The sequence below is a fragment of the Clostridium sp. DFI.1.208 genome (assembly GCF_024463855.1).
Lineage (GTDB): Bacteria > Bacillota_I > Bacilli_A > Erysipelotrichales > Erysipelotrichaceae > Clostridium_AQ.
Genome location: NZ_JANGCA010000003.1, coordinates 57,672 through 167,899, shown reverse-complemented (window position 1 = coordinate 167,899; position 110,228 = coordinate 57,672). Strand labels below are relative to the sequence as shown.

Annotated in this window: 95 protein-coding genes (1 of these 95 only partly in view); 76 read left to right on the top strand and 19 right to left on the bottom strand. The window is 40.8% G+C overall.

Features of this window, described 5'->3' with window-relative positions:
* Positions 1-101: 101 nt before the first annotated feature.
* The 15 genes from NE665_RS03000 to loaP form a co-directional block, all read right to left on the bottom strand.
* Complete coding sequence (locus NE665_RS03000) at positions 102-416, bottom strand: hypothetical protein (protein WP_233104518.1); 315 nt, start codon at positions 414-416, stop codon at positions 102-104.
* Positions 417-430: 14 nt separating this feature from the next.
* Positions 431-1,684, bottom strand: a complete 1,254-nt coding sequence (locus NE665_RS02995) for a glycosyltransferase (RefSeq protein ID WP_133302771.1) — start codon at positions 1,682-1,684, stop codon at positions 431-433.
* A 1-nt stretch (position 1,685) separates the two neighbouring features.
* The gene (rfbC, locus tag NE665_RS02990; protein ID WP_120146735.1) at positions 1,686-2,252 is read right to left on the bottom strand and encodes a dTDP-4-dehydrorhamnose 3,5-epimerase; all 567 of its coding nucleotides are present in this window, start codon (positions 2,250-2,252) and stop codon (positions 1,686-1,688) included.
* Positions 2,249-3,166, bottom strand: a complete 918-nt coding sequence (locus NE665_RS02985; protein ID WP_009274160.1) for an NAD(P)-dependent oxidoreductase — start codon at positions 3,164-3,166, stop codon at positions 2,249-2,251. Before NE665_RS02985 ends, rfbC begins: the two co-directional genes overlap by 4 nt.
* Positions 3,154-4,263 (bottom strand): CDP-glucose 4,6-dehydratase, encoded by a 1,110-nt coding sequence (gene rfbG, locus NE665_RS02980; protein ID WP_233104517.1) that lies wholly within the window; start codon positions 4,261-4,263, stop codon positions 3,154-3,156. Before rfbG ends, NE665_RS02985 begins: the two co-directional genes overlap by 13 nt.
* Positions 4,227-5,000 carry a glucose-1-phosphate cytidylyltransferase gene (gene rfbF / locus NE665_RS02975; protein ID WP_120146737.1) on the bottom strand — a complete coding sequence of 258 codons (774 nt, stop codon included), beginning with the start codon at positions 4,998-5,000 and terminating at the stop codon, positions 4,227-4,229. The genes rfbG and rfbF overlap by 37 nt, the downstream gene beginning before the upstream one ends.
* 1 nt (position 5,001) lies before the next feature.
* Entirely contained in the window at positions 5,002-7,236 is a 2,235-nt protein-coding gene (locus NE665_RS02970; RefSeq protein WP_178759933.1) for a glycosyltransferase, read from the bottom strand.
* Positions 7,230-8,387, bottom strand: coding sequence for a glycosyltransferase (locus tag NE665_RS02965; RefSeq protein ID WP_009274158.1), 1,158 nt, complete (start codon positions 8,385-8,387; stop codon positions 7,230-7,232). Before NE665_RS02965 ends, NE665_RS02970 begins: the two co-directional genes overlap by 7 nt.
* 6 nt (positions 8,388-8,393) lie before the next feature.
* A complete protein-coding gene (gene wecB, locus NE665_RS02960; RefSeq protein ID WP_120146739.1) occupies positions 8,394-9,494 on the bottom strand; it encodes a UDP-N-acetylglucosamine 2-epimerase (non-hydrolyzing) in 1,101 nt (366 codons plus the stop codon).
* Between the two features lie 4 nt (positions 9,495-9,498).
* Entirely contained in the window at positions 9,499-10,623 is a 1,125-nt protein-coding gene (locus NE665_RS02955; RefSeq protein WP_120146740.1) for a glycosyltransferase, read from the bottom strand.
* Positions 10,610-11,755 (bottom strand): glycosyltransferase, encoded by a 1,146-nt coding sequence (locus NE665_RS02950; RefSeq protein ID WP_009274157.1) that lies wholly within the window; start codon positions 11,753-11,755, stop codon positions 10,610-10,612. The genes NE665_RS02955 and NE665_RS02950 overlap by 14 nt, the downstream gene beginning before the upstream one ends.
* Positions 11,756-11,768: 13 nt before the next feature.
* Positions 11,769-12,395, bottom strand: a complete 627-nt coding sequence (locus NE665_RS02945) for an acetyltransferase (RefSeq protein ID WP_120146741.1) — start codon at positions 12,393-12,395, stop codon at positions 11,769-11,771.
* Positions 12,396-12,417: 22 nt separating this feature from the next.
* Entirely contained in the window at positions 12,418-13,017 is a 600-nt protein-coding gene (locus tag NE665_RS02940) for a sugar transferase (RefSeq protein ID WP_040013465.1), read from the bottom strand.
* Positions 13,017-14,201 (bottom strand): aminotransferase class V-fold PLP-dependent enzyme, encoded by a 1,185-nt coding sequence (locus NE665_RS02935; RefSeq protein WP_256302453.1) that lies wholly within the window; start codon positions 14,199-14,201, stop codon positions 13,017-13,019. Before NE665_RS02935 ends, NE665_RS02940 begins: the two co-directional genes overlap by 1 nt.
* 75 nt (positions 14,202-14,276) lie before the next feature.
* Positions 14,277-14,789, bottom strand: coding sequence for an antiterminator LoaP (loaP, locus tag NE665_RS02930; RefSeq protein ID WP_120146743.1), 513 nt, complete (start codon positions 14,787-14,789; stop codon positions 14,277-14,279).
* A gap of 260 nt (positions 14,790-15,049) precedes the next feature.
* Between loaP and NE665_RS02925 the strand changes: the two genes are divergently transcribed.
* The 5 genes from NE665_RS02925 (at position 15,050) to NE665_RS02905 (ending at position 22,435) form a co-directional block, all read left to right on the top strand.
* The gene (locus tag NE665_RS02925; RefSeq protein ID WP_178759843.1) at positions 15,050-16,561 is read left to right on the top strand and encodes an LCP family protein; all 1,512 of its coding nucleotides are present in this window, start codon (positions 15,050-15,052) and stop codon (positions 16,559-16,561) included.
* A 754-nt stretch (positions 16,562-17,315) separates the two neighbouring features.
* Positions 17,316-19,382 (top strand): Ig-like domain-containing protein, encoded by a 2,067-nt coding sequence (locus tag NE665_RS02920; RefSeq protein ID WP_178759844.1) that lies wholly within the window; start codon positions 17,316-17,318, stop codon positions 19,380-19,382.
* Between the two features lie 130 nt (positions 19,383-19,512).
* Positions 19,513-20,262 carry a LytTR family DNA-binding domain-containing protein gene (locus NE665_RS02915; RefSeq protein WP_178759845.1) on the top strand — a complete coding sequence of 250 codons (750 nt, stop codon included), beginning with the start codon at positions 19,513-19,515 and terminating at the stop codon, positions 20,260-20,262.
* Entirely contained in the window at positions 20,253-21,596 is a 1,344-nt protein-coding gene (locus tag NE665_RS02910) for a GHKL domain-containing protein (protein ID WP_178759846.1), read from the top strand. The genes NE665_RS02915 and NE665_RS02910 overlap by 10 nt, the downstream gene beginning before the upstream one ends.
* 125 nt (positions 21,597-21,721) lie before the next feature.
* Complete coding sequence (locus NE665_RS02905; RefSeq protein WP_178759847.1) at positions 21,722-22,435, top strand: LytTR family DNA-binding domain-containing protein; 714 nt, start codon at positions 21,722-21,724, stop codon at positions 22,433-22,435.
* Between the two features lies 1 nt (position 22,436).
* Here NE665_RS02905 and NE665_RS02900 read toward each other — a convergent pair whose 3' ends face one another.
* The gene (locus tag NE665_RS02900) at positions 22,437-24,602 is read right to left on the bottom strand and encodes a DUF4135 domain-containing protein (RefSeq protein ID WP_233104516.1); all 2,166 of its coding nucleotides are present in this window, start codon (positions 24,600-24,602) and stop codon (positions 22,437-22,439) included.
* 226 nt (positions 24,603-24,828) lie between these two features.
* Between NE665_RS02900 and NE665_RS02895 the strand changes: the two genes are divergently transcribed.
* The 35 genes from NE665_RS02895 (at position 24,829) to NE665_RS02725 (ending at position 63,397) form a co-directional block, all read left to right on the top strand.
* On the top strand, positions 24,829-26,439 hold the full coding sequence (locus tag NE665_RS02895; protein ID WP_178759849.1) for a hypothetical protein: 1,611 nt from the start codon (positions 24,829-24,831) through the stop codon (positions 26,437-26,439).
* Positions 26,432-27,217 (top strand): hypothetical protein, encoded by a 786-nt coding sequence (locus NE665_RS02890; RefSeq protein WP_178759850.1) that lies wholly within the window; start codon positions 26,432-26,434, stop codon positions 27,215-27,217. The genes NE665_RS02895 and NE665_RS02890 overlap by 8 nt, the downstream gene beginning before the upstream one ends.
* A 65-nt stretch (positions 27,218-27,282) precedes the next feature.
* The gene (locus NE665_RS02885) at positions 27,283-28,542 is read left to right on the top strand and encodes an MORN motif containing protein (protein ID WP_233104515.1); all 1,260 of its coding nucleotides are present in this window, start codon (positions 27,283-27,285) and stop codon (positions 28,540-28,542) included.
* A complete protein-coding gene (locus NE665_RS02880; protein ID WP_178759852.1) occupies positions 28,539-29,087 on the top strand; it encodes a Pvc16 family protein in 549 nt (182 codons plus the stop codon). The genes NE665_RS02885 and NE665_RS02880 overlap by 4 nt, the downstream gene beginning before the upstream one ends.
* A 2-nt stretch (positions 29,088-29,089) precedes the next feature.
* Positions 29,090-29,473 (top strand): DUF4280 domain-containing protein, encoded by a 384-nt coding sequence (locus NE665_RS02875; protein WP_178759853.1) that lies wholly within the window; start codon positions 29,090-29,092, stop codon positions 29,471-29,473.
* An 11-nt stretch (positions 29,474-29,484) separates the two neighbouring features.
* Positions 29,485-30,366 carry a DUF4157 domain-containing protein gene (locus tag NE665_RS02870; RefSeq protein WP_256302452.1) on the top strand — a complete coding sequence of 294 codons (882 nt, stop codon included), beginning with the start codon at positions 29,485-29,487 and terminating at the stop codon, positions 30,364-30,366.
* Between the two features lie 74 nt (positions 30,367-30,440).
* Positions 30,441-32,159, top strand: a complete 1,719-nt coding sequence (locus tag NE665_RS02865) for a phage tail sheath family protein (protein ID WP_178759855.1) — start codon at positions 30,441-30,443, stop codon at positions 32,157-32,159.
* A 16-nt stretch (positions 32,160-32,175) separates the two neighbouring features.
* Complete coding sequence (locus NE665_RS02860; protein ID WP_009274192.1) at positions 32,176-32,607, top strand: phage tail protein; 432 nt, start codon at positions 32,176-32,178, stop codon at positions 32,605-32,607.
* A gap of 10 nt (positions 32,608-32,617) precedes the next feature.
* Positions 32,618-32,980 carry a phage tail assembly protein gene (locus NE665_RS02855; RefSeq protein ID WP_178759856.1) on the top strand — a complete coding sequence of 121 codons (363 nt, stop codon included), beginning with the start codon at positions 32,618-32,620 and terminating at the stop codon, positions 32,978-32,980.
* Between the two features lie 184 nt (positions 32,981-33,164).
* Positions 33,165-33,632, top strand: a complete 468-nt coding sequence (locus NE665_RS02850) for a phage tail protein (RefSeq protein ID WP_233104514.1) — start codon at positions 33,165-33,167, stop codon at positions 33,630-33,632.
* On the top strand, positions 33,619-34,398 hold the full coding sequence (locus NE665_RS02845; protein WP_178759857.1) for a hypothetical protein: 780 nt from the start codon (positions 33,619-33,621) through the stop codon (positions 34,396-34,398). Before NE665_RS02850 ends, NE665_RS02845 begins: the two co-directional genes overlap by 14 nt.
* A 4-nt stretch (positions 34,399-34,402) precedes the next feature.
* Positions 34,403-35,005, top strand: coding sequence for a hypothetical protein (locus NE665_RS02840; RefSeq protein WP_178759858.1), 603 nt, complete (start codon positions 34,403-34,405; stop codon positions 35,003-35,005).
* Positions 35,002-36,066 (top strand): hypothetical protein, encoded by a 1,065-nt coding sequence (locus NE665_RS02835; RefSeq protein ID WP_178759859.1) that lies wholly within the window; start codon positions 35,002-35,004, stop codon positions 36,064-36,066. The genes NE665_RS02840 and NE665_RS02835 overlap by 4 nt, the downstream gene beginning before the upstream one ends.
* 5 nt (positions 36,067-36,071) lie before the next feature.
* A complete protein-coding gene (locus tag NE665_RS02830) occupies positions 36,072-36,833 on the top strand; it encodes a phage baseplate assembly protein V (protein ID WP_178759860.1) in 762 nt (253 codons plus the stop codon).
* Positions 36,826-37,209, top strand: a complete 384-nt coding sequence (locus NE665_RS02825; protein WP_009274201.1) for a GPW/gp25 family protein — start codon at positions 36,826-36,828, stop codon at positions 37,207-37,209. The genes NE665_RS02830 and NE665_RS02825 overlap by 8 nt, the downstream gene beginning before the upstream one ends.
* Positions 37,210-37,531: 322 nt before the next feature.
* Positions 37,532-40,240 carry a hypothetical protein gene (locus tag NE665_RS02820; RefSeq protein WP_233104513.1) on the top strand — a complete coding sequence of 903 codons (2,709 nt, stop codon included), beginning with the start codon at positions 37,532-37,534 and terminating at the stop codon, positions 40,238-40,240.
* A 73-nt stretch (positions 40,241-40,313) separates the two neighbouring features.
* On the top strand, positions 40,314-42,233 hold the full coding sequence (locus NE665_RS02815) for a hypothetical protein (protein ID WP_178760195.1): 1,920 nt from the start codon (positions 40,314-40,316) through the stop codon (positions 42,231-42,233).
* Positions 42,234-42,255: 22 nt separating this feature from the next.
* Positions 42,256-43,251, top strand: coding sequence for a phage tail protein (locus NE665_RS02810; RefSeq protein ID WP_178760194.1), 996 nt, complete (start codon positions 42,256-42,258; stop codon positions 43,249-43,251).
* A gap of 10 nt (positions 43,252-43,261) precedes the next feature.
* A complete protein-coding gene (locus NE665_RS02805) occupies positions 43,262-45,109 on the top strand; it encodes an ATP-binding protein (protein WP_256302451.1) in 1,848 nt (615 codons plus the stop codon).
* A gap of 439 nt (positions 45,110-45,548) precedes the next feature.
* Positions 45,549-48,305 (top strand): sigma 54-interacting transcriptional regulator, encoded by a 2,757-nt coding sequence (locus NE665_RS02800; RefSeq protein ID WP_178760193.1) that lies wholly within the window; start codon positions 45,549-45,551, stop codon positions 48,303-48,305.
* Entirely contained in the window at positions 48,295-49,116 is an 822-nt protein-coding gene (locus NE665_RS02795) for a sugar phosphate isomerase/epimerase family protein (protein ID WP_178760192.1), read from the top strand. Before NE665_RS02800 ends, NE665_RS02795 begins: the two co-directional genes overlap by 11 nt.
* Positions 49,117-49,129: 13 nt before the next feature.
* Positions 49,130-49,549, top strand: a complete 420-nt coding sequence (locus tag NE665_RS02790; protein WP_120146100.1) for a PTS fructose transporter subunit IIA — start codon at positions 49,130-49,132, stop codon at positions 49,547-49,549.
* Between the two features lie 16 nt (positions 49,550-49,565).
* Complete coding sequence (locus NE665_RS02785) at positions 49,566-50,045, top strand: PTS sugar transporter subunit IIB (protein ID WP_178760191.1); 480 nt, start codon at positions 49,566-49,568, stop codon at positions 50,043-50,045.
* A 92-nt stretch (positions 50,046-50,137) separates the two neighbouring features.
* Complete coding sequence (locus tag NE665_RS02780; protein ID WP_178760190.1) at positions 50,138-50,911, top strand: PTS sugar transporter subunit IIC; 774 nt, start codon at positions 50,138-50,140, stop codon at positions 50,909-50,911.
* Positions 50,898-51,731: a PTS system mannose/fructose/sorbose family transporter subunit IID gene (locus NE665_RS02775; RefSeq protein WP_083785729.1), complete on the top strand. Its 834-nt coding sequence runs from the start codon at positions 50,898-50,900 to the stop codon at positions 51,729-51,731. The genes NE665_RS02780 and NE665_RS02775 overlap by 14 nt, the downstream gene beginning before the upstream one ends.
* Positions 51,732-51,766: 35 nt before the next feature.
* A complete protein-coding gene (locus tag NE665_RS02770; protein ID WP_178760189.1) occupies positions 51,767-52,765 on the top strand; it encodes an SIS domain-containing protein in 999 nt (332 codons plus the stop codon).
* Between the two features lie 297 nt (positions 52,766-53,062).
* Positions 53,063-54,073 carry a UDP-glucose 4-epimerase GalE gene (galE, locus tag NE665_RS02765; RefSeq protein ID WP_178760188.1) on the top strand — a complete coding sequence of 337 codons (1,011 nt, stop codon included), beginning with the start codon at positions 53,063-53,065 and terminating at the stop codon, positions 54,071-54,073.
* Positions 54,074-54,156: 83 nt separating this feature from the next.
* Positions 54,157-55,305, top strand: a complete 1,149-nt coding sequence (locus NE665_RS02760; RefSeq protein WP_178760187.1) for a helicase-related protein — start codon at positions 54,157-54,159, stop codon at positions 55,303-55,305.
* A 1-nt stretch (position 55,306) separates the two neighbouring features.
* Entirely contained in the window at positions 55,307-55,975 is a 669-nt protein-coding gene (locus NE665_RS02755) for a phosphoribosyltransferase family protein (protein WP_178760186.1), read from the top strand.
* Positions 55,976-56,002: 27 nt separating this feature from the next.
* Positions 56,003-56,200 carry a cold-shock protein gene (locus tag NE665_RS02750; RefSeq protein WP_009274214.1) on the top strand — a complete coding sequence of 66 codons (198 nt, stop codon included), beginning with the start codon at positions 56,003-56,005 and terminating at the stop codon, positions 56,198-56,200.
* A gap of 352 nt (positions 56,201-56,552) precedes the next feature.
* Positions 56,553-56,750 carry a cold shock domain-containing protein gene (locus NE665_RS02745; protein WP_009274215.1) on the top strand — a complete coding sequence of 66 codons (198 nt, stop codon included), beginning with the start codon at positions 56,553-56,555 and terminating at the stop codon, positions 56,748-56,750.
* Positions 56,751-56,916: 166 nt separating this feature from the next.
* Positions 56,917-57,645: a collagen-like protein gene (locus tag NE665_RS02740; protein ID WP_178760185.1), complete on the top strand. Its 729-nt coding sequence runs from the start codon at positions 56,917-56,919 to the stop codon at positions 57,643-57,645.
* Between the two features lie 317 nt (positions 57,646-57,962).
* Positions 57,963-60,311: a preprotein translocase subunit SecA gene (gene secA / locus NE665_RS02735; RefSeq protein ID WP_233104511.1), complete on the top strand. Its 2,349-nt coding sequence runs from the start codon at positions 57,963-57,965 to the stop codon at positions 60,309-60,311.
* Position 60,312: 1 nt separating this feature from the next.
* A protein-coding gene (gene prfB / locus NE665_RS02730; protein ID WP_178760183.1) for a peptide chain release factor 2 occupies positions 60,313-61,411 on the top strand; the annotation gives its coding sequence in 2 pieces (ribosomal slippage) (positions 60,313-60,384 and positions 60,386-61,411; 1,098 coding nt in all).
* Positions 61,412-61,666: 255 nt separating this feature from the next.
* Positions 61,667-63,397: a GH25 family lysozyme gene (locus NE665_RS02725; protein ID WP_118654540.1), complete on the top strand. Its 1,731-nt coding sequence runs from the start codon at positions 61,667-61,669 to the stop codon at positions 63,395-63,397.
* 160 nt (positions 63,398-63,557) lie between these two features.
* Here NE665_RS02725 and NE665_RS02720 read toward each other — a convergent pair whose 3' ends face one another.
* Together NE665_RS02720 and NE665_RS02715 are read right to left on the bottom strand one after the other, a co-directional pair.
* Complete coding sequence (locus tag NE665_RS02720) at positions 63,558-64,724, bottom strand: iron-containing alcohol dehydrogenase (protein WP_118654541.1); 1,167 nt, start codon at positions 64,722-64,724, stop codon at positions 63,558-63,560.
* Between the two features lie 18 nt (positions 64,725-64,742).
* Positions 64,743-65,510, bottom strand: coding sequence for a DeoR/GlpR family DNA-binding transcription regulator (locus tag NE665_RS02715; protein ID WP_117442131.1), 768 nt, complete (start codon positions 65,508-65,510; stop codon positions 64,743-64,745).
* A 335-nt stretch (positions 65,511-65,845) separates the two neighbouring features.
* Between NE665_RS02715 and NE665_RS02710 the strand changes: the two genes are divergently transcribed.
* The 12 genes from NE665_RS02710 to ftsX (NE665_RS02655) all read left to right on the top strand — a co-directional run bounded on the left by NE665_RS02710 (position 65,846) and on the right by ftsX (NE665_RS02655) (position 79,223).
* Complete coding sequence (locus NE665_RS02710) at positions 65,846-67,177, top strand: Na+/H+ antiporter NhaC family protein (RefSeq protein WP_117442132.1); 1,332 nt, start codon at positions 65,846-65,848, stop codon at positions 67,175-67,177.
* 24 nt (positions 67,178-67,201) lie between these two features.
* Positions 67,202-68,407, top strand: coding sequence for an S-methyl-5-thioribose kinase (gene mtnK, locus NE665_RS02705; protein ID WP_117442133.1), 1,206 nt, complete (start codon positions 67,202-67,204; stop codon positions 68,405-68,407).
* Between the two features lie 203 nt (positions 68,408-68,610).
* On the top strand, positions 68,611-69,663 hold the full coding sequence (locus NE665_RS02700; protein ID WP_117442134.1) for a s-methyl-5-thioribose-1-phosphate isomerase: 1,053 nt from the start codon (positions 68,611-68,613) through the stop codon (positions 69,661-69,663).
* 15 nt (positions 69,664-69,678) lie between these two features.
* Positions 69,679-70,668 carry a 2-hydroxyacid dehydrogenase gene (locus tag NE665_RS02695; protein WP_117442135.1) on the top strand — a complete coding sequence of 330 codons (990 nt, stop codon included), beginning with the start codon at positions 69,679-69,681 and terminating at the stop codon, positions 70,666-70,668.
* Complete coding sequence (locus NE665_RS02690) at positions 70,665-72,101, top strand: FGGY family carbohydrate kinase (protein ID WP_117442136.1); 1,437 nt, start codon at positions 70,665-70,667, stop codon at positions 72,099-72,101. Before NE665_RS02695 ends, NE665_RS02690 begins: the two co-directional genes overlap by 4 nt.
* 15 nt (positions 72,102-72,116) lie before the next feature.
* Entirely contained in the window at positions 72,117-72,791 is a 675-nt protein-coding gene (locus NE665_RS02685) for a class II aldolase/adducin family protein (RefSeq protein ID WP_117442137.1), read from the top strand.
* A gap of 437 nt (positions 72,792-73,228) precedes the next feature.
* Positions 73,229-74,095, top strand: a complete 867-nt coding sequence (locus NE665_RS02680; RefSeq protein WP_117442138.1) for a YitT family protein — start codon at positions 73,229-73,231, stop codon at positions 74,093-74,095.
* 509 nt (positions 74,096-74,604) lie between these two features.
* On the top strand, positions 74,605-75,294 hold the full coding sequence (gene ftsE, locus NE665_RS02675) for a cell division ATP-binding protein FtsE (protein ID WP_009270655.1): 690 nt from the start codon (positions 74,605-74,607) through the stop codon (positions 75,292-75,294).
* Positions 75,287-76,183, top strand: coding sequence for a permease-like cell division protein FtsX (gene ftsX, locus NE665_RS02670; RefSeq protein WP_117442139.1), 897 nt, complete (start codon positions 75,287-75,289; stop codon positions 76,181-76,183). Before ftsE (NE665_RS02675) ends, ftsX (NE665_RS02670) begins: the two co-directional genes overlap by 8 nt.
* The gene (locus NE665_RS02665) at positions 76,180-77,577 is read left to right on the top strand and encodes a M23 family metallopeptidase (protein WP_117442140.1); all 1,398 of its coding nucleotides are present in this window, start codon (positions 76,180-76,182) and stop codon (positions 77,575-77,577) included. Before ftsX (NE665_RS02670) ends, NE665_RS02665 begins: the two co-directional genes overlap by 4 nt.
* A gap of 61 nt (positions 77,578-77,638) precedes the next feature.
* Positions 77,639-78,328, top strand: coding sequence for a cell division ATP-binding protein FtsE (ftsE, locus tag NE665_RS02660; RefSeq protein WP_009270654.1), 690 nt, complete (start codon positions 77,639-77,641; stop codon positions 78,326-78,328).
* Complete coding sequence (gene ftsX, locus NE665_RS02655) at positions 78,321-79,223, top strand: permease-like cell division protein FtsX (RefSeq protein WP_117442141.1); 903 nt, start codon at positions 78,321-78,323, stop codon at positions 79,221-79,223. Before ftsE (NE665_RS02660) ends, ftsX (NE665_RS02655) begins: the two co-directional genes overlap by 8 nt.
* Positions 79,224-79,320: 97 nt before the next feature.
* On the opposite strand, the gene NE665_RS02650 is transcribed toward ftsX (NE665_RS02655), so the two are convergent.
* Entirely contained in the window at positions 79,321-79,446 is a 126-nt protein-coding gene (locus NE665_RS02650) for a hypothetical protein (RefSeq protein ID WP_256302449.1), read from the bottom strand.
* Between the two features lie 86 nt (positions 79,447-79,532).
* Here NE665_RS02650 and NE665_RS02645 point away from each other — a divergent pair, with 86 nt between their 5' ends.
* The 24 genes from NE665_RS02645 to NE665_RS02530 all read left to right on the top strand — a co-directional run.
* Positions 79,533-81,014, top strand: coding sequence for a S41 family peptidase (locus NE665_RS02645; RefSeq protein ID WP_117442142.1), 1,482 nt, complete (start codon positions 79,533-79,535; stop codon positions 81,012-81,014).
* A complete protein-coding gene (gene uvrB / locus NE665_RS02640; RefSeq protein ID WP_178760182.1) occupies positions 81,004-82,980 on the top strand; it encodes an excinuclease ABC subunit UvrB in 1,977 nt (658 codons plus the stop codon). Before NE665_RS02645 ends, uvrB begins: the two co-directional genes overlap by 11 nt.
* A gap of 15 nt (positions 82,981-82,995) precedes the next feature.
* Complete coding sequence (locus tag NE665_RS02635; RefSeq protein ID WP_117442144.1) at positions 82,996-84,180, top strand: AI-2E family transporter; 1,185 nt, start codon at positions 82,996-82,998, stop codon at positions 84,178-84,180.
* A 310-nt stretch (positions 84,181-84,490) separates the two neighbouring features.
* On the top strand, positions 84,491-85,237 hold the full coding sequence (yaaA, locus tag NE665_RS02630) for a peroxide stress protein YaaA (protein ID WP_117442145.1): 747 nt from the start codon (positions 84,491-84,493) through the stop codon (positions 85,235-85,237).
* 148 nt (positions 85,238-85,385) lie between these two features.
* Positions 85,386-86,063 carry a DUF969 domain-containing protein gene (locus NE665_RS02625; protein ID WP_117442146.1) on the top strand — a complete coding sequence of 226 codons (678 nt, stop codon included), beginning with the start codon at positions 85,386-85,388 and terminating at the stop codon, positions 86,061-86,063.
* Positions 86,056-86,991, top strand: a complete 936-nt coding sequence (locus NE665_RS02620; protein WP_117442147.1) for a DUF979 domain-containing protein — start codon at positions 86,056-86,058, stop codon at positions 86,989-86,991. Before NE665_RS02625 ends, NE665_RS02620 begins: the two co-directional genes overlap by 8 nt.
* Before the next feature lie 15 nt (positions 86,992-87,006).
* A complete protein-coding gene (gene pcp / locus NE665_RS02615; RefSeq protein ID WP_117442148.1) occupies positions 87,007-87,648 on the top strand; it encodes a pyroglutamyl-peptidase I in 642 nt (213 codons plus the stop codon).
* A 1-nt stretch (position 87,649) separates the two neighbouring features.
* A complete protein-coding gene (locus NE665_RS02610; RefSeq protein ID WP_117442149.1) occupies positions 87,650-88,060 on the top strand; it encodes a gamma-glutamylcyclotransferase family protein in 411 nt (136 codons plus the stop codon).
* A 379-nt stretch (positions 88,061-88,439) separates the two neighbouring features.
* Positions 88,440-88,889: a DUF523 domain-containing protein gene (locus tag NE665_RS02605; RefSeq protein ID WP_117442247.1), complete on the top strand. Its 450-nt coding sequence runs from the start codon at positions 88,440-88,442 to the stop codon at positions 88,887-88,889.
* 127 nt (positions 88,890-89,016) lie between these two features.
* Positions 89,017-89,283 (top strand): phosphocarrier protein HPr, encoded by a 267-nt coding sequence (locus NE665_RS02600; RefSeq protein ID WP_002606045.1) that lies wholly within the window; start codon positions 89,017-89,019, stop codon positions 89,281-89,283.
* 424 nt (positions 89,284-89,707) lie between these two features.
* Positions 89,708-90,466, top strand: a complete 759-nt coding sequence (nagB, locus tag NE665_RS02595) for a glucosamine-6-phosphate deaminase (protein ID WP_117442150.1) — start codon at positions 89,708-89,710, stop codon at positions 90,464-90,466.
* Between the two features lie 608 nt (positions 90,467-91,074).
* The gene (locus NE665_RS02590; RefSeq protein WP_117442151.1) at positions 91,075-92,769 is read left to right on the top strand and encodes a phospho-sugar mutase; all 1,695 of its coding nucleotides are present in this window, start codon (positions 91,075-91,077) and stop codon (positions 92,767-92,769) included.
* A 401-nt stretch (positions 92,770-93,170) separates the two neighbouring features.
* Positions 93,171-95,030: a 1,4-alpha-glucan branching protein GlgB gene (gene glgB, locus NE665_RS02585; RefSeq protein WP_117442152.1), complete on the top strand. Its 1,860-nt coding sequence runs from the start codon at positions 93,171-93,173 to the stop codon at positions 95,028-95,030.
* A gap of 102 nt (positions 95,031-95,132) precedes the next feature.
* Positions 95,133-96,134 carry an NAD(P)H-dependent glycerol-3-phosphate dehydrogenase gene (locus NE665_RS02580; RefSeq protein WP_178760181.1) on the top strand — a complete coding sequence of 334 codons (1,002 nt, stop codon included), beginning with the start codon at positions 95,133-95,135 and terminating at the stop codon, positions 96,132-96,134.
* 88 nt (positions 96,135-96,222) lie between these two features.
* Positions 96,223-97,038 carry a PIG-L family deacetylase gene (locus NE665_RS02575; protein ID WP_238134637.1) on the top strand — a complete coding sequence of 272 codons (816 nt, stop codon included), beginning with the start codon at positions 96,223-96,225 and terminating at the stop codon, positions 97,036-97,038.
* Between the two features lie 172 nt (positions 97,039-97,210).
* Complete coding sequence (locus NE665_RS02570) at positions 97,211-97,543, top strand: hypothetical protein (protein WP_233104509.1); 333 nt, start codon at positions 97,211-97,213, stop codon at positions 97,541-97,543.
* Positions 97,494-99,185 (top strand): fibronectin type III domain-containing protein, encoded by a 1,692-nt coding sequence (locus tag NE665_RS02565; RefSeq protein WP_256302448.1) that lies wholly within the window; start codon positions 97,494-97,496, stop codon positions 99,183-99,185. The genes NE665_RS02570 and NE665_RS02565 overlap by 50 nt, the downstream gene beginning before the upstream one ends.
* 293 nt (positions 99,186-99,478) lie before the next feature.
* Positions 99,479-100,297, top strand: coding sequence for an ABC transporter permease (locus NE665_RS02560; RefSeq protein ID WP_009270644.1), 819 nt, complete (start codon positions 99,479-99,481; stop codon positions 100,295-100,297).
* 12 nt (positions 100,298-100,309) lie between these two features.
* Positions 100,310-101,146 carry an ATP-binding cassette domain-containing protein gene (locus tag NE665_RS02555; protein WP_117442155.1) on the top strand — a complete coding sequence of 279 codons (837 nt, stop codon included), beginning with the start codon at positions 100,310-100,312 and terminating at the stop codon, positions 101,144-101,146.
* 50 nt (positions 101,147-101,196) lie between these two features.
* Positions 101,197-101,589, top strand: a complete 393-nt coding sequence (gene tagD / locus NE665_RS02550; protein ID WP_002606035.1) for a glycerol-3-phosphate cytidylyltransferase — start codon at positions 101,197-101,199, stop codon at positions 101,587-101,589.
* A 14-nt stretch (positions 101,590-101,603) separates the two neighbouring features.
* A complete protein-coding gene (locus NE665_RS02545; RefSeq protein ID WP_117442156.1) occupies positions 101,604-105,056 on the top strand; it encodes a bifunctional glycosyltransferase family 2 protein/CDP-glycerol:glycerophosphate glycerophosphotransferase in 3,453 nt (1,150 codons plus the stop codon).
* Between the two features lie 176 nt (positions 105,057-105,232).
* Complete coding sequence (locus tag NE665_RS02540; protein WP_233104507.1) at positions 105,233-107,821, top strand: CDP-glycerol glycerophosphotransferase family protein; 2,589 nt, start codon at positions 105,233-105,235, stop codon at positions 107,819-107,821.
* Positions 107,822-107,825: 4 nt separating this feature from the next.
* Entirely contained in the window at positions 107,826-108,926 is a 1,101-nt protein-coding gene (locus tag NE665_RS02535) for a CDP-glycerol glycerophosphotransferase family protein (RefSeq protein WP_117442157.1), read from the top strand.
* Between the two features lie 191 nt (positions 108,927-109,117).
* Positions 109,118-110,228, top strand: partial view of a YfhO family protein gene (locus tag NE665_RS02530; protein ID WP_117442158.1) — the start only. Its footprint extends 1,436 nt past the window's final position; the window shows 1,111 of its 2,547 coding nt (coding positions 1-1,111); it begins with the start codon at positions 109,118-109,120; its stop codon lies beyond the right edge, outside the window.

Below are 110,228 nucleotides of genomic sequence, written 5' to 3'. Positions count from 1 at the left end.
TGGTTTGGTCGCTTAAGAAAAATACCATATGGTTTTCTTATATTCAAATATTCTTATTTTATACGATGAATAAAAGCGATATTCATTCTTTTGATAAAGATCTACCCACATTTAGTACAGAAGAGCCATAAACTTCCTGATTTTTTATAAAATTTATTAGTTGCTGATAAAATACCATTTACTTCATCAATACTATTCTCTGCCAAGGGTTTGTAGAGTTGAACTATGGAAGCATTACCGATACCCGCTTCTACAAGAGCTAAATATCCTATAAATTGCGTTATAGATGAAACCATCCCATTGATGTCTGATCCGTATGTTGATATTAACAATTTAGGTAATATAATACCAGCTATTGCGGTTACTACTTGAAGAATAATTGCAGAAATAGAATTATTTATGGTGATGTATTTCATTTTAAGACCTACTTTCAATTATTTTCTTCATAGCTCTGCTTAACCCATGAATAGTTTTCTTTACGAAAAACGATACGTTTTAGTTCTGATAGATGTCTCCTCAACATGATTGTTTTCATTTGTTTATCCGTTATTGTGATACCAGTTTTATTTGAGATATTTAATATTCTCGTCATTATTGAATCTAATTTATAATTTGCTACTAACTTTAAATAACAGTTCTCAATCAAACACTTATATTCAGCCGATGACATATTCAAAACATCCTCTAAATACTGTTTGATTTCATAATATCCATCTTCATGTATTACATATGGCATTTCATAAAAAAAACCAGATGTCAAGCATTCATAGCTAAAATCTCTTACCGGTATTGCAGGTATACCGTTCTTTATTGCCTCCAAAACTGTAGTGCCAATTCCCACGTATAAATCAGATTTAAGAATGTATTTATCCAGTTCTATATAATCGATTGGACCTAGTAATTCAATCATCTTCTGTGCTTTCATGGGGAGTGCAGAAATGTAATCATTTATTTCTTTTTTTCCCTCACCCCAACCAATTATTGTTAATCTTATATTTGGATAATGAATAAACAGATTTGAAAAGGTATCGATTAATCCAAATATATAGGCTTTAAAAGGAAAGTCAAATCGTAAAATACTTAGAATTCTAAATATCGACCGATTTTTTTCTTTAACAGGGCAAACTTCTGGTATATCAATACCAATTGGAAATAATGCTAAGCTATCATCCCTATTGCTTATTTCATTTTTATTTAAAAAAGAGTTATAACACTCTTTATCCATAATATTTATATAATTATTTTCCCACATTTTTTTTATTACCTGTTTCCTAATCTGTGATGTTCCAGGATTTAAAGCCTCTGGATGAAGCATATAACAAAAATGGGTAAACTTATATTCTTTATTAACTGTCTCTATTTTTTTTGCTATAAGAAAGTCTTCGAATCTTGCATAGATAAAAAATATTTCTTTACTTTTATCTAAATTTAACTTTATCCTCGATGGCTTACCTTCATCAGACCTTTTAAAGCAAGGTATATTAAAATAAACTTTTACTCCTAATTCGATTAATTGATTTAAAAAAGATTTGTCATATGAAGAATTTTCAAAAAGGAAAAGAGAAGAATCATATTCATGTTTTCTCAGCCATTTAAACATTCTATAGAAGTATGTATCAGTACCTCCTAAAATAAAGTGTGGATTGATTATCACTATTTGAGTATTATCTTTTGTCCTACGCATTCTATAGTCCTTTACAAAAATCATTAAAACTTTGTAGTGTTTTGTCTTTTTCAGATATAATCAAATTTTTTTTACCACCTATTTCTTCTAGTGGCCAATTTATATTAATTGTTTCATCATTCCACATGATACCTGTATCATATTCACCATAAAATCTCTCAGCACATTTATATGATACAACGGAATCTTCAAGAACTAGATATCCATGCCCAAAGTTCTTTGGAATTAATAATTCAAAGTTGTTTTCTTCACTCAAGTAAAATCCTCTCCACTGTTTGAAAGTAGGCGATTTAGGTCGCAAATCAACTATCACATCATAAATTCTACCTTTGATACATCTCACTAACTTGGGTTGCTCCATCACTTTTTGAAAATGGATTGCTCGTATTACTCCTTTTTTAGATATAGTATAAAATACTTCAGCTATATCATATGCTATATTATTTTTTTCAAATGCTTCTTTTGAATAGTCCTTAATAAAAGCTCCTCTATCATCAGTTGAAATAAAGGGTTTAATTAGGTATGCGTCAGGAAGATCCAAATGTGTAAATTTGAATTTTTGTATCATTTTCTTATATCTCCTTTAATATATTCTAGTGTCAGCTTAATGCCTTCATCAAAGGTATATTTGTTAATATATCCAGTATCGTCCTTTACCTTTGATAATTCAAATTGTGAGTAATCAATACTTTTGCCATTAAATTCAATCTCCCCAAAGCCTAATGATGCTGTGTTATCAACAATATTTTTCAAAGCTATTAAATAGCTTTTTAAAGTATCTGGTTTTCCACTTCCTATATAATATGAATTAAACGCCTTTCCTTTGCTAGCAATTGCTATTATAGAGTTTATTGCATCTTCTATATAGATGAAATCATATGTTTGATTGCCTGCAGTAAAAGAACAATGCTCATTATTTAATAGCTTTCTTATAGTAGAATTAATCAATCTTGCAGATTTTTCACCAACCCCATATATATTAGTAATAATCACTGGTATGAATTCAATTTCAATTTGATATGCAAGCGTTTCAGCCATTAAATGCGCTGCTAACTTGCCTGTGCCGTATATGTATCCGGGTCCCGGTTTAATATCATTTTGACTAAGATACTCGTATGTTTCGATTTCATTAATACTGGATGCGTAGATAAATTTTTTACAATTTAACTTTTTTGCAAACTTAACGCAATCACATGTCATTTTCACATTTTTCAGTTGTGCTTCATAATCTGATCTTTGAGGTCCAGATGTAGCTGCCCATGCTAAATGAAAAAATGCAACATATTTCGCTTTTTGAAGTTTCTCTACGATCTCATCAACATTAAATAAGTCACATTTAATAGTCTTAACATTTTTGTGACCAAATATATCATCCGAAAAACTTCGATCTAGCGCAATGATAAAATAGTTCTTCTCAATTAATTTCGTTATCAAATTTCTACCAATGAATCCATTTGCACCAGTAACTATTACACTTTCCATTTGTATTCCATCTCCTCTAAATATTCAAGTATTTGATTTTTTGTTAAATCCTCTATATCTTCATTTTGATAAAAACATTTACTCCACAACACTGTTTCTCTTACTGCTTTTTCTACATTCCATATAGGCTTCCAGTTTAAGACACTTTTGGCTTTTGAACAATCAAGTTTTAGAAAATTTGCTTCATGAGGTCCGCTTATATCTATACAATTCCAGTTGCTACCGTCTCCCCACTCTTTACAAAACAAAGTGACAATATCGCCAGTGGTTAGACAATCACTTTCATTTGGGCCAATATTATACTGGCTTGCATAAGCATAATCAGCATGTTGAAGCTTAGCTAAATATAGATAAAAAATCACAGGTTCAAGTACATGCTGATAAGGTCTAGTTGAATTAGGATTTCTAACAGAAATAATTTTCTTTTCATTTGTATATTTTACACAATCAGGTATAATTCTATTTTCATTAAAATCTCCTCCACCGATAACATTTCCAGCTCTACATGTGGAAACAGGGAGTTTCATGTCTTTAAAAAAAGAAGATATATAGGAGTGCGTAACTAACTCGCTACATGATTTACTATTAGAATAAGGGTCGTATCCGTTAAGTCTATCATTTTCTCGATATCCATAATACCATTCTTCATTTTGATAAACTTTATCAGTTGTAACATTTATGAAGGATTTAACGCTTTTTGCCTTTCTCACACATTCACATATATTAACTGTTCCCATTACATTTACATCATATGTATAAACAGGATCTGAATATGAATTCAAAACAAGAGGCTGAGCCGCTAAATGAAAAACTAATTCTGGTTTTACTTCTTCAAATATACTATTTAATCCATTTATATCTCGTATATCACAAATCCTTGAATCAACTTTGTCCTGTAAGTTTAAGATTGTATATAAGTTAGGTTTCGTATTAGGTTCCAATGATACCCCTATAACTTTTGCTCCTAATAAATATAAAATATATGACATCCAACTACCTTTAAACCCGGTATGCCCTGTAATAAGGATTTTTTTCCCTTTATAGAAGTCCTTCATTTTATCTACCAGACTTTCCAAGGAGCACTGTTGTTTTCCCATAGCTCATTTAATTTTTCATGATCCCTTTTTGTATCCATACATTGCCAAAAACCTCCATGCTTGAAAGATTTTAATTGTCCCATAGAAGCTATTGTTTCTAGTGGCTCCTTTTCAAACATAATAGTATCATCTTTGATATACTCGAAGATTTCAGGATTCATAGCCATAAATCCTATATTGATCATGGAACCGTCTTGACTGGATTTTTCTCTAAAACATTTTATTGTATTATTCTCATCGATATCCAAAACACCAAATCGTTGGCCAAGACTAAATGAGGTCATAGTACCAATTTTTCCATGCGCTTTATGAAATTCAAGCATCTCTTTGATATCAACATCAGCAACCCCATCGCCATATGTTACCATGAACGTTTCCTTACCTATATATTTTTCTATTTTTTTAATTCTACCACCAGTCATTGTATTTAACCCCGTGTCGACAATTGTTACTGTCCAAGGCTCTGATACGTTATTATGGATTATCATCTCATTTCCTTTTGAAAAATCAAATGTGATATCGGATCTATGCAAAGCATAATTATAGAAGTATTCTTTTATAACATGTTGCTTGTATCCTGCACAGATTATAAATTCATTGAAACCATAATGACTGTACAACTTCATTATGTGCCATAAAATAGGCTGATCGCCAATTTCAATCATTGGTTTTGGCTTAAGATGTGACTCTTCACTAATGCGAGTTCCGAATCCTCCGGCTAATATTACTACCTTCATTTTATTTCCTCCTCTTTAAAATATTTATGAATTGATAAATGGGATTATCAATATTCTGGTTATTGTATATAAAATATAAATGCTTAAAAGTATGCTTGATTAAAAGTGATTTATCATCATTAGAGCAATAAATCTTATGATATAATCGCATGTATAAAATATATAAGCTAATGAATTCAAAAATATTGTTAATACCACTATTTTCTTTTAATCGCAATTTCATATATAAATGATAAAGCTTACACTTATCATTAGACAATATAGATAGAATTTCACTTTTAATCTTCTCTACATCGTTTATCAGTACATTTATATTATTATTTGAATCATTATCACCAATTCTATACATCAAAAGACTTTGTGGTAAATTAGCTAATTCTCCATAAGCTGAAAGGTCAAGCCATAGTTTATAGTCAGCCGAAATTTTATACTCCGTGTTATAAGAAAGTTTATATAGATTTATTATTTCACTCCTCATAGTTACTGATGGATGTGCAAACGGAGAGTCCATTAACATGTAGGCACGAATGCCTTTATCCGTTAAAGGCATCTTATGATAAGCTAAAACTCTATTTCGAGAATCAATCGTTTGGAAATCAGAGCCAACAGCTACGACTTCTGGATGCTCTTCTAAATAAGTTACTTGTAGTAGCAATCGGTCTTTTGATGCTAAATCATCAGCATCAATTCGAGCGATGTATTTCCCTGTACAATATGTCAGACCTTTATTTAGTGAAAATACTTGACCTTTGTTTTCCTCATTAACGAAAATTTTTATTCTAGGATCTTTTAATTCTTGCATTATCTTCACAGTATTATCTATTGAATTATTATCTATGATAATAAATTCAAAATTTTGATAGGACTGTTTTAGAATACTCATAATTGTATCAATAACAGTTTCTCTGTTATAGACAGTAAGCAGTACACTAACTAAAGGATTTTCATTTTCAGTCTTAACTGGATTATTTGAGTTCTCCTCAATCAAAATTGATGAAATCAAAATCATTATCAAGAAAATTGAACTACCTGAAAGTGATTCACCCTTAAAATTAGATATAAAACCAAATAATAATATCATAACAAATATAGAGCGCTTGTATTTTCTGTTCAAACTATTTACTTTTAAGATTTTTAATGTATATATGATAAGCGTAGAGTAGAATAGTAACGCATATACTAGTCCTCCTCTAAAAATATCATTTACGTAGCCGATATCAGACATAGCTCCAACTGTTGCGATTCCTATATCTCCATAAATCCTTGAGCCAATTCCAAGCCACAAATGGATCCCTTTTGGAAAATAAAAGACTTTAGATAATGCAAGAAATGTTCCAGTCAATTTACCAGATAATAAATTCCTTAAATCTATAAGGCCTAAATTAAACCAGTTAGTCCAACTATCATCTAACACATTCATAATTAATAATAGAACTATAACAATCACGGATGCAAAGAAAATCAATTTTTTAAATGAAAATTTATTTTTCTCGTAGTATATTATAATAATTATTATTAAAGTTGCAAGGAATATAAAAAAACCAGTACGCCCATTTAACAGCGAAGCAAGCATATTTAATAATGAAATGAAACCATATTTTTTTTCCTTATACTCTATGAATTGAATAAAAGAAAGAGAAGCAATAATTGATAACAATATTGCAAATGAAAATGTATAATCACTTGCAATTCCAAATATTCTCGTTGTTGTTATTCCTAATAGATTTAGTTCATAGTAATTTGGTATACCTGAGATATAAAGCTGGTTAGCTATCTCCTTTAAAGGTTGAAAAACCATCATTAATATACATATAATCGCCTGTACTGTCCCTAGATTTAAAACAAATGATAATCTATCTTTTTTATTTTCATAACAGCAAAATATACCCATTATTAAATACATAAGTAAATATAATTTAAGAGGTAGAATGATTCCAGTAATATTTTGTGATAAAGAATAATTATTTACATATGTCACTACAACGGTGTAATAAGATAAAAGAATAAATACAATGTTAATATAAAGCCATTTTCTATACGAACAAAAGTTAAATAATTTCTTACCGTATACAACTGTCAATAAAACAGCTAGGAATAGTAATATATTTGAATTTTTAAAAAAAGAAAAGAAATTAGAAAAATCTGGCATGTATAACAAATAAAAAGCTAGTAAAAACAAAAAAAAGTAGTTTTTATTGTTCTTCACTATTCCATTAAACATATTTGATTTTAGCATAATATTTTTTGTATTTCCTTTCTTATTTCTGTGTTCGAAATTTTTAATTTAGTATTACTTTTTAATATTTTTAATTTCGATTTATCGGTAATTAGTTGTTCAATCATATCTACATAATTTGAAGTTTTATTCTGAACAACTATCCCATTATTGCTATCTATAATTTCATCGATTGACTCAAAATGACCACATAGAACTGGTGTTCCTATAAATAATGATTCTGATATCGCTAAACCAAATCCTTCACTTTTGGACGTAGATACATATAAATCTGCAGCATATATATAAGGATACGGATTCTCAATATGACCAAGTAGCTTTATATTCACTAGATTCATCTTATGAATTGCATACCGTAAATCATTATAAAGTGGCCCATCTCCAAGGATCCACCATTCAAAATCGTAACCCATTTTTTTTAGCTTTTTGCTTATTTCTAAAATCATATATGGATTTTTATTATTATCTAGTCTTGCTACCGTCACGATTGTGAATCTTTCTAACTTTTCCACAGCAACTTCGTTAATTTTATTTTCAATATCTTTTTGATTCAAAAAATTATATATAACAATTGTTCTATTCTCAAGATCTTTATTGAATTTCAAAAATGACTCTTTTGTCTTTTCTGAAACAGTAGCAATAATATCAAATTTGTGGTATTCACAATTATTAACAGGTGTATTTAAATTCATATGTTCATAATTTGCATGAATCCAACCAATTTTTTTAGGCGCTTTTACTTTTTCAATAGCAAACTTATTTGATCCAAAATACAGTGAATGGTCGCTAACATTGTTAGTAAAAGAAATTACTATATCGAAATTAAATGCCCTTCTTTCTGTCTTAAATATAAATTTATAAACAATATCAGATCCTGCTAATTTACACATAATTGCAAGTATTTTTCTTATAACTAACTTTCCTTTATTTTCATTACTTAGTTCATTGCTTGTACTTGCAATGATTTGAAATAATTTATTTGGTTTTATCACTTTAACATATTTGGGAATATGTTTCATATCCTCTTCAGTAATGTGAAAAGCAAATAAATAAACTTCTTTATCATTTATTGGCAAATTATTTAGTAAATTTAGTAATGAAATACGTATGCCCCCTTTCCTTAGGGCATCAATAACAAATAATATTTTCATAGACACCTACAAATATTTTTCCAATATATCAACGATTTTTTGTGATGCAGTACCATCACCATAAGGATTAAAAGCTTCTGACATAAGTTTGTAACTACTTTTATTATCCAGTAATTCTTTGAAATTCTTATATATATCCTCTTCATTAGTTCCCACAAGTCTAAGTGTTCCAGCTGTTACACCCTCAGGTCTTTCTGTAGTATCCCTCATTACTAATACAGGTTTTCCAAGAGAAGGGGCTTCCTCTTGTATACCACCACTATCTGTTAGTACTAAATAAGATCTAGACAGAAAATTGTGAAAATCCAAAACATCTAATGGATTAATGATATGAATATTTTTGCATCCCCGCAATTCTTCTTCTGCTGCCTTTCTCACCACTGGATTCATATGTATTGGATATATAGCTTTAACATCTTTATATTCATTCATGATTCTTCTTATTGCTCTAAACATTTGATGCATGGGTGTCCCTATATTTTCTCTTCTGTGTGCTGTTATTAATATCAATCTTGAGCCTGTCGCCCATTCCAGTTCTTTATGTGAATAATTGTCATTCACTGTAGTTTTCAGAGCATCTATTGCTGTATTACCTGTAACAAAAATTGTTTCTTCTTTCTTTCCTTCTTTAATTAAGTTAATTTTACTTTTCTCAGTTGGAGCAAAGTTAAATTTGCTTATTAATCCAACAGCTTGTCTATTAAATTCTTCTGGATATGGTGAATAAATATTATATGTACGCAATCCAGCTTCAACGTGCCCTACAGGTATTTTCAAATAATAACAAGCTAATGACGTCACAAACGTAGTAGATGTATCTCCATGGACTAAAACAATATCAGGATTAACTTGAATTAGAACATCTTTTATTTTATCCAAAATTCCAATCGTGATATCAAATAAAGTCTGCTCTTGTTTCATGATAGATAGATCATAATCTGGCTTAACTTTAAAAGTTTTTAGAACTTGATCTAACATTTCTCTGTGCTGACCAGTTACACAAACTAGCGTTTCAAACTTTTTTTTATCTTTTTTTAACGCATTTACTAAAGGACACATTTTAATCGCTTCGGGTCTTGTACCAAAAACAAGCATAACTTTCTTCATATAATTAACCTCCACATATATCACAATAAAGTTCTAAAAGTTTCACTTCCATAACATCCCAAGAATATTCCTTATCATAAATTTTTATCATTTTGTTGCTTATTTCCTGCCATTGTGATTTTTTACTGATAAGGATATTTATACCCTCGTTCAAAGATTCTGCAGTATAATCTATACAGACACCTATTTCATTATCAGATACTATTTCTGACATCCCAGTATTTTTCACCATTATTAAAGGTTTCCCTAACATTAGCGCCTCATAGAATTTGTTAGGTGCTGCATATATATGATTTCCTATTTTTGGATCATATATGGCAGTGATAATATCACATTTTTTTTCTAATTTTAAGGTTTCATTATATGATAACTTTCCATAAAAAAAGATATTATCATATGTCTTTGAGGCCTCTAAAAAGAATTTCTCATATTTTCCGAATCCACCGATATGCAGTTCACAATCACTTCTTTTTGAAATAACCTCGAGCATTTCTTTTAAAAGTCTAAAATCCTGTAATATACCAACATAAACTAATTTTGTTTTTGTTTCAGGATTTTTAAAATTTGAAATTATTTTTTTCGGTGTGTTATGTATAATTGCTAGTTTTCTTGGATGAGTTCCAGCGATTTGATTTTTCCTTTTTTCTGTGCATATAATCGTAGCATCAGCACTATTAATAATGTGATTTTCCATCCGTTTTATTGTTTTTTTTAAAATATTGGTTGCATCTGTGCTTAAATAATCGAAAATATCGAAAATGATTCTCTTTTTTGTAAACATTGTACTTAAATTTGAGACAAACGCTGTATCGAAATCACAAGCGTGTATTACATCATATACTTCTTTGTTTTTTATTAGCCATTTTAAAATGTATAGTTGAAATTTGATAAAAGGAAGAAGATTTTTAAACCCTTCACCAAAAGAAGCTTTAATTCCTATCCTGTAAATAGGTACTTCACCAGAAGCTAACTCTAATGATTCTTTTTTTTCTCTGTAGTCCTTAGACCTATCCCACGCTATTGCAAAAACATTATAGTCATTAGATAAAAGGGTATCCATTTCTTTTTCGACACGTGAATCAGGATTTATGGGATTTGATCTGATGAACACGATATTATTCTTTCTCATTTGATTCCTCTTTATAAATATAAATCATTTTACTTCCAATTGATTTCTTATCAAATTTACTCATATTTGTTTTTTTGAATTTAACTTTATTATCATTAACTAGCATAATATATTTATTATATTGCTCATTTGTATTTACCAGAAAGCCATTAACACCATTCTCAATTAAGTCAGCATTTCCTCTAATATTAGAAGCAATGCAAGGAAGTCCACAAGCAATTGCCTCCATTAGTGATACGGATAATCCCTCCCTTTTTGATGGAAAAATGAAAACATCAACAGATTTCATGATTTTAATAATGTCATTCTTATAACCTAGTAGATGTACCCTATCCATAACACTTAAATCTTTTGCCTGTCTTTCATATTCTTCTTTCAATGCGCCAACTCCACAAATTAAATAATGTACTTCCTTTGGCAATATAGGAAGAGTTTCAATTACTATTTTGTGATTTTTGTTTATATTTAGTTCACCTACTGAAAGAAGTAAAAATGAATTTACTGGAATGTCTATTTCTTTACATAGCGCTTCTTTATTTCCTTTTATATTTTCAATTTCATCCAGATTTATGCCTACTCCTGGAACATACTTAACAATTCCATTTTTCTTTAATTTAAATCTTTTTGCTGCTTCATAATCTTCTTTGTTAATTGTAATTAATACATCAGTATATCTAGCTCCAATTTTTTCTATGTTTCTAAAGATTAAATTCTTAAGTGGATTATTACCTTTATAAAAATGAAACCCATGTGCTGTGTAAATCATTTTACAGGATTTATATATATTACTATTTTTGTAAGCTATTCGAGTAATCAAGCTAGAAATAGGTGTGTGCGTATGAACTAGTGTGTAATTTCTACTATTTAATAAATCCTTTATTTGCTTATAAGAAATTATTAATTTTTTCATATCTTTAGGGCTTCTTGAAAAACTAATATTAAATGTTCTTATATTTAATTCCTTTAATTCATTTTCAAACCTATTGATTCTTTCTTCTTTCCAAACTGTATAATCATCAAAATTGCAGGCAACATCTACCTTATATCCTAGTTCTTGTAGTATTTTGATATTATTCATATTAAACTGTCCAATCATTGATGGAACAGTCGCAGTCATTAATACTCTTTTCATACTTTCTCCTATCTTACTTCATTTGTTTTGCTGGAATTCCTATATAAGTGCCATTTTCAATTATGTCTTTTACAACTACAGAACCAGCACCTATCACTGTTTCTTTAACTATTTTTTTTCCTTGTATGATTTTAGTACCAGTTCCAACTTCGACACAATCATTTATTATTACATTCCCTGAGATATTCACCCCAGGATAAACTGTTATATAGTCATTAAACTGCACATCGTGCCCTACCGTACAATTCAAATTGATATGATTAAAATTTCCTATTTCTATATTTGTAGTTAGAATATTACCTTTACAAATAATATTTCCAAAACCTAACATAACGGTTTTATCTATAATGACATCTTTATCAACTATATTGGGAAATGATATATTCGTATTAGATTGAAGTCTTTCAACTATTTTTTTTCTGATTTGAGGATTTCCAATAGCTACTACTGCATTGGTTTTCTCATTTACATTAAGCAAAAAATCTATTGTTCCTAAAACGGGATAATCATTCACACTTTTATTTTCCAAATCCTTATTATCATCCACAAAACCTATAACATTCCAGTTATCTGAATTTTCAATAAGCCATGCAACTTCCCTACCAAATCCAGAAGCACCTATAATTACAATATTGTTCATATCATCACCTATTAGCACTCGTTCATCCTTTGAATTCCTCCATTGTCGCAGAGGTATCACTACTAATTCCTTCTTTTTTAAAAACCGCTTTCATTGTCATAAATAAAATCTTTGTATCCAATAAAAAAGAATACTCTTTCGTGTATTCCACATCTTTTTTAAATTTGTCTTCCCAAGACAGTGTATTGCGACCACTTACTTGTGCAAGTCCTGTTAATCCTGGTTTTACATCATGTCTATGTTTTTGAAACCTATTATAAAGTGGTAAGTAATGGACCAATAGAGGCCTAGGGCCTATAATACTCATATCTCCTTTTAAGATATTAAAAAGCTCTGGAAGTTCATCAAGCGATGTTGCTCTTAGTTTTTTACCAAATGAAGTAAGTCTAACCTCATCAGGGAGTAAGTTTCCTTCCTCATCCGTTTCGCTCGTCATACTCCGAAACTTATACATCTTGAATATCTTTTCATCCTTGCCGGGTCTTTCTTGCTTAAAAATAACAGGACTTCCCAATTTTACTCTTACTAACATAGCTACAATCAAGTAAATTGGACTTAACAAAATTATTGCGACAAAAGATAATAAAAAATCAAGGAATCTTTTAAAAAATAATCTATACATCATTTAAAACACCCCTTAATGATTTCTATTATTTGATCCTGTTCTCCCATTGTCATCTTATTATCACTTGGTAGGCACAATCCTCTTTCAAAGATATCCACTCCAGCATCGGTGCTTTTACCTGAAATATAGGCATTCGTTCTAGCTCTTCCGCTTCCTTCTTTCGTTATGAATGGATTCATTCTAAACAAAGGCTGCATGTGCATCGGTTTCCAAATCGGTCTGCCTTCTACGTTGTATTTCGCTAACTCTTCTAATATTTCTGCTGGACAAGTTTTGCCTGTTTCGCTGATAAACAGTGCCTCTTTTTCACTTCTTACCTGTTTGCACATTGCTTTTTTATCAATAATCAAGCAGGATAACCAGAAGTTTGGTTCACTATTCTTTTCATCATAAGGGTTCATTTTTATTGGGAGAGCTTTTAACCCTTCTTTATATCTTTCATAAATAGCTTTTTTCTGCGCAATATGCTCCTCCAAGTGCGGTATCTGTCCTCTTACTACACCTGCAATCACATTTGACATTCGGTAGTTATATCCTAGTTCTTCATGCTGATACCAAGGTGCATTTTCTCTTGATTGTGTAGACCATTTTCTTACTTTTTCAGCTGCTTCTTTCTCATCAGTCAAAAGCATACCTCCTGATGATCCAGTTATGATTTTATTGCCATTAAATGATATTGCATTGTAATCCCCAAAAGTTCCTGTCTGTACGCCTTTATAGCTTGCACCTAAAGACTCAGCTGCATCCTCTATGATGATGGCATTATGTCTTTTGCAAATTGCTTTTATTTCATCAACTTTTCCAGGAGTACCATATAGATGGACTAGAACAACTACTCTTATCTCAGGATATAACTCAAACGCTTTCTCTAAAGCAATTGGATCCATATTCCACGTATCATATTCAGTATCTACAAATACTGGAATTCCGCCTTCATAAACTACTGGATTTACAGTAGCGCCAAATGTCATATCTGTACAAATCACTTTATCTCCAGGTTTTACTCCAGCTAGTTTAACTGCCAGATGTAAAGAGGATGTTCCAGATGCTAAAGCAACAGCGTACTTGCATCCTACTTTTTCGCAAATCATTTTTTCTATTTCATTAATGTTTTTCCCCACTGTAGACATCCAATTTGTTTTGTAAGCTTCTGTAATATATTTCAATTCTTCTCCATGCATAGTTGGACTTGACAGCCATATTTTATCCTTGAATCTTTCCAAATCTATCCCTCCAAAATAAAAGCAAGTCCTTTATCAGCACTTGCTTATGATCTCTAATCCGACTTTTGTTGTGGTTTCTTTGTTGAACATACTGAGTTGAAGATAGGCGATCCGCTTATGTCGATCTATTTTTATGATAAGTCCTTCTTTCCCCTGTAATGGTCCTTCCGTTATAAATATTTGATCTCCCTGAATGAATCCAGTCGACATCTCTACAATATGGTTTTCTTTCCCAAATGACTTCATGAAAGTGATTTCTTCTTCGTCCAGCGGAAATATTTCAGCTTTCTTCTTGCCGATGACCTTCACGAAATCAGGAATTTTTTTTAATTCAACATTCAACTGATCAATCTGATCCGTTATCATAAAGATATACCCCTTAAACAGGATATCTCTGACATCATGCCATTTTCCCATATATTTCTTTTTATGGATATACTCCGGTATGAAACATTCACTTAGAATATCTTTCGATATCATAGTTCGGCATTTCTCTGCAATCTTTTTTTCATGACCGCTTCTAACCTGAACAACATACCATTTCATACAGCACTTCCTCCAAAAGGGTAGGCTTCGCCTATCAAACACTATATAAGGTTTGACTTTATAACTTATGACCATACATTCGTGATGAACGTGTCATAGCAACGATCCATCCCTCAGCATTCTTTCCAACCTTGGATAACTGTCTATTATCCTTTATTGATTGAAATTGCTTAATATTAAGGAAATGTAATACAAATTATATAGTCAAATACTTGAAAAACCTTTATAATAGAACTGTTAATTAAATGAGGAGGCTGTTTATGGCTAAGAAAATACATAAGACGAAGAAAACGCCTTTATTTAAAAATGTAGGATTTTATTTTGTTCTTCTTTATGCATTATTGACATTAGGGATGATTGTACAGGTGTTCACTGTTAATGTTATTCCTATGAAGTATGCAATGATTATTTGTTTAATCTTATTATTGTTACTTTTGGGAATGTATTATTTACAGCTTGGAAGGAAAGTAAATAAGGTAAACAAAGTATTAGGTAAAATATTAATTGTCATTCTTGCAGTATTTCTGGGAATTGGTAATTGGTATTTATTCAAAACCGGATCTGCGTTCTCCAGAATGACAGGTGATGATTCACAGACATCAGTTGTCTCAGTAGTTGTGATGAAGGAAAGCAAGGCAGAAAGTATTGAAGATTTGAAAAACAGTAAGTTTGGTCTCACTAAGACCGGTAATCAGGATATTATGTCAAAGGGGTTGACGGATATCAAAAAAGATGCCGGTCAGGATATTACAACTGTAGACTATAAATCCTATAAGACGATTGCTGATGATTTATATGACGGCAAGATTGATGCAATCATAATGGATGAAGCTACTAGAAGCTTGTTTGAAGATAATCATTCAAAATTTGATTCGGAAACAAGAATTGTAAAAAGTTATAAATATAAAACATCCACGAAGGATATTAGTAAAAATGTAGATGTTACATCGGAGCCGTTTAATATTTATATTACAGGGATTGATACCTATGGTACCATCTCTACTGTATCGAGATCTGATGTCAATATGATAGCAACTGTTAATCCGAAAACGCATCAGATTTTGTTAACAAGCATTCCACGTGATTATTATGTTCCTCAACCTTGCCAGGGAGGACAAACGGATAAGCTGACACACACAGGTATTTTTGGTGTTGACTGTACCGTTGAAACTGTCGAAAACTATTTTGGTATAGATATTAACTATTATGTTCGTGTTAACTTTTCAAGTGTTGAGAATATTGTTAATGCTTTAGGTGGTATTACAGTTAATAATCCTGTGGCTTTTACAGCAAGTGATGGTACATATTCTTATGAAGCAGGGGATGTGTATATGGATGGGGCTAAGGCATTGCGTTTTGCCCGTGAACGTTATAATTTAGGTGGTGGAGATCGTGATCGAGGTAAGAACCAGATGAGAGTTATCACCGGAATTATTAACAAAGCAATTTCACCATCTATTATCACAAATTATACAAGTATCCTGGATGCAGTCAGCGGTAGCTTCCAGACAAATATGAGTAACAGTGAAATGACATCATTGATTAAAATGCAGATCAATGATATGAGTGGTTGGGATATTGAACAGATTGCTGTTAATGGTACAGGTAATGCCAGTGCATGGTCACCAGCAAATGGCTTTAACTCTTGGGTAATGGAACCAAATGTAAATACAGTTAAACGTGCTGTTGAAGTTATGAAGAAGGTTGAAAACGGAGAAGATGTAAAAGCGCTTGCTCAGCAGGTCATGGAAGAAAATACAGCAGACGAATAGTATTATAATTAAAAAGTCAATATATAAATATACTATAAAGTATTTTACAATATCTAGAGCTCTAACTAAAACCCAAAGATTTGGGATATTCGATATAAGATAATAGCTGCATCCTTTTAATCATAATGGATGCAGCTTTTCTCATACTATTTTAATGAAAATATATGAATATTCATTGCATGGTATTTTAAAACGAATTTTGTTATTCCTGATATTTGGAATATGAAAATGGAAAGATAGCAGCCAAAGTCTTAATAAAGCAATGATGAATCCTTCTTCTGCTTATGATAAACAAGTAATAAAGAATGAGAAACAAAATTTCTGAATACAGATAATTTCTGTGAAATTAAAGGATTTCAAAAGGAACGTTTATGATATGCTAACTACAACGCTAGCATGCATTCAATAGGGAAATAAACTATTCGAAAGCTCATGAAACTACAAAGTCATCAAATGAATATAAAATATGCAGATATATAAATTTTTACTTATCCGTTACAGAATATTCACTATCTCACTCATTGAGCGGTGAGTATAGAAAGATACTGGAAGGAAGCTGTGATTTATCTCTTACATAAAGCTAATTTATAAGCGGTACAGTGCTTCATTTGAGAAAGAACTACCCATTTTCCACATATGTCTTCCTTTGTGAATTTTATGTGATAGAAATGTGATGAAATGCTATAGATAAGCTTGTTTTTCCTTTTTTCAGGTATATAATGATAATGTAAACATAGTTAAAGGGGAGAAATGTATGCGAAACATGAAATTACTATTCACAGCTTTACTTACACTAAGTATTTCAATCATGAGCATAGTTCCTGCTTATGCGGAAGCAGGTGCTATTGATGAACAGGAACAAACAGAACAGCAGCCTTCACTGATATCCAGTGCACAGATGTACACAGGAATTCCACAGAAGCTGGAGGTTAAGGGATTTTCTGGATCAGTACAATGGGTATCTGAGAATACAGATATCGCCATGGTCGATGCGGATGGCACAGTCCATCCTCTAAAGAGTGGGGCTACAGATATCAGGGCTGTCCTCAGTGATGAGCTGACTTTAACCTGTCATGTGGATATTCAGGATACTATCCTGTCATTAAACACAACGGATCTTGGCAGTGTTTATACCGGAGAGACCAGAACCCTGCAGGCAATCCTGAAGCCTGAGGCCGATATACAATGGTCGTCGAGTAATCCTGCAGTAGCAACTGTTAATCATGGTACAGTAACAGCAAATGCAGCCGGAACCGCAATTATATATGCGTCTGCAAATGGAAAAACAGTACAGTGCTCCATTACAGTCAAGGACAAAACGATATCCGTAGACAGAGGAGAAGCAACGTTATATGAGGGAAGCAGTCTTCAATTACATGCATCCGGAGAGCCCGCTGGTACAATCACATGGCGTAGTGATGATCCTACAATCGTAAGTGTTGATGCATCCGGTAACGTTATGGCAAAAGCTCCGGGAACTGTCAGCATACGGGCTGAATTAAATGGAAAAACAGCAGTCGTTCAGATAACGGTGAAGGCTATTCAAGTATCTCTGGATAAGACATCCATAACGCTATACTTAGGATATAAGGATAAATTAAATGTAAGCTACGAACCTTCGGGAACACCATCATGGTCAAGTGAGGATTCCAAGATTGTAAACGTCGATCAGAACGGTACTCTTACACCGGTATCTGTTGGACAGACCATAGCTCATGTAAAGGTAAACGGAAAAACTGCAGAAGCAAAAGTCGTCGTAAAACAGCCATTTGTGAAATTTCCTTCCAAAACAAAAACATTGTATAAAGGAGAAACCTATAAGCCTGCCATCACCTATGGCCCAAAGCAGGGGACAGCAAAATGGTCAAGCAGTAAAAAATCAGTGGCAAAGGTAAATAGCAAGGGACAGATTACTGCAGTAAAAAAAGGTACTGCTTACATCACTGTAAAAATCAATGGTAAGTCAGCAAAACAGAAGATAACAGTAAAGAATGCAATTACGTTGAAAAAGCCTCAAATAACTACAGTGAAAAAGGCTTCCAGAGCAAGCCTAAAAATATCATGGAAAAAGGTGTCCGGTGCAAATAAATATTATTTGTACCGCAGTAGTACAAAAAAAGGAAAAAAGACTAAGGTTGCAACTGTAAAGGGAACAACCTACACGCATAAATATATAGCAGGCAGACGGTATTACTACCATGTCAAGGCAGCGAGCACAAACAAATACAAATATAAAACCAGCGGCTATTCCGCAGCCAAATATGGAAAATCAGCAGATACGATGACCGTATCAACTCCATACATCAATCAGGTGCAGGGAGGCGCTGTTCAGGGCTGTGAGGGAGCATCCCTGCTTATGGCACTAAAAGCAAAAGGCTATACGAATATGGGTTACAGAGATTTCCTAAACGGGATGCCAACCTCAAAAAATAACCCAAGAGAAGGATTTATTTATTCCATGTTCTCCAATAATCCTACGAATCAGGTACATTGGATTGACACCCCTGCGCTGGCAGCATATGGGAAAAAATTTGGTAAGGTTGAGGATATCAGTGGTGCTTCAATCAGCAAATTGAAATATGAAATCAACCGCAACAGACCGGTCGTCGTATATGTGACGGCAATGTTTAATACACCACAATGGAAAAAGTATTCCTATGGTTCAATTCCAAAAAATTTACATGTAGTAACCCTGGTAGGCTATAACGGCAGAACAGGAAAATATAAAATCAATGATCCATACTTCGGAGTTTTGTGGATTAACAAGGGACAGTTTGAAAGTGTCTATAATTCTATGAAAAAAGCAGTTGTTGTTCGATAGTGGTTTATAAAGCCTGTATTTGTATGTAGCTCTACACAGATGCAGGCTTTTCCTATATCATGTTTTCTATAGCGCTCCTATACCGTTCTATATTTTTCATGCTATAATATTACACAAAAGGGGGAATGTTATGATCTTACATGTTGCTGTATGCGAAGATGATCGTCTGGATGCTGCGCAACTCCACAGAGCTATCCATAAAGCTGAACAGAAGCTTTCATTTGAATGCCGGTTGACCTTTTACACAACGGGGGAAGCCTTTTTACACTCTCTGCGTCTCAAAACACCCTGTGACCTTGTTATCATGGATATTTATTTGAAAGCTGAAAATGGAATCGACATTATCCAGCAGGCTCGCATTCTACAGGAAAATCTGGAAATCGCCTTTTTTACGACCAGTAAGGAATATGCGCCGGAAGCATTTCAACTCAATGCATTACACTATATCGTAAAGCCTTTAAATGAGCTTCAGATTCAAGAGGTATTCAGCCGTTATTTTGAACGGGCAAGGCTTCCTATCCATACGCTCCGGCTGGAAACAGAGCGCAATACCTGTGAATTTCCCATCCATCGTATAAAGAAAATAGAAAGTAGGAATAAGGGAATTGAAATCTATCTTTCCACGATAGAGGAGCCTGTATTCATCAACATGCCATTCCTACGTGTGGAGAATATTATAAAAGAAGAACAGCTGATTACAGTAAGCAGGGGGCTGATCCTGAATCTGTCCTTCATCCGGCAGATACAGCGAAATGGTACCTGTCTGTTAAAAGACGGTACGACAATTCTTATAAGCCGCAGGCGTAGAAATACGGTGCTGCAGAAATACCATGATTATCTGTTTCAACAATCGGAAATGGGAAAAGCAGTATGTCGGTAATACAGCAGCTTACCCAGTTTATCGGTTTTTTATCTCAAACGCTTCCCTTTGCCATCCTTGCCTGCTTCCCCTTTTCATCCGGCATGCTTCGTTTGGGTAAGAAAAAGGTGATTCTCTACTGCTCTATATTTTTAACTGCAGCGTCTGCACTCTTTTCCCTGATGATGAATTGTCTGTATACAAAAGATGGCAGCGGTTATGCATTTATGAGAAATCTTGCCGACCTGTATTTTCTGGCTGTGCTCTTGATAACGGCTGTCTTTATCTGTTATCAAACACAGGAGGTCTTTATAAAGAAATTACTTGTTTACATAACCGTCATCCAATACGGTGCTGTTATTTACACGGTTGTAACACCCTTCGTCAATATGCCTGCCTCCTTCCTCTATGATCATTCCTATACCGTATATAATAAGAACGCGTACATGAATTTGCTGCTGCTTGCCTTCAGCTATCCCTTTGTTGCTTACTTTTTTAAGCACACGATACAGCGGATTCTCCCCGCGATGGATCAGGCATCTGTACGACGAGGCTGTTTATATCTCGTCACTGTGATATTTCTTTACTGCTTCTGCATTTTCACTGTAATGAATCGGACAAATGGTTTATTCAAAGATGTGGATCTGATGCTGTTTCTCATTGCTGTTCTTGCGACTGATATACTTGTTTATTATATGTATTTCTCAGAATTGAAGGAATCTCTTGCGAATCGTGAGCTTTATCATCAGCTAGATTCATTTCAGACACAATATGAAAAGATCTCAAACAGTATCGAGGATGCCAGAAGAATCCGCCATGATTTACAGCACCATCTGAATGTCATCAGATCTTTACTGCAGGAAAACAGACAAAAAGAACTGAATCAGTATCTTATACAATACACACAGACGATTGAGGAAATCAGCCAGAACACCTATACAGCCAGTCCGCTGCTTGACAGTATCTTAAATTACTATGTGCAGCGCTGCACCAGCGAAGCTATCGAAGTTGAGGTAGATGCAGTTGTAATTAAGGAACCGGAAGTAGATGCTACAGACCTCACTGTTTTACTTGGAAATGCATTGGAAAATGCTATACAGGAAAGTAAGCTTACTAACCATCCCAAAATCATAATATATATTCGCTATGTTGATGAAAGGCTGCTTGTACGTATCGAAAATAAGTGCCACTCCATGACGGTATCCGGAAGAATTCTGCCAAAAAAGCGTTCAGAAAAGCATGGCTATGGCATGATCAATATGAAAACAGTATGCGAAAAGTATAAGGGGATCGCCGATTTTTATAAGACGGATTATAAATTTATCACCCGATGTATCCTATATCCTAATAAATAAACGAACTGCCTTACTGGCAGTTTTTTCTACCGAGTGGTTATGTAATATTTTGTGAATTATCATATAATTATCACATGAAGATTTATGGATGAATTTGGGGGAAATACGTACAGGGGTGATGCTTCATGATGGATACAGGTAAATTAACAATTCTTTTTATTGATGTAAAGCAGGAGATGGAGCAGCTGATTCTGAACTGTCTTGCATCCGGCAGTGGCTACATGGTGACCAGCAGCAGTATGGAATTTCTACAGAAGAAGCCTTCCATACCACAGGTAAAAGAATTTGATTATATTGTCCTCCATGCTTTTGATATTCAGGATGTGAATCATAAGGTCATGACATTGTTTTCCTGTTTCAGAAAAGCGAAAACGATATTGCTTTGTGAAAACAGTGAGGATTTCTTTTCTCTGCAAAGCTACTCCTGGTTCTTCGCAATACGATGCTCAAAGCTTACACAGGACTGTAAATCTCTGCAAGAGAAACTGAAGTACTTGTATGGGAAGGATGAATGCTATTATTTCCAGCATTCTGATACGATGCGGAAGCTGCGTATACAGGAAATTTATTATATTGAATGCAATAAAAACTATTTGTACATTAACGGCCGGCAGGATTGCTGGAAGGATCGGGCAACAATCAAATATGCCCATGATGCATTATCCAGCTATGGCTGTTTATTGATTAACCGCGGTATTATTATAAATCCAACATACATTCAAAGCATTCACGGAAATGAAATCATCATGCAGAATCAAAGGATTCTCTATATCAGCAGAGCTAGAAAACAGGAAGTATATCAGAAATGTAAAATGCGAATTGCCAATGTTTTGCATTAGATTATAGACAGTCAATCATCTGTGCCACCTTTTCCAGAACAAAGGATACGATGGTACCGTTTCTACGATAATGTAGCGCACATATTTCCTGAGAATCCATATATATTTTGGATGTGGACCATTGAAATTCCAATGCCGGAATGGTGTGGTTTTCAAAGGCATTGTATAACACATTATACATTACATCAGGCTGAAAGACAGGCTTTGGTTGTCCTGTCATATATGCATAGCTGTCATCCATTAGATTTGTTGATATCCTTTCGATGGTATTCATTAGAAGAGCTTCTTTATCAGCTTTGTTTGAAAAGGCATAACCATGCATTGATTCAGCGAAGTCACCTGTCGCGATAGGAACGATCCGGGAGCTAAGTATATTGACAAGGTGTTTGGACAGTATTTGAAGAAAGTCAGCCTTCTCTGCTTTGATTTTTATCATTGTGTAGTTCTTTCCTTTATAGAACATCTCCATAAGCTGAGGAGATTCGGTTGTAGATAATACAACCTTGTCGTCAGGCATTTTGATTGAAAAAACTGAATTTGTGTAGCTTAACAAGGATGAGGAGTAAATCATTATGAAAGGGCTTGATTTGTCATGCTCTATTAACGTATCAGTAAAAGATAGAAATGAACATTCTGCATCAATAATGTGAAGTCCAACTGCAGAAAATATGATGTTGTCCGCATGGAGATCAACAATTCCGGTAACGCTCGCAATCGCCTGTAAAGCACCAAGCTGAAAATAATTTCTTTTAGCGGTCTCTAAATCCAGTGCTTCTGTTTTTGGGTCGCCTAAAGGAGAAATAACTTCCTCCATATGTGATACTGGATCAATGCGCATTCCTTGAAATTGCATCTCTGGATCTGTGATTAAAAGCTCTCCTACTTCTTTTAAAAATCCATTTTTGCCGGCGAGCTCATTATCTATCTCTAGTGGACGATTCTTATAGATAAAAATACCACCCAAAGCATCAATGAGAAATACGACCTGGCGTCCTTGCAAATGCGGATCGCTGCCCGTGGGTTTTATTAAATACTTTCCATGGAACTTGTCGTAAACACTCTGAACATAATCAGTGGTTAATTGAAGCCTGCGTAAAAACATTTTCATATCTATTTCTGTAGCTGTAGCGTCAGCAGTATAAACCTGTCCATCTATGACTGTTAGGATGTATTCTGAAACATTCAGATTACATCCAAGCAGAACATCATTTATACTGGCTGGTATACAACATTGTACAAGCTTCGCTACACAATCATTAAATAAAGTATAAGCTTTTTTACCTAATATATTATAGATGGAATCTCCGAGGTTTGCCATCGTAATTTTTTCAGAGACCATAATATTTGACGCACACATCGGTATCTGCTCTTGAAAAAGAGTAGAAAATGCAGCAATATTATGTTGCTCCTTAACTAGTAAGTGAAAGGTATCTATGACAAGGTCAGGAATTTTTGAAAATGCGTTGATTAGATAATCAGAAGCGGAAATACCAAGTATAGAAGTAATATCTAAAAGATGTGGAGCTAATTCAGGGTAACGATCTATAAATTGTATAAAACTTATATAAATTGGTATGTTAGCTTCAAATGGAAATTCCTGAAAGAGATTGTGCAGGTATGAAATAGAAGCATCATCGGTTTGATAAACGAATTCAATAATGGCATGAAGTGTTTCTGTAGTTAAATCATCAGAGTCTGCATCCTTAAAGAAGGCTATTATTTCAGGATACAGGGAATTCATATATGTAATACCAGCCTTCAGTATTTGGGTTATAATTTCCTGATCGGTAATGGGAGCCATCTGTATAATGTTTTGCTGCTTATGCGTCGGTGGCTTACGCTTTATAACGGCATTGTCTGCCCCCTTTTCCAAAACAGGACTGGTATTGAAATAATGATTTCCTCGCTTTTCTGTGGCATCTACGAGTCCTTGCTTCTGTTGGACTATATGGGTAAGCTCATGACGCAACAAATATTCTTTTCCGGAAGCAATATCTATCTGATTATTATGCGCAATCGCGGAAGCCATATATTGTTTAGGCAGAGAAGAGTTATAGTGAATATGGACATTGCTGAGATCAACATTGCTTTTCTGCTCAAATTCTGTTTGTAATACAGAACTCATATCTTTATTCCGATTGCTTTTTTTTAACTGTTTAAATGACATCATTATCAGCTCCTTGTATTTATTATACACAAAGAACCTGCAAATTTTATATGTGTGGGATGAATGGTATTCAAATTGGGACAAACGGTTTCCATGCTATACCATATATGCATCTACCATTCGTCCCTGTATATTACCATTCGTCCCAAATGTAGGAATATTTAATTCAATTCTGCTAAAATAAAGGAAAAGAAATACTTTATTACAGTATGGGCGGTGATACAGTATGCAAAAACAGAGAAACAGGTATTATCATGGAAAAATGCTGCGCAGCGAGGACTTTATATGTGAACAGCGCTATTTGCTGGGTCAGATAAAGGAACGTACACACCTCATGCTTGGCGAGGGGATTTTATACGGGCTTCATGTAACCCAACAAGCAAAGGAAGCCTTACAGATCAGTGCGGGAAGTGCTGTTGATGCGAAAGGTAATTATATACATCTGGACCATGATCTGACTATCATGCTGGAAGAGCTATCCGGTTTTTCCCAGCTTAATGCAAATGCCGGATGGATCACACTGCAGTATAAGGAAACAGCAGTTGAGAAAGAATTTTGTGAATTTCCAAGTGCAGACCAGCACGAGGAATATGGAAAATGGGAGGATGGATATGAGCTTTGTATTCAAAGGCTTCGACTGCCGGATTATCTGGATGAGGAGCTGTTTCAGGAACAGGTGGTTTTTGAGGACAGCGATCGCAAGCTGTATCTGATTCTTCCACGCATATTGCCGCATGCAGGGGATGTTCAGCTTCAGCTAATTATGGAACAGAGACAGGAAGCAGGTATTGAAGTATCAATGACCCTTCGTTCTCCACTGTACCATATACAGAGTATTGAGCTTTCCGCAAAACAAAAACAAACAAAGTACACGATGGAAATACCATTAAAAAGAAATGAACAAGCAGGAGGTCATTATGCGATGTTTCATATTGACCAACTGAAGCTGGAGAACCGTCTGGTCTCCCCTTCATGTGCATCCTTTGAAATAGAAATAGCTGAGCATATAGAGCAGGCTGTGATGACCCGATTCCTGAAAAAGCCGTTCGTATTTCAGAAAGAGCTGGTGCTTGGCTATGTGGACTTTTGTTTTCAAAAGGATCATCTGGAAATTCAAAGGGTGGAAGAAACAGGGCGCCTGGAATGTCAAAGGCCGCAGCTGGATATGGTGATAAATGAATTTCAGCGAAAGCTTCATTGGCGTCCGCCTGAACAGCATGACAAGTATTTTGCGGAATCTCCACAGACTAAGGAAGCCTGCGGTATTCTGAATTTTCAATGTGACAGCCTGCATCCGGTTTTTTACAGTGATGAAATCAGCCATGGTCTTGGCCCCGGAGAAGTACAGCTTCAGCTTTCTCTGGAGGTGCAAAAGAATGCGGATGCACAGGAATACCGGAAACAACTAATCAGCGGGGACAGCTCACTGTTTCAAAAAGAGGAAATCCGCTGGGCAGTGCGCAGCTATCCCTGGACAGGTAGCTTTCAGGCTGCTGTAGCCGTGCCCGAGGATTATTATGAACAGAAGCTGATTCTGCACTGGTATGCGAAAGCCTGGGATATGAAGCAGCATGAGGAAACAGAGAACCACCTGCTTCGCCTGGAGCCTTCCACCCTCACCTGCAGACCTCAGGAAACCTGTCGCTTTACAGCGGTATTTGACAAAGAGGATGACAGCAAAGAGGTGCGTTACTCGCTGGATGAGCGAAGCAGTGGTGAATTACAGGAAGATGGAACCTTTATAGCAGGTCATACGTGCGGTCTTTATCAGATTCGCGCATACTATCGCGAACAGCAGGTCAGTGCCTATGTAAAGGTGATGGATAAACATGAGTGAACAGCAGCTTGAACACTGGAAGCATATGGGTGTCCTGTATAAAAATCCGTCCTGTACCTGTCATTTATACGAATATGAAAATCTCACATACCGCGTCTTTTGCATTGCACAGGAACAACTACAAAGACCGCTGATCGCATTGTGTATGGAGTATGATCTTTCTTATAGCTTCTATCAGGGCAGCTTTTGTCTGATACAGCCGTATAAGGATGCAGCATCGTTATCTGCCTGGCTACAGGAATCCCATACCATAGAGGAGCGTATCGTCCTATGCCGCAATCTTGTATTTGCGTGCATGCGGGAACAATTACCCCAACGCCTTTTGGATCTCACGCTGGATATTTACAGCATCGGTGTTACTTCAACCCTGGATATTGAATTGTTCCTGAACCCAAACTTTTCACATTTACAGCATCCGCTGCATACAACAGCGGTCTGTACAACCTCAAAGCTGCTTGTAAGTATCCTGTCACAGGGAAAGGAAACCCGTCATCTGCACCGCTATCAGCAGCCGGAGAAGTATTTGAAGTTTGTGGAAAAGGCAGAGCATAGAGATTATCATGACTATGCACAGCTGATGAATGATCTTTATGATATGGAAGACGCTTTTATTCGGAAAACATATAACTGGACCCTATTCATTCGCATCGGCAGCATCATTTTAGCCGGTATAGGCATCCTGGTACTGTGTGGCATCGGTATTTATAAATATATGGAATGGAGCGAGCGAACCTATGACGGCTTGCAGCGCATCGGGGAAGAACGTATGAATCCATGAAAAGAAAGCACTCCAGTGAAGATTATGTACGCTTCTTTCATATATATATTGACCGCAGGGTATTTATGCTTCTGTTACTGCTTGTTCTCTGTATTCCGATTTTTTTCTTTCGCAGAGATTTGCAGCAGCTCTTAAATCGCATCACCAATCAGAATATGGAGGCTGCCACCTTTTCCTATAATGATTTAAATCTGGCAAAATACCAGGGTAATGTGAAAATCCTGAATCAGGAAGGAAAGCTTACCTATGAGGGCATGTTTTCCAATGGGGCATGCAATGGCAAGGGAACCTTATATGATGAACACGGACACAAAATCTATACCGGTGAATTTGTGGATAATGTTATGGAGGATAAAAGCGGTACCCTGTATTTTGACAAAGGAGATATGCGCAAATATGTCGGAGAGGTGCATAACAACCGTGCGGATGGAGATGGAACGGCTTATCGCAAAGTCGATGGGAAATATTCTTTACTCTATGAAGGCTCCTTCGTAGATGGTGAATTCGAAGGGAAGGGGATTTATTACGATGAGCAGGGAAACATTGACTATGAAGGGGAATTTCTTGACAACATGCGGCATGGACAGGGGATTCTGTATGAGGAAGGTGCCTATACCCGCAAGGTGTATCAGGGAGAATTTGCCTTTGGAAAGCCTCAGGGTAGCGGTACGCTGTTTGATACCTTCGGCAAGGCTTACTATACAGGTGCCATGCATGAAGGGCATATCAACTTTACATCCTTTCTGCCATCCACACTAGAAGATGTACAAAAAAGCTTTCTATTGCCGTATCACATATATGTTTATGAAAATACAACGGCAATCGTATACAAAACAGATTTGTTATCCCTGGCTTTCTTTACCAAATATCCATTAAAGCTGGATAAAGGCGAGAAAGAATGGAAGCTGAAGGATAAGCAGGAGCCTAAGGATATCGTAATTTCCTCCATCATGATGGTGGATAACAATATTGATGATCCTAATACCGGAACAGAACCGGATAAAATTGAAGCCTCCTGGCAGAAGAAATACCGCCCGCATACACAAGAGCTTTTGATGGATGCCTACGATGTAATAGCACTACGGCTTACGGAAAATAACCAATTTAAAGAATATCGCAAATGTACAAGCCTTGTAGATCACGGAAATAATATAGAAGAATTGCAATACCATTTCCAGCTTGATCTTACAAGGCGTGTCCTCTATCCGGTAACGGAGCTGTCTATCGGCTATGGCTATCCGATATATGAGGATAAGCTGCTGTATACCATCATGCTTAAGGAGGATGAGGCGGTAAAGGAAGAAAGTGAGAAATTTGTGAAATGATCCATGAGGTATCTAAGACACTATGCGCACAGCTGATTGACCAGCTGTATCCGGATTATCTGCTGGACCGCGACGGCGTGCAGCTCTGCATTCCCAGACATGAGCATCAGGATGTACAGATTGGTATCTATCTGTATGATATCAGCGAATACTCTATAACCGCACAGCGCTATGCAAGTGTGGATGGAGATTCCCGTGTATTCCCCCCAAAACTGATGGAACTGAGCTACCTGATTTATGTGAATGAGGATGCACGCTTTGGCGGTTACAATAAGGAGCAGGAGGAAATCCTGTATGAGAAAATGATACAGATTTTCCATGATTTGTCTGTCTTGCAGGTAAAGGACCGTCAGCTTCCTCTGCAGTTTGTCAATATGGAGCTGGATTCGAAAATTCATATATGGGAAAGTCTTCATCAGCCTTTGCAGCCTGCATTATATCTACGTGTTGCACCGGTGGAGATAGCTTCTATGAAAAATGAAAAGGTCAATATTGTACGGCATGTGGATGTCAAGACAAAAAGTAAACACAAAGGAGGAGTTTAAATATGGGAGCGATTGTAACAACAGGAGCTATGATGAAATGCTCGTTTGGGGTGGCACCGTGTCCCTTTCAGGCATTGAGTAATACAAGTGTATTGGCAGGATTGCCTGTAGGTACCATGCAGGATATCAGTCCCGGCAGTATTCCAACCTTCGGTATGTGTCAGAGCTTGGCGAATCCTGTGGTAGCCAGTGCAACAGCTGCTGCATTGGGAGTGCTGACACCGATGCCCTGTATGCCTGTAATAGCTGGACCATGGATGATTACAGGACCCACTGTTCAGGTGAAAGGAAGCCCGGTATTAACAATGGATGCTAAGGCAATGTGTGCATATGGAGGTACGATTCAGTTTATATCCACATCGGCACAAAAGGTTACAGTGAAATAGGTATGCTGTATTTGAAAAAAGAAATGCCCGAAAAACAAGCGGGTATTCCATCCGATTTGAAATCTGAAGCACAAAGAAAATCAGGCTGTGATCTATCCAATGTGAAGGTATATTATAACAGCATGAGACCGGCACACTATCAGGCAGCTGGAATAGCGCAAAAGGATACGATTTATCTGGCTCCCTTTCATGAAAATAAGTTAAGGCATGAGGTTGCACATATCGTTCAGCAAAAACAGAATATAATTTCTGATAATAATGCAAGTGGCAGCGTTGTTTTAAATCAGAGGTTGGAACAGGAGGCAGAGAATTTCATAATTCATAATAACTCCGGCACTGTCCAACAGGGCATGACGCAACAAAATGTAATCCAGCGATATGTCGTGATTCATGGAACCCTGTATAATGATTACACAATGTTGAATGAAATTCAGCGGGCATTGAGTGGCTATACACATCAAAATGGTTTACCACCGGTCACAGAGAGAATGCGCAAATACTTCGAGGATAGAGTGTATTCAGAGGTTGATTATGGAACCTTCCCCTCTATGCGTGCATTCTTCTCCAATATGTTTGTGCCTGTCTATGCACCTCTTCCATTGGTAGCTGCAAACTGCTATCTGGGTGACACGAATGGCGTTACCATCACGATGAGTGGATATCGTGCTACGGACAACACCAATGCAGATACCGCTGGTGCAGCAACAGGGTATACGAAAGCGATTGCAAATGCAGCTGCGCCTGGGGTCAGCTATGAGTGGCATCATGGTCATTATAACATGGCAGCTAACCAGTGTCAGATGATCTTAGTGGAAAGCGGATATCATAGCGGTACAAGCCATATCGGAGCGTGTTTTTACTGGTCGCAGCATAACGGCTGTGACTATAGATAAAGGGTTTATCGTAAAGCAGTATGAATAAAAATATACGTAAAGTAATGCCTTAAGGGTGAAAAGGAGGAGTAGCAATGGCAGAATATTTATCACCGGGAGTATACGTAGAGGAGTTTGACAGCGGGCCAAAAGCCATGGAGGGTGTTGGAACATCGACAGCAGGGTTCATCGGACTTGCGAAGCGCGGCCCTGTTACCGGAAAGCCGGTGCTGATTACCGGACTTTCACAATTTCGCAGCGTGTTTGGAGGATATCTGGATGCCTCTGTGAAATACCGCCATTTAGCATATGGAATTGATCAGTTTTTTACAAACGGCGGCAGTTGCTGCTATGTCATGCGTGTCGCAAGCAGTCAGGATACAGCTGCTGTTCTAAAGCTGGCTCATGAAGGTGTCACTCTGCATCTGGAAGCAGGCAGTGTCGGCGCATGGGGAAATGAAATCCGCGTCTCCATGGAAAAACAGCGCCTGATTAAAACAAATATCCTGGAAGAAGCTAAGGATGAGGAACAGCGGATATTCCGAGTTAAGAGTATCAGCGGATATGAGGCTGGTGATTTGGTGGAGCTCGTTTCCAATGAAGGAAAAGAATACAACCGTATTGTCAGTGTACGAGAGGGAGAGCTGGAGCTGGAACACAGCTTTACGATTCCATACGCAGATAACAATATGCTTCCTTCCATATTTCTACATCGAATCGGTTTTCTTATACAAGCAGAATGTGACGGTATCGTGGAAACCTATAATGTTTCACTGAACAGCGCAGCTACGGATTTTGTGAACCGCGTTATGGGAAAGGGAATCATATTGCACGCGGTATTCTCCATAGAAGAGGAATCCGTTGACAGGCTTTCCTCCTGGCTGACGCAGTTTGCATTAAACGACGCTGCTTATACCGGCTTTTTGAAGGATGGAAAAACCGTAATAGAAGAAGGTGCCGAGTTGTTTCTGGGGGAGGATAAAGGCCCGGGTAAGCGCAGCGGTTTGGAAGCTTTCAAAGAGGTGGATGATGTCAGTATTATGGCGATACCGGGTGTGACAATTCCGGAAGTGCAAAGTGCACTTGTCGCACACTGTGAAGGACTAACAAATCGTTTTGCCATTCTGGATATGCCTTCTGATACGCGCAGTGTGGATGAGATGCTGACCCATCGTTCCTATTTTGATTCCACCTATGCGGCCATCTATCATCCATGGCTGCAGATGTTTGATCCGCTTATGAAAACGAACAGCTATTTTCCACCGAGTGCCTCCATGGCAGGTATTTATGCCCGTGTGGACAATATGCGCGGAGTGCATAAGGCTCCTGCAAATGAGGTTATCCGCAGCTGTACCGGGTTAAGTGTGAATTACAATGAGGTGGAGCAGGGAAAGGTAAATCCGAAGGGAATCAATCTGATTCGTTCACTGCCTGGACAGGGAATCCGTGTCTGGGGTGCCAGAACGATGTCCTCTGATCCGTCTTGGAAATATATCAATGTGCGCAGGCTTTTCATCTATGTAGAGGAAAGTATTCGTGCCAATACAAACTGGGCGGTATTCGAGCCGAATGATGCCAATCTCTGGATGCGTGTGGAAGGAACGATTCATATGTTCCTAAATACGCTGTGGAGAAGTGGTGCACTGGCTGGCTCCAGTGAGGATCAGGCATTCTTTATCAACATTGGCCCATCGACTATGACACAGGATGATATTCTGAATGGCAGATTGATTTGTGTAATTGGTATTGCACCGGTACGTCCGGCAGAGTTCGTTATCTTCCGTATTACACAGAAGATGCAGGAACTGTCATAAATAAGGAGGAAGCACTATGGCTGTTGTATATCCATTTAAAAAATATAATTACAAGGTTACTGTGGGAAGTCTTGGAGACATGGGATTCTCCGAGATATCCGGTGGAGATATTTCCTATGAACCGATTGAGTATCGGGAAGGAAATTACGAATCCAGCTCTGTGATCAAACAGCAGGGCATTGTAAAATATGGCAACGTAACATTAAAATACGGATTGACTGCCAACAAGGCACTATATGACTGGCTGAACAGTACGCAAACCGCAACTGTGAAACAGGAGGATGTGGTAATTGAATTGCTGGGAGATGATCATAAAACGGTTCTTACCTCATGGACACTGCAGAAAGCAATTCCTATCAAGCTGGCACTTTCCGATTTCAGCGCCACCGGTAACGAGCTGGCTGTGGAATCCGTGGATATCGCTTGCGAAGCGATTATCAGAGGGTAGGTGAAAAAATATGCAGACAGAATACACATTTACGCTGCCCAAGGGATATCGTGATGCAGAAGGTGTGATACATAAAAACGGTACCATGCGACTTGCAACCGCAAGGGATGAGCTGGATGCGGTACGGGATTTTAGAACCCGCTCAGCCCCGGAGTACATGACGGTTGTTCTGCTTAGCAGAGTCATTACAAAGCTGGAGGGCTGTGATTGTGTCACTCCGGAAATGATTGCCGATATGTACACAGTAGATGCTAATTTTCTTCAAAATATGTATGAAACGATAAACAATAATGAGGATATGATCATTCACGTAACCTGTCCGCACTGCGGCAAGGAGTTTGATGAACCGATAAATTTTTCACAAAGGGATTGAGTCTGTACAGTCGCGATACGTTATATGAACAGATTTCATTCCTAGCTTATTACTTTCACTGGAGCTATGATGAGCTTCTGAATCTGCCGCATAAGGAACGCAACCGCTTCTGTGAAGAAGCCGGCAAAATCAACCGCAGAGCAAATGGAGAGTCGGAAAGTATATTCGACATATAATCGGAGGTGTGTATGAACAGAAAAGGAAAGGGATACCAAGCATATCCGGTATTTATAGCTTTATGACAATGGAATTACTGCATGCCTACCGTTTTGGTGTGACCATACAAAATACAACTATGGGATTTCAGGAGCTGAGCGGCATCGCCCGGGAAATTGAAGTAGAGACATACCAGGAAGGAGGACGGAATGATTCTGTTCTCCTTTTCCCTAAACGTACAACCTCACAGGGGATGGTAACCCTGAAAAAGGGCGTTTACAGTAAACAGCAGCATCCGTTTTATCTGGTAGGCGAGCAGATTGACTCCATGGCGATTGAGGTATATGGAAATGATGGAAGGACGGTCATGAAAACCTATACATTAAAAAATCTTGTGGTAGCGAAATGGGAGGTGTCTGCTATGCAGGCACAGAGCAATGAAATCCTGATTGATACCTTTACACTGGCATATGGAGAGCTTTATGTTCTTTCATAACTGGAGGCAGAAGCGTAAACTGAAAAAATTCCGACCCATTGCAATACTATCGACGGATGCGTTCTACCGACATGGCTTTCACCCGGTTCTTTTAAGACCGAAGACAGTTCTCAAAGAAATAAAAACCAGTGTTATACGAAAAGAGGAGCATACGCACCATATTCATCACAATATGACAATGCATGTGCATCAGGCGCAAACCTTTTTACAGCTGCAGCAGCAAAGCAATAGCAATAGCCTTGTCATACAATCAAAAAGAATCATAAATAGAAGCTATCCGGGGAGCATCCTGCAGCTTCGTCTTGCCCGGTTTTCTGTAAAACAAATGGCAGAGCAGCGTTTGCTGGAAGAAAAAAATTATTATCAATACCATCCAGCCAAAGCCAGAGAGCTTGTCACAGGCTATTTACAACATACAGAAACAAAAAGCTATTTAAACGCGTACATGCAGAAGCATTTGTCCATCTATCCCCAAGGTGTACAGCTGCACAAATCATCTTTGTTCACATCTGTTTCCTTGCAGACCTGGAGACAGGTACTCCATCCTGTGGTACAAAAGCAAAGCAGAAAGCTGCTGTATCGGGAAAGGCAGCGACTGCAAAATCAGGTTATCCCAAAGGAGAATGAAGCAGAGAAAAAAGCAGAGACCAAGCAGCAGATAATGCCAGGGAGTCAAAGCATTGACATGAATGCTTTAATAAGAGCTGTTGTACGGGAAGTAGAGCGTAAATTAAAGCAGGAACGACTGCGTGAGGGAAGGAGATAGGTATATGCTGACAAAGGCAAAGCTATCTAATGTGGATGATAGTGGAAAACCGGGATCGGATGTGTTTTATGTACAGTTCAATCCGAATGAAATTTTAATCAGTGAAGCGGTTGCTTCCTTATACAGCATGGAAAATGGATCCAAGGATCCTAAGGTGAATCCTGTGGATACGAAGAAGGAAAAACAGGTACTGCATCTATCCACAACGCTTTTCTATAATACCTATACCTCTATATCCCAAAGCAGCTATGAGGATATCCGCTCCTATATACGGAAGCTGTATCCGTATACTAACGTCGGTGTGGAAACCAAGGAGCAATTAAAGAAAATCTGCTTTACCTGGAGTTCCATCTGCGTTATCGGTATATTGGAAAAAATAGATGTCCGCTATACGATGTTTTCTCCTTCCGGCATTCCCGTACGCGGCGAGGTTTCTATATCCATAGCCGGAGAGTATTATGGGGAACAGCTGCAAACAGTGAATCCCAGTGAACAATCGGAGCTGTGTGTGCATACCTCCTTTCTGGATGCTCTGCGCGATTATAAAGACAGTGAAAACTGGAAAAATCTTGCACAGCAAAATGATGTGAAGAAGGCAAGATTATGAAGCTGAGTGAAGCAAAAACTGCAAATGCAGGCTTTGAAAAGCTTACAGTAACCGTACGCATTGATAAACAGCAGCTGTATCCGGGCTGTCTAACATTAAAAGAATTGCATGTCGATACATCCTGTGAGCTAAAAACCAATACCGCAGAGCTTCTCTTTTGTGATATTACAGATACCGGTGCCGTGAAAGCTGTATTGCAAAGCGGCGCATGTATCACGATCGAGGCGGGCTATCAGAAAACGGAGGAGCTGCTCTTTCAGGGCTATGTTCATACGATTACGCTGCGGGAAAGCGGAAGCGGAAGTCTGCAGGAGCTGGAGCTGTATGCACAGGATGTCAAGGGCCTGATGATGCTGCATAAGCGGTGTGCTGTTGAAAGCGGAAAAACGAAGAATGCCTTGCTTCAGGATATCCTGAACACAACTCTGTATGCAGAATATACTGCCTCTGTGAGTATTACGCCACTGGCTGGGGCCGTGGATACCCTGTGGTCAGCCTATGGCTTTACAGATTACGATATCCTGCAAAGACTATGCTCACAGACCTTGAATACCTGCTATGTTCGTGGAGATACTCTGTGCTTTGAACCGCGTTTCACCGTACACAGCGAAACGATGGAACTGGATGCTGCGCAGGAAGTATACCGGGTGGAATGCAGATATACCATACAGGATCTTATCGGGAATGTACAAACAGCAGCCTGTGACGGATTTACAGAAAAAAAGGCAGTACAGGAAAGTATCGCGGCTTCAACCCTTCCCTATACCCAAAAGCTTTCCAATATTGTGAAGCATACCTCCACAAGCATAATGGATGATGGATTTCATGATATGGAAGAATTAAAGTATATGATAAGCGGAATCAAAAAAGAGGTGGAAAACAGTTATGCGAAATGTAACGGACAGTGTGTAGTCCTGCCCTGGCTGTTGTGTGGCTCCCAGCTGATTCTGCCAGAAACCGGCGACAGAGATAAAATACAGGGCTATGTCATACGCGTTATCCACCATATAGATCATGTCAGTGCCTATACCGAATGGGAGGCAGTCATACAGAAAGGATGATGAAAATGGATCTTATGCATATGGACGAACAGGGCAGCTTTCGCAATATGGTAATTGCGACGGTTGCCGGATATGGAAGTGAGGAAAAGAAAGCAACGCTGCAGGTGAAGCTTCCGTATATGGAGGATGGTAAGGATCTGTTGGAGGGGGTGGAGCTTCTTCTTCCCTATGGTGGTGTAGGCTTCGGTTTTTTATGCCGACCGGAAATCGGGGATCAGGTCATGGTGCTATTTACCGGTGAAACAGCACGCAGAGCTGTTGCCATCGGTTGTATAGCTGCGAATGACAGCTCTTTATGGAATGCCTGCAGTGAGAAAAATGAACAGAAGCAATGGCATATGAAAAATGGTATGCAGCTGTCCATATGGGATGAGCAGGATGCCTCAAAAATGGAGGTGACCTGCAAGGATACCTCACTGAAGCTGGATGAAAAGGAACAGCTGCTTTCTGTACAGCTAAAGGATAGCACACTGCATATAGACGGAAAAAACGGAAGCATTGCACTGGATGCGGAAAAGGAGTTGACCCTGCATTGTGGAAACAGCAGCATTACCATGAAAAAGGATGGAAGTATTACACTGGAAGGAAAGAATCTGCAGATAAAGGGACAGACACTGACAAGCGAAACGAAGATGGACACCAAATTCAGTGGACAGAAGCTGAAACTGGAGGCGAAGCTGGATGTAGCTGTTAAGGGGAATTCCGGTGTGAAAATTTCTGCCAGTGGTATTACAGAGGTACAGGGAGGACTTGTGAAGCTTGGATAAACATCGCAAAGCAGTGCTTTCCTTTCCCTTTCAGATTGATCCATGGACGCATCATGCAGCGCTGTGTGATGAGGCACAGCGTATACGAACCAGTGTTTTCCTGATATTGTCAACTCATGTAAAGGAGAGATGGATGCTTTCCTCCTTTGGCAGTCGCTTAAAGGATTATGTGTTTGAAAATCAAGGAGTTGAAACAGAGGATATGATACAGCGTGAGATTATCGCATCCCTGCATACATGGGAGCCGCGTATTGATGATATTCAGGTAAGCTTTCAGCGGGAGGATGCAGTGCTGCTGCTTACGATTACCTACGTGTGCAGGCAAAACGGCCAGAGCGATTCTTTACAATACCCGTTACCGCTGGAGAATGAATAGGCATTTCACTTGCTGGATGCGAATGAAAGTATGTTGATCACAAGGATCGTAATATGAATTTCATTGTGGACGTAATGGCACAGCAGACAGCTTGTAAGAAACAATAGTATGTGTAGAGATAAGAAATGCAATAGGTAATTACAATACAAGAGTAATAGAACAGAGGACAGTAAGCATGAAATACCGTGTGTACAAGGTGATAAGAAATATAATGGGTATCACACCACGAGAGTAATTGAAAGAGGAATCATATAAGGAAATATAATGCGTGTAAGACAGTATACACAAAACAGGGAAGGAAATAAGGAAAGGTGGCAGGGGTATGATTGATGTTAAGATGCTTCAGAAACAACGGCAGCGTGCATATCTGAACGAATGGCAGGCGGATGAACATGATCCTGCGGCAATTCTTCAGGATATCGGGATTGAAATGCTGATGAGAACACAAGCCTCCTTGCAGCAGCTGATGCAGGTTCACAGGACCCGGTATTTCAACCGGCTGCCATATCAGCGCATATATGGACAGACATGTATGACCTGCCTTCAATTCCAGCCTTCCCCCTCTTTTTCTCATACGCTGATGAAAAAGGATACTCCTCTGTATATGCAGGGAAGCTCCTTGCTTCCAATCAAAGTGAAGGAAGATATCCAGCTTCAGCATACGTATGCAAAGGAGGTGTTTTTCGCATATCCGAACACACGTAAAATTCTGCAGTTTCCTATGTGTAAAGATATTCCGCTATTTACAGAACATGGCAATAATATCCAACGGTACGCGCTGCAGTTTACGGTTGGAAATATCTTTAAACGCAGGAAGCATGCGATTTGCGAGGTTTATTTTGAAGTCGGTGAGGCGCAGCTTGAAGAATTTCTCACATGGCTGGTATCCGGCAGTGTTACCTGGCAGATACGATTTGCAAATGAGCTGCGCAAGGATTGGACGCTGACGCTGCATAAAACCCATCTTAGCTTTCATTTTCAGGAGAGCTTTCCCATGGATGAAGGAGAGCTTCTGTTTTCCATGGAGGTAGGCGATACACAGCGTATTCCGGCACTATGGGTGAATGGTATCTATCTGCGTATACCTGGTGCTTCTGCTTATCCGGACAGTATCAGTGTACAGGATATGGAGGAAAATCCCGGAAGTTTTCCACTGGCAGATGCTCCGATATCTATATTTCAGACGTGCTATATGCGCTGCGATGAGGTTTTTACACGCCTTGGTGCAGAGCTGACCTGGAGGTTTTCCACCGGGGAACAGCTGTATACGGCGGGGAAAGAGCTGATTGAGGATCAGGAATATCATTTATTTATGCGCAGGCTTCCCAGACAGCAGGTTGTCTATGATGTCTATGTCGATGGTGTACGCCTGGAGTATTTCAATGGAGAATGGGTAAAGCTGAATGATGTTCATTTTTCAAAGGATTTTTTTCATCAGCCGAAGGATTCCTGTACCATGCATTTTCGCTGTCCGAAAGACATGCTTTCATATACCTATGACGGAGTGGAAAGCTACTGGTTTCGGTTAATGATTACGAAAGCAGAAAACTGTTATCAGCTGCCATCCTACCATCATATCCCGCTGATTCAGCATTCCCGTTGGGAATATGATTACGGAAACAGCCGTATATATCCAAAAAGTGTAAGAACCTATGCGAATGGAGAAAGTCATACCATAGAAAACGGACATTCTTTTTTGCTGTTTCCTGGCTTTCCTGCACAGCGGACATCTATGTATTTTCTGTTCAATCAAAAGCCGGCGGCAGGAGCGTGCCGTATGTTTGTGGAGCTGCAGCATTCCTTTGATTGTATGCAGAATGTACGATATTTCATAGACGAGGGAGCTGCGCTGAGACCATTGGCGGTGGAGGATGAAACGGACGGTTTTTCTCACAGTGGATTGCTCAGTATGTTTTTCCCCTCCGATATGAAGGAAACACAGCGCTTTGGAAAAGCTGGCTTTTGGCTTTGCGTACAAACGGATGGCAGTATGCTCAATAACCGTCTGTTAAGCATACAGCCGAATTGTGTGTATGCATATGGTGATGATGAAATACAGATTGAAAAAGAATTCTATATACAGGAGCTGCCGGTGGATATAACCTGTGAAGAGGATGTTTGCGAGGTGTATATTCAGGATAGGAATTACTGGCAGAAATGTACATTTGCGGCTGATTCCGAAAATCTTCAAAAGCATCAGATTTATTATGATGAGGATCAGCGAATCGTTACGATAAGCCGAACAATCCTGCAAGAGAGAACGGAATCAGCGCGTATTCGTGTAAAGCTCATTTGCAGAAGGCGGGAACAGCCACAGGAGCTGCCGCAGGGGACAGTTGTATTTCCTGCACAAAGCACGCAGAGGATAACTGCCGTTCACACATTGACAAATTCCAGCTGGCAGCGGATTAGAGAAACGGATGAGCATCTGATACAAAGACTTTCTCATTCACAAACAGAGCCTGCACACATACTGACTCTGCAGGATATGGAACGGTATGTGCTGGATCAGCTTCCGGATGTACAGGATGTGCGTTGCTATGCGCAGGATGGGGAAATACACACGTTTGTTTTGTGGACAGATGCAGGCTTTACGATGCAGAGCCGTGAAAGGAAACAGCAGGTACAGGAGCTTTTACAAAAGAAGCTGCCGGATACCTTTCATAAGGACATAATCGTACGATCTCCGGAAACCGTTATGCTCGATATCCTGTTGGAAATAGAGCATGAGGATCTGGATTTGGATGGGCTTGTAAAGGAACAGATCAAAACGTATCTGCATCCTGTTCATGGACGGGACGGAAAAGGCTGGAGAATTGGTGAATACTGCAAAGCGGAGGAGCTGAAGCACTATATACAGAATGTGTTTTCCGATTGTACGGTTTCAAATTGTGAGATAAGAGGTCGTATATGGAAACAGGATACAGTGATGTGCCATGTGGAGAACCTCATGGAAAACAAAGCGGGTATTATGCAGGTGGGAGCCGTGAGGATTTTAAGAGGAAGCAAGGCCGAAGTTCATGCGGACTAAGATAAAAAGCCGTTTTGAACAGCAGGTACAGGAATTGCTTCCTACCTGAATATAAGGGAGAAAAGGAGCGCTCATGAACGTACTAAAGCTGGATACGTACACATACAAAGAGCTGTTTGCAGATGCTGTAAAGGAATGGAAGCAGCGCAGTGGAGAAGAGGAAATATTCCCTTCCGATGTTTCCTATACACTTTTGGAAATGCAGACGATGCTGGTGGATATGCTGAATTACTACAGTGATCAGGTGCAGGAGGCACATATCAAAAAGTATGAAAGACTTCAGGGCCATAGGGAAGCAGAACTGTGTCCTGTACCCCTTGCTTTCCGCATGCAGCCGAAACAGCCGATGATGCTTTGGGAGGGAACGCAGTTTCCTGTTTCTATGGGTGAAACCGTGCTAATGCTAGAGACTATGCATTCCTATCAGCTTTTTCCAAACGAAATATGCTCCATATACGTAGAACAGAATACGAAGGCAGAAAATATCACAGAGCTGCTGCGTGCTTTGGAGGGCACCTATACCCTTTCCTTACAGGCGTCTGTCTGCAGCCTGTATATCCGGATAAAAGACCCGCTTCCAAAAAATATTTCCTGTTCCTTATATATATGTGTGGAAAATTCCTGTGTGGAGAATGTGGAAATGGAATGGCCAGATATGGCGGAGCTGTATGTGGAATACTTCAGTATTCACGGCTGGCAAAAGGTATGTGAGTTACACGATGCCACCCATGCATTGCAGTGTGATGGGGAACTGCGTTTTCAGACAGGGAAGGATATGGTGGAATCGACCTGTTTTGAAGAATGTGGATTCTGGCTGCGTCTTCGTATAAAAGAGAAATGTCTGGATCATCCCATCGGTTTACAGGCAATATGGATGAATACGGTGCTGCTCAAAGCACAAAATACACTTGCAAAATCGTGGGAGCTGCCAAGCCTTGCTATGACGCATATCCATATCAGTGGGGATATCGCAAAGGAACAGGTTATGCTGCAAATTCAGGGAATGGACAAACGTTGGAGGCTGCATCCACACCGCCGCGTACAGTCGCAGCATGACTGTTGTTTTTACTGGGAGGCATTCCCAAAGGATATCATAGCGGCACGTTTGATTGCACAACGGGAAGAGCTGCGGCATAAGGCTTCCACCTTTACATTGAATGGAATCTGTTCACAAAGCATAGCGCTTGCCCCCTTATCAGCATACCGGCTTGCCTTTCTGATGGAACCAAGTGTATGGCAGGATGGTGACATCATAGACAGGTATGAAAAGGGGAGTGGTGGTATGGGATGCTATCGGACAGAGAATGGTATCTGTATGGGGAACGGCAGGGATTTTCAGCTTCCTTTAGCTGCAGAGAATGCATTGCTGTTTACCGATTTTGTTCAGAAACAGGAAAATTTTACATTGCACAGAGAAACGATACAGGTATATCTCCCTCATCTGACGGGAAGCAATGCACGCAGTACACCGCTTTATGAGATACCGTATGAACAGCCGGGAATCTTTTTCCATAAGGAAGAGCTTGTTCAGTTTCTGTTGCAGTATCCCCTGTTGTCAATTTCGGAGGTACGGGTACAGACAAAACCCGGGCAATGGATGATTCATATACTGGATACCTGCAATCACGCATGTCATATCCCGGCTTATCGCTGTTATGTACAGCGGCTTGTGCAACAGCATGTACCCTTCACAGATCGTGTATGTGTTGAGGATATCCATATACAAGAGCTGTGCATTGCATTAAGGATACAGGTGCTGGCATCATCACAGACAAAAAATCAGCTGGAAGCGGTCTGTAAAGATTATATACAGAACTGCAGAGTGCAAAGACAGGATCTGTATGCTGCTGATCTTTTACAGGAATTAAGAAAGAGCAGTGCCGCAGAGATTATCCACTGCTGCTTTCAAAGAGATCATGATTATGAAAGGCTGCCCTATCAGGCTGCTGTTTCATATCGTTTAAAGGCTGTTGTCATAGCACAGGGCATATAGGCAACCACTGGAGGTGAAGGTATTGAAGGAGGCATTATGTTATCAGTCAAATAGAGAAATGCGTCTGCATGGGAATGCCATTCATATGAAGCCGGCACCCGATGGTGCACTGGCAATGGATGTGCAAAGCAGTGAAGCTGTGTATGTCAGTGATGTGTTTGACTGTGGAGAGGTATCAGGAACATGGGACGAGCTGCATTTACATTTTGAACAGCTGTGGGAGCTGCAGGCTTCTGTCTGGATGTTTGATGCTGAAGCTGCCAAAACACAGCTGCTCACGTTATCTGTTGAGGATCAGTTTCATGTGATACGGCAAAAGGGATTCACGCAAAACAGTAGTGATATGTTATTGTATGGCAGAGGGGAAGCTGCTTGCGGACGTTATCTGGTCTTCTGCTTTCAGGTACGAAAGCCAAAGGGAAATCATCTGTATTTTACAGGCTATGAACTGAGCTTTCCGGCGGTTTTGTTCAGTGAGTATTTGCCCTATGTATATCAAAACAATCCAACGCTGGACGCTTATCTGTCTGTATTCAAGGATGTTTATCTATCGTTAGAGGACGAAATTGACAGGTTCTATGAACAGCTGGATCCGGAAAGTGCAACGGAAGAAAATCTGAGGGAGCTGCTTACCTGGCAGGGGCTGGAACATTTTCAGGATTATGCTGAGCTAGCTGCACTGCGCATGCTTCCGGCTTTATGGAATCGTATCTATCGGGAAAAGGGCAGTCTGTTTTATCTTTCCGAGCTGGTGAAGTTTTTGTTTCACATTGAAGTATGTATGAAAGCAAAGGATACTGTTCTTCATGTATTTGTACCTTGTATACCTGTGGAGAAAAAGCAGAAGCTGTTATTCTTTTTTCAGCAAGAGGCATCGGCGAATACGGAGATACAGGTACATTTTATGAGGCAGTCCTTTATGAATCACAATGCATATCTTGGAATTACGACAGCTCTGCAAAAAGCAGACAGAGTAATGAATACTGCACAATTGAATTGTGCGGATATCATGAAGTGAGGAATTCAATATGACAGGAAATAATCAGGAGTATGTACAGAAATGTTTGGAATTTTCTGAACGGCTTCAGGCAGAGGGGAAACCAAAAGAGCTTGCAGTATTGTTTCAGGAGCTCCAAAAGCCCTCTGCATATCCAAAACCACATCTTCTTTATGTGAAGGAAAAATTTCAGCTGGATGATATACTGTATTTTCTGTTTCTATGTGCCTTTCTTTATGAAACAGATACAACTTTATCCTCCTATGTATATAAAAAAACAAAGGCATCCTTTCTTTCTTTGGGGATCCTTTTGTCATGGTATTCAGGGTTGTATCCACTACCTGTAAATGCCGCAGCAGTATGTATGGCTTTTTTAAATGAAGATATCCTTTTCCAGCGTATTGAAGAAACCTATCTGATGATGACGCCGGTCAGATTACAAGCTTATGTATTATACTATCTGTCCAGTGGCTGCCTGCCTCAGCATAAGGCGTTTCGATATGTGGAAGTATCACAGCAGACATTTGCTTCAATATATAAAGAACAACTGGCAGAACTGTTGAAGAATATAACTTTAAATAAATCATGTATTTTAGCTGCAGAAGCACATGCAGGAAAGCGAACACTGGCATTGCAATGTGCAAAAACTCTTGAAGAACCAGTGTTTTTACTATCTGGTATTGCATGGAAACAGGCAGATGTAAAGGAACGATTTCATATATTGAATTGTATTGTTTTTTTTATCAGACTGCAGGATGGAGGTATTGTTTATTTAGATACTAAAGAGGAACTGCTAAGAGAAGAGATTTCCTATCTTGAATATTTTTTTAACTGCCTCAATATCCCTGTTATTATTTCTGCTGAATCGGTTATCACAAACAGATATCCAGTCATACAATTACCTCCGTATTTATCTGCAGCGGATTTGCGGACAATGAGTTTCTTTCTTTGGGGAAAGGAATGGGTTAAATCTTATCTTCATATGACACCGCAGGATATGGTGGATTATAAAAAAACAGACCCTGAGGGAAGCAGATTGAGTAATTATCATATGGATATAATTTCTAGTGATTGTAGTTCTCCACTTTATAAAATACTGCCTGCTGATTCACAATGGAAGGACTGGCTGGGCAGTGATGACCTGAAGGAACAACTGCGTTATATTTTATTTAGAATTCAGCATATGGGGGATTCTGACTTTCATGTACATGATAGAATGCAGGCATGTATTGTCCTGTTTCATGGTCCAAGTGGTACCGGTAAGACCTTGGCTGCCAAAATTCTAGGAAAGGAAGCTGGTCTTCCTGTGTGGCAGGTAGATCTTTCAATGATAATGGATAAATATGTCGGAGAAAGTGAAAAACACCTGCGTAAAATGTTTAGCAATGCTCAGAGAAATAATTGTATCCTGTTATTTGATGAAGCGGATGTACTTTTTGGAAAGCGGACAGCAGTATCCTCTTCAAATGATAAATATGCGAATAGTGCAACGGCCTTTTTACTGCAGGAAATAGAGCAGTATCAGGGGATTGTGATTCTGACAACCAATATCCTTCAGAATTTCGATGATGCTTTTTTAAGACGTATAACAGTCATGATTCGGTTTCCTCTACCTGATAAAACTGTAAAAGCAGAAAAATGGAGAGTTTGTTTTTCCGATATCCCTTTAAAAACAGAACTTCCCTCTATCTGGCTTGCAGAGCATCTGAATCTTACTCTGGCACAAATTGAAAATGTTGCAGTCAATGCCGCTTGTTACTGGAGAATGGAAGATGGTGCTGTCTTTACTTTGGAACATATCTTAAAGGCAGTCAAATTGGAATATAATAAACGACAGGAGCAGGTTCCGGTTGAAGTAATGAAATTTCTTCATAATTAGTTTATGGATATATATGCATAAGGAAAGGAGTGGTGTCGTGAATATGATGTCTTCTTGCAATCAATAAAACTACCATCGCGATAGAATGAAAAATATTATGCAGTTTATCCGCGTTTATTGAAACTGTCTGATACGGGAAATACCATATATTATCTATATTCTTTTCTAACAAATATTTAATTATCAGTATAAGAAATCAGCTGCTTTTATTTTAAATGATATCACCAAATCCCAAAATATGAATTCATAAAGACACTGTTGCCGTCATTTCAACAGTGTCTTTTCAATCAACACTACATAGTGTTGAAACCGCTTTAGTGTTTGAGATAGAATGGAAGCATTGCGCAGTGTCAAAAATACAGAACTCTGATGACATGAGGCAATGTGAATTTCTATAATGGTATCGTAAAGAAGCGGTACCGGAAAGTGAGGTGGTTCCATGAATATCACAACATCAAAGCTGCAGATTCTTGATTATCTGCAGAAAATTACTCGGGGCTTGCGGATGAATGAGCTAGGCGGCTTCACAACAATCAGTATCAGCACAGCTCTGAATATCTCGCGTTCCTTAACCTCCCAGTATCTCAATGAGCTGGTGAAGGAGGAGCGTATCATAAAAATCAGCACCCGCCCCGTCTATTATATGGATCGCAGCGTGCTGGAACGCAAGTATCAGCTGGAATTAAAGAACAGTGAATATCTGAGCCTGAGAGAGCTTATGAAGGAATTACATCAGAACAGCCCGAGACTGCAGGACTTTCAGAAAGCAATCGGCTGTACCGGCAGTTTGCAATACCCGATATCGCAGTTAAAAGCAGCGCTCTCCTATCCGCAGGGAGGTCTGCCCGTTATTTTGCAGGGAGAGAAGGGCTGTGGAAAATCCTACCTTGTTCGCCTGACACATGAATTCTGTCTTAATCGCATGACATCATTACAGAAGGAGCTCCCGTTAGTAAAGAAAAAGGCATTTCGGGATGAAAATAAGGGCAGGCAGATGGAGGAATTATTCGGAATGGGAGCAGTCAATGGACATCCTGCGGTAAAGGGCCTTCTTGAGGAAGCAGACGGCGGCATCCTATGTATACAAAATGCCAGCAATCTGAGTGAGGAATGCCAGGAAAAGCTGGCGGATTACCTAGCGAGAAGCAAATTTACGCGTGTCCATGATGATCAGGCACAGATTGAAGCCAAAGTTCAGATTATTCTTTCCACAAGCGAGGATCCACATACCGTATTCTGCCATAACCTGCTGCTGAGCATTCCTGTAATCTGTACAATTCCTTCCTTTCAAAAACGCAATGAGGAGGAACGGCTGGAATTTGTCATTAAATTCTTCCAGGAGGAGCAGCTTCGCCTAGAGCGCAGTATATATATATCCAAGCGCCTTCAGCATTTCCTAATGGGCTATCAATTTGAAAGCAATATTGACGAGCTGCGCAAATGTATCCGTACCATCTGCGCCAATGCATTTGCGGATTGCACCTCAAAGGAGCGAATGGATATTTATTTATATCATCTTCCGGTGCATTTACTGGATCATTTAACAGTGGATAAAAACAGCAGAGACCGTGATTCACTTGTCCGCATTGATACGGTGGAAAAAAATGAAGCAGGAAGTAAGATTCTCGTCATGTGGGAACAGCTATTACAGGCATTTGACGATTATATTGCAGGAACACAGTCGTTTAACGGTTTTCTTGAACAGGGACAAAAGGCGCTGCGATACTATTATGACATTCTTGTATTTCAGGAAACCTATTATGACGGGCGTCTGGAAGCCATGGAGAAAATTGTAATCGAAGTCCTGAACAGTGTAAAGGTGATTAAAAATATCAATCTTCCAATCAACTGTGCCTATGTGCTGGCAAGAATGCTGGTATCCGCACAGAAAAACACATCCTCCCTGTATGAATGGGAACAGGATCATCAAAAGGATATCCAGCAATGTTTAAAGAAAATGGCGGGCTGTATGAGCAATGAATATATTCTGACAGAGACTATTGCCAGACAGCTGCACGCCAATATCAATATGCAGCTTTCCGAAATGAACCGGATTTTCCTCATGCTGAATATCAATTTCTATAATCGTGATATCCGATCACAGGATACTGTCGGAATTATTCTGAGTCACGGCTATTCAACGGCTAGCTCGATTGCGGATGCCGCAAACTCTCTTTTGAATTCCTATACCTTTGAAGCAATCGATATGCCGCTTAATACTCCGGTACAGGAAATCAGCGGCAAGCTGAATGATTTTATAGAAGAAAATCCGCATCTGAAAAATATCATTCTCCTGGTGGATATGGGCTCGCTGGAAGGGATCGGTGAGGTCATTGCGGATAGCGTCAATGTTGGAGTTATCAATAATATCTCAACCTCACTTGCCTTGAATATCGGTATGAAAATACAGCAGCACTATGAGCTGGAGGAGCTGCTGGAGCTTGCATGTAATGAAAATCAGTGCCGTTACAAGGTGCTTTCCGAAGCAAAGAAGGAAAAGGCCATTGTATTCACCAATGATGCAGGGATGCTGATATCGGAAAAGCTCTGCCGTCTGTTTAAGGACAGTTTGCCACGACCGATTGATCTGAAAATGATTGCATATGAATTTGATGAACTGATGAAAAACAGAACAGATGATATTTTGTTTCGAAAATACGATGTCGTGCTAATGATCAAGCCGTATTCCTTAAAGCTTAAAAAGGTTAACAGTGTGACATTGGAGGAAATTATGAATTTTGAAAACATCGAACAACTGAATCAGGTATTTTGTCCATATCTGAGCAATGAGGAAATCGAACAGTTTGACCAGCGTCTGCTGAAGAATTTCTCCATGCAGTCGGTAATGGAAAATATTACAATACTCAATGCTGATAAGCTGCTGGATTATGTCAGTGATGCTGTCAGTGCATTGCAGCAGACAATGGGAAAAAAGTTTCAGAGTAAAACCATTGTCGGCATCTATATGCATATCTGCTTCCTGATTGAACGCCTTGTCACGAAAACAGCTTTTGAGAAATACAAGGATCTCTCCGGTTTTCAGGAAAAGCATAGAGATTTTATCGATGATGTGAATCGAAGCTTTGAAATTATGCTGCAGCATTATCATGTCAGACTTCCGATATCGGAAATCGCCTATCTCTTTGAGTATATAGAAAATGATTTGCAAAAGGGAGGCGGGGCTGATGAATTTTAAGGACAGGCTTTGTGCAATGAACTGCCATTATCGCTTTTATGAGCTGGAAGATTTCTTCCGGTCTATCCATGCACAGGGCATTTACTATGCAGAAATCTGGACAGGGCCAATGCACTATTATGTTGATACTATGCGGCATGAACCGGTGGAGAAGCTGAAAAGACTTTCCGAGGACTATCAGGTAAAGATCATAGGCATCTGTCCGGAACAGACGAACCCGAAGCCAAACAATATCGCGGTTAAAGGGGACATGCGCAGACAGGAGGTATTCAGCTATTACAGGCAGATGATTGATATCGCCTGTGAAGTTGGGTGCCGGCAGGTTCTTGTGACAAGCGGATGGGATTATTACAGTGAACCGGTAGAAGCAGCGTGGGAGCGTTCTGTGGATATGATGAGGAATATCGCTGCCTATGCTCAGTCACGGAATGTAACACTTGCTTTGGAAGCACTGCAGCCAAATGAATCACGTCTTGTTAATACGATAGCGGATATCAAGCGGTATCGAAAGGATGTGGGGAGTACCTGCTTGAAGGTCTGCATAGACTTTGGGGCCATGGCGCGTGCAGGGCTCACACCGCAGGATTATTTTGAAGCATTTGGTAACGATATCGTGCATATTCATTTCGTGGATGGAAATCCGACAGGTCATCTGGCATGGGGGGATGGCAAGCGTGATTTGAAGCAGGATTTACAGATACTGGAGCGTTATGGGTATCCTGGATATCTCTCTTTGGAAACAGCAACCCAGCGCTATTATGAAGAACCGTGGACTGCGGAACAGAAGACACTGAAAAGCTTTGGTTTATGAAAGGAGGGAGCTTATGGAACGACATTATATACTCGCAAGTCACGGAACATTTTCTCAGGGGATTTATGATTCCATACGGATTATTTTGGGAGAAAAAAAGAATGTGCATATCATTACCGCCTATGTAAAGGAGGGGCAGGAGGTTGGATGTCTGATCGCTGAAACCTTGAAAAGCATACCGGTAAATGCTGAAATTATCGCCTGTACGGATCTGTTTGGCGGCAGTGTCAACAACGAGCTGATGAAGTATATCGGAAGAAAGGATTTCCATTTAATGACAGGAATGAATTTACCAATGCTGATGAATCTGTTTCTGTTTTCCAATGAGCCTGCCAAGCAGCTGATACACCGCTTAAACAATGAGGCAAAATGCGGTATTGTATATTGCAATGAAAAGGTACAGGAATGTTTATCGGAAGAGGATGAATTTTAAAAAGGAGAATATGATTATGATAAAGTTATGCAGAGTCGATCACCGTCTGCTTCACGGCCAGGTTGCGTTTTCCTGGACCAATGAGTTAAATGCCGACTGTATTCTGATTGCCAATGATGCGGTAGTGCATGATGAGGTATTCAAAACGACAATGAAGCTGGCTAAGCCGTCCGGTGTTAAGCTCGTTATCAAAAGCCTGGAGGACTCTATTAAGGCTATCAACAGTGGTGTTACGGATGATAAATACCGTCTGCTTGTTGTAGTTAAAACGATACATGATGCCAATATCCTGAGTGCAGGCTGCTCCTCTGTGAAAAGCATCAATCTTGGCGGGACGATACGCCGGGAGGGCTATCGACAGATCAGCAAGGCAATCTTCATAAACGATGAGGATGAAGCAGAATTAAAGGAATTGCAGGAGCGCGGAGTTTCCATCTTCATTCAGCAGCTGCCTGCAGAATCTGCGGTGGCATTGGATCACGTATTGCATCGTTAAAACAGTTCGCTCCCCGTTCTATGCAGCGGGTCAAAGTACAATAGGAAGTATATTCCTGATAAAGGCATGAAAATGCGAAGGAGGAGGAAATCATGGTACAAGCATGTTTAATCGGATTGATAGCAAGTCTGGGTGTCTTTGGCGATCAGCTGGGATCCCTGTATATCAATCGGCCAATTATTCTTGCACCGCTGGTCGGTCTGGTTCTGGGGGATCTTCACCAGGGGCTGGTTATCGGCGCAAGTCTGGAGTTATTCTTTATGGGGGCTGTCAGTATTGGAGCCTATGTTCCACCGGATACGATTGTGGGCGGTGTTCTGGCGACAGCATTTGCAATTTCTATGGGGAAGGGGATTGAAACCGCAGTTACACTGGCAATGCCGATTGCGCTTGTTTCACAGGCAATTGGTAATTTCTGCAATGTATTCAATTCTGTGATTTTACGTTTTACAGACCGTTATGCAGTGGAAGGAAATTACGGCGGTGTGGTAGCGACACACTGGCTGATTGGTATGATTACCATTGTTCGTAGATTTCTGCTTGTATTCTTCGCGTTCTATCTGGGAAGTGAAGCGGTTGGAAATATGATCAATGCGATTCCTGACTATGTGACAAATGGAATGGCTGCAGCAGCAGGCCTGCTTCCAGCTCTGGGATTTGCTATGCTGATGCGTATGACGGTAAACAAACAGAATGTACCCTACTACTTTCTGGGATTCGCACTTGCTGCATATATGAGTGTGCCGGTTCTTGGCGTAGCGATATTGGGGGTAATTCTGATCGTTGTAAAATTTGATTTTATGAATCTGAAAGGAGCTGCGGCTGGTGATGCCAATGCGATGGTGAGTGATGATGATGACTTCTAAATCGGATAAGAGAATACAGAAAGCGGACATTACAAGAATGGCATTTAACCAGGGCTCTTTGGGAATGGAGTTTTCCTGGAACTATGAGCGTCAGATGCACATAGCCTTTGCCATGATGATGAATAAGATTTTGAAAAAGGTTTATGCTGAGGATGAAACAGGCTATAAGGATGCTTTAACCCGTCATGTGGAGTTCTTTAATATCACACCGCAGCTTGCTCCGTTTGTTGGCGGTATTGTAGCATCCATGGAGGAAATGAAGGCGCGCGGTGAGGTAGATGGAGAAGCGATTTCCAGCATCAAAACGGCACTAATGGGCCCCTTGAGCGGAATTGGTGATTCTGTGTTTGTCGGCTGTCTGCGTGTTATCGCTGTTGGAATTGGTATTTCTCTGGCACAGAATGGGAATATGTTTGGACCGATCGTATACTTTCTGATGTATAACATTCCGGCATTTATCGTTCGCTATTTTGGTGCACATTTTGGATATAACATCGGCTTCAAATATTTGCAGAGGATGCAGGCGAATGGCATGATGGATAAGCTGCTTGCGGCAGCCAGTATCCTTGGTGTTATGGTTATCGGCTGTATGTCAAAGGATATGGTTTGGACAACACTGAATGTGGAGCTGAGCAAGGTTGGAGAAGAGGTTACCACACTGCAGTCCATTCTGGATGGCATTATGCCCGGTTTGATTGGACTGGGCGGTACATGGATGTATTACTGGCTTTTGAAGAAAAAGGTCAATCCGATCATTCTTATTCTGGGAACGATGGTTCTTGGAATTATAGGAGCTTATTTCGGTGTGCTTGCCGGGTAAGATAAATAGCAGACAAAAAAGAGGAGGACATGAACATGTTATTGAAATTTAATGAAGATTGGACACGCAGCAGTGTTAATGGAGCGTTGGCGATCCGTAAGGATATCAACAAAATCGTGGATGAAATATGTGCAGAGGGGTATCGCAATATTTGCTGGCTGGGGATCGGGGGAACCTGGGCGAGCGGTATGCAGGCCGCTGTTCATATGAAAGAGATGTCAGAAATTGAGACTTGGGCAGAAAATGCGTCTGAGTACAATACGACAGGAAATAAACGTATTGGCAAGGGAACTGTTGTGATTACATCCTCTGTAACGGGAAGTACGGTGGAGGTGGTAGAGGCTGTAAAGCGAATGCAGGCAGCCGGGGCCAAGGTGATTGGATTTATCGATATTGATACGACAGAACTGGCAAAGCTGGTGGACTATGAAATTGCTTATCCTGTTAATGAACAGCTGAAGTTCTTTATGGTCGCAGATCGCTTCATGCAGAATCATGGGGAGTTTGACGATTGCGATGAAATGTATGCGGAATATGAAAAGCATCTGGCACAGGCACTGATTGAGGTTGAAAAAAAGGCGGATGCTTTCGGACAGGAATTTGCGAAGAAGCACTGGAATGATCCTATTCATTATTTTGTGGGAGCCGGAAATCAGTGGGGAGCTACCTATTCCTATGCAATGTGCTATTGGGAGGAGCAGCTATGGATCAAAACGAAGTCCATCACCTCCGGAGAGTTCTTTCACGGCATGTTTGAGATCGTCACAAAGGAGACACCGGTTACAGTGTTTGTAGGAGAGGATGCGCAGCGGCCATTATCTGAGCGTGTGGTTAATTTCTTACCGAAAATCTGTGAGAATTACACAATTATTGATACGAAAGATTATGAGCTGAAGGGTATCAGTGAAAAGTATAGAAAGCATATTTCCCATCTGGTGATGCATGCAGTAAATAATCGGATAGATGCTTACATGGAGAGGGAAACAAGACATCCAATGGATATCAGACGGTATTACAGAAGGCTGGAGTATTAAAAGAAATTCAGAGTTTATTGTTCATCAAACTGTCAGAGAAGCAGGTCGTACGTTAGGACAGCCCTTTCGTCACGGCCTTTTTCATATGAGAAAACCTGTAGATTATCTGGTGGATATTTAACAGTACGAAATGCTAAAAGCATACGTCACATACAGAAGGTATGCTTTTTATGTAATTTCAAGATGATGGATCTATTTGAAAATTGGTTAATTTTACGATATTTTTACACGGTTTTTTGTTAAATGTTTTTGATTATGCTATAATGGAACGGTGAAAAGCTAAGGGAGGAACCACATATGAAAATCTTAGTAACTGGCGGTACCGGATTTATAGGCAGCCATACGTGCGTCGAATTGATAGAAGCCGGTAATGAAGTAGTGATTATTGATAACCTGTACAACTCACAGGCCGATGTTATTGATAAGATTAAAAGTATTACTGGTAAAACAGTTGCATTTTATGAAGCAGATTGCTGTGATGAAACTGCTCTTGAGAAAATTTTTAATGAGCATACGATAGATGCGGCAATTCATTTTGCTGGATATAAAGCAGTCGGAGAATCTGTACAGAAGCCGATTATGTATTATCAGAACAATCTGATGTCTTTACTGGCACTATGTAAAGTGATGGCAAAGCATAATTGCAAGCGACTTGTTTTTTCATCTAGTGCTACGGTTTATGGAAATCCGGCAAGCGTGCCGATTTATGAAGATTTCCCTCTGGGACCTACGACAAATCCTTATGGAACAACCAAGCTTATGATTGAACAGATATTAAAGGATCTTTACACTTCTGATCATGAATGGAATATTGCTCTGCTGCGTTATTTCAATCCAATTGGAGCACATAAGAGCGGATTGCTTGGAGAAAGTCCGAATGATATTCCGAATAATCTGATGCCATATATCGTAAAGGTTGCGAATAAGGAACTGCCGTATCTCCATGTATATGGAAATGATTATGATACTCCAGATGGTACCGGCGTACGAGATTATATTCATGTTGTCGATCTTGCGAAAGGTCATGTCAATGCAGTTAATAAGGTTATGGAGCCAATCGGTGTTGATGCCTATAATCTGGGAACAGGAATCGGATACAGCGTGCTGGACGTTGTTAACACGTTTGCAAAGGTGAACAATCTGGAGGTACCGTATCAGATTGATCCAAGACGTCCGGGTGATATTGCACAATGCTATGCTAGTACCGATAAAGCATTGAAAGAACTGGGCTGGAAAGCAGAGAAGGGGCTGGAAGAAATGTGTGCAGACGCATGGCATTTCCTTCAGGTTGAAAAAGAATCAAAATAGGATATGAAAAGCAGAGTGTAAAAATTCTGCTTTTTTTAGGACTTTTACCACCTTCCTACGTATATAACTATGGAGGTGATTTTATGCAATGCCTGCGTTGCGGAAATACGGAGGAACGTTATTTTTACAAAGATATGAAAGGCTGGTACTGCCGTAAGTGTATCATGTTTGGAAGAATCGCGGTAGGAGAGCTTCCAAAGCGGAAACCGATAGATAGAAAAGTGATTCATGCGGACTATCAGCTGAACTATCCGTTAACGCCTGCTCAGAAGCAGTGTGCTTCACAGATTGTGCAATATCTTGCGCGTGGACAGGACGTCCTTGTCTATGCAGCCTGTGGGGCAGGTAAGACAGAGCTGGTGATGGAGGCCATCCAGCAATCTCTTCGTAAAGGCTGTAAAGTCGGATTTGCTATTAGCCGCCGCCAGGTCGTGCTGGAAATTCGTGACCGTATGCAGACTGCCTTTTCCGGTTTGAAGGTCATTGCGGTTTGTGAAGGCTATACAGATGTCACTGAAGGTGATTTGATTATCTGTACCATGCATCAATTATACCGCTATCATGCCGCATTTGATTTGCTTATCATGGATGAGGTGGATGCTTTCCCATACCGTGGTAACGACGTGTTAAAACATATTGCCACGCATGCCTGTATCGGTAACCGTCTATATCTCACCGCAACTCCGGATGAGGAAATGCTTTCGGAAGTAAAGAAAGGAAATCTTCAGATGGTGGAACTGTTTCAAAGGCCGCACGGCTATCCCCTCATTGTGCCCAAGGTACGTACAGCTCTGCCTTCTATGCAGCTGCTATTTCTTATCCGGTTTCTGAAAGAGCAGCATAAAGAGCATGCACAGACACTGGTGTTTGTCCCCACCATTGCACTAGCAGAAAAAATGAGTCACTGGCTGCGAATACTGTTTCGCTGCACATCCTTTACATCAAAAACCGTGGATAAGGAAGCTGTTCTCAAAAAATTTCATGCGCATCATTATGAATGTCTGATTGCCACAACCGTCTTAGAGAGAGGAATTACAATCAAGGGGATACATGTTGTCATTTATCAGGCAGACCATCCCGTTTTTAATGAGGCCAGTCTTATACAAATGATCGGTCGTGTGGGAAGAAACATAGAAATGCCCACAGGAAGGGGACTGTTTTTATGTACGAAAAAAACCAGAGATATAGAACGCTGTATCCGTGCGCTACAGCTTATGAATGGGAGGCACTAGTATGAAAGAGCAATGGTGTCGTCTATGTATGGAGGATATAACGAAGAAACAGACATTGTTTGAATTTATCAGACAGGATTCTCTGCTGTGCGGAGCTTGTCATGCTCAGCTGGAGGCTTTGAATAAAACAGTTAAGCTGGGAGACCTTCCCCTGCACATAGCATATGTATATAATGACTTTCTGGAAAATATGATTTTTCAGTATAAGGAAGGACTGGATACTGCGCTTCGTGATGTGTTTTTTCATGATATCATGAAAAAAATAAGCGATAAATTTCGACATTATACTGTCGTTTTACTGCCATCTAGTAATGAGAAAACTGCAGAGAGAGGCTTTTTGCCAGTAAAGGAAATGCTGCATGACTGCCAATTACATATAATAGAACCGTTTTATAAAACCTGTAATCACAAACAATCCCTGCAGAGCTTCGCAAATCGCAGAAATATTTCCCAGGTAATAAAAAAGAAACCAAATGTGGAACTGCCGAAAACAAAATTACTGCTTGTTGATGATGTTGTTACAAGTGGGAATACAATTCGTTGTGCATATGATTTACTGAAGGAGCATACATATAAGATAGAGGCACTTACGCTTTGTGCGAATCCCCGCTTTGTCGAATCCTGCGATAAAAAAGATTTGAAAAGAAAGGGGATGTTCTCTATACTTTGACATAGATACAGGAAGGTGAAGTCAGAAATGAAAGGCAAAGTAAAATGGTTTAATGCTGAAAAGGGTTATGGATTTATTAACGGAGAAGATGGAAAGGATATTTTCGTACATTATTCTCATATTCAACAGGAAGGATATAAATCACTGGAGGAGGGTCAGGAAGTGACCTTTGATGCGGTGGATTCTGATAAGGGTCTGCAAGCCAGAAATGTAGAAAAAGCATAATTGGACGGTCGGGAATGCTATTGTATTATCCCGACTTTTCCTTTATGACGATAAGTAAAAATGGAAGATGAGATACAAAAGATGAATGGATATGGATATGCTGGGAACCTGGAAATTTTATATCACTTCACCTATATAACATCTTTCAACATACGTTCTAATAATGAAAAATATTTCTGTTTATATGTAATATTTACACAAATATGAAAATTTGTTTAAAAATAAGAAACATATTACAAAATCATGATAATTTTTTCAAAAAGTTCACAATTTTTTAATTGATTTTCACTTGTAAAATGTCTATAATGGTGGTATGCAGCGATAAGCATAGAAAGGTATAGGATTTGAAGCAATGCGAGGAAAAGTAAAAATGTTTAACCAGGAAAAAGGATACGGATTCATCACTTTAGAAGATGGAAAAGATGTATTCTTCCACTATTCACAATTAATGATGGAAGGTTTCAAAACAATTGATGCTGATGCAGAGGTTGAATTTGATGTAGTTGAAACTGACCGCGGCCTGCAGGCTCATAACATCGTTAAGGCGTAAAAAAACAGAATAACCGTGACCCTAATGAAAAAAAGGCTGTCATGGTTATTTTTTTATGAAAGAGAATACGACATAATAGGGAGATGACAGCTACCGAGGATATATGTTTAACATACTCTGGAATGACCATAGAAATTTACAGTGGTTATGAAAAGAGGTGAGAAATATGTACTATGATGAAAATGAATGTTGTGGCTGCTTTGATTGCAGCTGTGATTGCTGTTGCGAGGGGCCACGTGGCCCCAGAGGCTTTCGAGGTGCTACGGGAGCAACAGGCAATACAGGAAGTACAGGAGCAACGGGTCCAACGGGCATAGGAAGCACCGGGCCAACAGGAGTGACCGGAGCAACAGGCAATACAGGAAACACGGGAGCAACAGGTCCAACGGGCCCTGGAGGCAATGGTGTTGACTGCTCATGTGTTCAACAAATGGTCAATATATTGTTACAGATCATTCAGCTATATCCAAGCGACACAATCATTGTTGCAATGGAAAGTGGCAATAATGCCAGTGGTCGTGCCGGTTCTCTATTATCATCTCCTGATTATGATTATGGCCTGCTACAGCTCACGAATGCACAGGGTGTACCGCAAGAGGCTGTATCAATTTGTCGCATTGCATCTGTGCGTATTACAAGTTCAGTATACAACGAAGCTATTACGTACCTTCCTGCGCCTGTACCAGCTCCTACCGGCTGTGGAGCTGCATGTGAAAGTGCTATCCGTTCATATCTTCCAACAGGTACCACAGGTGTAGACATTAACGCCGGTGGTCAGACAGTAGGAAAAGGTACTGTAATCAGGAATGAATTTGGAATGGTGGTACTGGTGGGACCAAACAACAGTGATCCGACATTTATATCTACATGCAAGGCTGAAATCATTACAAAATAAATAAGCGAAAGGGGACAAAATCCAGACATGCTTGAGAATGTCCCTTTTCCTGCTTGATTTTCTTGGTTTCTATTGAAACAAAATGCTCTTCTATTATAAATAATGATACATAAAACTATATCCGACGGCTTACGTAAACGAATACGCGGACAGGTTGTTCACACAAATGTTATGGAAAAAAGAAACAAAATGTAAATTCTTCTGAAATTGCCTGTATTCTGTGTTATTGAAACACACTTTGTGTTACAATAGATAAGGCTATATGAAGTTTTTAAAACAGGCGATATAAACTTATAAAGAAGTATGGAGGGTCTTAAATGGCTAATTTTATCGAACGTTTATTAAACGGTGAAAAAAAGACATTGCATAATCTGGAAAAGACTGCTGACAAGGTCATGGCACTGGCCAATGATATGGAAGCGTTAAGTGATGATGCATTGAGAGAGAAAACACAGGAATACAAACATAGATGTGAAGAAGGGGAATCCCTTGATGATTTACTGGTTGAGGCCTTTGCCACTGCGCGTGAGGCTGCACGCCGTACGATTGGCGAGTATCCGTATAAGGTACAGATTATGGGTGCGGTCGCAATGCATCAGGGCGATATCGCCGAAATGAAAACCGGTGAAGGTAAGACGCTGACCTCCACCATGTGTGTTTATCTGAATGCTTTAAGCGGCAAAGGTGTGCATGTTGTTACTGTCAATGATTATCTGGCAGGCCGTGATGCGGAATGGATGGGACAGATTTACCGATTCCTGGGCTTAACTGTTGGTGTGAACTCACGTCCACTGACGCCTGCACAGAAGCGTGAAGCATTCAACTGTGACATTACCTATACAACAAACTCTGAATTAGGCTTTGATTATCTGCGTGACAACATGGTAACCGATGTGAAGGATCGTGTACTGCGCGGCTTGCATGTCGCAATCGTCGATGAGGTCGATTCCATTCTGGTTGATGAATCCAGAACACCGCTCATCATTTCCGGTGGTGCGAAGAAAACGGCGAACCTGTATCTGCAGGCAGATGCTTTCGCAAAGCGCTTAAAGGGCGATGATTATGAAATTGATGAAAAAACACGCCAGATCATGCTGAGTGAAAAGGGTGTAAGCGTCGCAGAGCGTTATTTCAAAATTAAAAATCTATACGATGTCGATCATACCCAGCTCGTTCACCATATCACACAGGCATTAAAAGCAAACTATATCATGAAAAATGAGGTAGAATACGTGGTTCAGGATGATGAAATCGTCATCGTTGACCAGTTTACCGGACGTACAATGCCAGGACGTGCATATTCCGATGGTCTGCATCAGGCAATCGAAGCCAAGGAAGGTGTATCCATCAAAGAGGAAACAAGTACCCTTGCGACCATTACCTATCAGAACTTCTTCCGTCTGTATGACAAGCTGGCCGGTATGACCGGTACGGCAAAAACCGAGGAAGAGGAGTTCCTGGATATTTATAATATGCGAGTAATTGAAATTCCTACAAACAAGCCAGTACAGCGTATTGATTATCCGGATGCAATCTTCGCCAATCCAAGACTGAAATTTGCCGCACTGGTAAGAGAAGTAAAAGAGCTGTATGAAAAAGGACAGCCGGTACTGGTTGGTACGATTTCCGTAGAAACCAGTGAGCTGGTTCATGAATTGCTGAAAAAGGAACGGATTCCTCATGAAGTTCTGAATGCGAAAAACCATGCGCGAGAAGCGGAAATTATCGCAAAGGCAGGGCGACCTAAATCTGTGACCATCGCAACCAATATGGCAGGCCGTGGTACCGATATCAAGCTGACCGATGAATCCCGTGCGCTTGGCGGTCTGGGTGTTCTTGGCAGTGAGCGCCATGAATCCAGACGTATTGACAATCAGCTGCGTGGACGAAGCGGCCGTCAGGGAGATCCTGGATTTTCACGCTTTTATGTATCCTTAAAGGATGAGCTGATGATTCGGTTTGGCGGCGATAAATTTGAAAAGCTGTTTGAATCTATGGGCGATGCACAGATTGAATCCAAAATGGTTACAAAATCCATATCCCAAGCACAAAAGCGTGTTGAGGGCTATAACTATGATGTTCGTAAGCAGCTGCTGGATTATGACGATGTATTGCGTAAGCAGCGTGAAATCATGTATGAACAGCGAAACTTTGTTCTGGAAAATGATGATGTGCACGGCATTGTACGCGATATGATTGACCGTGTTATCGACAGTGTGGTAGATGCCAATGTGGATCATACCCGTCATGATGAAAGCGTGGACTATGCAGGTGTTCTGCAGGGGCTGGAGCTGCTTGGGCTGGAAGAAAAGGACAATCTGAAGCTGGAGGAAATCCAGGGTAAGGAAAAGGATGACGTAACAACATATTGTGCAGAGAAAATCTTCACATTATATGATGATAAAATCAAGGATATCCGTGATGAATTTAAGCAGTTTGAAAAAACCATCGTACTGCGAAACATGGATCGTAACTGGATAGAGCACATTGATATCATGGATAAGCTGAGAAACGGTATTCACCTGCGCTCTTATGCACAGAATAATCCTTTACAGGCCTATATCCAGGAAGGATATGAAATGTTTGAGGAAATGCAGGCACGTATTGCACGTGAGGTTGTATTCTTCGCTCTGAAGGTACAGGTAGAAAGAAAAGTGGAAAACTAATATGGAACTATACGAAATTAAACAGGGGGTGAACACTCATCAGGCGAAGCTTGCACAGCTTGGTGAGTCACTTTGACTTAGCTGAAAAAAAACATAAGATTCAAGAGCTGACGAGCATGACGCTGCAGGATGATTTCTGGAGTGATTCACAGCATGCGCAAACACTGATACGGCAGCTGAACGGTATCAAGGATATTGTGGAAAGCTATGAAAGGCTGAACAGTGCGCTGGAAGGGCTGGAAGAAACACATGATCTTTTGAAGGAAGATTATGATGATGAAATTTTTGAGCTGTTTGAAGCAGAGTATTTGGAGATGGAAAAGAACTTTGATGATTTTGAAATTAAGATTCTTCTATCTCATGAATATGATCACTCCAGTGCAATCCTGGAACTGCATCCGGGAGCTGGCGGAACAGAGTCCTGCGACTGGGCGGATATGCTATATCGCATGTATTCCCGCTGGGCTGAGAAAAAAGGCTTCAAGGTCAGTGTACTGGATTATCTACCGGGAGAAGAGGCAGGGATCAAATCCGTGACTTTCCTTGTGGAAGGGGATATGGCCTATGGATATCTGAAAGCGGAAAAGGGTGTTCACCGTCTGGTGCGTATATCACCGTTTGATTCCGGTGGAAGAAGACATACGTCCTTTGCTTCTCTGGATGTTATGCCACAGTTTAACAATGAGATTGAAATTGAAATCAAACCGGAGGATCTGATTGTGGAGACCAAGCGTGCCAGTGGAGCCGGTGGTCAGCATATCAACAAGACCGATTCTGCAGTCCGCATGGTGCATAAGCCGACCGGATTGGTAGCTACCTGCCAGAATGGACGAAGCCAGCATGAAAACCGCGAAGAGGCGCTGCGTGTTTTGAAAAGTCGTCTATATCAGAAGATGATTGAGGAACAGGAAGCCCGACTGGCGGAAATTAAGGGTGAGCAGAAAGCCAATGAGTGGGGTTCACAAATCCGTTCCTATGTATTCCATCCGTATTCCATGGTGAAGGATCACAGGACCAGTTGTGAAACCAGTGATGTACAGGGGGTTATGGATGGCGATCTGGATGCGTTTATCTTCGCATATTTAAAAACTCAGATTTGATAAATCACGTACAATGTCAAGAAAAGGGGAGCTTCCCCTTTTTGTCATTTGAAATATAGTTTACATAATTTGTAAAATAAGGAAATTGAGATGTTCATGTGATTATTACGATTTTCTTAAGAATTCATGTGAAGGCTTTTAAACATCGCATTTTTAATACATAGTTAGTTAAATGATGTTAATAATTCATAAAAAAATGTAGAAATTAGCTACAGGGATGTTATACTTATATAGAAATAGAAAGGGGTACTGAATTTGAGAAAACTTTTAGTCACATTGCTGGCAGCCGGTCTTTGTCTGACAGGTGTCCATGCACAAGAAACAGAGAATACTGACGGTTCTGTAACCAATACAGATGCAAATGAAATTAAGACAGTTACAGCTGATACATATCAGCCTGTCGGTGAAATGGATGGAGCTGAGAATGCTGCCATGGGAGACGGTACGCCACAGCAGCCGCAGCCAGAATACAGAAGCAGATCAGCAAATGCCCGCTTGATTGCACCTACTTGGGGGTTAAACGGAACAACGAAGACCTTTACATATACAAAGAATGGACAAAGCGTTGTTGTAGAAAATCCAAAACAGGTAGTTGATGTCTCTGAGCATGATGGTAAAATAAACTGGGAAAAATTGAAAAGTGAGGGAATTGACGGCGCAATTCTTAGAATCGGATGGGGTGTCGGATATACAGATGAATATTTTGATTATAATATAAACGAATGTAAACGTCTGGGAATTCCTTATGGTTTATATCTATACAGCTATGCATATGATGCTAACTTTGCCTATGCAGAAGCGGAAAGTACTATCGAGCGTTTACAAAGCTATGATCTGACTGATATGTCTTATCCTATTTATTATGATATAGAGGCGTTCAAGGCATATAATCATGATGGAGCAACGCGTGTGCCACCAAAGGATGTCAATACGTATGAAAGTATTATTAAAACATACGTTGATAAAATGAACAGTGCAGGTTATAGTGGAAAAGTGCACGTTTACAGTTATCGCAGTTATTGTCAGAATCAGCTAAATTCTGCCTATATTTTAGGACTTACTTCATGGATTGCAGAATATGGTAGCTATCTGGCGTTTGATAATCCGTATTATACGGGAGACAGTGGATGGCAGTATACATCGGAAGCTGATTTTGAAGGTATTACTCCAGAAAATGTAGATGTTAGTATGTTTACAAATACCCTGCTGAGTCTGCAGACACAAAGTCCTGCAAATCTTACAGCTACGGTAGAGGGAACAAATATCAAGCTGACTTGGGATAAGGTTCCTTACAATACGAGATACCGTGTATATTATCAGACAACAGATGATGGCGAGTGGAATTATCTGACATCTCAAACCGGAACTTCCTATACCTTTAAAACGGGAACCTCGGGAGCATCCTACCGCTTCGTTGTCAGAACAGCAAATCTTATAAATGGCGAATATAAATTCAGTCAGGCAAGCTTCAGTAATCGTCTGACATATCCGCAAAAAAAGGCGCAGGGCTTCTATAATCTGTCTAGAAGAGTACGAGTATTCTCATCACCGAATGCTGCAAATTACAATCGCTATGATCCATTCAAGAAAAAATGGATGGGAAGCATGAAAAATTACAATAACAAACCGCTGCTTCTAACAAGAGAATATGTGAATGAAGAAGGTACTTCTTACTGGTCAGCCTATTATAATGGGAAATGGATTGGTTATATAAATTCCTACGCATTGAAAAACAGTGTCAAAAAGGATACGTATTTTGGATGGGGAGAAAATAATGCTCGAGTCTTTAATACACCGAATCCACAGAAATACTGGCTTTATAACGCACCGGCAGATAAATGGGTGAAGCGAATGACTGGTTATCGTAATCAGAAATTTACAATCAAACGTTCTCTTGCCAGAGCAGATGGAAGCTTGTATTATTCCTGCTATATTGGAGATAAGTGGATAGGCTACATCAATAGCTGGGGATTCCAGAATCAATAAGGAATGATAAGGTATTTGCAAAGGCATGTATATAATGTACAGCTGATGCAAATGCCTTTTTCATTGCCCCGCATTTAATCAAGGAAAACATATTGTGCTATCAGAACAGTAAAAAGCTTTGCAATCACGGAACCTGCATTCGTGATTACAAAGCTTTTTTTTATAACGCCATCTTCAATATATCCATAATAATTTGTTTATTCAACGCCACATAATGTCCAACACAGTCTTCACCATTATGTGTGGCCCGATTAGCCATCTCCTCAAAATGTGCATCATCGATTCCCATCTCATGCAAGGTGGTTTTCAGATGCAGCGACCGGAAAAATTCCTCCAGCCTCTCCGCAAGGATATAAGCCATATCTTCTTTTGTGTAAACAAATGGATCGACATCAAAAATTCTGCTAGCCAGCTGCGCCAGCTTATCCGGATGATGCGCAGCCATGTAGCGGGCCCATGCGATAGTTACAACAGCCATACCTTCTCCATGCGTAATTCCATACTGTGCACTCAGCTCGTGTTCAATACGGTGCGCCCCCCAATCGCTCTCTCTGCCGATATCCAGCAAATTATTGTGCGCGATAAAGGCGAGGCACTGTACCTCAGAACGCGCATGAATGTCATCCGGCTGCTCCATCAAACGGCGGGCATTCACCATGAGTGCCTGCATTGTGCCCTCCAGCATATAATCTGTCGTATCAACATGCTCCGTATTGGTGAAATAGCGCTCCAGCATATGAGAGAGAATATCCGCAATTCCAGCTGATGTTTGATAGGGTGGAAGCGTTCTGGTATACTCTGGATTCATGATAGCAAATTTCGGAATGATACAATCGTATTCAATACCGCATTTGTGCAGCCCATTGGAAATGATCGAACAGTTGGAGCATTCGGAGCCACTCGCAGGAATGGTGGTAATAACACCTATTGGTACAGCTGTTTCAGGAACGGCAGCATATTCAAAGAAATCCCACACATCATGCTCATAGGGGATCCCTGCGGCCACTGCCTTTGCTGTATCGATCGAGCTGCCTCCACCCACGGCAAGGACAAAATCAATCTTTTTTTCCTTTCCCAATGCAATCAGCTCACGTACAAGCTCGATTTTCGGATTCGGAACAACACCGCCCTCTTCATAGAAGGCGATGTCGCTTTGAACACAGGTATCACGAACAGCATCCCAGATACCAAGCTCTTTGATAAAATCTCCGCTGTATACCAGCAAAAGATTTGAAACATGAAATTCCCTGAACAGATCAGGAAGCTGATCCAGTGCATGATCGCCAAACAGAATCCGTGCAGGATTGTGATACGTAAAATTTCTCATGATGTCCTCCTATCGTATTTACGAATAAATAATTTCGATAGATGACTTTCTGCAATACTCCTCCCATGTCTCACTCAGTGGTTGATCGGTTATCAGCAGGTCAACTGCTGCCAGTTCATAAAACAGGACGTCCGATATGGAATCAAACTTCGTATGATCGACAATCAGAACTTTATAGTGGGAATTTTCCAGCATATGCTTACGCACCTCTGCCTCATTCAGATTGTTATCGGAAAGGCCATGCTGCAGATGCAGTGCCGGACAGGAGATAAAGGAGATATCCGCAAAATTCTGCTTCAGCGTATCCGTTGTCCGATACCCGGTAAAGGATGCAGTTGCCCGATGAAGCTGTCCACCTAGACAAATCAGATTCACATTGGATGACTGTGAATTAAACAGAGAACTGATACGCAGCGAATTGGTGATCAATGTAATACATTTTCCGGATGAGATAATTGCCTCCGCAAGCTTCAGACATGTCGTGCTGGAATCCAGCATAATGACAGAATGATCCTTGATGATATCCACCGCCTTGTCTGCCATCTGTTCCTTTTCACTGGCGAAGAATGATTCACGTAATTCAATCGGTACACCCTTGTCGTATTTATCCGGCAGATAGGCACCTCCATGTATCTTGTTGAGCTTACCAGCCGCTTCCATTTCCTTGATATCCCGGCGTATTGTCTCTTCTGAGCAATCCAGCACCTTACTCAGCTCGGAAACAAGAACACTGCCCTTTTCATGCAGCTCCTTTTCAATAAACAGCTGCCGTTCTAGCTTTAACATACGTCTTCCCTCTTTCTTATCGTAATATTTCTATGAATATTATATAAGTTTATTTGGAAATGGTCAATCATCCTCCTTCAAAATCCCATATTATCAAACAGAAAGTCACATCGACATCTATAATATAACAATATCCAACATAAAATGCAAGGATAACCACAGATAAAACAACAAAAAGCAACATAAAAGTGTTGACATGTGACTGAATATGTTGTATTTTCGTTGTAGGGGGTTTCATTTCGGTCAGAAAACAATATTTGAGAAGGGAGGGTAGCACAGGACAGCTGCCGAGGATGAAGCTACTTAAATAATCATGTGATACTTGAGGAGGTACTATGAAAAATGAAAAGAAAGGCAGCTTTCTTGGATTGCTGCCGCTGATTGTATTCCTTGTTGCGTACATGGGTACGGGGCTAGGTACAGGAAGCTTTGACAACATGCCGCTGATGACGGGAATCGCCATCGCATCCGGAGTCGCATTACTGTTAAACAAAAGAGATAAGAAAACACCATTTGAGGAAAAAATTGCATTGTACTGTAAAGGAGGCGGAGAAGAAACCCTGATTCTGATGGTTCTGATTTTCCTGCTAGCCGGAGCTTTCGGCGGAGTCGCAAAGGGAATGGGGGCCGTTGACTCTATTGTAAATATGGGACTTACTATTCTTCCCGGAAATCTGATTCTGCCCGGAATCTTCCTGATCGGCTGTCTGTTGAGCTTCTCCATGGGAACATCCATGGGAACCGTTGCCGCACTCATGCCGATTGCAGTTGATATATCCAATAAAACGGGCATCAATGTCTGTCTGTTAGCCGGAGCCGTTGTCGGCGGTGCGATGTTTGGAGATAACCTTTCCTTTATATCCGATACGACGATTGCCGCAACGAGAACACAGGAGGTGTCCATGAAGGATAAATTCAAAGCGAATATACTCATGGTTCTGCCTGCCGTAGTCATCAATGTGATTCTGCTCGCTATCCAGTCAGGAGGCGATGTGAGTCTTGGAAATATCGGTTCCTTCAGCTTTGTGAACATAATTCCATACATTTTGGTCATTGCCTTGTCCCTGGTCGGTTTAAATGTTGTAGTCGTGATGATTATCGGTATTTTATCCGGAGTGGTCATCGGATGCTTTAATGGCGGGTTTACCCTGATACAGTCGCTTACGATTATTCATGACGGTGCCATCGGTATGGAGGATATGGCACTGATCGCTGTCATGGTCGGCGGTATGGTAGAGCTGATGAAGCACTTTGGCGGTATGGATTTCCTGATGAATCAGCTGACCAAAGGGGCTAAATCATCCAAAGGCGGCGAGCTGTCTATTGCGGCTCTGGTAAGTCTTCTAGATATTGCGACTACCAACAATACGATATCGATTATCGCAGCCGGTCCGATTGCCAGAGATATAGCGGATAATTTCCATATCTCAAGATCGCGTGTCGCAAGTATTCTGGATCTGTTCTCCTCCGCATTCAACGGTCTGTTGCCATATGCCGGGCAGCTGCTGGTAGCCGGAGGTCTGGCGAATGTATCACCAACCGCTATCATGGGCTATAACTGGTATTCCATGCTGATGATTGTCTTCGGAATCGTCTTTATCATTATCGGATTTCCGAAATTTAAGGATATCAGAACGAAAAAAGAACAAATTGAAACGGAAGCATAGAACGAATATAAGGTGGAAATGTATATGAATAACTATGAGCATCACATGTTGCTGGATGTGGAGGAAGTAAAATGCTATGTCACCTCCAAGCTGCAATACTTTCAAAAGGGTGAGGTGCTGCAGGCAGAGGAAATCGGTGATGGAAACATCAATTATGTTTTCCGTGTATGGAATCCGGATAGTGGAAAATCCATCATCATAAAGCAGGCAGATAAATACCTGCGCTCATCCGGAAGAGCGCTGGATGTATACCGTAATAAGATTGAAGCGGAGATTCTCAAACTGGAGGGGATGCTGGCAGAGGGCTTTGTACCAAAGGTTTATGCCTATGATGAAGTAATGTGCGTGCTGGCAATGGAGGATATCTCGGCCTATAAAAATATGAGGAAAGAGCTGATGGAAGGTCGAGTCTTTCCCCACTTTGCAGAAAATATTGCAGAATTTCTGGCACGGACACTTCTGCCGACAACAGATTTGGTGCTGGATCGGGCAGTGAAAAAAGATAATGTCAAGCTCTTTCTGAATAAGGAGCTGTGTGATATTACCGAAGATCTTGTGCTTACAGAGCCATATGATAATTACAAGAATCGTAATATCGTATTACCGGAGAATGAGGAGTTTGTGAAAGAATTTTTATATGAGAATGAACTGCTGAAAGCCGATGTTGCCCAGCTGAGAGATCGTTTTATGAACCATGCGCAGGCACTGGTGCATGGAGACCTGCATTCCGGATCCATCTTCATCAATGAGCATGGAATAAAAATCATTGATCCGGAGTTTGCATTTTACGGACCAATGGGATATGACATCGGAAATGTGATTGGCAATCTCTTCTTCGCCTGGGCGAGAATACAATTCATAGAACCGCAGCATACAGAATTTCTCACCTGGTGTTGCCATGCCGTGGCAGATACGATTGATCTGACCATGGAAAAGCTGCCGAAGGTTTATGAACAATGTGTGGAATGTCCGCTGTATCGTACAAAGGAATTTAAACAGCACTATCTCAGAGAAATCATGAACGATTCCCTTGGCTATGCTGGTACGGAAATTATTCGCAGGGTTGTGGGTGATTCCAAGGTTATGGAGGTCACCTCGATCAAAGAGATAGATAAGCGTGTAGCCTTTGAACGTGCATTACTGAAAATGGGAATCTGGCTGATACGGAATCGAAAGGTGATTTGTGAGGGAATGGAAGTAAGTGAACAATTTAAAATGATTTGTTCATAGAGCAGATGATTTTGAGAGATTGTGTGTATTGCTTTGGGCATATACGGTGCAACAGAACATCCACACGTTCTCTGCATGCAGGCATGCCTGTGTTTGCTTTATAAAGTAAGGAGCTTAGTACAGCACGCTGATGAGATAGATAGAGGGCGCTGCATGCTGCGCGCTATGAGGGGATAACAACGATAAGGAAGGAAGCTGATACAATGGAAAGACAGGATAAGGGGCTTGCATATCTGCTGCAATATGAGCATGTGGCATGGTTTGAAAACGGTATGGTTCGTATACTGGATCGAAGAATTTATCCGAGTGTTATCCGCTATGTGGAATGTAAGGATTATCGGGAGGTCGTTCAGGCGATACGGGACATGGTGACGCAAAGTGCCGGGCCGTATACGGCAGCCGGTATGGGGATGGCACTGGCGGCGTGGCAGATACGAAATGCAGACCAGAGGGAGCAGAAGGAATTTCTGAAGACTGCAGCTGAGGATATCGCTACAGCCAGAATTACGACTGCGAACCGCTACCGTGTCATAACAAACGGATGCCTGCAGGCAGCCTATGCGGCAATCGATCGGGGGGAGAATGCGGTAGAGGCCATCATACAAAGAACACTGGATTCATTGAATCGCAGATATGCGACAATGGAAAAGGTAGCGGAATATCTGGTTGATCAGATACCGGAGGGTGGCCGTGTGCTGACACAGTGCTTTGGAGAAACGATTGTAGGTATGATGTGTCGCGTTGCACAACGCAGAAACCGACTGGTGGAATTTTATCATGCGGAAACAAGACCCTACCTGCAGGGTGCTCGGCTGACCTCCAGTGTATGTCATGAAATGGGCTTCTCCTCAACGGTGCTTACCGATAATATGGTTGCCTATGCAATGGAAACCAAGGGGATATCCCTGTTTACCTCTGCAGCAGATACGATTGCCAGAGACGGACATATTGCAAATAAAGTCGGAACCATGCAGATTGCAATTCTGGCAAAATATTTCCATATCCCGTATTTTGTGACAGGTATACCGGATGCAGATAAGCGCAGCAAAGCGGATATCATAATCGAGGAACGCGATCCGCAGCAGGTACTCTGTTATCGCGGTATCAACAATACCCTGCCCGGTGTTAAAGCGATTTATCCATCCTTTGACATCACTCCACCCTATCTGATTGATGGTGTTATAACAGATAAGGGTGTATATAGTGCATACGATGTTGCAGCTTATTTTGATGAAGCTGTATCGCAGTTTTATTGATAAGGAGGTCGGTTTATGAAGGTTTACGTACGTGCTCCCATGTCTGAAAGCAGACTGCAGGAGCTGCAGGAGCTGTTTGAAGAGGTGGTATATGATCCATGGAATAAAACAGGAGAACGCTTTTATGAAAAAGAAATGCTGGAGGCGCTGAAAACGGTACAGCCGGATATTTTGATTACGGAGCTGGATCGCATCACGGAAGCTGTTTTATCCAACTATAAAGGACTAAAGGTGATTGGTGACTGCCGTGCAAATCCAGCAAATATTGATGTAGAGGCATGTAGCGCCCATGGAATACCGGTTTTGTGTACTCCGGCCCGCAATGCAACAGCTGTAGCGGAAATGCTGGTGGGGATGCTGATCGCCTATATGCGCAAGCTGCTTCCTGCAACTGCATGGATCAGGGACGGACAATGGATAGAAGGAACAACACCGTATTATACATGGATGGGGAATGAGCTACATGGCAAACACGTTGGTTTTGTCGGCTTTGGAGCTGTGGGGAAAGCGGCTGCACACCTGCTGGATGCATTCGGGTGCAGTATCAGCTATTACGATCCATATGTCAATGATACGCCATATACAAAATGTGAGCTACAGGAGCTGTTTGCCACATGTGATATCATTTCCATTCATCTGCCGGTACTGCCTGCTACAGAGAAGCTGATTTCAAGAGACTTGCTGTATACGATGAAATCGGATGCTGTTTTTGTGAATACCGCAAGAAGTGCTGTCGTAGATATGGAAGCATTACAGGACATTGCTAAAGAGAAACGCATTAAGGGAATTCTTCTGGATGTGCTGAACAGCGAGCCGCCATTGTCAGATGATTTGAAAATTATAGAAAATGACAACGTTCTGTTGACACCGCATATCTGTGGAGCAACCTATGAAGTTACAGACCATCAGTCGGATATCATCACGGAGCGCTTAAAGGCCTGGAAAAAACAGGAGCAGCTGGAGCGGATCGTATACAATTATCACTCCCTGAAGATGCCGTTATGAAGCATTACATGATCGTGGATATTGGAACCGGTAATTCAAGAGTAGCTCTGGTTCGTGAGGATGGCGTGTTGATTTGCGTGAAAACCTTTGAAAATATCTATTATATTGATGATGCATATGAGGATGCGCAGTATTTTGACCCTTCGTATTGGAAGCGTAACATCTTAGGGCTTTGTCGGGAAATCATCGGTATGTATCCAAATATCAAGATCGATGCCATATCCTCCTCCGGCGCCAGAGAAAGCATAGTCCTCATCAATCGGAAACAGGAAGACTTCTATGGACTTCCCAATATTGATAACCGGGGTAGAGCGTGGATGGCAGAGATAGAGAAGGACGGGATCTATGAGAAAACAGGGCGCTGGGTTACAGAGGATTTTCCTGCCGCCAAGCTTATGGGCCTGTCGAAACGCAGAAAAGAAATTTTCGATCAGGTACAAACCTTTACAAGTCTGAGCGAATGGATTGGCTATGTTTTATGTGGAAAGCTCGCCATCGAGCCTTCGCAGGCTTGTGAAACACAGCTGTATGATATCGGTACCCAGCAATGGAGCGAAGAGCTGATCAAGCGGTTCAAGCTGGAGCAGCTTACGATGCCGCCCCTGCTGCATGCCGGCTCTCTTCTGGGGCTTGTCAAGGAGGATATGAAGGAGCAGCTTAAGATCGCCTATGACATTCCCTTTCTTGTAGGTGGGGCAGATACGCAGGTGGCAGTGCTGGGAGCCGGTATGCAGGAAGGGGATATTGCTGTTGTATCAGGAACAACGTCTCCGGTGGTGACGCTGAGAACAGAACGATACTGTGATCCGCAGGAGCGCTGCTGGACGGATTCCTGGTTAAAGGGAAGCATGTATCAGATGGAAACAAATCCCGGTGTAACAGGATTGAACTATCAGCGCATACGAAATCTGCTCTTTGACGGTGTGAGCTATGAGGATCTGGAGGCAGCTTTGAAGGAAGTAACCAGCATAAAATGCACCGCATCCTTTTCCTCTCTGGATTTTGAACACGCCTGTGGCTATAAAAACGGCGGCTTCTTCATGCGCCCGCCATTCCGCGCCGATTTGCATCGAATAGATCTAGCATGGGCGCTGGTGGGAGATATCGCCTGCTCTATTTCTTATCAGTATCGACAGCTGCTGCAGATGCTGCCGATACAGCATGATAAGATTCTGGGCTGCGGTGGCGGTTTTCAATCGGATATGCTGTGTCAGCATCTCAGCGATCTGACGCAGAAGGCTCTGGTACTGCCGGATCATTTCCATCAGGCATCTATTATGGGCTGTGTGTCTGTATGCAATTCTTATTGGAATATTCATACAGACACAAATGAGCGTTCATACAAAATCTATAAACCGCAAAAGGGATCGCTCATACAGGAGTATTATGAAATATGGAAAACAAATCGAGATAGAGTGAATACGACGGTATAAGGAGGAAAACGAAGTATGTTAATGGAAAAAGAACGACAGGAAATTGTAGATTACGGGAAGAAAATGAGCTCTGCCGGTTTGTCGAAAGGAACATCAGGCAATATCAGCGCCTATGATCCTGTGTGTGGTTATATGGCGATTTCACCATCCGGATTGGATTATTTTGAAACCGCTGCCGAGGATATTGTCATTCTGGATTTGAATGGAAACCTTATAGAGGGAAGCCGGAAGCCATCCAGTGAGCATGCACTGCATGCGACAATTTATAAGCTTCATCCGGATGCGCGAGGTGTGGTGCATGCACATTCTACCTACTGCACAACCTTTGCATGTTTGAAGCAGCCAATTGAAGCTGTACATTATCTGCTTGCTGGAGCGCAAACATCTTGTGTACCCTGTGCTGATTATGCAACCTACGGCACAGAGGCGCTGGCGGAAAAGGTGAGTGAAGCAACGGGGGAAGGACTGGCGATGCTGCTGGCAAATCATGGTATGGTGGCCTATGGCCCCTCTTTATCAAAAGCCTTCAACGTTGCGGAAAACGTGGAGTGGGTTGCGGAAATTCAATGGCGTACCATGTGTGTTGGAAAACCGGCGGTCCTGAGTAAAGAGGAAATTGATGTCGTGATCGAAAGCTTCAAGACATATGGGCAGGTAGAAGAAGGAGCGACAGGCAAGGGCGGATATTAAATGGCACATATCATATATATGGAAAGCATTTAAAATGCATATAGCAACTAGTTCATAAAAAATGGGTAACCGCAAACTTGGAAAAGCAAAAGGGATTGATTTCATTATTTGAATAGGAAATTGATCTCTTTTTTTTTGCTGTAACGATGAAATCTGTAGGGGGATATCGATGGGGAGTATCTTTTGTATGTTAAAATTTCTGGAAGGATTCTCTGACGGCTTGTTTAAAGTGGGACTATAGAAAATGCATTCCTGTTTCATAAACGTGAAAATAATCTATAAATTTTCTTGCGATTTCATTTTTTACATATGTTATAATTTCGGGTAGCGAACATAGGAAAAGCTCGCAACAGGAATATAAGCGGATATTGCACAGATACTGTATAGAGGTATCCAATCTATAAAATATAGGAAAGCAGGAAAGCGAGGCATGGCATATGCAAAATCATAATAAAAAGGATCAGATGATAGAAATCATCAGCATAATTATGGGAAATTTTATCATAGCGGCAGGTGTTACCTTCTTCATTCTTCCGCTGGACATCCTTTCGGGAGGTGTTGCAGGAATCGCTGTCGCGCTGCAGCCGATTTTTAATCTTTCTCCGCGTCTGGTCATCAATGGACTGACCATCGGCTTGTATTTACTGGGAGCGGTTCTGCTGGGAAAACGCTTTGCGTTAAAAACGATTGTGTCTACCATCGTGTATCCGCTCTTTATCTCTGTGCTTGGTATGCTTTGGCCGGATGTTCAGGTGACCGGCAATCCGCTGCTGGCATCCATTTATGCAGGGGTATGTACAGGAATCGGAATAGGACTGGTATACCGTGTCGGCGGCAGTACCGGAGGTATGGACATTCCCCCGCTGATCATTAACAAATATACGAAGATTGCACTGCCGACGCTGGTGATGTGCATCGACGGTGCTACGGTTCTTTTAGGAGCGAGTGTATATGGTGTAGAGGCCGCCATGATCGGGCTTGTTTCCGTGTGGGTATGCGGACAGCTGATTGATAAAGTTATTACCATGGGCTCTCACGAGGCCAAAAACGTCATGATCATTTCGGATAAATTTGAAGAGATGATGCAGGTGATCTATCAGAATATCAATCGCGGAGCAACGATTCTGCATGCCGAGGGCGGCTACACCCGAACAAGCAAGCCGGTTATCATGATGGTGGTAGTGAAAAAGCAGTTCTCCGAACTGAATCATATCATAGCAGAGGTCGATCCGGAAGCATTCGTCATTGTCAGCGATGTGAATGAGGTACAGGGAGAAGGCTTCACCTATCAGGAACAGCTGTAGCAGGAATACTTCCAGCTAAGAAATCTGGTAGTTAAGAGAAATTCCTGACGCTGAGCAGCTTCATGGCAGAATTCAAGACTGCTGAAAAAATACGAAACATCAAGAATGGGATTGCTATGAAAATGGTTTCCCATTTTTTGTATACATATATGTCAAATGTGGTGATTCGTACCCTATATTTGCGTGGATAGGGAGCAGCTTTGAAGATGTGAGAGGCTACTATGTTCAAAATCTAAAAATTTCATCCTTTTTCAGCAGCTTGTTTGAAGCCCTCTTATGTATTGCATAGGAAACACCCGGAAAACACAGTCCTTTTCTGTCTAAGCGAGGACATGGCATCCCAGTTAGAAAACTGAGCATTTGTCATAAACTTCGCATAGCTGACAGGTAATGTTTTCTATCTATCATAACTTTTGTGTCGGTATTTTGAAATTGTAAGAATTTTACATACGACAGACACTGTCAACGGTGTCGATTTATGTTATAATGTTAGCCAAAGGAGTGATGAAATGATCCTCTTAAAAAATGTATCCAAATCATATAGGAATGGGGTTCACGCACTGCGTGATATCAATCTTGAAATAGATGAAGGTGAATTTGTTTATATCATCGGTCCGACAGGGTGTGGAAAGTCCACACTGATCAAGCTGCTGGACGGAGAAGAGCTTCCGGATGCGGGAGAGGTATATGTTGCGGAAACAAACGTGGGAAAGCTGCGTCACTCCCGTGTACCCTTTTATCGCCGCAATATCGGTGTCGTGTTTCAGGACTTCCGCCTGCTTCCGAAAATGACAGTCTTTGAAAATATTGCATTTGCTCTGGAGGTGCTGGCGCTGGATAAGGTTACGATTCGACGGCGGGTACGTGAAATTCTGGAGCTGGTATCCCTTCAGGATAAGGCAAAATCTTTCCCGGATCAATTATCCGGAGGACAGCAGCAGCGTGCTACCATCGCCCGGGCCATCGCCAATCATCCCAAGGTGCTGATCGCGGATGAGCCGACAGGAAACCTTGACCCTGAGAAATCGATGGAAATCATCGAGCTGCTGGATAAAATCAACAAGGTGGAGGGGACGACCATCGTAATGGTTACGCATGACTCCACACTCGTGAATACATACAAAAAACGCACGATAGCGCTGGAGGACGGTTTTATCGTTGCGGATATCGCGAAAGGCGGATATATACATCATGATTAGTTTTATACAAAGTCTTCCCAAGCATTTCATGACGGCGCTCCGCAATCTGGGCCGTCATATGGCGATGACATTGTCCAGTGCCTCTGCTGTGGCAGTAACGCTGACACTGATGACTTTGTTTCTCGTGCTTGCGGCCAACATGAACAGCTTTGCGGATCATGTGGAAACAAATCTGAAAATTCATGCTTCTATTGATTCCCTGCAGAAGCAGGATGAAATTGAACACATGGAAAAGCTGATCAAAGGAATCTCCGGTGTGAAAACAGTGGAATTCTCCAGCAAAGAGGATGAGCTGAACATCCTGATTGAGGAAAGCGGTTCGGTGTTTGAACGCTACAAGGAACGCAATCCGATGCCGAATGTATTCATCGTGGAGGTGGAGAAGGCAACCGATATTCCTCAGATTACAAAAACATTAAACAACATGGAAGGTATTGAAAAGGCGCAGTATGGCGGAGAGAGCATACAGGATATGATTGACACCTTTGAAACGATACGATACGGAGGTGCCATCTTTATACTGGCACTGGGTGTGCTTGCGATATTCTTGATTACCAATACCATTAAAATGACAATTTATACAAGGCAGACAGAAATTTCCATTATGCGAAACGTAGGGGCAGGAAATTGGTATATCAAAACACCGTTCATGTTTGAAGGTATGCTCATTGGAATGATCGGGGCATTGATTCCTGTGATTCTGACGATCTTCGGTTATGGCTTCCTTTATGACTTTTTGGACGGACAGTTCATGAGCAGCATGTTCGTTATGCAGAAGCCGTATCCCTTTACCTTGCAAATTGCAGGGGTGCTCTTACTGAGTGGAGCTGTTGTGGGCATTATCGGAAGCTTTTTGGCAGCAACGAAATATTTGAGGTGGCGTCGATGAAATTAAAGAAAACAATAATGTTAGGCTGTGTGGCGGCAATGCTGATGTTGGTGCCGTCACAGAAAACCAGCAGGCTGTATGCGGCAGATTTCGCAGGAAATGAAGAAGCGTGGCTGAATAAGTGCAGTGTTGCTCAGGAAAGTGAGGCAGCTGCCCAGCAGTGTGCGGCCTTTAAGGAATACTATGCGGGATTGAGCAGCTCTTTGGAGGGTGAGGTATCCTCTCTGGATAAGAAAATATCCGCAATCAAAAGCAATATTGAGGAAATAACCTCCGTTATGAAGCAGCTGCAATCCGTGATTGACAGACTGGACAAAAATATCAAAGTCAATGAAGCGAACATCCGAACCATCAATGGGCAGATTGAGAAGCTGAATCTGGAAATTAAAAAGAAACAGAAGGATATCGATCAGCGAAACAAGATCATCACGGACCGTATGCTTGATGAACAGGCCGCGACCGGTACGAATATGGATGTGGAGGTCATTATGGGCTCCAAGGACCTTGTTGATATGATTCGTAAGGTGGATGGTCTTCAACGAATCACAGACAGTGATCAAACGGAAATCAAGAAGCTGCAGGAGGATAAGGCCAAGCTGGATCATCAGAAAAGTGAAAAGAATCGTCTGAAGGCTGATGTGGAAGCGAAGAAAGCCGAAAACGAGAAAAGCAAAAAAGAGACAGAGAAAGTACAGAAGCAGAAAAAGAAGCTTCTGGAGGAATATCGTAAGCAGGAAGCTGAGCTGAATGAAAAGATGCGTTCTACGCAGGTGGATATCGCAAGCATTCAGAACAATATGATCAATATCAATACCTCTGTCGCAGGAAAGCTGAACTTTAGCGGAAACGGTGCGCTTATGATGCCGGTTCGCGGCGGCAGTGTATCTGCCGGTACCTGGTACTATCCGGGCGGCGGTGTTCATCTGGGTCTGGATATGGCAGCTCCCATCGGCACACAGATCGTGGCGCCTGCAGATGGAATAATCCTGTATGCCAATAATCCGGTAGCGACAAACGGCGGATATCTTGGAAACTGGAGCGGTTATCCGGTTGGCGGTGGTAACAGTATCCATATGCTGACACAGGCCGGGGGTACCACGTATGCCATCAGCTTCTTCCATATGTCACAGGAAGGCTTTGCAGTATCTGCCGGTACGCAGGTGAAAAAGGGACAGCTGCTGGGCTTGACCGGAAACAGTGGCAATACATCCGGACCGCACTGTCATATTGAGGTCATCAATCTGGGAAAAATGAGTATATCCTCTGCAATCTCACAATTCCGTTCCTCTGCTGACTTTGCATGGGGCTGCGGCTGGGGCAATGGAGCATTGAGCAGAACCTGTAGCGCTAGCGGTGCCCCTTGTCGCGAAAAACCGGAAAATATCTTCGGGTAAGCTTACCTCCATGGAACGCTGCCCGCTTCGAGCATACTTATGAAAAGTCAGGAGTGATGTTATGATCGTAATGGAAAACGTATCAAAAGAATATAAGAATGGTGTACATGCACTGCGGGATATCAATCTTGCCATTGATGATGGAGAATTTGTGTACATCATCGGACCGACCGGCTCAGGTAAATCTACACTGATCAAGCTGCTGGATGGAGAAGAAATCCCAAATAGCGGTACGGTTATGGTGGAAAATATCAATGTGGGAAAGCTGAAGCATTCCCGTGTGCCGGTTTACCGCAGAAACATCGGGGTCGTATTTCAGGACTACCGTCTGCTTCCAAGGCTTACAATTTTTGAAAATATCGCATTCGCTCTTGAAGTCATCGGCATGAAAAAGGTGGATATCCGCCGCCGTGTGCGAGAGGTGCTGGAGCTGGTATCGCTGGAAGACAAGGCGAAAGCCTTTCCCAATGAGCTTTCAGGAGGACAGCAGCAAAGAGCGACAATCGGTCGTGCAATCGCCAACCATCCAAAGGTGCTGATTGCGGATGAGCCGACAGGGAATCTTGATCCCGACAAATCTGCGGAAATCATGGAGCTGCTGGAAAAAATCAATGAGGTTGAAAAAACAACGGTTGTCATGGTTACGCATGATTCAACGATTGTAGACCGCTTTAAGAAGCGCACCATTTGTCTGGAAGAGGGATATGTGGTTGCGGATATCATGAAGGGGGGCTACCTGAAGCATGATTAGATTTTTCAAGGCGTTCCCAAAATTCATAAAGACGGCCTTTTTGAGTATCTTTCGTCATATCGCTATGTCCTTATCGGCATCCAGTGCCGTTACCATCACCCTGATTCTGTTTTCCGCATTTCTGATGATTGCGGGAAATGTATCTCTGTTTACCACTTCCATCGAGGATGAGCTGCAGATTCATGTGGTTTTAAAGGCAGATGTAAAAACACAGAAGAAAATCGATGAAGCAAGAGACGGTCTGGAAAAAATCAGCGGCGTGCGCAGAGTGACCTTCTCTGATAAGGATCATGAGCTGGAGCTGATGATCAAGGAAAAGGGAAAGGAATTTGAAATGTACCGCGGTAAGGATAACCCGCTGTGCAATGCCTTCTTTGTGTCTGTGAAGGATGCCAATCAAATTAAAACCATCAATGCGCAGATCGAACAGCTGCCCTTTGTGAAGCAGTCTATTTACGGAGGAAGCAGCGTATCCAAAATGATTTCCGTGCTGAATACCATCCGTTCCGGAGGGCTTGTCTTTGTGGGATTGCTGACACTGCTGGCACTCTTCCTGATTTCCAATTCCATTAAGCTGACAATTTATGCAAGAAATGCTGAAATATCCATTATGAGAAACGTTGGTGCGGCAAACTGGTACATAAAAGTTCCGTTTATGATGGAAGGAATGCTCATTGGCTTGATGGGCGCTGTACTGCCTTGCATCTTCACCTATTTCGGTTATCAGTATCTCTACGATATGCTGAATGGTCAGATTATAACCAGTCTGTTTACACTACAGCCGATCATGCCGTTTACACTTCAGATTTGTGGCATTCTGCTATTGGGCGGTATGCTGGTCGGACTTGTGGGAAGCTTTTTCTCCACTACGAAGTATCTGCGCTGGAAGCGCTGATGTCACTGACATAGGAACAACACGAACAATCTAAATCATTGAAATAACGGGACTGCCGACTGTGCATTCCGCATTTATAAGAGCTTTTTTAGGAGCGTTATTGTAAAAGCGGGAAAGCTGCATGGTCAGGATAGTCCTTTTCTTTTTTTGCTTTCTGAAAAACAGCCTTTGAAAAATGAGAACCTTTATGAAAAAGAGAGAAGTTGATTTCATTATCAGCCATGTTCTTTCATCGAAATAGTTATCATCGCACTTAAAATGTGATATGATTATAAACGTAAATCTGTAAAGGACAATGAGGTGTTTTGTATGGCAGAAAAAAAAGTTGTGAGATATAAGCTGGTCAGACATAAGTGGCCGGATGAAATACAGGCAGAGAAAAAGCGCAGACAGAGACGGATGGGAGTTGTTGCCGTATGTATCGTGTGCTTTTTCGGAGGCTTCTTTTTAAACTCCACGCTGCATCAGACTGCGGCAGCCTCCAGGGATGAATTTCAGAAGCTGGAGGAAATCTATTCTATCATGAGCGACAAATTCTACTTTGGAAAGAATCAGAAAAATCTGAATCAGAAGCTGATTGACGGAGCAATCAGCGGTATGGTGGATGCCGGTGGGGATATACATACAAGTTATCTGGATAATGAACAGACAGAAAGCTTCACGGGCTCCATGGAAGGCAGCTTTGTCGGTATCGGTATTCAGTTCTACGGGGTAGATGAATCGACCTTTATCATTGATGAGGTGCTGAAAAATTCACCGGCAGAGGAAGCGGGCTTTTTGATGGGGGATCAGATTTATGCCATTGATGGAACCGTCTGCAGGAATATGACAACGAGCGATGTCAAAGCATTGATCACCAACTCCAAATGTGATGAAATCACATTGGAAATCATTAGAGAAAACAAGCATAAGAAAATCAAGGTGAAGAAAGCAACCGTTCAGGATTCTGTTTACAGCAGTGTTCGTGGAAAAACCGGTATACTGGAGCTTGACACCTTTGCGGAAACGAGCGGAGAAGAGGTCAAAAGCCATTTGGAAAGCCTGAAGAAGGAGGGCTGTGAAAGCCTGATTCTGGATTTGCGGGACAATACCGGCGGTTATCTGAAATCCGCACAGGAAATTGCCAGCTATTTGCTTCCGGACAATACCGTTATCTTCCGTGAGGAAACAAAGGACGGTACGAAGGAGGATTACAAAACAATCAACGGTTATGAGCGATTCAAATATAAGAAAATCGTTGTGCTTGTCAACGGAGATACCGCCAGTGCAGCCGAAGTTCTGACCGCAGCTCTGCGGGAACATCTGGGCGCAACCGTTGTAGGAGAAAAGACATATGGCAAGGGAACAGTGCAGGTGCCGCTCACCTTTAAGGATGGAACCATGTTTAAATATACAACGGCGGAATGGATTACGCCAAAGGGGGAAAAAATAAACGGGAAGGGCATTACACCGGATGTTCAGGTTAAGCTGGATGAAGCATTCTATACGAGTGCACCGGTTTTGAAAAAGGAAGTATATAAGCCGGATACGGTTTCCGCAGCAGCGAAGAGCGCACAGATTTATCTGAAATTCCTCGGCTATGCCGTAGATCGTACGGATGAATATTTCTCTTACGCATCCAGTGAGGCCCTGAAGCAGTATCAGAAAGACAAGGGGATGAAGGTCACAGGAAACATTGATGCAGATACCCTGACCTCTCTGCTTTCCAGCTGTGCGCTGAAATGGCACAGTGAGGAAGCAGTTCTGGATACGCAGATGAAGAAAGCGGTGGAACTTACAAATGGAAACTAAATTATTTGATCTTGTATCAGACTATCAGCCGCAAGGAGATCAGCCACAGGCGATTCAAGAGCTAGTGGACGGCATTCGGGAAGGAAAGAAACAACAGGTACTGCTGGGGGCAACCGGTACCGGAAAGACCTTTACCATATCCAATGTGATTGCGAAGGTCAATAAGCCTACACTGGTATTTGCACATAATAAGACACTGGCAGGACAGTTATATTCAGAGTTTAAGGAATTCTTTCCCAACAACCGGGTGGAATACTTTGTATCCAACTTTGATTATTATCAGCCGGAGGCGTATATTCCAAGCTCTGATACCTATATTGATAAGAATGCGACAACCAATATGGAGCTGGATATGCTGCGTATGGCCGCTGTCAATTCCATTCTGGAACGAAGGGATACGATTATCATAGCCTCTGTCGCATGTATTTACGGTGCCAGCAATCCGGAGCAGTATCGGGAGATGTTTTTCTCGATCCGTGTAGGAGACATCATCGATCGCAAGGAGCTGATGGGAAAGCTGGTCGCAAGACAGTATACGAGAAACGACATGGATATGCTGCGGGGAACCTTTCGTGTCCGCGGTGATGTGATCGAGGTTGCACCGGGTCATACGGATTCCTTTATTCTTCGCATCGAAATGTTTGATGATGAAATTGAACGAATCTGTGAAGTGGATCCTCTGAGCGGCAAGGTTCTGAATGCCTATACCGTTTATGTGGTATACCCGGCAAGTGGTTATGCGACAAAGCAGGAAATCATCAATCGGGCAGCGAATACGATTGAAGAGGAGCTGGCGGATTGCCTTCAGGTATTGGAAAATGAGGGTAAGCTGCTGGAGAAGCAGCGATTGGAACAGCGTGCGCGTTATGATATAGAAGCACTGCGTGAATTTGGTGTGTGCCCGGGTATTGAAAACTACTCCCGTCATATCGATGGCCGTAAACCGGGAGAACGCCCATATACCTTATTTGATTACTTTCCTGACGATTTTTTGCTCGTAGTGGATGAATCCCACGTATCTCTTCCGCAGATTCGCGGCATGTACAATGGGGACCGCGCCCGTAAGGAAACGCTGGTAAACTACGGCTTCCGTCTTCCTTCCGCACTTGACAACCGCCCGATGCGTTTTGAAGAATTTGAGAAAATGATCAATCAGGCAATCTTTGTCTCCGCAACACCGGGGAATTATGAGCTGGAACAGACAAAGGGTGAAATCATAGAGCAGATCATTCGTCCGACAGGCCTTTTGGATCCGGTGGTAACCGTACGTCCGACACAGGGGCAAATCGACGATCTTGTGGATGAAATACGTACGCGCATTGAAAAGAATGAACGGACTTTGATTACTACCCTGACGGTACGTATGGCTGAGGACTTGACCAGCTATCTGAAGGGAATGGATTTCAAGGTAGCATGGCTGCATCATGAGGTCAAAACAATTGAGCGTACGGAAATCATACGCGATCTGCGAAAAGGGAAATACGATGTTCTGATCGGGATCAACCTGCTTCGTGAAGGCTTGGACATTCCGGAGGTTTCTTTGATCACCATTCTGGATGCCGATAAAGAGGGCTTCCTGCGAAGTGAGCGCTCTTTGATTCAGATCATTGGTCGTGCTGCCCGTAATGCTCATGGTCAGGTTATCATGTATGCGGATAAAATAACGGATTCCATGCAAAAGGCACTGGATGAAACTGCGCGCCGTCGTGAAATACAGATTGCCTATAATGAAAAGCATGGCATCACGCCAAAAACGATCATCAAGCCGATTCATGAGGTTGTCCGCAGCAAGGAAACTCAGGAAATGACGGCGAAATATATTGACAAGAAAGCCAAGGTCAGCAAGAAGGATAAGGAAAAACTGCTGGCAAATCTGGAAAAGGAAATGCGGGAGGCCGCAAAGGTGCTGGACTTCGAGCGTGCGGCAGAGCTTCGCGATATCCTATTGGAGCTGAGGAACTCATAAAGAAAGGGGTCTTCTATGTTCACTGAAAAAAATAAAAAAATCAACCGGCTGACACTGAAGCATGTATTGTTTCTGATTACCTATACGATAGCGTTAATCTGGATCATGCTGCATCTGAATGAGGTGTTTGATACGGTATCTATGATCATCGGGATGCTGCGCCCCTTTATCTATGGCATCATGATGGCGTTTGTCTTCAACATCCCGATGAAGTTTTTCCTGAAAAAGCTTCCGGACAGTCTGGGAAGGTGGAAAAAGGCGCTCGCCGCTGTATGCTCGCTGCTGATTATTTTCGGTATTCTTGCCTTTATTGTACGCATTGTAATGCCACAGGTGATCGAAAGTATTGCCGCATTGGCAAATTCACTGCCGGGTTATATCGAGGATGCACAGAAAACGATTACCAGTATGATAGAAAAACAGCAGATTCCGCAGGATGTTCTCAAGCAGGTGGATGCCTATTCCGTGCAGCTGCAGGATACTCTTGTAAATCTTCTGAAAAATGGAATACCGCATCTGATTACGATGGCAAGCGGCTTTGCGAGCAGCCTGGCCAATGTATTTATGGCACTGGTTATTGCGGTGTATCTGACGGTATCCAAGGATAAGCTGCTGGAACAGTCACATCGCTTTCTCTATGCCTTTACCTCTGAGCGAGTGAATAACAATGTGCTGCGGGTCGCTCATCTGACGAATACAACCTTTTCCGCCTTTATTACCGGACAGCTGGTGGAAGCGGTGATTATCGGGGTTTTGTGCTATATCGGCTGTCTGGTTCTTGGCTTTCCATATGCACCGATTCTGGGGGTTATCATCGGCTGTACCAATATCATACCGATTTTCGGAGCGATATTCGGCGTTGTTCTGTGTGCCCTGCTGGTCGCATTTGTCAATCCCCTGCAGGGGGTATTCTTTGTCATTTTTGGTATTTGTCTGCAGCAGTTTGAATCCAATCTGATCTATCCACGTGTCGTTGGAACAAGTGTGGGACTTTCCGGCCTATGGGTGTTGTTTGCGATTACGGTTGGCGGCGGCTTGTTTGGCTTTGCGGGGATGCTGCTGGGATTGCCGGCTTTCTCTGTTATCTATTCTCTGTTGCGGGATGAGATGAATCGCAGAGTACGCTTAAAAAAGGAAAGCAGCAGAAGGAATCAACCTGTGGGGGAAGCCCTGGTGGAATCGGAAGAGGCTCTGCGCTAGAGGCGGTACTGCATATTTTGGTTTAGCTTGCTTTGAAATTATGTATATATAGCGAAAAGAAGAAGTAAAGCTCCTTTGTATTCGGAGCGTTATTTCTTCTTTCCTTTTTTTCGGCTTTATCCATTACGCAACATTATGGAGAAAGAGTCCTTCAGTAGCTATATACCCATTTCGTGGAGCCCTTCAGGATATCTTTTTTCACAGAGCACTTTGCGCATGAGTATAAACAAATCCGCTGCTGCGCGTGCAAACCAATGACGCAGTACAGCTGTCTCTGGTATAATAGACAGGAGAAATGAGGAAGGTATTTATGAAAATAATTTTATCACCGACAAAGCAGATGAAGCCTGTAGACAGAGAGCCGCTGCAGCTTCCACACTTTATCAAGGACAGTGAAATTCTATGTGAAAGGCTGAAGCAGCTTCATGTTGACGAGCTGCGTACTCTGATGAAAATCAATGAGAAAATTGCTATGGAGAATGTACAGCGTTATCGGAGCATGACGTTTTCTCTTACAGGCTCACCAGCGCTGTATACATATAACGGGCTACAGTTCAAGCATATGCGGGTGGAGGAATTTTCACAGGAGGATGTCGCCTATGCACAGGACTGTATCCGGATTTTATCCGGTATGTACGGGGTCCTGCGTCCCATGGATGCAATCCAGCCCTATCGTCTGGAAATGCAGACCCGTTTACCGATTGAGGGATACAGCGATTTATATGCATACTGGGGAGATCGGCTGGCCCATTTTTTATTGCAGGAGGAAGGCGAAAAGCCCTGTATCATCAATCTGGCCAGCAAGGAATACGCCAGGGCTGTGTCCCCTTATCTGAGTGAAGGGAGTACCTATACGGTGACTTTTCTTATAGAGAAAGCTGGCAAACTGAAAACGGAATCCACACAGGTGAAAATGGCAAGAGGAGCGATGGTAAATTGGATCATTACACAGCGTATATCCAGTATAGAGGAGCTTATCGCTTTTCATGCGGACGGCTATGTCTTCCATGAAGAATTATCCAGCGCGACGGAGCTGGTATTTGTGAAGCGAAAATAAGGTAAATGCTGGCATATTTCAATAAAATATGGAATCCTGCTGCTCTTTTTCAGGTAAAAAAGGAAAGAAATTCATGAAATTTTGTAAGAAAATGATTGCGACTTTTTACCGTTGATGATAAAATCCACATGATAGAGAGGAGTATATCATGGAATACTTAAAATTGATTGGAATTGTAATCATCGTTCTTGGCTTTGCGCTGAAATTCGATGTATTGGCAACTGTCCTGCTGGCTGGTCTGGTTACAGGAATTGTTGCGGGAATGGATATTCCACATATTCTGTCCATTCTGGGAGAGTCTTTTGTTAGCAATCGTCTGATGTCGATTTTCCTGATCATCTTCCCGGTAATTGCAATTATCGAGCGATACGGACTGAAGGAACGTGCGGCATATCTGATCGGAAAAATAAAAAATGCATCCGCAGGAAAGGTGCTGGCTATCTACATGCTGGTTCGTACTGCTGCCAGTGCATTCAATGTGCGGATCGGAGGACATGTTCAGTTTGTCCGTCCGCTGATTCTGCCGATGTCAGAGGCGGCGGCAAAGGTGAGTAAGCAAAGCGATCTGAGTGAACATGAGGTGGAGGAGCTGAAGGGACATGCGGCAGCTGTGGAAAACTTCGGTAACTTCTTTGCACAGAACTGCTTTGCGGCGGCAAGTGGTGTTGTGTTGATTCAGGGAACACTTTCTATGTATAAGGAAGTGACACTGCCAAGTATTGCAATGGCCAGTATCCCGGTGATGGTCATTACCGTAGCTTTTACATTTGTGCAGGTTTTCCTGTTTGACCGTAAGGTAAAAAAGGCAGGTGCACGTCATGACTGATTTTCTGGCAAATATCGCTCCGGAAATATTTTATGCGTTATGTGGACTGGTTTGTCTGGATGCCGGCTGGAGAGCATTTCGGAAAAATGATAAAGCAAAATACGGAACAGCATTGTTTTGGGTTCTTGTCGGTGTGATTTTCATTCTTGGAAAATGGATTCCAAGTACGATTACCGGAGGAATCCTTGTGGTAATGGGAATTTTGACAGTAAGCGGGCAGGTACGTATCGGAACCTTTCGGGATGTCAGTGTAGAGGAAAAGGAAAAAGAAAGCAGACGAATCGGCAGCTGGATATTCCTTCCGGCAGTGACAGTTGGTTTGATGGCGCTGGTCATGTCATTTGTCAGAATTCAGGGAGCTGCGCTGGATGGTGCTGTTATGGTCGGCATTGCCTGTCTGGTATCCTTTATTCTTGCGGTTGTCATCTGTCGTCCTAAGGTGAATGAAACGCGTGAAAATACGACGAAGCAGCTGATGCAGGTTGGTGCATCCTGTCTGCTGCCGCAGCTTCTGGGTGCTTTGGGTACGCTGTTTACAGAAGCCGGTGTCGGAGATGTGATTTCCACAATGATATCCAGTGTCGTACCGAGTGGGAATATTCTCATCGGTGTCATTATCTACTGCCTGGGCATGGTGATTTTCACGATGATTATGGGAAATGCCTTTGCGGCATTCTCTGTCATTACACTGGGCATCGGTATTCCCTTTGTCATTGCACAGGGTGGAAATCCGGTTGTTGTCGGAGCTCTTGGTATGACCTGCGGATTTTGTGGTACCTTATTAACACCGATGGCTGCCAATTTCAATATTGTGCCAACGGCTGTTTTGGAAACCAGAAATAAATGGACCGTCATCAAGGCACAGGCACCGATGGCATTCGCAATGATTATCGTGCACATCGTGTTGATGCTGTTGCTGGCGTTCTAGGAAAGGAAGCTGTTTATGAAAATATTAGTCACCGGATTTGATCCGTTCGGCGGAGAAGCGATAAATCCCGCCATTGAGTCTGTGAAGCTGCTGCCAGCTATGATCGAGGGCGCAGAGATTATTAAATTGGAAATACCTACCGTCGTGCATAAGTCTTTGCAGGTGATTCGTGAAGCTATGCAGAAGCATGATCCGGATATGATTTTATCCATCGGACAGGCAGGCGGTCGCAGTGATCTTACTGTGGAGCGTGTCGGTATCAATATGGATGACTGCCGTATCAAGGATAATGAAGGCAATCAGCCGATCGATGAGCCTGTGTTTGCAGATGGCGATGCTGCTTATTTCTCCAATCTGCCAATCAAGGCAATGGTCAATGAGATTCGCAAAAACGAGATACCTGCCTCTATATCAAACAGTGCGGGAACCTTTGTGTGCAACCATGTGCTTTATGGCGTGCGCTATATGATTGAAAAGGAATTTGCCGGCAAGAAAAGCGGATTTATCCACATTCCGTATCTTCCACAGCAGGTGGTAGATAAACCAGGGCAGCCGAGCATGGCGTTAGAGGTTATCGTTAAGGGGTTGACCTGTGCTATTTCCGCAATGATTCATAATGAATCGGATGTCAAAACGACAGGAGGCACCATCTGTTAGAATGAAGCTGTTCGTTTATGGATCCCTGCGAATGGGATTGTATAATTATGAGCTTTATTTGAAGGGAAAGAGTCAGTTTATAGGCTATGGCTATGTGATGGGAGAGCTATATACCTTAAAGGAACGCTCATATCCGGCTCTGCTTCCGGGAAATTCCAGCATCCTTGGAGAAATCTATGAGGTGGATGAAGCTGTAGCTCGCGCTATTGATGTACTGGAGGAATATGTTCCCGGGAGTTCGGAAAATGAATATGAGAAACTACTCACCCATATACTGGATGAACAGGGCAGACTGCTGGATACACTGCCGGTTTACTGGTATCATGTGGAAAAACCGGGAAACCGCAGGCTTTTGAATGAAATCATACAGGAGCATGATTTCACAGCCTATTGCCAAAGAAACATAGACTAATGCAAGAAGCCGTACTGTACCTTATGCAGGCGGCTTTTTTACTGGTCTGTGTAATCGATTCGACAGGGGAAAGAAAGGCAGCAGAATAAAGCATACGGAAAAGCGCCTGTGGAAAAACGGCTTATTGCGATATGCTACTTCTTGAAATGATAAGGATCCGGCATTATGGTAGGGGTAAGGAAATTGCGCTTTCTCTTTTTATGTTCGAGCATGATCAAAAGCGATGAGAGCTTCGAGAATTGTGTGCCTTATCCTATTGGAAACAAACATTTGTGTGTGCAGCTGTTTGGAATATGATAAAATGAAAGAAGAGGTAAACGTGCCGCTCTTAGAGAAGGATACATGCATTGAGAATATTGAGCAAACGGAGGGATATGAAATGAAATATGCGGTAAGCAGCTGCTTGCTGGGCGTGAATTGTAAATATAACGGTGGAAATAATGCATCCTCAGAATTGATTGAATATCTGAAGGAGCATGGGGTTCTGCAGGTATGTCCGGAGGTGCTGGGCGGTCTTCCTGTTCCCAGGGCCTGTGCGGAGCTGTCAGGGGATAACATCATGAATACGGAAGGAGAGGATGTAACTGCGCAGTTTGAACGAGGTGCAGCGCTGGCACTTGCACAAATACGTGAATTTCAGCCGGATCTGGTCATATTGCAGCCGCGTAGTCCAAGCTGCGGGAAGGGAATTATCTATGATGGAGGCTTTCACAATCAGTTGGTGGAGGGCAACGGAATTCTTGTGCGTCTGCTATTGCATGAGGGAATCCCGGTAATGACCTGCGGGGAATTTTTGGAAGAAGTGAAGCGGCTTTCCACAAAAGGCTGAGAAATGCGAGGAAAACCCATAGTAAAAGCAATTTTTCTCGAAAAAAAACGAATTAAAGATTGTAAGTGGTATCAAAATGGTTTAAAATAGGATATGTAAAAAAGTTGTTTAATAGGAGGAATATAAAATGAAACAAATCACTGTATCTGTTATTGACCCAGTTGGATTACACGCACGTCCGGCAACTGTTGCTGTAAACGCTGCAAGCAAATTCAAATGTGAAGTTAACGTGTCTTTCAAGGGCCGTGAAGTAAACATGAAATCCATCATGGGTGTTATGTCACTGGGAATCCCTACGCAGTCTGAAATCACTATTTCCTGCAACGGTGATGACGAAGATGCTGCAATCGCTGCAATCGAAGAAGTATTGCGCGCTCAGAAAATTATCGGTTAATTAAAGAAAAGCTCTGAATATAGTCTTGCTGATAAGGCTGTTGAAGGAGCTTTTTTCTTTTAGTATGCTGTAAGGAAGCTTTTAAAGAGATTCAACGGCAAGAAAACGGTGATAAGGAAGACTCTGCTGTGGTTTTGACATCGTCATGATGCTGCATTCCGTTTTTACAAACAGGCAGAGGCTTAAACTGTGCGTATCTATCTGCTTTATACTGTATGTCTGTTATCCTTTTGATTACATAGTGCTTTCCATGTACTCTGAAATCGCATGGGAGGTTTTTTCATGCGGTAACGTTGATGCAGCATGCTTCATTCTTACATATCAAAATTATTAAAATTATTGAAAACAATAAAATTATTATAAAAATTATTGACAATGATAATATTGTGGTTTAAGATGAGGGTACAGGAAAAGGAGGAGTAGTATGAAAGTATTTGTCGTTAAGGATTATGATGCACTTAGCAGAAAGACTGCGGAAATCGTTGTGGATCAGATTCGCAGGAAGCCGGATACCATATTCTGCCTGCCGGCAGGAGGTTCACCGATTGGCATGTATAAGGTACTTGTGGATATGTATCAGCAGCATGAAGTGGATTTTAGCAGGCTGATCACCTTTGATATGGATGAGTATGTGGGAATCGGACCAAGAGATGAAAACAGCTATGCGTATTTCATGCAGAAGCATTTCCTGAAGTATGTGAATGTTGATCCAAAAAATGTGCATTATCCGGATGGACTTGCTGAGGATATCGATGAAATGTGCAGATTATACAGTGAACAGATTTTTGCAATGGGCGGACTTGATATAGCGATTACGGGTATCGGTGATGACGGGCATGTTGCCTTTAATGAACCGGGAGATGCATTTTATCCCAGAACTCATGCGGTCGACCTCGCAGAATCTACCAGAAGAGCAAATGCACGCTTCTTTGACGGTGATATCACAAGAGTACCGAAAAGAGCCTGTTCCATTGGTATGGAGGATATCATGAGAACGAAAACCTTCCTTGTTGTCGCAAGCGGAAAGCATAAGGCGGAGCTGATCAGAAAGACCTTCTGTGAGGAAATGATTGATCCGCAATGGCCGGTATCCTTCTGTCGTATGCATCCGAATTGTATCTTTATCATTGATGAGGACGCAGCTTCAGCCTGTGATCCAAATGTATGGAAGCCGTACCAATAGGTGTTGGAGAGGGAGCGCTAGCTGTACACAGAAAAGGGAAGATTTGATAAGCTGGTTTTGAAGCAGGATTTCCTATACAATAGGTGAAATGCTTCTCTCATATTGAAAACAAGCAAGGTGCTTATATTAAAAAATAGCCTACTTGCTTTAGGCATGAATGTATATAAAATTAAAAAAGGCTCAAGTCCATCGGTAGTAACATGGAACCTGTAAAACGGGGATGGTGCTCTTGATCCTTTTTTTCATACTTGGAACATATCCGTTTTCAAGTCGTCAAAACAAATGCCAGCATTATGGTAAGCTGACTTATAGAAGATGCATGTAAACGGATTGTCTTATAGGAATTCTGAAAAAACGGATACGATCAAGTCGTTTCTTGAAGATAGATAACAGGAAGCTATGAAAATTCCTGTTTTTTTGCTTGCCCATTTCCTTATTTTGTATGAAATCCATGCCAAAATCCAAGGCAATTCTCTGGTTAGCAGACTGATTTTTTTATTTTAACCCTTTAAAATGTGGTAATCGCTTACATTCGCTAAACTTTTACAGAAAAAACCATAAGATTATGATATAATAAAACCAGCAATCAACAGAAAGGAAGATAGTTTATGGTGAAAGATATTTATGAAAAATGGCTAAACCACCCAAATCTGGATCCTTCTTATAAAGAAGTGCTGGAACAGATGGATGAGAGTCAGATCAACGATGCGTTTTATACAACCATCGAATTTGGTACAGCGGGGATGAGAGGTCTGCTGGGACCTGGCACAAACCGTATTAACCTGCATACGATCCGCAAGGCGAATGTCGGCTTTGCAGAATATATCTGCGCAAACGGGGAAGCTGCGATGAAACGCGGGGTAGCCATTGGCTATGATAACCGCCATATGTCAAAGGAATTCGCTATGGATTCCGCTAAGGTGCTTGCGACCTACAACATTGCATCCTATGTGTTCGAGAGTCTACGTCCAACACCGGAGCTGAGCTTCGCTGTCCGTCATTTTAACTGCTTTGGCGGTATCATGGTTACCGCTTCTCATAATCCGAAGGAATACAACGGATACAAGCTGTATGATGAAAAAGGATGTCAGCTGGTACCGGCATTGGCACAGCAGGTGATTGACCGTGTGAATGCTGTCGAGGATGAGCTTGCCATCAAGGCAGAGCCTACAGCAGAGCAGGAAAAGCTGATCACGGTTATCGGTAAGGATGTTGACGAAGAGTATTACGAAAATGTATTAAGCATTCAGCTGAATCCAGATATCAATAAGGATGATGTGAAAATAATTTTTACACCGGAGCATGGAACTGCAAATATCCCTGTGAAGGAAGTGTATACGCGTGCAGGCTATCACTTTGTCGCTGTGGAAGAACAGTGTTCTCCAGATCCTGATTTCTCCAATACACCGACACCGAATCCCGAAGAAGCCGGAAGCTACGAGCTTGCGATTGAATATGCGAAGCGAGAGGATGCAGATATCATTCTTGTCTGTGATCCGGATGCCGACCGTATGGGCGTTGGTGTAAAGCATGACGGGGAATACAAGCTGCTGACCGGAAATCAGAGCGGTGCTGTATTGATTGAATATATCTTCTCTCAGCTGCAGGCAAAGGATCGTATGCCGAACAATCCGGTGATGTTCAATACCGTGGTGACCAGTGATCTGGGTGAAAAAATTGCCACGAAATATGGAGTTTCCACAGAAAAGACACTAACTGGATTTAAGTTTATCGGTGAAAAGGTGGCAAAATACGAAATCACGAATGAGAAGCAATATGTATTCGGATATGAGGAAAGCTATGGCTCCTTGATTAAGCCGTTCGTGCGTGATAAGGATGCGCCGCAGGCATGTCTGATGCTGGCGGAAGCTGCATGCTACTACAAGGCTAAGGGTAAGACGCTGGTCGATGTACTGTATGACCTGTATGCAGAGCTGGGCTTCTATGAAGAAAGTCAGACATCATTAAAGCTGGAGGGTCAGGCTGGTGCACAGCGTATTCAGGAAATTCTGGCAACGCTGAGAAAGACTTCCGTAGAAAGCATCAACGGTGTGAAGGTTCTGCGTTTTGAAGACTATAAAGAAAGCAAGATCATTGAAAACGGAAAAGAAGAGGAGCTTTGCGGATTTACAAAATCAGATGTTCTGAAATACTATTTGGAGGATGGCAGCTGGATTGCGATTCGTCCAAGTGGTACAGAGCCGAAATGCAAGTTCTATTATTGTATCAAGGGAACATCACTGGATAATGCTCATGAGAAAACGCTGGCATTCCAGAATGCGATGGCAGAAATGATCAAATAAAAAAGTGGTGAGTTCGATCATGAACTCACCACTTACTGTTTTATATGATGTCTAACGATAGCTGTGCAGCAGATAGTTTCGGGTGCTCAGCAATGCGATTGTCAGTATGGTTAATGCTAGTAAAGACAGCAGCATGGGGATTCCTCCTTGTTTGTTAGATTAAACTAACTATCTTCGTATACAGCATACTGCATTTATCTCTCCCTGTCAAGACTTCCGCATAGAAAAGCTTTGAGTTTCAAAGCCTGTTTATTATTTGAATCAGGCAATTCACAAATAGTATACAAATAGATAAAAAGTAATGTAACCCATTACAATTTTATGAAAAAGAGAGGAAAACCTATAGGTTTTCATGTTGAAATAGAGTAAAATATAAGTAGTTACAGACTGGAGGGCTACTCATGAAAAATAAAATTATGGATCGTTATTATAAAGGCTGTGCATTGGATGCTTACGAGCTGTTCGGTGCACACCTGTGTGAAGAACGGGGGAAAAAAGGAGTCCGCTTCACGGTGTATGCACCGCATGCACAAAGCATTCAGGTCATAGGCTCCTTTGATGACTGGAGCTGTAAGGGACATCAGATGCGTCGCAAGGATGATAAGGGCATATGGTCACTGTTTGTGGCAGAAGCAAAAGAAGGCGATATGTATAAGTATCGGGTAACACAGGCTACCGGGCGTATTGTCGATAAGATGGATCCGTATGCTTTTTATTCCGAGCTGCGTCCCAATACGGCAAGCATCGTTACAAATCTGGATTATAAGAAGTGGAGCGATGAAAAATGGCTTGCACAGCGCACGAAGAATTTTGATAAGCCAGTCAATATTTATGAGATGCATTTGGGCTCCTGGAAAAAGGATGAAGATCAGGAGTGGGTGAATTACAAGGACATCGCAAAGGAATTGATTGCATATGTAAAAGAGAATCATTTTACACATATCGAATTGATGCCGCTGAATGAGTATCCGTTCGATGGTTCCTGGGGATATCAGTGCAGCGGATATTTCAGCGCAACCAGCCGCTATGGAAGTGTACAGGAGCTGATGTATCTGATCAACGCATGTCACCGTGCCAACATCGGAATCATTATGGATTTCGTGCCTGTCCATTTCGTACGCGATGATTTCTCCTTGTCGTATTTTGATGGAACACCACTGTATGAATATGAGAAGGCATGTGATGCGGATTCCCAATGGGGAACAGCGAACTTCAATCTCTGGAGAGAAGAGGTGCGCAGCTTCCTGATGTCGGCGGCTGCCTTCTGGATTGATAAGTATCATGTGGATGGCCTAAGAATGGATGCCATCAGTAATATCATACACTGGCATGGAAATAAGGATTTGGGAGAAAATGAAGGAGCACTGCATTTCATCAAGCGAATGAACTATCATTTATCTGAGGCATACAAAGGTGTAATGCTGATTGCAGAGGATTCCAGTGATTTTGCGAACGTGACAAAGGCGACGCAGGATGGCGGACTGGGCTTTGATTATAAATGGGATCTGGGATGGATGAACGATACTTTGAAGTATCTGGAAAAGGATCCAATCTATCGGAAATGGCATCACAATAATATCACCTTCTCGATGGCGTATTTCTATTCCGAACGCTTTATAATGGAATTCTCTCATGATGAGGTTGTGCATGGAAAGAAAACCATCGTAGATAAGATATGGGGAAGCTATGAGGAAAAATTCGCACAGCTGCGCACTTTGTATTTATACATGTTCACGCATCCGGGCAAGAAGCTCAACTTTATGGGAAATGAGCTGGCGCATTTCCGTGAGTGGGATGAAGAAAAGCAATGCGATTGGGATCTATTAAAATATCCGATGCACGATGCTTTCCACAAGTATTTTGCGAAGCTTGGTGAGTTGTATGGTAAGACACCGGTATTGTATGAAACAGAATACGACTGGTCTTCCTTCCAGTGGATCGATGCGGACAATGCTGATGAAAATATGTTCAGCTATCTTCGTAAAAACGAAAACAGCTATTACGTTGTTATTCTGAATTTCTCTCCGAATACCTATAAGAAGCATGCGTTCGGTGTGCCGGAAAAGGGTGTTTATCATGAGCTACTGAATACAGAACAGGATATCTGGGGGGGAGAAATCAAGGAGCTTGGAAAAGCGAAGGCTGTTGAAAAGGAAAGCAACAAGCTGCCTTATACCATCGAGGTGGATGTTCCTGCGTTTGGTGGTGTGCTGCTCGAATTGAAAAAACGTAAGAAACCTGTCAAAAAAGCCGCAAAATAAATGATTGCAGCGGCAGCTTCGGAAAAACAGTTGTCGGGTTGCGGGGAAATGTGTATAATGATTATCAGGTAAGCATTGACCTTACGAAAGGCAGGGAATAAAGTGAAAGCAGTTGTAGTAGGCAGCGGAAGTTGGGGCACCGGATTGGCCCAGGTTCTTTGTGATAATAAACAAGATGTGATGATATATGGAAATTGTGAGAGTGAGATTCAGGATATCAATGAAAACCATCAGAACGCAAAATATTTTGATGGAGTGGAATTGCATCCGGCGCTTAAGGCAACGACTGATATACAGGTTGTAAAGGATGCGGATGTGATCGTTTTAAGTATACCGACGATTGCTGTGGAAAGCGTGTGTAGGGAAATTGATGCTTTGCTGGATCATAAGGTTGTCATTGTTAATACATCCAAAGGATTTCATCCAGAGACCTTTGATCGAATGTCTGATGTCATTCGCAGAAATATAAGTGCTGAGCATCTCAGCAGCGTGGTTTCACTGATTGGTCCAAGTCACGCGGAGGAGGTTGTCATCCGTATGCTGACAACAATATGTGCGGTATCGCAGAAGGAAGCCGATGCCCAGAAAATTCAAAAGCTCTTCTCCAATGATTATCTGCGAATTTATACCGGGACAGATGAAATAGGAAGTGAAATCGGGGTTGCAGTGAAAAATGCGATTGCACTGGCTAGTGGTGTCTTGTATGGTCTTGGATATGGTGATAATACGCGGGCGGCTTTGATTACCCGTGGACTGATGGAAATGACACGGTATGGTGTTGCATTAGGTGGCAGAAAGGAAACCTTCATGGGGCTGACAGGTATTGGAGATTTGATTGTGACCTGTACGAGTAAGCATTCCAGAAATTTTCAGGCAGGCTATGATATCGGCAAGCATAATAGTGCAAAGTATTTTTGGGATAATAATACGAAAACCGTGGAGGGTGTCCGAACAGCGAAGGCGGTGCATGAGAATTCCAAACGTCTGGGAATCGACATGCCGATTGTTAATGAGATTTACCAGGTGCTGTTTGAGGATAAAAATCCGGAGGATTCCGCAAGGGATTTAATGCTTCGCGATTTAAAGTCCGAGATAAATTTTTAAAAATTAATAGTTATTAAGTATAAGTCTACATAACTTAAGATATATTAAGATGTGTAGACTTTTTTTTATGTTAGAATGAGACCAGGTGATGATGATGAGGAAACGAAACAAGCGTAAGTATCATTTGAAAATAGCTGTTTTTGTGGTTTTGCTTTTAGCAATTACGAATACTGCAACCTTTCGAATTACGGAACGATACATACAGAGTAAAGAGGACATAAAGGAAATCGTCTATAAAGGCAGCAATACTGTGAGTATTAAAAATGTTACAAAAAAATTGAATCCTGCGTCATTTAAAATCGATAGCCAACAGGCGAAAATGATAAAAAATGTTATGATTATAGCGCATCCAGATGATGAAACACTTTGGGCTGGAGATCATATTGTGAAAGATAAATACCTAATCATCTGTCTGACAAATGGAAATAATAAAGTTCGGAAAAAGGAATTTGAAAAGGCGATGGAGCTGACAGGAAATTATGGGATCATCCTTAACTATCCGGATAATCCCAAACATGTGAAGAATAACTGGAAAAAAGTCAAAGATCCCATCCGAAATGATATTGACTATGTGTTAAATTATAAAAAATGGGATTCCATTATCACTCATAATCCGGATGGTGAGTACGGCCATATTCAACATAAATTTACGAGTATGATGGTGACAAATGAATGTGTTAAGCTCGGGCTAACGGATAAGCTGGAATATTTCGGAAAATTTTATAAAATGAATTATCTCTTGAATCATACCATACCCGGTGCATTAAACCTACAGGATGCGCAGGCAAAGGAAAATTTAATGAGTGAGGTTTATCTTTCCCAGGGGTATGCACACAGGATTTTCGATCACATGGTTCCATATGAAAACTTTATTCGATATAAGGATTGGTATTTTGGAGCATGATAAATGCATAATTGAAAAGAGTCAGAACGGAATAGAATATACAGATGTTCTGACTTTTTATATAAAGAGTAATTATAGCAGTGATAATAATAGTAAGGAAATTTTTATATAAAGTTGATATTGTTGATAAGATTGCGTTATAATAACTATGTATGTAAGAAAGGGGATTTAAATGAGAAAGATTGGTATCAGCTTTCTGGTGTTATTTCTGGCACTGGGAATGAATATAGCTTCACCATTTCAGAAAAATGAAGTTCATGCTGCTGAAAATAGCGGATTTGAAATTCATACAATCAGCGTAGGGAATGCTGATGCGACTTTGGTCAAATGCGGGGGACAGACAATGTTGATCGATGCTGGCTATTCTACTGAAGCAGAAGAAAAGGGAAATAGTTATGGAAGTCCATTGAGTAGCTATCTTATGGGGAATAACAAGATAAGCAAAGAGCAGTCGGATGCCTTTCGAAAAAAAAGTGAAGCAGCTGATTGTAGAAAATCCGGATAATACTGTCACAAAATATCTGGAGTCACAGGGTATTCAAACCGTGAATATGCAGGAAGGATCAGCAGACAAAGGAAAATCAGGACTGGATGTCATGATTGCAACACATCCACATTACGATCATATCGGTGGCTTCATTCCTGTTATGAATCGCTATTTTGGTGTAAATACAAGGATGTTCTGGGGAGCTCCATTTGAAACAGACTCCTATTATGAAGCATACCAGTCTGAATTGATGGATGCGCAGCTTGCACGCGAGGATGATGGACTTGTTGATCCATTTATGAGCTTTGGTGGACCTCGTGCAGGAGATTACTTTATGCTGGGGGAAGGCGATGAGCAGGCGCGTGTATTATTTCTGACCTCAGCGGATCCAGCAGAGGGTACGAGCATTGATGCAATAAACAATAGTTCATTAGTGATAAGAATTGACTATAAGAATACTTCGTTTTTATTAACCGGCGATTTGCAGCGGGAAGGTCAGAAAAAACTGATTGCCAGCGCTCCTGCTTTGCTTTCACAGCTTCAGGAAATGGCAAAAAGAGATGATAATCTAAAGGACCTGCTACAATGCAAAAATATTCTACAGGTTGATTATCTAAAGCTTCCGCACCATGGCTATCTGAATCTAGGTGATTTGCCAAGTGATTCCGAGGTTTCTGGAAATTATGAATTTTTTGAACAGGTAAAGCCCAGTATTGCAGTAGCTTCAACGAATGGAAGAACGGGCAATAATCTAAATGCTCTGCCGGCAGAAAGAACACGGCGTGATCTCTCATATGCAGATATTTATTCAACAGCAGATAATGGAACCATTGTTGTGAAAAGTGATGGAAATCATCTAACCACTTCCGCGATACCGATGGAAAAAATATACAAAGCACAGACCCCGCAAAACCTGAAGGTCGATGTGCAGGAAGACCAGGTAAAATTAAGTTGGAATCCGGTTGCAAGGCCGACTGAATACCGTATATATTATCAAACAGAAGATTCAAAAGCATGGCATTGGTTGTCATCACAGCAGGACACTACCTATACTTTCAAAAAAGGAAAGCCAGGGGAAACTTATCGTTTTGTTGTAAGAACAGCAGATAAATATAAAGAAGGATGGCGTTTTAGTAACGCGACTTTTTCACAGTTGTTTACATATCCCGGCAAAACGGAAGGGTTTTATCAGTTATCCAGAAGGGTTAAGGTTTTCTCTTCGCCGAATGCTTCGAAGTATTACCGCTACGATCCATTCAAAAAGAAATGGCTTGGCAGTATGAAAAATTATAACAATAAGCCTTTATTGCTTACAAGAGAATATGTCAATGATGAAGGGACATCATATTGGTCAGCTTATTATAACGGAAAATGGATAGGTTATGTAAACTCCTATGCATTAAAAAACAATGTGACAAAAGATACCTACTTTGGCTGGGGATCCAACAATACTAGGAAATTCAATACACCAAACCCACAGAAATATTGGCTTTACAACGCACCTTCCAATAAGTGGGTAAGACGCATGACAAAATATAAGAATCAGAATTTTACTATAAAGCGTTCTCTGGCTAGACCAGATGGAAGCTTGTATTATTCCTGCTACAGCAAAGGCAAATGGATTGGTTACATAAACAGCTGGGGGTTCCAGAATCAATAAAAAAACAAGTTACCTGGATTTCATAAAATATGAGCTTCCAGGTTTTTTCATAATTCTTTTTCTTAATAGATGATAGTAGTATAGTATCTATGCTTTATCATTTGGGTCAGAATAAAGGAGCGAATTTTGTGTATACTGGATGAAAAGAACATAACGTACGTTTTTTTTTGAGGTAAAAGGAGATTATGGAATAATCATGTTAAAGAACAGAAAAATGAAAAACATCTAGTTTATAGATATCATTTGTAGTATAATCAATATGATTTCTTGTGAAATTCAAAGGAGTTAGATCTATGTTTAAAAGTATAAGGTATGTATTAAATGAAAATTTCTCTAATCTGTACCGTATTTTCTGTATAGCGAAATATGAATTACTGGCAGATATGCGCGATTCCAAGTTCGGAATATTCTGGAACTTTGCATCCCCGGCAATTCAGGTATTTACATACTGGTTGATATTCGGTGTCGCATGGAATAAGAAACCAATCGGTGATATTGATTATCTTCCATGGCTGGTCGTAGGCTATGCGGCATGGTGGTTTGTGCAGCCCTGTATTCAGAACGGCTGTAGTGCTGTTTTTTCAAAAACAAATGTAATAACGAAAATGAAATTCCCAGTCAGTGTTCTGCCGGCTACCATTTGTGCAAAAGAATTTTTTAACCATGGTTGTATGCTTCTAATAGCATTTGTAACACTGGCGATTCATGGGTTTTTTCCGAATATCTATTGGTTTGGTTTGCTTTATTATGCGTTATGTGCATTTGCATTTGTTGAAGCCGTTTCGCTGATTTTATCTGTTTTAACTATGCTCTGGCGAGATATTCGTAAACTGATAACTTCACTGATGCGAATGCTGATGTATTTTTCTCCCGTTATCTGGGAATGTCATTTTGGTAATCATGTTCCCTATCATGAACTCTTGAATAAAATTATGAAACTGAATCCTGTATATTATATCGTTAATGGGTATCGCGATTCTATATTCTACAATAAAACATTTTTGGATCATCCGGCTCAGACCCTTTATTTCTGGGCAGTCGTTATAATCTTATTTGTGATCGGATGTGCCCTTATGTATAAATTTAAACGTAAGTTTATTGATATGATTTAGCAGGAGGTGTATATGGCAAAGAGTATATATGACAGCAGTATCAATGCTGTAGAAATGAGAAATGTTTCTAAAATTTATAAACTAAAGAAAAAAGATGGTAAGAAAAGTGAAAATGAACGTTTTTTTGCTTTAAAGGATATTACATTGAATATACCAAAAGGTGACGTTGTTGGTATCCTTGGTACCAATGGCTCCGGTAAATCTACCCTTTCCGTTATTCTTTCTGGTATTTCCGATATAGATGGTGGAGAAATGGAAATCAATGGGGAACAGGCACTGATTTCTATAAATACAGGACTAAACAACCAGCTGACTGGACTGGAAAATATTAATGTTAAAGGTGCGTTACTTGGACTTACGAAGAAGCGGATACGTGAGATAACAGATGGCGTTATTGAATTTGCAGAGCTGGGGGATTTTCTTTATCAGCCGGTGAAAAAATACTCCAGTGGTATGAAGGCCCGTCTTGGCTTTTCTATATCTCTGGCTTTGAATCCGGATATCTTTATTGTAGATGAGGCATTATCTGTTGGTGATAAAGGATTTGCTCAGAAATGTTTGAATCGAATGAAGAAACTGAGGGATGAAGAGGATAAAACGATTTTATTTATCTCACATTCCTTGCCACAGGTTCGTGATTTCTGTAAATCTGGCATATGGATTGAAGGTGGAAAGCTTGTGGAAACCGGTGATATTGATACGATTTGCGATCATTATGCCGCCTATGTAGACAAACTAAACAAATTAAGCGATAAAGAGAAAAAAGCAATGCTGGAAGAGAAGTTTAAGGAACGTTTGATCATCGATGAAAAAACCTCTCTACTTGACAAGCTGTTTCACAAGCTGTAGAAATAAGGTTATAGGGTATATACATAAATTTACAAAGGAGAGAGAAAATCATGAAAAAGGTAATTACATATGGTACTTTTGACTTGTTTCATATTGGCCATTTAAATCTTTTGAAAAGGGCAAAGGCTTTAGGAGACTATTTGATTGTGGCAGTAAGCAGTGACGATTTTAATCTGCGTGAAAAGGGGAAGGTCTGTCAAATTAAAGATGTTGATAGAATGGAAATCGTAAAGGCTATTCGCTACGTTGATGAGGTTATTCTTGAAGAAAACTGGGAACAGAAGAAGCTGGATGTACAGAAATATGATGTTGATGTTTTTGTCATGGGAGATGACTGGGAAGGAAAATTTGATTTCCTGAAGGAATATTGTGATGTTGTTTATCTGCCAAGAACGGAAGGCATATCTTCCACTATGATTAAGAGTGAATTGAAGCAGAAGTAGTGAGGAGGAGAAGAATGTCAGCGAAATATAAAGTAAGTGTCATTATACCGATATACAATGTCGCAGAGTATCTGGAGGAATGTCTTGAATCCATGGTTCGCCAGACAATCGATAGTCTGGAGGTCATCATGGTTGATGACGGCTCTACAGATATCAGTGGAGTGATTGCTCAGGAATATGCGAAGAACTATGACAATTTTTTCTATTATCTGAAGGAAAACGGGGGATTAGGGAACGCCCGTAACTATGGTATACAGTTTGTTCACGGTGATTATATTATCTTTCTTGATTCTGATGATATTGTGCCAGATGGCGCATATGAAGCGATGTACAAAAAGGCTATAGAAACAGGAAATGATATGGTTGTCGGTGATGTACAGCGTTTTAATTCCAGAAAAATATATAATTCCGGACTTCATAGAAAAGCATTTCGTGATGCCTATGATAAGACAAGCATTTTAGAAACTCCGCAGTTGATATATGATACCACTTCCTGGAATAAATTGATTAAATTCAGCTTTTGGAAGGAACATGATTTTAAATTTCCTGAGAAGATTTTATATGAAGATATTCCAGTGACGATGCCACTGCATTTTTATGCAAATGCCGTTTCCGTATTGAATGAAATCGTATACTTATGGCGTGAACGTGATGGAGCGAATAAATCAATTACACAAAACCGTACAGAAATGAAGAATTTCACGGATCGTGTGAAAATTATGCATATGGTTGATGATTTTTATAATGCACATGTAAGTGATGATCATGCGCTTTATATGAAGGATTATAAATGGATGTCTGTTGATTTAAAGCTTTATATACAGGAAATGCTGACAGCTGATGATGAATTTATCGATTATGCGATGGAAGTAATCCGTGAATATATGAAGGATTTCCGAAAGGATTCTTTTCAGGACTTACAGGCAATCGACCGCATGAAATATCATCTGATAGAAACAGGGAATAAGAAGCGGCTTTTGGAATTGCTGGCTTATGAAAAGGGCGCTTATCGTACACTGAAAATCAAAAGAAAAAAAGTAAATGGCGAAATGCATTATATCGGAGACTTTCCATTCCATGATTTCCCTGAAGAATATTATGATATGACAAAAGAGCTTCGTCTATATCCTGAGACAAGGTCTCTGCAGCAGGTTTACTGGAATGACAATAAGCTGATGGTAAAGGGGTATTCCTTTATTCAACGATTAACCTGTTCCAGCAAACATGCACAGCAGCTGAAGGCTACTTTATTAAATGTTGCGACAAAAGAATCTGTATCTGTACCGTTAACTGTGTGCAAGGCCAATGGTGTTCGCGGAAGGCATGGATTAAAGGTTGATAAAAGCAACCGTAAAGCGCGTTATTATAACTATAAATGGAGCGGGTTTGAAATTGAAATTGATTTCAGCAGACCGGAAATACAGAAAATTGCAGATGGTATTCTGAAAGTGGAGCTGCAGTATGATCGCGAAGGAATACATACATCCTTTTATGCGGGTGGACCGGTTTCCGGAAATGATGCACGGCCAAAATATCTGAATGTGAAGGATACAAAAGTGCTTCCATACTACAATCTGGGGTATGATTTATGTCTGAATTGTGAATCAATTGATGTGAAGGTTCAACAGCTTACTGTTACTGATCGTGAATTGATTATGCAAACGCAGCTATCAAAACAAGCATTGATTTGCAAAAGTGATGATGCTGTGAATGAATTAAGAGTCGAACAAGGAAATGATATGCAGACCGCTGTGCTTGATCTGAATGCTTTTCATGCAGACCATGGGGTTATTATGGCACAGGGAGGCAAGGCATTATCCAGCAATGATCTGCGTTTAAGTCGTTATGCATTTACGACTGATCAGCTGATTCGCGTATATAGTGATGATGCCGGTTATATGAACCTTGCAGGGGAACCACATCGTTCTGTTCTGACAAGCCTATATTGGGTAGAAGAACAAATCGGTATGGAAGTAGAAACCAGACTGTGTAATGCAGATAAGCTGAAAAATGCGTATTTTGAATTAAAGGGCGAAAGCAGTAGTTTGACTATGTCACCAGTTTCTGGAAAAACTAATGTTCAAGGAAGCTCTGTAACTGTAGCTGCTATCATTCCTATACGTGATGATGCATTCACAAAGAACATGGTGGCAGACAAATGGAAAACGTATATTGTGTATGAATTTGAAGACGGTTCCGTACAAAAGCACACCATTGCGGCTGATGCGGTAGCGCAGCTTTCCAGAAAACCATATAATGATTATTACTATAGTGTATATCCAAATATGGATCTGGATATGATTGTAAAGGTCACAAGAAAATGGAAATGGTATGAGAGTAATAAGCTACGACGTAAGTTTGTGGAATTATTCATATATCCGATGCTGAGAATACTGCCGGTACGTAAAAAAAGGATTGTATTTGAAGGTTGGTGGGGACAGAAGTTCCACTGTAATCCGAAGGCGTTTTATAAATACATGGATAAAGAGCATCCGGATTATACCTGCGTATGGTCTCTTGTTGATGAAAGAACACCAATTGAGGGAAATGGAATTCGTGTACGTAGAAAGAGTCTGCGTTATCACTATTATATGGCTACATCAAAATACTTTGTGAATAATGTAAACTTTATGGAGTCCTTTAAAAAGCGGAAAAAACAGGTAGAAGTGCAGACCATGCATGGTACACCATTGAAAACACTCGGCCTGGATGTTCCAGGGGAGCTTCCTACAGAAGAGGCACGTCAGAAATTTATTAAAAAATGCAGCCGCTGGGATTACCTGGTTGTGCAGAGCAGCAAGGCAGAGAGCATTACGTCCAGCTGCTACGCATTCAGGAAAGAATTTTTGAAAACAGGATATCCTAGAAATGATGTGTTGTTTGAAAAAAACAATGAAAAGGATATTGCAGATATCAAGAAAAAGCTTGGTATTTCACCAGAGAAAAAGGTAATTATGTATGCTCCCACCTGGCGTGTACGCAATCAATTCAATATGAAAATTGATATTCAGGAGTTGAAAAAGCAGATCCAGGATGACTATGTTCTGATGCTGCGTATACATCCTTTTGCTGTTAAAGGTCTGAAGGAAGATATGTTGGACGAATTTGTAATCAATGTAAGTAACTATCCAAGTGTTGAGGAGCTTTATCTTGCGTCTGATATTGTTATTACAGATTACTCTTCAGTAATGTTTGATTACGCAATTCTAAATAGACCAATGCTGTTCTTCACGTATGATTTGGAAGATTACAGAGATACTCTGCGTGGATTTAACTTTGATTTTGTTGCAGAAGCACCAGGACCATTGTTAAAAACATCCGATGAGGTAATACAGAGTATTGTGAATATTGATAAAGTTGCTCAGGATCATGATGAGGCTCTGCAGAAATTCCGTAAGAAGTTCTGTGAGTATGAAAAAGGTACGGCATCCGAGCAGATTTATCAAAGGGTCATGCAAAATCAGTAAACATCAGGATAAAGAATGTAATAGCCTGTCGTTTGAAAGTGAGAAGTCAGTGTCTATTGACACTGACTTCTTTACATAATCTTCCAGTCACATTATGGTTGGGGGATGGTCTGTTAATCGTTACTGTGTTAAAATACAGTGGACAGACAGCTTATAAGAGCAGTAAGGAGATGCGTATGACAAAAAGCGTAGATGTCAGTGTAATCGTACCTGTATATAATGTTGAAAAATATATACGCGTCTGTTTGAACACGCTGGTTCATCAGACATTATCTAATATTGAAATCATTGTGGTAAACGACGGAACGAAGGATGACTCACAGAAAATTATTGATGAGTTTTCTTCTCTTTATCCGGATAAAATAATCGCATTAAAAAAAGAAAACGGTGGACTTTCCGACGCTAGAAACTATGGTCTTGAGCATGCGAGTGGTACCTATGTTGGCTTTGTAGATAGCGATGACTATACCGATGTTGAGATGTATCAGAAGCTGTATGAGAAAGCGAGGCAGGAAAACGCGGATATTGTTGTTTGCGGATATTATGGCGTACAAGAACAAAGTGGGCAGTTTCGACATTTTCAAAAAGGAAATCTACAGGAATTTGACAAGAGCCTGCAGGAAAATCCCCGATTGCTGTATATGAACGCTACATATGCCTGGAATAAGCTATATCGACGTGAATTATTCATGAAAACCGGGATACGATATCCAAAAGGCTGTCTGTATGAAGATATGGCGGTTACCTGGACTTTATTTCTACATGCGAATAAAATTTCAAAGGTTGATGAACCGTTATACTACTACATTCTGAAACGGGAGGGAGCAATTACTGCAACCTACAGCAGCAAGACATTACAAATGTTTCAGTCTATGGAAATGGTAAATATATATTATAAAAAGCAGAATGCTTTTGAACGATATCAGGATATTTTGTGTTTTCTTAATCTGAAGCATATGCTGTTGCGTTTTCAAGATTTTCCTGGGTATCATAATCTGTCTCTAAAAAGAGCTATGATCAAGACCGGATTTAATCACATGAACAGGAATTTTAAAAGCTGGAAAACCAACACTATCTTTTTTCAGGATGTATATAAGAATCGCAGAATTAAGCATATGGTGCCATATAAAGCTTTCTGGTATCTGTATATGTTTGTACCCAAAAGTGCACTCACCTGTATGAAGGCTGTCAAAAAAACAATGCGTAGCTGTAAGCGACTGGTAAGCAAGCGTTCCTATATTACAAGGTATGCCTATCACGCATATTGTAAAAAGTATTCGGTGATAAAGGGGCAGGCACTGATTGAATCCTTTCAGGGAAAAACCGTTTCAGATTCACCCTTCTATATCGCACAACAGCTTCAGAAACAGGTTGACAAAATATACATCGCAACAACTGAAAAAAATAGACAGGAGCATGAACAGTTGCTGAAGGAGCACGGACTTGAGAATGCCATACTTGTTCCTGTTTACAGCAAAGCATATCAAATGGCTCTGGCAACCAGTGAAATCCTTGTTAATAATGTTACATTTCCACCATACTTCATCAGAAGAGATGAACAGGTGTACCTGAATACCTGGCATGGAACACCATGGAAAACATTAGGTAAGAAAATGAAAAACGGTATTCAGGATATGAGCAATATACAGCGGAACTTTCTGCAAAGCAGTATGCTTCTGTTTCCAAATGTATTTACCGAACAGAGGATGATGGAAGACTATAATCTGACAAATTTATTTACCGGGCTATCCTATACAGCAGAATATCCTCGCAATCTTGTGTTCCATGAACATGAGAAAACGACAGCTATTAAAAAACGATATGGCTCAGAAAATATGGAAATGATTGCCTATATGCCGACATGGAGGGGCGTTACAAGTACTGCACTGGAAATAGCCGGTTATGCAGAAGAATTGAAAAAGATATTGCAGGCATTGGATGAAATTTTAGATGATCGTCAGATGCTTTATGTCAATCTGCATTCTCTTGTAAAAGATGTGATACCGATTCAAGGGTATCAGCATATACGTTCCTTTCCTGAAGGCGTAGATAATTATGAATTTCTGATGGGGTGCGATATGTTGATAACAGATTACTCCAGTGTGCTGTTTGACTTTGCACTGACAAAGAGACCTGTCATATTATTTGTTTATGATGCTGAAGAATATGCTAGAGATCGTGGTATGTATTTTTCGGTTGACGATCTTCCATTTGTAAAGGCGGCATCATTAAAACAGCTTCAGCAATATATTACAAAAGAGAAAGCAGTGGAGATCAGTAAAGACGCATGGAAAGCATATGCGGATGTATTTGAATCAAAAGCCGTTTTTGATCCTGCTGTATGCCTGAAGAAGGTACCTGTGGATTCCACTATCGATTTTGCTGATAATAAAAATAAAGAGCGTACAGTGTACTTTATACCGAAAATAAAGCGGCTACAGGATATCCGATATTTAAAGGAAGCTGCGAAGGATCGTAGTGCAATAGCAGTTATGGATCGTCAGGATTTCACTCCACTTACGCAAAAGCTGCTGTATCAGGAATTTCATGAATGCCTTGATTATATCGTGATGGATGTTCGTATGCAGTTATCGCTTAAAGAAGAACTTAAGAGACTATTGCACAGATTTCTTGGGATGGAGGCATATCGCCGCGAATTTCATCGAATTTTACCAAATATTAAGGTGAAGGAATGTGTTGATTACAAGAAAAGCAGATATACACTTGGTATGAAGAAATATATTGATTCACAGAACAGGAGATGAGGACATGGGATTAAAAAAGCTTATTCTCCATACGGTATTATGGTTTTTTTATCAACTGGCAAAGTGCCTGCCAGTCAGACAAAATAGAATCACCTTTGTAACACTAACCTCGCAAATACTTACGGGTGATTTCAAACTTTTGGATGCTGAACTTAAGCAATATTCGGATATTGAAATACGTTATATTCTCACAAAGTTTGAAAAGACGATGAAAGGTGATTTATTATATTTCCTGAATTGTATAAAACAGGTATTTATTATCAATACAAGCAAAGTAGTTATTTTAAACGATAACAATTATGTGGTTTCTCATTTCAAACGACCACAGGTCAGGGTGCTTCAGGTATGGCATGCATGCGGTGCTGTAAAGAAGTTTGGTAATGAAATTGATAGACAGTATGAGATAAAAAACTATGATTTTGTTCTTTCTACAAGCGATGAGTGGAAACCGGTATATGCGAAAGCATTTGGTGTAAATGAGCATCAGGTGCTACCGTTAGGAATACCACGGACTGATGCTCTTTTTTCAAAGGAATGCAGGCTTGCATATAAAAATGAACTACTGGAAAAATACCCTGTACTGCGGGGGAAGTATGTACTCCTCTATACTCCAACCTTTCGAGGTAATATCATAAAGGGGCTGCGACATGTGGACTTAGATCTTTCATCACTGATTGACAAGCTACCAGACCATTATGTTGTTATGTATAAGATGCATCCTTTGCTGCGTGATGTCAGTCTTGGGAGTGGTGAGCGAATTCTGAATGTTACAGATGAAGAACTGAATCATCTGTATACAGTAGCAGATTGCCTGATTACTGATTACTCTTCTATTTTGTTTGACTTTTCAATTATGGAGAAAAAAGTCATTCTCTATACACCTGATCTTGCAGAATATGGAGAAACACTAGGTTTCAACATAGATTTGAAATCGATACCCTTTCCGGTATGTCAGACAGCAGAGAGCCTGATGGAAGAGCTTTGTACAAAAGAATATGATAAGAAATCCATAAAAGCATTTAAGGATACGTATTTTATGTATCAGGATGGAGAAAGTACGAAAAGAGTCAGCAGCTTTATTTATCAACAGCTGAAAAAATCATGAGTTATATACGAAGGAGTAATTGAAGATTTTTCTTATATTATTCCTTCTTTCATATTATTGTACCGTTAGGCATCTAAAAAAATACGATGAAATTTAAGAATATTTAAGGAAAAAAAGGAAAGCCGTAATTCATAGAATGATATAATCATAGAGGTTAATAATAGTAAAGAATTAGAGAAAGTTGGAATGCAATGAAAAAAAATGATATACGTAATATGGCAGTATTGGGAATACTCATTGTTCTGATAACAGGTGTTCTCTTTATGCAACTGCAAAGTAAACAGCTTGTATATGGTTCCATAACGGACTGGCTGAGTCAGCATGTGGCATTTGCAGACTATTTCCGTGAGAATTTTTATCAAACAGGACAGCTGTATCCGGATTTTTCATTACAGCTTGGAGCCGGTCAGAATATGGCAGAGTTTATTTATTATGGGCTGCTGCGACCGGAGATATTGCTGTCTTATGCGTTCCCGATGATCAAGATGTCTACCTATATTATGATCAGCAGCATTGCTCTCACAATCACAAGCACGGAATTGTTTTATTACTGGATACGGAAACAAAACATTTCTCAACAGGCTGCATTTTTTGCTTCGGTTATTTTTTTATGTGCAGGTCCCATGCTGTTTCATACGCATAAGCATGTGATGTTTATCAACTATATGCCATGGCTTATACTGACGTTTATCGGAATCCAACGTTATCTTCAAAAAAAGAAAAGCGCTCTTATGATTATCGGTATTGTACTGATGATTCTGGAAAGCTATTTCTACAGCGTTAGTTCTCTCTTTATGTGTGGTATCTATGCAATATATGAAATCCTGCGAATGCAGAAAAAAATTGATTATCTGGAGTCTTTTAAAACCATAGGAAAGCTGCTGGGACAAGTGCTTATCGGTGTAGGCATCAGCTGTTTCATTCTCCTTCCAACGGTAATCATGATGTTCAGTCATACCAGAGAAGCAATCCAATCCCCTACACTTATGGAGTTGTTGAAGCCGGACATGGATATCAGCGCACTCACCTATACCGGATTCAGATCCAATGCGTATTCTGCGGGTATGTGTGTGATTGCCTGGGCAGCTATGGTATATTTTATTTTCAGAAATTCCAAAGAAAAACGAGCTCTCGGTATCATGACTCTACTGATTACTGTCCTACCATTGTTTTGTTACCTCCTAAATGGTTTGCAGTATGTACGGGAAAAGTCTTTGATTCCTATGATTCCACTTATTGGCTATATGTTAGCAGAAATGCTGTCAGAAATGGAAAATAAACCATCTCGCAGGCTGCTTTGGA

Bases quoted from the DNA above. Each gene is read 5' to 3' on its own strand.
- NE665_RS02890 (WP_178759850.1), top strand. From the start codon at position 26,432: ATGAGTGAACAGCAGCTTGAACACTGGAAGCATATGGGTGTCCTGTAT.
- NE665_RS02845 (WP_178759857.1), top strand. From the start codon at position 33,619: ATGTTCTTTCATAACTGGAGGCAGAAGCGTAAACTGAAAAAATTCCGA.
- glgB (WP_117442152.1), top strand. From the start codon at position 93,171: ATGAAAAATAAAATTATGGATCGTTATTATAAAGGCTGTGCATTGGAT.
- NE665_RS02770 (WP_178760189.1), top strand. From the start codon at position 51,767: ATGTTATTGAAATTTAATGAAGATTGGACACGCAGCAGTGTTAATGGA.
- NE665_RS02880 (WP_178759852.1), top strand. From the start codon at position 28,539: ATGATCCATGAGGTATCTAAGACACTATGCGCACAGCTGATTGACCAG.
- NE665_RS02855 (WP_178759856.1), top strand. From the start codon at position 32,618: ATGCAGACAGAATACACATTTACGCTGCCCAAGGGATATCGTGATGCA.
- NE665_RS02840 (WP_178759858.1), top strand. From the start codon at position 34,403: ATGCTGACAAAGGCAAAGCTATCTAATGTGGATGATAGTGGAAAACCG.
- NE665_RS02535 (WP_117442157.1), top strand. From the start codon at position 107,826: ATGGGATTAAAAAAGCTTATTCTCCATACGGTATTATGGTTTTTTTAT.
- NE665_RS02740 (WP_178760185.1), top strand. From the start codon at position 56,917: ATGTACTATGATGAAAATGAATGTTGTGGCTGCTTTGATTGCAGCTGT.
- ftsX (WP_117442141.1), top strand. From the start codon at position 78,321: ATGATTAGATTTTTCAAGGCGTTCCCAAAATTCATAAAGACGGCCTTT.
- NE665_RS02780 (WP_178760190.1), top strand. From the start codon at position 50,138: ATGGTACAAGCATGTTTAATCGGATTGATAGCAAGTCTGGGTGTCTTT.
- NE665_RS02690 (WP_117442136.1), top strand. From the start codon at position 70,665: ATGAAGCATTACATGATCGTGGATATTGGAACCGGTAATTCAAGAGTA.
- ftsE (WP_009270654.1), top strand. From the start codon at position 77,639: ATGATCGTAATGGAAAACGTATCAAAAGAATATAAGAATGGTGTACAT.
- NE665_RS02555 (WP_117442155.1), top strand. From the start codon at position 100,310: ATGGCAAAGAGTATATATGACAGCAGTATCAATGCTGTAGAAATGAGA.
- NE665_RS02920 (WP_178759844.1), top strand. From the start codon at position 17,316: ATGCGAAACATGAAATTACTATTCACAGCTTTACTTACACTAAGTATT.
- NE665_RS02970 (WP_178759933.1), bottom strand. From the start codon at position 7,236: ATGCTAAAATCAAATATGTTTAATGGAATAGTGAAGAACAATAAAAAC.
- NE665_RS02590 (WP_117442151.1), top strand. From the start codon at position 91,075: ATGGTGAAAGATATTTATGAAAAATGGCTAAACCACCCAAATCTGGAT.
- NE665_RS02745 (WP_009274215.1), top strand. From the start codon at position 56,553: ATGCGAGGAAAAGTAAAAATGTTTAACCAGGAAAAAGGATACGGATTC.
- NE665_RS02950 (WP_009274157.1), bottom strand. From the start codon at position 11,755: ATGAAAAGAGTATTAATGACTGCGACTGTTCCATCAATGATTGGACAG.
- NE665_RS02695 (WP_117442135.1), top strand. From the start codon at position 69,679: ATGAAGGTTTACGTACGTGCTCCCATGTCTGAAAGCAGACTGCAGGAG.
- NE665_RS02610 (WP_117442149.1), top strand. From the start codon at position 87,650: ATGAAGCTGTTCGTTTATGGATCCCTGCGAATGGGATTGTATAATTAT.
- galE (WP_178760188.1), top strand. From the start codon at position 53,063: ATGAAAATCTTAGTAACTGGCGGTACCGGATTTATAGGCAGCCATACG.
- NE665_RS02915 (WP_178759845.1), top strand. From the start codon at position 19,513: ATGATCTTACATGTTGCTGTATGCGAAGATGATCGTCTGGATGCTGCG.
- NE665_RS02560 (WP_009270644.1), top strand. From the start codon at position 99,479: ATGTTTAAAAGTATAAGGTATGTATTAAATGAAAATTTCTCTAATCTG.
- NE665_RS02710 (WP_117442132.1), top strand. From the start codon at position 65,846: ATGAAAAATGAAAAGAAAGGCAGCTTTCTTGGATTGCTGCCGCTGATT.
- NE665_RS02935 (WP_256302453.1), bottom strand. From the start codon at position 14,201: ATGCATGGAGAAGAATTGAAATATATTACAGAAGCTTACAAAACAAAT.
- NE665_RS02605 (WP_117442247.1), top strand. From the start codon at position 88,440: ATGAAATATGCGGTAAGCAGCTGCTTGCTGGGCGTGAATTGTAAATAT.
- NE665_RS02885 (WP_233104515.1), top strand. From the start codon at position 27,283: ATGCTTCTGTTACTGCTTGTTCTCTGTATTCCGATTTTTTTCTTTCGC.
- secA (WP_233104511.1), top strand. From the start codon at position 57,963: ATGGCTAATTTTATCGAACGTTTATTAAACGGTGAAAAAAAGACATTG.
- NE665_RS02565 (WP_256302448.1), top strand. From the start codon at position 97,494: ATGCCTTTCGAAAAAAAAGTGAAGCAGCTGATTGTAGAAAATCCGGAT.
- NE665_RS02830 (WP_178759860.1), top strand. From the start codon at position 36,072: ATGGATCTTATGCATATGGACGAACAGGGCAGCTTTCGCAATATGGTA.
- ftsE (WP_009270655.1), top strand. From the start codon at position 74,605: ATGATCCTCTTAAAAAATGTATCCAAATCATATAGGAATGGGGTTCAC.
- NE665_RS02645 (WP_117442142.1), top strand. From the start codon at position 79,533: ATGGCAGAAAAAAAAGTTGTGAGATATAAGCTGGTCAGACATAAGTGG.
- NE665_RS02650 (WP_256302449.1), bottom strand. From the start codon at position 79,446: ATGGCTGATAATGAAATCAACTTCTCTCTTTTTCATAAAGGTTCTCAT.
- NE665_RS02945 (WP_120146741.1), bottom strand. From the start codon at position 12,395: ATGAACAATATTGTAATTATAGGTGCTTCTGGATTTGGTAGGGAAGTT.
- NE665_RS02790 (WP_120146100.1), top strand. From the start codon at position 49,130: ATGGAACGACATTATATACTCGCAAGTCACGGAACATTTTCTCAGGGG.
- rfbC (WP_120146735.1), bottom strand. From the start codon at position 2,252: ATGATACAAAAATTCAAATTTACACATTTGGATCTTCCTGACGCATAC.
- NE665_RS02760 (WP_178760187.1), top strand. From the start codon at position 54,157: ATGCAATGCCTGCGTTGCGGAAATACGGAGGAACGTTATTTTTACAAA.
- NE665_RS02820 (WP_233104513.1), top strand. From the start codon at position 37,532: ATGATTGATGTTAAGATGCTTCAGAAACAACGGCAGCGTGCATATCTG.
- NE665_RS02750 (WP_009274214.1), top strand. From the start codon at position 56,003: ATGAAAGGCAAAGTAAAATGGTTTAATGCTGAAAAGGGTTATGGATTT.
- tagD (WP_002606035.1), top strand. From the start codon at position 101,197: ATGAAAAAGGTAATTACATATGGTACTTTTGACTTGTTTCATATTGGC.
- uvrB (WP_178760182.1), top strand. From the start codon at position 81,004: ATGGAAACTAAATTATTTGATCTTGTATCAGACTATCAGCCGCAAGGA.
- yaaA (WP_117442145.1), top strand. From the start codon at position 84,491: ATGAAAATAATTTTATCACCGACAAAGCAGATGAAGCCTGTAGACAGA.
- NE665_RS02625 (WP_117442146.1), top strand. From the start codon at position 85,386: ATGGAATACTTAAAATTGATTGGAATTGTAATCATCGTTCTTGGCTTT.
- NE665_RS02925 (WP_178759843.1), top strand. From the start codon at position 15,050: ATGGCTAAGAAAATACATAAGACGAAGAAAACGCCTTTATTTAAAAAT.
- rfbG (WP_233104517.1), bottom strand. From the start codon at position 4,263: ATGGGAAAACAACAGTGCTCCTTGGAAAGTCTGGTAGATAAAATGAAG.
- pcp (WP_117442148.1), top strand. From the start codon at position 87,007: ATGAAAATATTAGTCACCGGATTTGATCCGTTCGGCGGAGAAGCGATA.
- NE665_RS02895 (WP_178759849.1), top strand. From the start codon at position 24,829: ATGCAAAAACAGAGAAACAGGTATTATCATGGAAAAATGCTGCGCAGC.
- wecB (WP_120146739.1), bottom strand. From the start codon at position 9,494: ATGAAGAAAGTTATGCTTGTTTTTGGTACAAGACCCGAAGCGATTAAA.
- NE665_RS02965 (WP_009274158.1), bottom strand. From the start codon at position 8,387: ATGAAAATATTATTTGTTATTGATGCCCTAAGGAAAGGGGGCATACGT.
- NE665_RS02995 (WP_133302771.1), bottom strand. From the start codon at position 1,684: ATGCGTAGGACAAAAGATAATACTCAAATAGTGATAATCAATCCACAC.
- NE665_RS02540 (WP_233104507.1), top strand. From the start codon at position 105,233: ATGACAAAAAGCGTAGATGTCAGTGTAATCGTACCTGTATATAATGTT.
- NE665_RS02835 (WP_178759859.1), top strand. From the start codon at position 35,002: ATGAAGCTGAGTGAAGCAAAAACTGCAAATGCAGGCTTTGAAAAGCTT.
- NE665_RS02665 (WP_117442140.1), top strand. From the start codon at position 76,180: ATGAAATTAAAGAAAACAATAATGTTAGGCTGTGTGGCGGCAATGCTG.
- loaP (WP_120146743.1), bottom strand. From the start codon at position 14,789: ATGAAATGGTATGTTGTTCAGGTTAGAAGCGGTCATGAAAAAAAGATT.
- nagB (WP_117442150.1), top strand. From the start codon at position 89,708: ATGAAAGTATTTGTCGTTAAGGATTATGATGCACTTAGCAGAAAGACT.
- NE665_RS02795 (WP_178760192.1), top strand. From the start codon at position 48,295: ATGAATTTTAAGGACAGGCTTTGTGCAATGAACTGCCATTATCGCTTT.
- NE665_RS02575 (WP_238134637.1), top strand. From the start codon at position 96,223: ATGATGATGAGGAAACGAAACAAGCGTAAGTATCATTTGAAAATAGCT.
- NE665_RS02570 (WP_233104509.1), top strand. From the start codon at position 97,211: ATGAGAAAGATTGGTATCAGCTTTCTGGTGTTATTTCTGGCACTGGGA.
- NE665_RS02600 (WP_002606045.1), top strand. From the start codon at position 89,017: ATGAAACAAATCACTGTATCTGTTATTGACCCAGTTGGATTACACGCA.
- NE665_RS02955 (WP_120146740.1), bottom strand. From the start codon at position 10,623: ATGAGAAAGAATAATATCGTGTTCATCAGATCAAATCCCATAAATCCT.
- NE665_RS02875 (WP_178759853.1), top strand. From the start codon at position 29,090: ATGGGAGCGATTGTAACAACAGGAGCTATGATGAAATGCTCGTTTGGG.
- NE665_RS02985 (WP_009274160.1), bottom strand. From the start codon at position 3,166: ATGGAAAGTGTAATAGTTACTGGTGCAAATGGATTCATTGGTAGAAAT.
- NE665_RS02685 (WP_117442137.1), top strand. From the start codon at position 72,117: ATGTTAATGGAAAAAGAACGACAGGAAATTGTAGATTACGGGAAGAAA.
- NE665_RS02620 (WP_117442147.1), top strand. From the start codon at position 86,056: ATGACTGATTTTCTGGCAAATATCGCTCCGGAAATATTTTATGCGTTA.
- NE665_RS02755 (WP_178760186.1), top strand. From the start codon at position 55,307: ATGAAAGAGCAATGGTGTCGTCTATGTATGGAGGATATAACGAAGAAA.
- NE665_RS02860 (WP_009274192.1), top strand. From the start codon at position 32,176: ATGGCTGTTGTATATCCATTTAAAAAATATAATTACAAGGTTACTGTG.
- NE665_RS02940 (WP_040013465.1), bottom strand. From the start codon at position 13,017: ATGTATAGATTATTTTTTAAAAGATTCCTTGATTTTTTATTATCTTTT.
- NE665_RS02900 (WP_233104516.1), bottom strand. From the start codon at position 24,602: ATGTCATTTAAACAGTTAAAAAAAAGCAATCGGAATAAAGATATGAGT.
- NE665_RS02785 (WP_178760191.1), top strand. From the start codon at position 49,566: ATGATAAAGTTATGCAGAGTCGATCACCGTCTGCTTCACGGCCAGGTT.
- NE665_RS03000 (WP_233104518.1), bottom strand. From the start codon at position 416: ATGAAATACATCACCATAAATAATTCTATTTCTGCAATTATTCTTCAA.
- NE665_RS02865 (WP_178759855.1), top strand. From the start codon at position 30,441: ATGGCAGAATATTTATCACCGGGAGTATACGTAGAGGAGTTTGACAGC.
- mtnK (WP_117442133.1), top strand. From the start codon at position 67,202: ATGAATAACTATGAGCATCACATGTTGCTGGATGTGGAGGAAGTAAAA.
- ftsX (WP_117442139.1), top strand. From the start codon at position 75,287: ATGATTAGTTTTATACAAAGTCTTCCCAAGCATTTCATGACGGCGCTC.
- NE665_RS02635 (WP_117442144.1), top strand. From the start codon at position 82,996: ATGTTCACTGAAAAAAATAAAAAAATCAACCGGCTGACACTGAAGCAT.
- NE665_RS02805 (WP_256302451.1), top strand. From the start codon at position 43,262: ATGACAGGAAATAATCAGGAGTATGTACAGAAATGTTTGGAATTTTCT.
- NE665_RS02775 (WP_083785729.1), top strand. From the start codon at position 50,898: ATGATGACTTCTAAATCGGATAAGAGAATACAGAAAGCGGACATTACA.
- NE665_RS02545 (WP_117442156.1), top strand. From the start codon at position 101,604: ATGTCAGCGAAATATAAAGTAAGTGTCATTATACCGATATACAATGTC.
- NE665_RS02815 (WP_178760195.1), top strand. From the start codon at position 40,314: ATGAACGTACTAAAGCTGGATACGTACACATACAAAGAGCTGTTTGCA.
- NE665_RS02910 (WP_178759846.1), top strand. From the start codon at position 20,253: ATGTCGGTAATACAGCAGCTTACCCAGTTTATCGGTTTTTTATCTCAA.
- NE665_RS02680 (WP_117442138.1), top strand. From the start codon at position 73,229: ATGCAAAATCATAATAAAAAGGATCAGATGATAGAAATCATCAGCATA.
- NE665_RS02715 (WP_117442131.1), bottom strand. From the start codon at position 65,510: ATGTTAAAGCTAGAACGGCAGCTGTTTATTGAAAAGGAGCTGCATGAA.
- NE665_RS02800 (WP_178760193.1), top strand. From the start codon at position 45,549: ATGAATATCACAACATCAAAGCTGCAGATTCTTGATTATCTGCAGAAA.
- NE665_RS02720 (WP_118654541.1), bottom strand. From the start codon at position 64,724: ATGAGAAATTTTACGTATCACAATCCTGCACGGATTCTGTTTGGCGAT.
- rfbF (WP_120146737.1), bottom strand. From the start codon at position 5,000: ATGAAGGTAGTAATATTAGCCGGAGGATTCGGAACTCGCATTAGTGAA.
- NE665_RS02905 (WP_178759847.1), top strand. From the start codon at position 21,722: ATGATGGATACAGGTAAATTAACAATTCTTTTTATTGATGTAAAGCAG.
- NE665_RS02700 (WP_117442134.1), top strand. From the start codon at position 68,611: ATGGAAAGACAGGATAAGGGGCTTGCATATCTGCTGCAATATGAGCAT.